Raw genomic sequence first — 90,522 nt, 5'->3', positions numbered from 1 at the left:
CGACCAGGTGAACACCGAGTTCTACTTCAAGTTCCTGCGCGCCCCCGACGGCGGCGGCCTCACCGACCCCCACCTGGTCTACGGCGAGTACCACCGGCACTACGAGGTGCTGGAGCACATCGACGGCTCCCTCGAGTTGGGGGAGTCGCCGTTGGATCCGGTGGCCGACATCGTCATTCGGCAGATCAGGTCGATCACCTGGTGTCGCCGGCGCACCGTCCAGGTGGGGCGGATCGCGGCGCGGGTGCCGCAGGAGTGGCTGTTGCCGTACGTGCACCAGCGCTACGACGATGTCGCCCTGCTCGCGGCCCCCAGGCCCGAGCCCGCGCGGGCCTAGCCCCATGGACCGCTACACCGTCATTTCGGCCGACTGCCACGCCGGTGCCGACCTGCTCGGCTACCGCGAGTACCTGGATCCGCAGTACCGGGACGAATTCGACGGCTGGGCAACGACATACGTCAACCCGTTCGGGGATCTCACCGAGCCCGAGGCCGAACGGAACTGGAACAGCGACCGGCGCAACTCCGATCTGGATACCGAAGGCATCGCGGGGGAGGTCATTTTCCCGAATACCGTGCCGCCGTTCTTTCCTCAGGCGAGCCTGGCCGCCCCGCCGCCGGAGACGGCACGTGAGCTCGAGCTGCGCTGGGCCGGCCTGCGTGCGCACAATCGGTGGCTCGCCGACTTCTGCTCCCTGTCGCCGCAGCGGCGCGCCGGGGTGGGCCAGATCCTGCTCCCGGATCTCGACGAAGCCATCGCCGAGGTGGCGCAGATCGTCAAGCTGGGCCTGCGCGGCGGCGTGCTGCTGCCCGGGATCGCCCCCGACACCGGCATTCCCCCGCTCTACGCCGAGCATTGGGAGCCGCTGTGGACGGCGTGCGCCGAGGCGGGCGTGGTGGTCAACCACCACGGCGGCAACGCCGGACCCAGCCCGACGGACGGGTGGGGCAGCTCGTTCGCGGTGTGGGTGTACGAGTCACACTGGTGGGCGCACCGAGCGTTGTGGCACTTGATCTTCAGTGGCGCACTCGATCGCCATCCGGAGCTCACCGTCGTCTTCACCGAGCAGGGCGCGGGGTGGATACCGGCGACTCTCGACTCGCTCGACGTGGCGGCGGCCCGCTACGGGCGGGCGAACTCGGCGATCGCCCGGTTCGCCGGACCCACCGCCGGCTCGCTGAGGCTGCGGCCCAGCGAGTACTGGGCCCGCCAGTGCTACGTCGGTGCCAGTTTCATGCGCCCCGTCGAGTGCGCCGAGCGGCACGGCATCGGCGTCGACCGAATCATGTGGGGAAGCGACTACCCGCACTACGAGGGGACCGCCCCCTACACGCGGGAAGCGCTGCGCCACACCTTCAGTAGCGTTCCTGCCGCCGAGGTGGCGGCCATGGTCGGGGGGAATGCGGCGGCCGTCTACGGCTTCGACCTGGAGACCCTCGCACCCCTTGTCGACCGAATCGGCCCGACCGTGGCCGACGTCGCCGAGCCGCTGGCCGCCGCGCCTGCCGACGCGCGCAGCACCGTCTTCGAACCCGACCCCATCCGTGCTTGGTAAGGAGAATCACCCGTGAACCCCTACGTCATCATCTCCGCGGACACCCACGCCGAACTCCCGACCGAGCGGTACCGCGAATACGTCGACCCCGAATACCGGGAGGACTTCGAGACCTACCTGGCCGAGAAGACTGCCGCGGCGCAGGCGGGCGGATTCATCGACGAGGAGTTCGCGCAGGAGTGGTTCTCTGAGCACGGCGACGGCATCGCCGGCGGATGGGATGTCGGGCTGCGGGACAAGGAACTCGACGGCGACGGGGTGGTCGGCGAGGTCATCTTCCCCGACGCCGACGCCGTGACCGGCGTCGCCGGGGCTCCGTTCGGGGCCGGCCTGGGTCAGTCGGGCGACCTCGACCCGGGGCGGGCCATGGCCGGGGCGCGGGCACACAACCGCTGGTTGGCCGAACTGTGCAGTCACAGCCCCGAGCGGCGAGCCGGCGTTGCGGTCGTGCCGATTTTGGCGGACGTCGACGCGGCCGTCGTCGAGATCACCCGGGCGGCCGAATCCGGGCTGCGGGGCGGGATCTTGATCCCGGCGCGGTGGGTCGGCTACCCGCCCTACCACGACCGCCGCTACGACAAGGTCTGGGCCGCCTGCCAGGACCTGCAGATGCCGGTGCACACCCACTCCGGTCCGGCTCCGCAGGAGGAATACGGCGGGCACCTGGGGATCTATGTGACCGAGGTGCGCTGGTGGGGTGCCCGTCCCCTGTGGTTCGCGTTGTGGTCGGGCGTGTTCGAGCGCTTCCCCGGGCTGCGGTGGGGCGTCACCGAGTGCGGTGCGTTTTGGGCCAACGATCTGCTCTGGCTGATGGACACGCGGTATCTGCGTGAGCACTCCGCCAAGAAGATGAGCCATCTGATGGAGGGCGATCTGACGATGCCGCCCTCGGCCTACTTCGACCGGAATTGTTTCATCGGGGCGACCACCACGGAGCGCCGGGAGCTGGCGCGCCGCTACGAGATCGGTGTATCGAACCTCTTGTGGGGCAATGACTTTCCCCACCCGGAGGGGACCTGGCCGCACACCCGGGAGTGGCTGCGTCGGTCCTTCTGGGACATCCCCGTCGAGGAGACCCGCCAAATGCTGGGCCTGGCGGCGGCCGAGCTGTACAACTTCGACCTGGACGCCCTCGCTCCGCTGGCTGCACGCATCGGCCCGACCCCTGAGGACCTGGGCCAAGACGACGCTGTGAGCATCCCCAAGTGGGAGGCGGCCCGCGAAGTGGGACGCCACTGGTTGACGGACGCGGAGCCGATCCCCGACCTCGTGGAGAGCTGACTCGAATCGCGTTAGCTGCGCAAGGCTTCGGCGCGTCCGGGAACTTTGCTGCGGGGCGCCGCGAGAGTGGTATCGTGTTGCGGCGCAGACTATCTGATCGTTTCAGGAGGTAATTGCCTCCACAAATGCGCCTGCACGGCCGGTGGACTTCTTGGGGGGCCGTGAAACAATGGCGATGATGACCGCGGTATCTGCAGGATTACCATTTTCGCCGGTGCTGGGTCGAGCGTGCCCCTGAAACGTGTTGACGAATTGAAGCCCGGAGACCGGATCCGCATGAAGATCGGGCACGCCACCGTCGTCGCGACTGAGCCGCTCGACGACGACCGCACCCTGATGACGTTCACCTACGGGACCACCGCTCCCGCCGACAACCATCTCACCGTGGATGTCCTGGATGATGACGATTGGGGCTGGTAAGTCGGCGGGAAGCCCACGCCGCGTGGGGAGTTCGCGTCGCCAGTGGCCGGCCTCGGCTCACGGCTCCGGGGGAGGGGCCGGTGGCTCCGGTGGAGGCGCCGGCGGGTTGTCCCAACTCCCCGGCGTGCCGGCGGGCACCTGCACCCCCAGCCAGTTGCACGGCATCATCGATCGCCACGCGATGAACGCGCACTGCTGGTCAGGGGTCAACGGACTAGGTCCCGCACAGGGCGGCGTTCCCGCCGTCCCACAGATCGGGTCGGCCGACGCAGGGGGTGACGTGGCGAATGTGACGACGGCGATCAGCGGCGCGATGGCCGCGATGAATGCGGTGACGAGACGTCGGGTGCGATGCATGGCCACCTCGAATCTGTAGCTCCGTGCCCAGATCGTAACTCCGGGGCTTGACCCTTGGCGGCCGTTTGAAAGCGCTCGGCGAACCGTGGGGGGTCGAAGGAAATCGGCTACCGCCTGGCGAGGAAGTTGGCTGATGTCGCTGGCTTGCGTGCGGGCGGATAATTACGGATTACGCGCAATGAAAGGCAGGTAGCAATGACCGACACCGCCTCCGACACCCCGAGCGCTCCGCCGACCCCGACGTGGACTCGCTGGCTCTACCCAATCCTGGCCATCACCGGCATCGCGGTCGGCATCGTCGTCATCGTCGCCATTATCTATCTACTCCTCGGGCAGCAGGGCTGCTGTCACTCGATGATGAAAGCCGACCCGCCGGCAGCCCAATCGATGGATTGTTGTGCGTCCATGATGAAAGACATGAAAATGCCGCCGAGGCCGGGCATGCCGTCGATGCCGGGTATGCCGTCGATGCCGAACATGCCCATGCCCGCCCCCGGCCGGTGAGGGACTAGTCACTCGGCAGGGGGTTGGCGGACTTCCCCCCGGTTAGTCAGTCGGTCTTCTGCCACGGCCCGCAGCTATGTTCAGGTCGCCCACGGGCCCACGCCGCCGACCTTCTCGATCGTGATGTGAGTCAGGTATCCGGGCGGTGCATCGGGCGGCGGGAAACCGGTGCCGGGGCCGAATATCGTCGTAGCGATGTGGTCGAGCAGTTCGGGAGCGCCGCCCTCCTCGATGCGAGCCGTGCCTTTGATCGACAGATAGGGGGTCTGCGGCCCACTGCGGTCAGTGGACACCAGGGTCACCGCCACGCGGGGATCACGCCGGATGTTGCGGATCTTCTGATGCTCCAGCAGATGAGCGGTGACCAGCTCATCACCGCCGTCGGCGGTCCTCTGCACCGTCACCCACACCAGGCTGACTTGCGGGCTGCCGTCGCGATTGATCGTGACCAGCGTTGCCGGGTCGGAACCGATGAGTTGGCGTGCGCTGTCGTCGAGTTTCATTGCGTTCTCCAGATTCGTCATGGTTCCGCGCATCGCGGTTGTCTATCCATACGACGAAGAAGCTGTGCGTGATCCGACAGCCGGACCGTCGCGCTGCTGGCGACCGGCAAGGAACTACGGAAGTGGGGAAGACGACGCGAAATCGCGCCGGCCCCGAGGCAATCTGCTAGTTAGACATAGGTACGGTCCTGCGCGCGGTTATAGCTGGTCGAGGACCGTCGCGTTGTCAGACGCTGCTCTACTCACCACACGCCTACGTTATGCGGGACTGCGGAGTGACACGGGCCTTCTCGACGAAATTATCGGACCGCCCCTTGGAGAGTAGGGGCGGCCCGATCAACTATTCAGACGGTGAGCGTCGATCCGGTTCCATCGAGTCCGCAAACGGTTACCGCTCGCACACCGCGTTGGTGGGGTGCGTGACAGATGACGCGCGCTAGTCGTGCGTCGGACTCCGTTCCGGTCATGTCCACGACATTCGCGGCGGGAGCGTTCGTCTTGACCGACTCGGTGCCCTTCCCGGCGTTCGCCAATCGGCGGGGCGCGCTCGCCCGACGTTTCAGGTCGAAGTACCTAGGCGCTCGGGCATAGGTCAACCATTGCGTAGTTCACAATGTCGTTAGCCTGATCGGGGGTGATCCCACTGGCGCCCTCGTTGCTGTCGGAGTTGTACAGAATTCGGGCCTTCACATCCCCGGGAGATAATCCGGAGGATATCGACTCACACGCCTGCCAGCCTGTCTTTAATAGCCCCGAGTCACCGTAATCGTTGGCGATCCCAGCGTTGTGCATGTCGGTGATATACGCGGTCTCGTCTGCTTGGGCAGGCGCTGCGAACGCGATCCCAGCGACCGCAGCTCCGGTCGCGAAAGCACCTGTGGTGATGAAAGTTGCGCGGAACAACATGGTCCCGAACCCCCTTTTTGGTGACATTCATGCTGGTGACGTTCCCGGATTCGTCGATTTGAGCGTAAACGCCTGCAGGATTACTCACATCGAAATTGTGAAAATTCCTCGATGAAGCTGGCTCGCGCGGTGCAGGCTGGTGGTGGCTACGTCTACATTCGCGAGGCACTCAACGTCACGTCGAACCTGTATTACGACACCAGCCACAACATCTGTCACTGGATATGCTGCTGCCCTACGAAGCGCTCTACAGATTGCTGGGTATTGCAATGCGTTCGCTGATACCGTCCGCGCTGTGGCTAAGGACAACGAGCCCGACTGGGAGCCGCTCGACCGACTGCTAGCGAATCGCCCGCAATGCGTTGCGCTGCTTAAAGATTACTTCTCACCCTTTGAAACAATCGGACGGCTCGGATACACGGGAAGCCGCTTTGAGTCGCTCTTGGGTGGCGGCGACCGGCCTGATGCGGCAAACAAGTTCGTAGCAGATGATCTCGTCGCTGTTTCGCTTCTGTCCGTCAATATACCTGCAGGACGACGCTTTACCTGCTCGACCACCCAACGGGAAGCCTTGGCGTCGCACTCCGCGCCATCCCGACCGATATCCAACTTGCTGACGCAAACGATAGTCACATCGCCGCCACCGACCAGCGACCAGCTGTGGTACGAAATCCGTGGTCTTCACATGCATTTAAGTCCCCCCTTGCCCTCTGAATCGTCTTGGCCACTATCGTCGATGCCACCCAGTGATGGGGTGTGGATTACCCGTTTCCGGTTAGTAACTATCAGGGCAGCTGGTCTTGGCGCTGTCTCGCGGCGGCGTCACTGGGTGCCGGGACCTAGGCCGACGATCGCTTTCATGGGCGTCAACTGCCCGTCGAGGCCGTGGCGATACTGGGGAACCTTAAGCGTAGCAATGCGTTCGGAGTCGAACCCGAGCGCCAGGCCGCGTCCTTTGTCGCCATATCCGGCCCACTGAGTGACTTCGTCGGGTAATTCGGTGAAGCACGCAACAAACATGGCGTCGTCAAACAGCATCAGGTCCCTGGCGTTCATTAGCCTCAGCGCTTCAAGCTGCGCCCGATACGCCTCGGAGTGATCTCCCGGCTGGTCAACGAGGTGGTCAAGCCGCTCCACGAACTCGTTCCACGTGTAAACCAGCTCGCCGGAATCGTTGAGGTACCTGAAGTCGGTGGCCCACAATGCGGCGTTCTCGATAACGCCTTTGAACGCCTGCGTGTCCGTGTAGTGATAAACGATGGCCACGCCATCAACCTAGCGGGGCTGGTTTACCTCCAGGCCGAGTTGTTGCGCGAGCTGCTGCATTCCTTCGTTCGCCTCGCGCACGTTAGACGCGATCGGTGAGATGGGACGAGGGGTAAAGAGCCAGACGAGACGTTGAACTTCTGCGGTGGGCAGAGCTGGTAGCGAACGCACACTCGGCATCTGCTTCGCGCCGGGCAGCACCTCAAGCACTTCGATGCCACGCCAGCGGTTGTACTGCTTGAAGTTTTTGAGGCAATCCGTGATAGCTCATCGAATTCGCTCAATGGTGGTTCGTAGTCGCGAATGACGACGCGGATAGCTACGACCAGGCTGTGGCCAAGTGTCCACGACACTTGGGTAAGCCCATACACTTTTCCGCCTGGTGGGGCTATGGTGACCGGGCCGATTCCGCAGAGCGAGTGTCGGTGTTCCGGGCGCTGGGTATGACCGATGAACACATGCCAGTCCGGGATGTCCTCGCCAGCATAGATTTTCGCCGTATCGCCCGGTTCGATGAGAAATGTTTGCTCGAAATACAGGCGCAGTAGCGCGATTTTGATTGCCCAGCGCCGAAATTGCGCTGAATCACATCGGTTGTCATCGTTGTTGGGATCGAAGACCCACGGCTCCGCGATTGAATCCAGGTCGTTCATCCAGGTGTTGTTGCACGGTGCGCATACCCGCTTGACGCTGGTGGAGAAGAGGTCTTCCGACTTCGTTCGTACCGCGGAATTATCTTGCCCGTATTGGGTGAACTTTCGTTCGAAAAACGGCAGCTCCACCAGGTGCTCGCTGGTATCGATCTTGTGCTTCCATGACGACCGGAAGATGTGCTCGCGGGTGATCGGGGCGTCACCTTCACAGAACATGCAGGTCGGCCGCGTGCGGTTGCGCTTGCTGGCCACGTTAGGAAGCCGGTTCCCAACGCCAACAATCATTGTTGGCGCAACAATCTTTTCGCCGTCAGCGGTCACGCCGTGGTCTCTGTTACGGCAGAGTTCGGCGGGCTGATAACAGTTGCCTCCGTTGCTGACTGGCTGGCAGGTTGACGGCGAGAGCGGCGGCGCAGGAGCCGTCGGCGCGAAGAATGCTGTGGAAAGCGCGAGGGCGGCCAGGACGTTCATGCCGCCTATTGTTGCGCCGACGTCACGCGGTGCCCCGGGAATGCCCGTGCTCGGAATCTTCCCCGGCCGTAGGGAACCTGCCGCCTGCCGCTGCGTCTGTGTCGGCCCGGTTTCCGGCTGGTCTCTCCTGCCGGCCGGGGCCGGGCTGACGCATTTGGCCGCGCTCGACCCACTAATTACCAGCGGACGATGGGGTGTGGCGCTTTAGACGATGGCCGCATTGCTCGCATGCAAACGCCGTTTGGCTTGTCAGTACTGCCTGGACATACTGGCACTTAAAGCATTTGACGTTGCTGGTGGGAAAGTGGTGCCCGCAGTACCTGCATAGCTTTGCATCGGCGAGGACGGTTTCCGCGCAGTCCGGACACTTCTTGGTTTGTGCTTGCAGCGCGGCCGGCCCGTTGATTGCTTGAGGGGCGTTACTCTCCCCAGGGCGCGGCGGCAGGTCACTCCATTCCCTACCGTTCCAATATCGCTGGCTCCCAGTCCCTGCTGGGTTGGGGTACCAGCCAGCTGCTTGCATGCCAGGAGCTTGACTACGCAGGAAAAGCTCGATGATGACGCCGAGCACGCCCAGCAACCCGCCGAGTAGTAAGCCTTCGGTCCAGTTGCGGTTCTTCGACTTAGCGATTGCCGCTCCGATTGCGGCGCAAAACAGCCAGAGCAGTATCGCGGTCTCCAGATTCACAAACTTCGAGGCTAGGTGGCGACGCAGGCGCAATGGGGCGTTTTCAACGAAATGGAGGCCGGGTGGCGAACCCATGTGAATTTGGTGGCTCTGGTGTCCCGAGCGTGCGGTCATAGCTGGTCGACAACCGTCGCGACGATGTTGAGAGCCCGCGCTGCGCCCTCGGAATCATAGCCCGTTATTGGCACGTAGTTTGGCACGCAACTCGTATAGCTCAACTAGGTACCATGGTTGAAATGCTAAAACGCTGGTGCGCGATACTGGGATTGAATAGTTGTGCGAGCAAATTTGTCCCCATCGCCACCACCAGCCTAAATACGGTGTTTAGCTGCTGGTATGTGTCAAGCTATCGCGAGACAATATTGGACATTGCTACCCAGACGATGGCACCCTTATTGCGTTTATATTGCGCGCGATAGCAGGATAGGGGCGATAAGGGTGGCACGGCAGCGGCGCGGGTTCGGACGCATCCGGCAGTTCAATTCGGGTCGCTGGCAGGCGTCCTACACCGGCCCCGATAGCCGGGTGTACATCGCACCTCACACGTTCGCGGCGAAGATCGACGCCGAAGGCTGGCTGACAGACCGCCGCCGCGAGATTGACCGGGAACTGTGGTCACCGCCGGCGACCGCCGAGCAGAAGCAATCCAAGCGCACAGCCGAAATCAAGTTCGACGACTATGCCCGCAAGTGGGTCGAGACGCGCACCGTGAAGGGCCGTCCATTGCGTCCGCGCACCCGCGAGCACTACGAACAACTGTTGGAAGCTCACATCTACCCGACGTTCCAGAGCAAGGCCGTCCGCGACATCACGATGGGGTCCGTTGACCGTTGGTACGCCAAGGTTGCTCCCAATGCGCCGACTACCCGCGCACATGCTTACGGGTTGTTGCGAACGATCATGGAGACGGCCCGCAAGCGTGACCGGCTGATTGACGTCAACCCGTGCGAGATTATCGGCGGCGGCAGCACCGAGCGTAAGAGCAAGACCAAGCCAGCGACGTATGCAGAGCTTGACATCATCGTCTCCGAGATGCCCGAACATCTGGCGCCAATGGTTGTGTTGGCTACCTGGTGCGCGATGCGAGACGGCGAGCTGGTCGAGTTGCGGCGCAACGACATCAACATCTACGAGGTTGTGGAGCGTGACCAGGAGGCCAACGAGACCAAGGTTCGGCAGGGTGTGATCCACATACGTCGGGCAGCGTCTCGGATCAAGGGCGGCTGGGAAATTGGGCTGCCAAAGAGCGAGGCCGGTATCCGCGACGTCGCCATTCCGCCACACGTACTCCCAGCGATTGAGGCACATTTAGCATCTAAATACGTTGGTAACGAGAAGGATTCATTGCTATTTCCTCCGCAGCGGGGGGAGGCTGACGCGAACGGCCAGCCCGTGCGATTGCAGCCGTCCACCCTGTATCGGCATTACTACAAGGCCAGGGCTGCGGCCAAGCGCACAGACCTTCGGTTCCACGACCTGCGGCACACCGGCGCAACGTTGTATGCGCAGACGGGGGCAACCCTCGGAGAACTGATGGACCGCATCGGGCACTCATCGCCACAGGCCGCGATGCGCTACCAGCACGTCGGGCAGGGGAGAGACGCGAAGCTCGCGGCGGCAATGTCAAAGCTTGCCCAGCAGTGACACGCCGGGGCGCTATTGCCTTGCCTTGTCGAACATGTGTGCTAACTTTTGCTGTGTAAGTTTGTGGACGCGTACAGCAACGAAACTTCCCGGTGAGTCACGAAACGGTTTGACCGGGCGCGTCCAGTCAAAAGGTAGGGCACCCAATCACATGGTGCCTGACTGGATTCGTTGCGGAGTACCCATGAGTCTCACTGATGTTCCCTTGCGGCCCACTATTGCTCAGGCCGCGACCCGGCTGAACTGTTCGGACAAGACGGTCCGGCGGATGATCGCGGATGGCCGTTTAAAGGCTTACCGGATCGGGGGCCGTTCGACCATTCGAGTCGACCGCGATTCGTTGTTGGCACTCGAAAAGCCAATGTTCGCAGCTTAGTTCGCTTAACCCCTTGGCTAAGGAAGACGCAGGCTCATGAATGATGAAGAGTTCTTTTTGAAGTCCGATAGTGATCAGTTGAGGAAGATTCACGGGTGGGCATGTGCTCGTTATGTGTCACCGTGGGCGGTGTTGTTTGGGGTGTTGCTTCGGGTCGCTGCCAGCGTCCCGCCCAATGTGCAGTTGCCGGCGGTCATCGGCGGTCGAGCCAGTCTAAATCTGTTGTGCGCGTTCGTGGGGAGGTCCGGAGCAGGCAAGGGGAGCAGTGCCAAGGTTGCGGCCTTGGCATGGCCTGTCGAAATCCTGACGCTCCCTCTCGGCTCGGGTCAGGGGATTGCCGAAGTGTTTGCGCGGCGGTCTGGATCAGGTGAGATTGAGCCAGTCATCTTCGAGGTGCCAGAAGTCGATGCCCTTACCGCGTTGACGAAAACCCAAGGCAGCGTCTTGTTGCCGACGGTGAAGAGTCTGGCGATGGGTGAGCAGATCGGGCAGACCAACGCGACAAAAGACAGTAGCCGCAACGTTCCGGCTCATTCCTATCGAGCGTGCCTGTCAGTTGGAGTGCAGCCGGGTCACGCCAATGTCATCTTCGGAGACACGACCGGTGGCACTCCGCAACGGTTCCTATGGGTGCCAGTGACCGACCCGAACATCGCAGATGGCGATTTCAGAGACCCCGCGCCGTTGGTGACGGACCTGCCGATATGGAATCCAGGTGCTGACGATGTCGTGGACATCACGTACGGATTCCCGGAGATTGTGCCCGCTATCCGCGCGGCCAATATCGCGCGGAATCGTGGCGAGGCTGACGCGCTTGATGGTCATGCCGTGCTGACCCGTTGCAAGGTCGCCGCGCTCCTGGCGATCATGCATCGTCGCTCCGAGGTGACCGAATGGGACTGGGACAAGTCGGGGAAGATCATGGCGGTGTCCGACCGGACTCGCGCCTCACTGCTAAAGCAGGAGGCCGAAATTCGGGCCGCTGCATTTCGCGAGCGTGGCAAGAATGATGCTCTCCGCTGCGAGGGGCGTGAGGACTACAAACGTGAGCAACTTGAGTCGGTGAAGGCCAGCATCGTCGCGGTGCTGACCAAGCGGGGCGGGGTTGCGTCGGCCAGCGATTTGAACTCGGCATTGGGAAAGCCGCACCGTCGGAAGCTACTTGCACAGGCCCTCGCCGAGTTAGTTGATGAGGGTCGGGTGCTGGCCATTTCTGTTGCCGGCGGCACCCGCTATCGGCTGACGGGGACCGTTCAGGGTGAACAGTCCGTTCAGGGGGTGTCGTCGCATGTCAGCGGAGATGAACGTCGCGTTCAGGATGAACGCTCGGCCACCGTTGTAAGCATGGAAGCGCACCGGCCACAGAAGACGGATACGTCGAGAATTTCATGCCAGAAATGGTTCGATGGGCACCTTGCTGAGCTGCGCGCCAAGGGCCACGACACCGTGGAGGGGGCCGCTGTGCGGGAGGCGGGGGAAGCCGCAGGATATGCGAAGAATCAACTGTATGTTGCTGCCAACACCAGGGGCCACAAGGGAACTCACTGGACGCTGGCCGGCTGAGCGCCTAGTAGTTCGGGCCGTTTCCGACCTAGAACGGTCCCTCGTATTCCTCTTCCTCTTCCTCTTCCTCTTCTTCGGGTCCTGGGCCGTCGTATCCAGCCCAAGGGTCGTCGTCTATCTCGTGCTCTTCTTCGTCGTCGGGTCCTGGGCCTTCGTATCCAGCCCAAGGGTCGTCGTCTATCTCGTACCCGACGTCATCTTCCGCATCGTCTTCGGGGACCTGCCCTACCGGTGGCTTCGGCAAGTTCTCAACGGGCTGCCCGACAAGGCCCCATTTTGTGTAGTCCGGCCCCTGAGAGGAAGGGGGCTCCACGGGCCTGTTCACGCGCACGCTCACGGGCACCGGGAAGTCGATACCCATCAAGACCGCCTCCCCTGGGATCAAGCCAGGCAAGAGGCGCGTCGCCGAGTGATCTAGTTCGGCCGCCGCCTGCTCGACACGCTGCCGATCGCGGCCGTCTGACAAGCGATGAGCGATAGTCATCCCCACCTGGCTCAAAACTCCCGCAGGAAGGTCCCCCGGACGCTGCGTGGCAGCGCACACGGTCAAGCCGTACTTCCTACCTTCCTTTGCAACCAAGTCGAATGCGTTGAGCCGAGCACTCGCGAACTCGTCTCCCACTGTCACGTCAAAGAATTGATGTGCCTCATCTATCGCGGCGACCATCGGGATGCTTCGAAATAAACCCTCACGCGCCCATCCGAGCAGTGTTTGACCAAGGATATTCACAACAATCTCGCGCAAGTTATTTGCGAACGTCAAATTCTTGAGCGACACGCGGAGAACGTGGGCGTCCGTTTGTTCGATCCAAGCCTTAATGACCTGAGTAGCATCCATCGTGTCCGGCGGCGGATCAATAACACTCATTACCTCCGGGATCTGTAACAAGTCATTTACCCTGCTTACGAGCGTTCCGACGTACCCCAGCTCACTATTGCTTACACCCCCAAATTGCCTAGAGTCGTTTTGAGCTGTGGCAAACACGCACTCCTGCTGGATCTGAATCGCAAGTTGTCGAATGTCAAACGGCGCATGAAGGCCCTCGACCGCGACCATATAAGTCTCTGCCGCTTCCCGATATAGAATGCGGCTCTTTCCCATTTTCACGATATAACCATCGGCGTGTACGATCGCGCTGTGCTCAGATCGCGCATCCGGATCGTGCGATATTGCGTAAGCAAGCCGTAGTGTACGTACCGCCTCACGCAATTTGGGCAGCTGCGAACCACCCGAAGGCGTCAGGAAAGCGTTGCGATCAGACTCTCTCATCATGTAGTGCGGGACGCCCACCAATTGCGAGCCTTCCGGCTCGCCGTCAGTTGATCCAAATGCGATATGCTGGGCCTTATCGCCGAGTGTATGAAACTCGCCGGTCGCATCAATCAAGAGCATCTTGCCCCGTAGATGCGCAACACTTTCCGCTAGGTGCCCGAGCGTCCAGCTTTTTCCTGAACCTGTAGCTCCGACGATGGCCAAGTGTCGGCCAAAAAGCCGAGCAAGAGGTACGCGCACCTCTACAGATTCGTCCACCGACAATCGCCCTAGCAGGAGAGCCGCCGGCTCAATAGCGCTAGCGCCGAGAACCGCCATCACGGCCTCAGTCGTGGCTGCGAAAACAGGGTCGCCTAGCCTCGGATACTTCGCTATACCCCGCGTAGCCGTACCGTCTAGGTTTAACGTTGAGAGCAGCTGAATCCGCCCCTCTGCTAGAACGTTTCGGAGTCCCTGAGCTAAGGCATCGATCTTCTGTGGTGCTATTTTAATGCCAAGAATCCGGCCGAAGATTGCGGTTCCGCCAACATCAATCAAGACAAATTCGCTGACCTCGCCACGTCCAAGGTGCTCCCCGTAGTGAGACTTCGGCAGTCGAGTCGCTGATTCGAGGCTTACATCCGCTATAGAGCCTTCGACCTGGTATATGACGCCGATCTGGCGCTCGGGTGCGAAAGGATGTCGATCCACTAGCGCGGCATCCTGTCGGCACTTGCGACGCGCTCGACATGCGCATCGCGCTCCTCAGATGAGGGCATGCCGGGCAGCAACCGAACCAAATCGTCGAAAGTGCCATTCAGAATAGAAAGCCGCTTATCACCTGCCTTAATAAGTCCTTCTATCCAACTGATTGAGTCGGGCCTATTTTCGCTACGCGCTCCTGGGGTAACTACAACTGCACGCAAGCCGACATTACTCCTTAAGCTTGCCGCGATCGGAGCTACGATATGCTCATCGTTAAACCCGAACCCGACGATGATGAGACCCACATCGGATTGTCTCAGTGCAATCTGAAAGCGCGACATAAATTCAAGATATGGTTGCTGATAGGATAATTGGTATTTTGCCGCTGAGGGATAGATCAAGACTGGGTTTTCCGGCCGCTGCTGCACCTTCTTCACAACACCGCTTGACGCATCCCAGTCGACCGAACCATGTAGCTTAAGCAAATGAAATACGCTTGGTTCGAGAGTGATTTGTTCGTGTGGTCGGCGACGCACAAAATCTATATCAAACGACGCTCCGTCAAACTCGACTCCCCCAAGTCCAAATCCATCGATGACGTTGAAGTGCGTCCGTGCCGCTGCTGTTTCGAATGCTAGATCGTAATTTGTCGTGAAAATTTGTGTCCGACGTAGGCGTGTCGAGCGACGCGCAACTTTACGTAGAAAGATTTCATGGCCGCTTACATCAGAAGCCGGGCTGATGAATGTGCACCGATCCAAGACTATGCCTTCTGCCTCTGTCACGAAAATCTGCAAGTCTTCGTTCTCTTGATCGAGTGCCAGTCGTGCCTGAGCATCAGAGAGCACGTATTCAAGATTGCGAGTCGCGACGACAGAAGACGTAAGGGCGTCTTGTATAGATTTGAACGAATCAAGCTCCTCGACATCACTCCATAGGTCAGCCATCGACGGCGCGCCGCTGTACGCAACCTCCGGAGTCGTGGACCTAATGCCAAGAGACGTGCCAAGTCCAGCGAGAACGATTAGACATTCGGCATTCGCGATCGCTCTCAGTTCGTCGGCAAGGCTGCGTTCTGCACTCAAAATTGCCGCTCGGTCTTCCTCAGACTCATCGCCGGCCGACGTGAGGCTTTGCCAGTCGCGCGTGAACGCAGCAAAAACTTCGACCGGACGGTCTTGGGACGGGTTGGCGCTGGTGGTCGATTGGGTCATCGTTTCAAAATCCAGCTCTCTTGACAGAAGCGGCGTGATGAGGGGCCGAAGTTCTGTTCGCTACGGCCCTGTTCGCGAAGAACGCGGTGGTGAACGTGCTGAATGAATGCGATCTAAGCGCTTCGATCGCCTGCGCAATAACAAGCTCCGTCCTCAACGCTCCTCCCCGGTAACCCTAGCTTTCGAAACTAAATCTGACGGTGCAGACGCGGAATCTCGGACGCTATCTCAAACGAATGTTCGGAGAGAGAAGACCCGCTGGCTGTACGAGGCGGGTGCTACTTACTTGAGGGGCCACCCCCCACCCCCACTCCCTTGGAGCCGGCCTTCTCGATGCATACGAGTACAACATGGGCGTTTGGCGGGTGGACCCGACAGGCATGGCCGACAACACAAAAACGCTCCCCGGGCACCCATACCGGTTCTGAGCGCGACCCACGGCTTATCAGGCGCTTCTGCCAGAGGTTTGCTGTTAACGCTCATTGGTGAGCGTTAACAGCTAATGATTCGCAATCCCGTAGCACGGTCAGTCTTGTCGTCGAGAACGGAGTGAGATTCATGGTCGTCGACGGGTGTGCTGCGGGCTGTCTGTGGGGTGGCGGCCGAGTGGACGGGGCCTATCGTCGTAGCAGTCGCGCCTTTTCCTCTTGGAACTCTGCCTCCGTCAAGATGCCTTCCGTCCGCAAATCGGCCAGTTTCCTTAGCTCATCGGCCACTGATGTCGAACTAGAGCTGGCTGTCGGAGCATTGGTATAGAACTGGGGATGGTTGCGAAACCACTCCTCGATTTTATTGCACATGACATCGGAACAGTCCACGACGGTCGCGATAACGGTGCCTTGTCCGAGTACGTTTAAATCTCGTTGAGCCCACTTCGCCCCTTTGGTAACGGAGAAGCCGCGAACATCGGCGATACGCACTCTGAAATGGGTCGTAAGACCTTTAAGGTATTCAGCAGTTCCATCCGGATATTCGGTGAGCACCGTGAAGGGGCCGAATTTGTGATTTATCGGAGCGTGTGGCTTGTTCGACAACTTATTCTCCATCTTGCTTGTTTTGGCGGGACGGGGGCTTATCCCATCTTGCGCCGCAGTATTGACTTGAGTCCTCGACAGCTTCGCAAGTGCCATGAATCTGGCTATACCTGATAGGAACTCTGTGACCTCTTCCATCCCTGATACAAGACCTCTAGCAGGTGAGAGCAAACGTCAGATCACGCGTTGCCACCACAACGGCCAGACATCGAACGGACAAATGCCTCCTAGCATCACCAACGACAGACGGGTCATGGTTGCACTGAATCACATTCGCGACTTCGCCTCATGGTCAACACGCGTTCGGCCACAGATGGTCCTGGCGTCGATGCCGTGACGTCCGGAGAGAGTGCGGGTGCTGCGCTGTTCAAGGCGGGCGTTGATGGGCGAAGGGGCAGCCCTCACCCTTGAGCCGCGCCTCTGTGCGAGCTATGGCTTAGGGGCTTCCACGAATGGGAGTCCGACCGCCGCTAATTTCGTTTGAAGGTTGATGTCGCCGGTGGCAACGTGGAAGGCTGATCCGGGATGCGTACTTTGCAGCAGCAGTGTTGACGCAACGAGACGGTCGTCGGGCACTGTCAGGTCGAGCCAGTCAGGAAGATTTTCGGCTATCGGCTCGATGTGCTCGAATTTCGCGACTATGTTGCTCGCTACGCGCACACCCTTGCGAACGTCGCCGTTGTTCCGTATGCCTTTCAGCCTCCGCTCGGCAGCCTGCGCGCCTTGGCGGACGATCTCACTACGCCCGCCGCGTTTTAGGTCGTCAAGTTCTCGCAGTACGACCGGTAGGAGATGGATTACATAGCGGTTGCCAAGAGTTCCCTTATAGGCAGCCAGGTCAGGGTTGTCGATTAGTGCGTTCGTATCGACCACCAGCCTCACTGCGTAATCGTCAGGTGGAAGTAAGTCGGCCAAGTCCCGAAGGTTCCCTACAGTCGTGGTGAGCTTATCCTTCGCCTGAGCGATGGTCGATGGAATATCGTGCGGTTTCTTACCGTCTCGTACAAGCCATTTCCTGAGGCGGCCCAGGTTCTCATCTAAGCGTTTGCTCACGCGAGGCGTGGGATGCGGAAACAGGAGTCGGAATCGTGGTTCCCATTCGCGCACGGTTCGTAATAACGTCATGCGACGAGACTCAAGATTGTTGTCGCTTTTGCCCCATCCCCACTCTGCGTAGCCGAAGAAGGCTATGTCGCCCCCGCCTCTATTCGGATCGACATTCTCAATCGTCGAGTCATCAAGGACGTCGAGGTATGCCTGCTGCAACTGTTCTAGTTCCGTGAGCAGTCTTTCCAGGTAACTCTCCGGCATCGCACCACCTAACTATCGTTCTACCCGAGTGATGGTGCTGTCAGGCCGCGTCCGACAGCACCCGGTATATCGTCGCGCGGCTGACGCCGAGAGTGCTTGCAATCGTGGTGGCTGACTCCCCGCTAGCATGCATTCGTCGCGCCAGTGCAATTTTCTTGTCGTCGAGTGCTTTCGGTCTACCGATGTGTTGTCCGCGAACGCGTCTCGCTTCCCGAGCTGCGGACCGGCGTTCGCGGCCAAGTTCAAGTTCAAGTTCCGCAAGACTTGCGAGCACGCCGGCCACCATCCGGCCCGTCGCGTTCGATGTGTCGATGCCTTCGCGGAGTGAACGCAGCACAATGCCGCGTTCGCCAAGTTCACGAATCGTCGCCATTACTTCGGCTGCGTTGCGCCCCAGGCGATCAATGCCCACCACGACGATGGCATCACCCTGGCGGGCGTAGTTCAGCAGGGCCGCGAGACCGGGCCGCTGCTCTCGCGTCGAGGTGCCAGAAAGCTTGTCCGAGTAGACCCGAGGCGAATCCACCCCCGCAGCGGTAAGCGCGTCGATCTGTTGGTCGAGGGACTGGTGGCCGGTGCTCACTCGGGCGTAACCGAGCTGGGTTCCGGTCCCGGCGGTGATCGTTGCCATGCACTCAGTATCTCATAATTCTCAGAACTCATCGGTATGAGACACCGATTTTGCGTCAACTTTTGAGACAACCCGAACTCGTAGTTTCTACTACACATTCGTTTCCGGTCTTCATGTCTCAATTCTTTAGTTTTGCAACAGGCGAGGTTGGAGTGCGCATCGCTGCTTGTCGCGATCGGTGAGCGCGATGCTTGCAATCCACAGACGTCGATTTATCCACGACACGACTTCTACGAAGCGTGGCACTCGTCATGGCTCGCTCGTCGCCGCTAGGGTGAAGCACTACAGCCGCAACCAAGGTGGGTTTGGAGAAACCATGGGCACCCCTGCTCACGACCCTCGCTCAGAGGCGCAAGCCGCGCATGAACGGGCGATGACAGAAGTATCTGACGTACTGGTTAACGTCGAACACGCTCTAGCCAGAGCGAAGAAAGCGAAGAAGCGACTCGGCCCGAGCCCTGAGGAGAGCAACGCGCTGCTCGCGCTGGGCGATGCGATCAAGAGCCTCGAACAGGTTCGGACCCGACTTCAAAAGGATGCCTACTTCGCGGGGAATGAAATGCGACTCGTCTAGCCGCCTGCTGGTCGTGGTCGTCGGATCCCAATAAAGTCACCCTTGTGCGCAGCGGTGAAGAGATCCAGAAGTACCTGACCAAGCTCGGTAAGAAGTGGGCTGACTATAACGGCACCGAGAAGTCTGAGGCGCAGACCTTCCTGAATCAGCTCTTCGACGCGTACGGATCGGACCGCATCGAAGTAGGTGCGCAGTTCGAGGCATTTAAATCATCGGCTGGATTCATGGACTTGCACTGGCCGGGCGTCTGCATCATTGAGATGAAAGCTCCGCACGTCGATGTCAGCTCGGCCCGCGAACAGGTGAAAAAGTATTGGGAGGAATCGGCGGACGAAAGTTCAGACACTCCCGCAGCGCAGTGGGTAGTGCTCTGCAACTTCAAACGTTTCGAAATCTGGGAGCCCGGAAGGTTCCCGAAAGCGCCCAGAACGACCTTTGCTCTTGAGGACCTGCCGTCGCGCTACGACGCGCTAATGTTCCTTGCTGGCACAGACCAGCAACCAAACTTCGCGGAGCTACATAAGGAACTTACTGCCGAGGCTGCAAACCAGGTAGGCGACGTGTACCTGTCGCTAATTGACCGCAGCGCAGCACCGCCAGACGAAATCATCCGATTCATCATGCAGTCCGTCTGGACCATGTTCGCTGAGGAACTCGGGTTGTTGGACGGCTCGCCGTTCAAGAAAACGGTCGCACAAGCTGCCAAGACCCCCGAGGAATCAGCACAGAAACTTGGCTTTCTGTTCCGAGTGCTCAACCAAAAGGGCAACCAACATCGGAAAGGTATCCTCGCGGGCACTCGGTTCGTCAATGGGCAGTTGTTCGCGGACCCCGCCGAGATTGAGCTCAACCATGACGAACTGGCTCTGCTCGCCGAGGCTAGTGGCTACGACTGGGGCAAGGTGGAGCCCACAATCTTTGGCTCGTTGATGGAGCGAATCATCGCTGGCAAGCTCGGCGCTCACTACACGCATGAGGCCGACATCATGAAGATCGTTACGCCGACCATCATCCGCCCCTGGCAGGAACGGATCGACGCTGCAACGACGCCGAGCGAGGCGGCCCAGGTCCTCGATGACCTCTGCGCATTCACCGTCCTCGACCGTTTCATTATGCGAAATTTTGGTGTCTCACGAGACACTGTTGACTGTGAACGATCGGGCTTGCGACACGTTGTCAGGCCTCCGGCAGCCGCTTGGAGTACGTCACACCGAGTGCGTGCTACTCGGTCGCAGCCGCGTATTGCGTTCGGGCGTCCTGCAGTTCCTTCCAGTGTGTCTCCAAACCCGCCAGGCTTGGGCCGACTCCGAGGGTGGGCAGTGGCTGCGAATGCGCCGCGATGTATCGGCAGGCGTCCTCGAACACGCGAGTTACGACTTTCGACGCGGCCGGAAGTGCCCCGCCCTTGATCTCACTGAGGGTGGTCATACGGATGTTGGGCTGATACCGCTGGGATACGCCCTTCAGTAGCTCCGTCTCCGTGAACACTTCGCACCACGACCTGATCCAGCCATAGCCATCGCGGATCAAGGCGGCACGCGACTCGCCGTCGACGGCTCGGGCGGCCTCGATGGTCTTGTTGATGTTGGATTTGAGGCTGCCGAGAGAATCCCAACGTGGACCAGATGCACGGGTTACCTTGCCCTTCCCGTCCTCGTCAGTGACCTGGAAGTAGGCGCAACGCTTCGACGCTTCGAAGAGCGACAACAGCGTGGTCGTAAAGAAGATGTCATGCGTAAAGACGATCACCTGGTTGCATTCCGCGAGGCTCGCGACTCGGCGGGCAACCTCGTTGATGCGTCGGTGGTCCAGACTCGATACAGGATCATCGAAGATGACCGGAGCCGTGATCCCAGCCAAGCGGGCCTCAGCAAGGAAATCGGCGAGCGCGAGCACCTTCTGCTCTCCCTCGGACAGGATTTTGGACGGCTTGTGCCGACCGGCGAGGGTCTTGCGACGTTGTGCTCGGCCCTGTCGGCCCACGAACTCGACCTTGAGCTCCGGTGCACGGAGAGCCTCGCACTCCTCAGCGAACAGCTTGTCGAAACTCTGATTAATGAGTTGGTCGCTCGCCGCCTTTGCGAGCTCGGTCACCGACCGACCCAAGGAGGAGAACTTGCCGGCCAAGACCCGCAGTTTGTCCGACTCCTTTGCCCGTTCTACCTGGGCCTGGATTGTTGTCCACGACTTCGCAAGCTCCCCGGCCGCCGTCAGCTCCGCCAGCTCACGCTTCTTCTCGCGAAGAGCATCGGCGCGATTTTCCGCCTGATTCTTCAGGTCCGCGATCTCTGCCGCGATAGACACCTGCGCCGCCGACACCGCAGAAGCCAGAGTCGACACGCCCGCCAAGCCGGAGGTATCTATGGGGCCTCCCGCTCGAATCGCCGCCGCTGCAGCAGTAGCGGCGTCTCTAATGCCGGCAACTCCCGCGAAGAACGACGGCCTGTCGGCCTGACCCTCGTATTCATCTACGAATGGGTTGACGTCGTTCAGTTGGATTGCCAATATCGGCGCCGTCACGCTACCGATGCTTTGTTGGGCGGAGGCGATGTCGGAGCTGATCTTGTCCGTGAGGTAATCGCCGTATTTTGCGACAAGTGCCCTGGCTGGATCCGTCAGGGGTTGCCGGCAGTAGAGACAACGCTCCACATCATGCACGCCAAGGGATTCCAGGTGCGCCGCGTACCGGTCACCACTCGATACGAACGCTTCCCATGTCTCCTCCGGGTCTGCCGGGAGATCGGCGGCCGCGAATAGCTCCGTGCGGAAGGTGCGGTAATCGGACTGGAGTTCGGCTAGTCGCTCGATTCGCGCATTTAACGCTTGGGCGTCCAATGCGCCGAGCGTGGTGGCCGCAAGCACTGCCTGCCGCAGCACTCGCTCGCCTCGCTGCCGCTCTGCGATCTGGGCAGTAAGGGCGCCGGCTTCAAGCGCGGCAACCGCGCGGCGCAGGACATCGGTCCGCTGGTCGACGTCCAAGCCTCTATCAGCCCGCGCGTTGAGGTCCGCAAGATCCGTTGACGCGCCGAGCGTTTCCACGAGCGGATAGATAGTCGATTCACGGGGGAAGCGACTGAGCAGTGTGGTCGATCCGGACGACAGGTCCCCTACGGACTTGGCTATGCGCTCCTGCACGCCCTTGATCGCCGTGCTTACGTGATTGAACAGGGCAAGGACAGTCGGGACGTAGGAGTACTCCAAGTCGTCATCAACATGGAAATTGACCGCGGGACTGTCGAAGATCGACATCCGTGTGAAGGGGGCTTGGCCCTGCCCGCCAGTCCACACGAACTCGTTGACTTCGGGTCCGATCGTGTACCCGATCTTTGCCGATAGCGCTACCTCTTGGCTCGCTGATATATCGCCAAGGATCGTGTCCGCGGTACGACTTCCCGCGAGCGCCTTGAGGATCCGCGCGTAACCAGTCTTGCCGGTGCCGTTTTCGCCGAACAGAATGGTCATTCCTACGTGGGGCTCGATCACCGAGCCCGTCACGATCGCGTTGACGCCGGTGACCTCAGAGAGCCTCGTGATCACGAGCGGCAGTTCGGTATCTTCCTCTGGCGCCTCCATCGCGAGGCTCGGCTCCGTCGGGAGCGTTCGCTCATCGAGTCCCTTCTCTTGCCGAAAGAGCGTGTACACAACATCGATGTCGTCGTTTGACAGGGCCCGGCCAGTGCCAAGTACATGTCGAATGATTGAGCGGATCCACTCATCCTGCTCATTCGCCCACCCCGCGAGAGTCTCACGCGGGTCGGGAAGACCAGGGTCCTCCATGGCGACCGCCTGAGATTCCAGCACCTCGTCTTTCATGTGAATACGCCCGCGCTCACACCGTCACGAGCTGCATCAGCTCGGTGTAGTCGGTGACAACCTCGTACTTGACGTCCTCGCCATTCTTCTCGCTCAGCGATGCGAAGAACTTCCGGGCGCATTCGATTTTTGCGTCCTCGACACCTTTGAGCTGGAGAGACGAGAGCGAGCCTTTGGTCTCGGCGACGAAGTAGATGTGTTTGACGGACCCCTCGGTGAACGCGATGGCCCAGTCTGGGTTGTAGTCACCGACAGGAGTCGGGATGAAGAATCCTCGTGGCAGCTTCGCGTAGACGGCAACCTCCTGACTGGTATCGAGTTCGGTGACAAAGGCGCGTTCCACTTTGGAGTCTGTGACGGCGTAGTCGTAGATGTGCTTCGTCAGCTTGCCGCCGGCAAGCGTGAGATCCTGCTTGGTCTGGTTCTCCGTGAAAATCGCTGTGTCGAAACGGTCTTCGAGTGCATCGTAGGTCAGGTGCTCAACGATCACTGTTGCCTTCTGCTCGTTGATGAGTCGGGCGGCCTCGGTGATGAACTGCTCTGGATTGAGCCGGAACTTGGCAAACGTCTCCGGGGTGACTCCGCTGAGGATTGCTGCCGCGGTACGGCGGGTGAGCTTCGTTTTCTCGGTCACTTCGCCGAGTAGGTCGTATTTGACCTGGGATGCGGCCGACACCGTCGCGGTGTGGGTTGCGGTACTGGACACGTCGAAGCCGCCGCCGCTGGCGAGGTCGTCAGCCTCTAGGGAGTCGCGCTGCCTGCCGGCTTGGACGACGTATTGCATCGCGGCGACGTTGAGATGCTTGTCGAGTGCCTGAATGCACTCGGTGATGAGCTCGGATGAGTCGAACTCGACCTGATAGACAGCCTTGTGGTTGATGCGGCGCCATAGGGCCTGGAACTCCTTCTTGGCGAAGTTGGCCTCATTGAGCGGGATCTTCTTGGGCTTGCGGTCATCGGTTGGGACCGGTACGTCGATGTTGAGCGAGTCGACCAAGGGCAAGAGAAACTTGAGTATCGGTTTCAGGGCCTCTGATGTCGGCTCTGCAAGGGTGCCAGCCTCTTTTGCTGCCTTGTAGTCGTCGGAGAGCGTGTCATCGTCGTTCACGTAGTCGTTCTTGATTAGGTACTTGTAGAGCGCCTGCGCGAGGGCTTCCTCGACTACCGACTCGCCGTCTTCCGTCTGAATTGCCTTGCCGGTGAAGAACTTCACACTCGCCTTGCGTGGCCGTTTGGCGAGCGAGTCGGAGATTTCCTTTTGTAGCCCTACGACGAAGTCGGTGTAGGACTCGTCGGTGACGACCGTCAGCTCGTTGATGTCGTGCACCGTCACGGGGTTGTCCATACGTTCGCCATTTTGGTCGACGGCCAGGCGCAGGCCTCGGCCGATCTCCTGGCGTCGGGACACGGTGTTGTCGCTCTTTTTGAGCATGCCCATCACGAACACGTTGGGGTTGTCCCAGCCTTCGCGCAGTGCGGAGTGGGAGAAGATGAAGCGAACGGGCTCGGCCAGCGATAACAGCTGTTCCTTGTTCTTGAGGATCAGGTCGTAGGCATCGACGTCCTTGGATTGGCCCTTCTCGTCGCCTGTCGCGTGTACTGGCCCGTCGACCGCGTGCCTGGTCTTCTTGTCGATCGAGAAGTATCCCTCGTGCACGGCATGCACATCGTCGCGGCGAAGATACGCCCGATATGCCGCGGCAGCGACGTCGAGCTCCAGCTCGCCGAGTATCTCATCGACGATCGAGGCGTACTCCTCCTCGAAGACCCGGGCATAGTCGCCGAGCGTGTCTTCGCGGCCGTAATCGCGGTACTTCGCAACCTCATCAATAAAGAACAGCGACAACACCTTGATGCCCTGGGCGAACAGCTCCCGTTCCTTTTCAAGGTGTGCCCGAATCACCTCCCGGACCTGAATGCGGCGCTTAGCTTCTTCGGTGACGTCACGGTCGCAGAGCTGTCCAGCGCTGACGACATCACCGTTGCTGAGTTCGATGACGTCGCGGTTGGCGTCGATATCGGTAATGAAGAGGCCTTTGTACGCCTCGATGCCATTGGAGATGTCATGGAGGTTGGCGCCCACGTCGAGGCGCCTGACCTGCCGCCTGATCGGCCCACCCTTGGTCTGTACCTCGATCTCCATGCGGGCCCGCGGTTTTGCTCCCTTGGCGATCTCGATCGCATCCAGGTAAAGGTAGGCAGTCGTGCCGGCGAGTCCCTTCACGGTGATGCCTCGCACCGCGATCTTCTTGACCAACTTCTGGTTGTACGCATCAAGCGCATCGAGGCGGTGAATTTTGGTGTGTTCGACCTTGTGAGTAGCCGAGTAGCGCAGCACCATGAGTGCATTGAACCGCGATAGTGCCTCCAATGACTTTGGCGCACTGATCTTTTGCGGTTCGTCGATAATCACAACGGGGCGGTTTGCGCTGATGACATCGATAGGCCGCCGCGATTGGAAGTCGTCGAGTTCGTCGTAGATGCGACGGTTATCCTTGTTCGTCGAATTGAACGCCTGAATGTTGATGATCATCATCTGCACGCCGGCGTCTGAGCTGAACCGCTCCAACTCATGCAGCTGGGATGAGTTGTAGATGAACGACCTGGGCTTATGGCCGTACGCCTGCTGGAAGTGCTCGGCCGTCAAATCGATTGACTTCTTCACTCCCTCGCGAATCGCGACCGACGGGACGACGACGATGAACTTCGACCAACCGTACCGCTTGTGCAGCTCCATGATCGTCTTGATGTAGACGTAGGTCTTACCGGTACCGGTTTCCATCTCAACGTCGAGATTCGGAGCACCCGGAGCCGCTTTGCTGTCCACCAGCTTGTCCGACAGCGGCAAGTTTCGCGACCGTTGAACTCGCTGAACGTTCTCTAGCCGCTGCGTTGGTGTCAAAGCGATCTCGGCATTTCGCAGACCCGAGTCGGAGGTCGCGCTCGGGTCAAAGAGCATCGGTGCCGTGGTGGGCTTCGCTCTGCCCGGATCGATCCGATAAGAGACACCATCATGCTTCGGCTGTCCGGCGAAGGCCTCGACAACCGCATCTACGGCATCGGTCTGGTACTGCTGAATCTTGAACTGAAGCTTCATCGGTGTCAGATGGCCTTCACATCCGTCGCCGGGGAGATCTCACGGAAAATCTGTTCCGCATTGATCCGAGCGTCGTCGGAGGCGAAGCCCGAGTCACGGAATACCACCCGCAGCGGCTCACGCTTCGCGATGGCCCGCAACAACTCCGCGCTTACGTCCGAATCGAAACACGCGATGAGAGCATCGTCGTCGACGACGAAAACCTCACGCCCTTCAAGCTGCTCGGCCGTGACGGGCATGGTCAATTCGAGACCCCAGTCCAGCAGCACCTGAAACAGCAGATCCTCCCCGGATCGACCAGGTTTCACGCTGTTCTCAAGTTCAGTGAGTGCCTGTTGGCCCGTCTCGTCCGGAGCACGTAGGACGACTGCCATGTTGGTTGTGTCCACCCTAAGACTCCGGAATCCGATGTCGTACCCGCCAGCAGCCAATCCAGCATCTTCTATGAGCTGCTTGCCGGCACGGCGTACACGGTCCCGACTCAACTCAGCGATCGTCCGGTAACCGGCGTTGCGAGCGACCGACCCGTCCGGCAGCTGCTCATCGAGTTGAACCAGGATGAACTGGCGCGAATTGCCGTCGGCAGCAGATGCCTCAAGTACTGCCTGCCCCGTTGTGCCGGAGCCTGCGAACAGGTCGACTACCGTTCCGCCATCGGGCGCGCCAAGGAGACAGATCTCTCGCATGAGCGCAACAGGCTTGGGGTAACTCATGAAGTCACCGCCCAACAGCGCCTTCGTCTCCTGCGTACCATTTTGATTATCGAAGCCCTTTGAGTCCCACAGAGTCTTGAACTTCCGCTGTCGCTCCGCTCCTTCCCGGAACAGCGCGTCCTTATGGAAGACGTCAAACTCATTGCGGCGCTCGATCCACTTAGCGACAAGGAGGTGTTTCATCTTCGAGCACCTCTCCTTACCCCACGCCCATCGACCGTCGGTGCCGTCAGCTTTACGGGGAAGGACCTCTGACCATCCAGGATGGGGCTCAAGCGAGATGGCATCACCGCTGGGCGCAACATAAAACGGAAAGTACATGTCTGGTCGATCGCTCCGCTTGGAAGCGGTACCCCGTTGGCGCAGCCCCAGCAGTCGGTAGGGCCCAATGTCGGGATCGTTCAACTTGAATTCGCTACGTTGGTCCGATTCAAGCGGACGCCCACCCACCACAGCAGCGGCTCGGTCGCGTGCATAGATCAAGAGGGTGTCGTGTACTCCGGCAAGGAAGGAGTCCGACTGGCGGCCTCTCGGGCTTGCTACAACGATTGCTTCAGCAACGAAGTTGCGCTCACCAAAAACTTCGTCGCAGAGCTTGCGCAGGTTGTGCGTCTCGTGGCTGTCAATACTGGCGATGAATAGGCCATCGGAACTCAGTAGTGTGCGAGCCAGCTTCAGGCGCGGGTACATCATGCTCAGCCAGTCGGAGTGGAAGCGGCCGTTAGCTTCCGTGTTCGCCACGAGCTTGGCGCCCTCGCCGTCTGCCTGGCCTGATCGCGCGAGGTAGTCGGTGGCGGACTCGGCGAAATCGTCGTCGTAAATGAAGTCGTTCCCGGTGTTGTAGGGCGGGTCGATATATATGAGTTTGACTTTGCCGAGGTACGACTCTTGCAGCAGCTTCAGGGCTTCGAGGTTGTCGCCTTCGATGAAAAGGTTTTTGGTGGTGTCGAAGTCGACTGATTCCTCGCGGATCGGACGGAGGGCCTTGGCGATTGGCGCGTTGGCGGCGAAGGCTGCTTCCCGTTTGCCGGGCCAGTCGAGCCGGTAGCGCTCCTGGGGGCCTTCGACAACGTGGTCTGACAGTTCTTGGCGCAGCAGGTCGAAGTCGACGGCCTTTTTGGGATTCCCATCAACGTCGAGCGTCTCGGTGATGACGTTGGGGAACAGCTCGGCGAGCCTGTCGATATTGGCCTCGGTCAGGTCGGGCGATGTCATGCGAAGTTTTTCCATCTGCTACCTCTGCTGTTCCAGTTCTGCTTGCTTCGTTTTCATGGTGCGCCGAAGCTCCAACTTGCGGTTGAGTTGCGGCTCGGCACGGAGTTTGCGCTCCAGGGCGGCGACCTCGCGTTCGAGCTTGCGCACGGCCTGGAGTCTGGCAGCAACGTCCGACAATTCCTCGCCAGGCCGTGCTGATACCGGTGTCAGCGGCGCGAGGATGGCGGTGTACAGGGACGGCAGGCTGATCGCTGTCGGTAGTGGCTGCCGCTCGGCATCCTGGGATTGCCAGTCGGTCGTGTAGTAGGCGCTGAGCTTCGGCGTAGCGGCGCCGACCTGCTTGTGCGATGCGGCCATCCGGACTCGCTGGTCGTCTCCTTCGCCTGTGACTATCTCGAAGATGATGGGGGTCTTCACCGCTTTGTCGATGGCGGCGAGCACGGATTCGCCGACGTCGTCGCCCTTTGTGTCGATCTGGAAGACTTGGATCTCGGGGACATCTGCGTTGCCGGGCAGGTTGATGGTGGATTGGGCGAGTTTGTAGGTCCAGATGATGCGCTGGACCTCGGTGACGAATTTGTCACGCACCGCACCAGGCACGGTGCCGTGTTCGTAGAACTTGACCTTGGGGACGGTACGGCCGAATTTGGCGGCGACGGGCCAGCGGTAGAGCAGGGCCGTCATGTGGTTCCTTCGGTGGTGTCCACGATCGCGATGAATGCGGTGAGTTCGAAGTCGTCGAGGCCGGCGATTGCCTGGGTGAGCGCGGTCGTGTGTCCTCCGCTGAAGAGGCTGTCGATATCGCGTTCTTCGGTGATATCGATCATGGATCGGATTGCTGCGGTGAGCAATTCGGAGTACTTGCCCATCTCTGCGCCTTCGCGGGTGGCAGCGTTGAAGGCGCGGGTGACCTCGGTGACGGGTTCCTCATGGGGCCGGCATCCTGTGCGGATCAGGTCGAGCAGGTGTTTGGCCTCGGTGTGGTCGGCGATGACGTTGCTGTTGTCGTCGAGGTAGACGAGGTAGTGCGGGTGAAGCCGGTTGCCCCGATTGATGTTCTCGTCGGAGTCGACGTTGCGCAGCGCGAACAACACGCCGGGATGAAGGCCTTTCGAGGGGTCTGCGGGGATTACGGCGTGAAGTCCCTTCGGCGCGGTGGCCAGATCGCCGGACTCCTTGAGGTATCCCAGCAGGTCCATGCGGAAGTCGTTGAGACCGAGATCGGTGATGGACACACCGGTGCGGACGTCTTCTAGTTCGATGACTTCGTCTTGGAGCTTGCGGAGCTGCTCCTTCCGGAACGCCGCATCGCTGCCTTCAAGGGTGAGGACATTGTCGTCGGCGGTGCCGGCGAGGTCGGCGATGACCATGCGGTTCTCGACGCGTTCCTTGAGGTTGATGTATTCGTCGAGGGAGATGTCGGGCCAGAAGTTCACGAGCTGGATCTGGGCGTTGGTCGAGCCGATGCGATCGATGCGGCCGAATCGTTGGATGATCCGTACCGGGTTCCAGTGAATGTCGTAGTTGACGAGGTAGTCACAGTCCTGGAGGTTTTGGCCTTCGCTGATGACGTCGGTGCCGATCAGCACATCGAGTTCGCCGGTGTCTTTGGGCATGGTGAGGTGGCGTTGTTTGGACTTCGGCGAGAAGAGCGTCAGGACCTGCTGGAAGTCGTAGCCGGTCCCCAGCGTTGTTTTCGCGGCGTGGGCGCCGCCGGTGACGAGCGCGGTGTGTAACCCGGAGTCGCTCAATGCCGGCGCGAGCTGTTTGTAGAGGTACTCGGCGGTGTCGGCGAACGCCGAGAAGATCAGTGCCTTGCGATTCAACGGGTTGAGGGGGTTGGCGGCCTTGTCCTCGATGAGTCGTTTGAGCTCCTGCAGCTTGAGGTCGTGATCCGGTGTGACCCTGCGCATCTCGTCGAGTAGTTCACGGAGGGTCTCGCGGTCGTTCCACAGATCGCGCTGCCAGGATTCTACGTCGATGTCGTCGAGGTCGATCTTGATCTTCTCGCCAAACGAGAGGGCTTCGACGTTGGCGTCGTCCTCGTCGTCGACATCGAGGTCCAGGCCGGACAAATCGACGCTGAGGTCGTTCAGGGATCCCGTTCTTGACTTGAGCCGGATCAGAGTGTTGTCGACCGCCCCTTCAATTTTGGCGAGGGTGAGCCGGAACGCTTCGACTGAACTCTCCAAACGCTTGAGCAGGTTGACCGTCATGAGCTTTTTCAAGCCCTGCTCACGGCCGAGCTGCCCGATATTGGAGCGCGCAGTGCCGCCCTTGACGTTGTAGAGGTCTTCGTACTTGCCGATCCGGCTTGGGAATACGTAGGCGAGCGGCGTATAGACCGCCAGGGTGAGTGCCTGGAGTTGTTCGAAGATCTCGTTGAACGTGGGCGCCTTGGGCAGGTCGGAGAGCGGCTGACGGAAAGACTTCGGGGGGAGGCGTTGCGGGAAGGTGCCGACCTCGGTGGTGTCATAGAACGCCTGAATGTGCTTGCGGGACCTTGCGATGGTGACCGAGTCGAGCAGTTCGAAGAAGTCGAAGTCGAGCATCTGCAAGATACGGTCGGTGGTGCGCGCCTCGGGGTCGAGCTTGGACCACTCGTTGAAGACCCGCTGTGCGTCGCTGAACACTTTCTCGACCGTGGTCGAGATGTTGAGGTGCTGGCTGAGGTTCTCCGATTCTCCTTCGTAGGCAAGCTGGAGTTGGTTCTTCAGGTCGTTGAAGCGGTTGTTGACCGGTGTGGCCGACAGCATGAGCACCTTGGTCTTGACGCCCTCGCGGATGACTTGACGCATCAGTCGCTGGTAGCGCGATTCTTTTTCTTCTGCGTAGTCGGCGTTGCGGAAGTTGTGTGACTCGTCGATGACGACCAGGTCGTAGTTGCCCCAATTGATTCGGTCGAGTCGCAGCCCCAGTGATTCACCCCTGGTGCGGGAAAGATCGGTGTGGGCGAGGACGTCGTAGTTGAACCGGTCTCGGGCGAAGATGTTGGTGGTCAGATTGGCGTTGTAGTTCGTCCAGTTCTCCGCGAGTTTCTTCGGTGCAAGCACCAGGACGGACTTGTTGCGCAGCTCGTAGTACTTGATCACTGCTAGCGCGGTGAAGGTCTTTCCGAGGCCTACGCTGTCGGCGAGGATGCAGCCGTTGTAGGTCTCCAGCTTGTTGATGATTCCCGTCGCGGCGTCTCGCTGGAAGTTGTACAGGCTCTGCCAGACCTGCGTTTCCTGGTAGCCGGTGCGGTCGTTGGGCAGGACGTCCTCACTGATGTCGTCGAGGAACTCCGAGAACAGGTTGTACAGGATCAGGAAGTAGATCCGGGCCGGTGAGTTTTCGGCGTACACGCTCGCGATGTGGTCGCACACCGACTGGGTCACATCTTCGAGCTGCGTGGGGTTGTTCCAGATCTGGTCGAACAGGGCGGCGTATTGCCGTGCCATGGGAGCGTCGTCGAGTTTGGTCACGACGTTTGACACCGCGTTTCCACGCTCATAGCCAAGGTCGGCGGAAGTGAACCCCTGGATCGGCTGGTAGGCGACCCTGTCATCCACGACGGCGAACTGCTGCATCGGTGCGCCGGTCCGGTTCGACCGGAAGCGGACCTTGCGGCGCACCCATTCCGCGCATTCACGCGCGATGGCACGCTGCGTCAGCTTGTTGCGCAGACGGATCTCGAACTGCGAGCCGTAGAGCGAAGACTCCCCGTTGGGTCCCGGCGGGATGAAGAACTGTCGGCGTTCCTTGGGCAGCTGATCGGTCGCCGCCGCGGCGACGAACGATGGCGAGGTGAAGACGAATTCGAGCCCTTCGACGCGCTCCAACTCCTTGCGCAGCGCCTCAAACGCAAAGATGGAAAACGTCGATGCAGCGATACGCAGCCTAGACCCTGCCTGCATCTCAGCCTTCAGGTCATCGCCTAGGAGGTCGTTGACATTGTCGATGATGTGCACGTTCAGTCTCCCGCAGTGGTCGCCCCGTTACGGCGAACCCAATCGTCGACCTCGGCTGCCTGGAACTTCCACAGGCGCCCCAGCTTCTGAGCTGGCATGCCCTTCTCGGCAATCCAGGTGTAGACGGTGTCCTTGGTGACGCCAAGGTGGGCAGCGATGTCGTCAGCTGAGAGCCATGGCTCGGGCACGGGCGACCTCCTAGCTATCGACCCCCCGCGTGCCGACTGGCCGATCCTAGCGGGATGAACCGATTTAGACCGGGTATTTGCGGGTTCAACCCACTATGCCGAGGTCGGGAAGCCGGCTCGCGATCACCATCGTCGCCGCGGTTGACGATCCAGCAGCGGTGTGACCGTGCCGCGGGGCTCTGCGCCATGAGCTGCGCGCAGCTGTACGTGGAGTTCGGCGATCAGCGTGACTGCGGCCTGATTCTTGCGTTCGAGGTCGGTGTTGCGCTGACGCAGCGCGGCGATCGTTCGCTTCTGTTCGGACATGGTCTCCTGCAGTTCGACGATCTGGGAATCACGCGGGGCGGATTGTGTGCCGACAGCGGTGTTCCAGTCGGCGATGATGGCGTTGGCGCGATTCATAGTGGCACGGCTGACACCGGCCTCAACATGCAGATTGGCCTTGGTGAGCCGCCCGTCGGTCCGGTTTGGCTGGCCGGCGAGGAGTCGTTGCATGGCGTCGCGCAGCTTCTTCTCCGTGGCAGGGCTGACGGTGGTCATTTGGGCTCTTGCTGGGTGATTCGACGAACGTCGGCGAGTTGGGTTTCGAGTCGCTGGCGGTGGATGTCAGCCACGTTCTTGTCCTTGAGTTTCTCGACGAGATCGGTTTCCTCGTGTTGCCAGACGGGGAGGTGCTTGTCGGTGATGACCGAGTTTCGGCAGGTGGAGGGCTGACACATGCTCGGGATAGGACCGCCGGCCTTGACCGCAGCGGATGCTCCTTCCAGACAGAGCGCCTTGCTCGGGTCGCCGAGGCAGTGGTTGAGGGTGCCCAGGCGGATGGTGGTGAATTCATCACGTAGCAGGTTTCGGAGCATGCGTTCATTGCCGATGGCAGTCGTGGTCTCGGCACGGTCGGTGACGTTGGAGAGGCTGTTGACGAATGTGGTGGCGCCGGGGCCGCGTGCTGCTCGTTCGCCGTCGGCGTGGCGTGCCCAGTCGGCGACGAGTTCGCCGGCGGCGGCTTCCTTGGCATGGTGTTCGAATTCTTTTGCCCACTCTGGCGTTGGTGCCGCGTAGCCGGTGGTGGTCGCGTTGGCCAGTGCGCGGGTGGCGTTGTGCTTGAGGGTGATTCCGAGTGCGATCTCACCGTCAGGTTCGTTGGCGGTGATGACGGCCATGGTTCGGCGAAACATATGCGGCGCCAACGCTGTTGCTGGGATTGGTTCCAATCCGTTGTGGGGCGCGTGGTCGTTCACCCACTTGATGAAGGAGCGGATCTGTTCGTGTTGGTCGAAGCCGGCGAGGTCGCGGTTGACGCCGGAGCGGACGCTGCCGAACAGTCTGCCTGAGTCGCGGGTGATTCGTTCCGCGACTTCGAGGGCGCGGACGACCGGTGGGCTTACCCACCAGCGCTGCGCTGTACCCGCACCTGTCTGGCCTTTGTGGAGGACGCTGGTCACTGCAGGCGCGCCGTAGTGGCTACCGATGGCTCCCGCTGCGATGCCTTGGACTTCGCTGTCACGCATCATCGTCATGATCGCGACGAAAATGTAAGCGGCATTACGGATCTGAGTGAGTTCTTTGCTCACGATGACCCGGTCGAACCCTTCGATCCACGGTCCGCGTGTCCCGTCTGAGCGGTCTACGACGGTGGTTTGACCGGTGGAGTAGCCGAATTTGGTGGGCACTCCGGCGGCGATCGCATCACGCACTCGTTGTCGCCGGGCTGGTCCGCAACGGTTGTAGAAGTTGACTGCCCGTATCCGCGGCGTGGTGCATAACGCGAGGCCATCCCAATTGATATCACCGGCTTTTCCGCGGCCAAGCGTGTAGATGTGCAGTGGAATGAAGCCGCCGGGTGATGTGAGCCAGGAGTCGATCGCCCGGTCGATGGTTTGTGCCGCCGGCCATTTGTCGGGACGCGGGAGGGCATCCAGTGCGTCGATTTCGTCGCGGGCGGCAAGCACGTCGGGGGCGAAGGCGTCGATGTAGGTCCAGCAGGCACGAATCAGTGGCCAGAATGTGTCCGGAGGGATGACCGGTGTCTTGATCTCACCCGAGCTGCCAGTCCTGGAACGTCCCACTCGTACCCGCAGACCACCGTTTTGCATCAGCGACCCGAAGGCCACCAGGTGGCGTAGGAGATCGTTCGCGGAATGCTCGGCGGTGGCTGCGCGGGTGGCGCGAACCGATGCGAGATAGGCCTCACTGTGGTCATCGGTCCATCGCGACAGGTCGCCCGTGTAGCCGCGGGTTTCGGCCCATGTGGCGAGATATCGGATCTCGGCGAGGGCGTGCTGGATCGACTTGGTCTTGTACGGTCGGTTGGACCGGTAGACGTGCGCTTCGCGAACGACGCTGTGGGTTGGTTGCAGCATCGCCATTGCAAGCGTCTTGGCGATCGGCACCCAGTCATCGGGGAGGTCGTCGAAACGCAGATGCGCACGAGATGGGCTCAGGTTGGGGGCGATTCCGGCCGCGGCCAGATCCCATCGGGGCATGTCGCCAAATCGCGGTTCGGGACCGGGCGCGACACGACGCGCTGCGGGCAGGACGGGTTCGTCCGGGGCGAAGGGTGGGTCCCACGCCGCCGCAATCGGTGATGTCAGTTGGCGGGTCACTGTTCAGCCCTTTGCCCGAGCGGTCGATGAAGGTGCGCGGTTTGCTGGCGCGCGGCTTCGATGTGGTCCGTGGTGAATTCGGTGAGGACGGCATCGATATTGACGCGTTGCTGGCCGTATAACTCACTGAACTGTATTGGTGGCATGGTCTTTTCGATGTCATCTAGCACGTCGCGGTACACGAGGAGACGCGGCAGATGGTCGCGGAAGATGACCGCGTTGCGGCATTGCAGGCACAGTGACGGCGATGCGTGGCACAACGAACCTGTCTGGCCGACCGGCGGATCATAGGGGTCTCGGCATGCCGAAAGTGTCAGCTGCTGCTCGGTAGGGGATTCTTCGGCCACCGACGTGGCGAGGGCAGCCACATCGGAGTCACTTCGGCCGGCGGCGACGTCGGCGGCCGTCGCGTCGATAAACGTCGGTCCGCTTGATGCGCGTTCGAGTACTTTGCACTGGGCCCGCAGAACCGTCTGCGCCGCAATGGTGTGAACCGTGGTGGTCTGGGCGTAGTGACCCCGGAAGACTTCAACGGAGTGGTCGTCACCGGCGGCACCGCTGAGAGTACCCAGCAACGCGGCCCGCGCGCTCTTTACCGTCTTGCGGAGCCGACGCATGTCGTGCGGTTCGCTGATTGACAGTCCGTAACGCCCGATCAGCTTACTGAGTGTGTTGGTGCATCCGAAATGTCTTGCACGAATAATGCATTGGGGGTACTCACCATCGCGCCGGTCTCGTGCTGAGCGAATCCCTGTCACCCAGAAGAGCGGCTCGTCGGGACTGAGCGCATGGGCGTGCTGCATCGCGTCTGCGGCGCGCCGAATAAGGTCGCCGGCCTTCCACCCCCACGGCGCCTGTGGCGTCGAGGACAGCGTATGCCAACGGATTCGTTGAGCCCGTAGCTTGGTCGCGCGGACACGGACAGACGACTCGCCGAATTCGATGTCACTGCGCAGCAACCGCCCGCTCTCCTCAGGCGCCCAACCCGTTTGCAGGTGGAGCAGCACTCTAACCGCGAGAAGATACTCGTCCTCTGGCGCAAGGTATGCGCCTACTGCCGTGATCAGCGGGCGGGCCTTCAAACGGGCATCACGGTTGACTCCGGACTCTTGGTCGACGTCACATCCATTCAGCGCACGACGCGGCCCGGCCAGATGAACATGGAACGATTCGTCGTAGGGCAGGTTCCGAAGAGCCCACAGGAGATTTTCCACTCGGTCCCAGCCGTAGCGGCGGGGATCCCTCCCGGCCTTCAGCAGAGCGTGGCCGCGGGCGAGTCGTTCTTCGGTGTCACGCACGATCGTTCGGCATGTCTGCTCAAGCTGGAGCCGTTCGTCGTTGCTGAACTCGTCGAGCGGCAAGCCCTCCCACGAGCTGCCGTCCAGGACCCATGCGCTGGCCCACTCCGCGAGCACACCGTCAAATAACCCGTGAGACTGGAGATATCGGGCGACGTGGTTGCGCAACTCCATGCCGAGGTCTTTCGCGTGCACGCTGGGCGGTGGATGACGCAGGACCATCGCCGATTCCCAGTCGTGGAGTCGCCGTGCCACCTCTGCGCCGTCTCCAGACAGGGTGAGAAACCGGTCCGCGCGGTCGGTGAAGAATTCGCCGACCCGCCTGATGACCCCGGCTTGGCGAGAGATCGTGCCGGGTGTGAGGTCTAGGTTCTCGGCACTCTCTTTCCAGGCATCGGCAAGCTCGGCGACGAGTCGAGTGGCGACATAGTTACCCGGGCTGATACGGGCGGACTTCATCGGCCCGCCAGGCCGGAAGAGGATGATCCGCGGCTCACGGTCAGCGGGCGTCACGACGACTGTGCCTCAAGTTCGTCCAAAATGTAGGTGGCGTAGTCGCGGGTATTGTCGCTCCATGATTCAAATGCCCGTTGTATCAGCTCATCTGACTCATCGACATGCCTGAGGTAAACCATCGTCGTAGACGGGCTGGCGTGTCCGAGTAGGCGCTGCAGCGTCAAGAGCGGATTGTGGATGATGTGTTCGCTGATGGTGCCGACCCCTGTTCTGCGACGGGACTGTTCGAACTGCATCGCGCGCCGCTGCAGGCTGCGAAGCATGACCACAGCGAACGTATGTCTCAGGTCATGGGGGGTGACCGCGGGAGGCATCGTGGGCGTCGCGTTCGTGAACGCGCCGAGGCGGTCGTTTGCCTCTTCGAAGTATTGATGCCAGCGCCGCTGCGAGGGCGGGCGGCCACCCTTGCCCACAAACAGCGACAAAGGCTCGATGCAGCCAGCCTCGTCGACTCTGACCAGTAGACGGCGCACGTCGGGAGGGATCGCAGCGAACTCCTCGCGCTTCTCGAGCCCTTGATGACGGTATGTGAGCTGTCCCGCGCCCAGGTCGATGTTGGTGGCTACCGCCAGCGTCGGCAGCTTCCGCCGCAAAGCGTTCTGGGCCTTGCGGACAAGGGCCTTACGTTCTGTGCTGCGGTAAAGTTCAACGGTCTTCACGGTCGCGGACGGGATATACACCCGCCGGCGACGCGCGTTCTTCGCACACGCCTCCACCACAACCGAGGCGCCGCCATCCGAAGACGGGATCTCAGCGTCCAGCAGCGTCGACCACTCGGTGAGGCGCAGACCGGTGGTTATGGCAAGGTCGACCGCGCACACGTTCCGGACGGTCGATTGACCACGATAGGAGCGGTCCAGCTCTCCCGAAGGCAGCTCTCCGCCAAAGCCAATGTTGCGCAGGGCAAGCCATTGCGCATGCGACAGTGCTCGGACGTCCATCTCCGTGCTCGGTGTCCTGGGAGTGACGACCGACCTGCTCCCGACCTGAATCCACGGCAGGCTGTCGCGCTGTCCAGTCTCGTACAGGTAGGTGAACAGGGCTCGAACGACCACAAGGTGCCTCGACCAGGATCTCGCCGACACGCCCTCACCGAGACGGTGTTTGCGGAAGGCGACGAGATCACGCTCGCAGACATCAAGCACTCCAACGCCTCTCGATTCCACGAACTGTCCGAACTCCAACGCGTCCCGGGCGTACGCGAGAACGGAGTTCTTCCGAAGATTCTGGCAATAGAGCAGCAGGAACGTACACCACGGTTCCATCGGCCGCATCGCGTCGTCGACGAGCACGGGAGTGCCGCTGGCTAGCCGCCGGTCGGCCGGGTCAACATCGATCTGATAGTCGCTTTGCTCAACGGCGGTCCAATCCGCGAAGTACAGCTGCAACGCGTTACCTCCCCGCTGACCAATCTGGCCCACCGTATTCGCCGGGGACACCCTGGTGCGTGAGACACGCCCAGAGAGAGCGCATAACAGCGTGCGGATGCGGAAACTTCCTCTATGTGTCCTACCGTGAGCTTCGCAGACTCGAATCGGTTGCGAAGCAGAGGATCTCGGAACTTGCAGCAAGCACCGGATTGCCGGCGCCGAAGGGCGATCTGCCATACGTCCGTCTGGCGAACTTTTACGGAATAGAATTGCAGCCGGCTGCCGTGCTGATTGCGCGAGTGACTCTGTGGATGGGTCACCGTCAGATGATCGACAAGTATGGAGAGTCGGAAACCCCGCTTCCCTTGGTGAACCTGGCAGGCATCACAATCGGCGATGCAGTCTTCGAACCGTGGCCCGAAGTTGACTGCATCGTTGGAAATCCGCCGTTCATTGGCGACCGCCGAATACGCCGCGAGTTAGGCGGTGCGTACCTAGAGAAGCTCAAGAAAGCGTTCCCCGGCATTGGGGTAGTCGACTACTGCGCATACTGGTTCCGGCTGGCGCATGAGCGGATGAAGGACGGTCAACGAGCCGGCCTGGTCTCAACGAACACTCTGCGCGAGAACAAGCACAGGCTGGCGTCGCTGCGCTATATCCTAGAGAACGGCGGTGTCATTACAGACGCCGTGTCTTCCCAGAAATGGCCAGGCGAGGCCAATGTCCACGTCTCGCTTACCAACTGGGTGAAGAATCCACCCGAGCCTGTAACGTCGTTTACGCTCGACGGCGTCCCGGTGGACGCGATCAATTCGAGACTTGAGCCAGAGCAGGCGACCGCCGAGCCGTTCAAACTGAAGGCCAACGGCGGCAAGGCGTTCATTGGCTGCCAACCCACTGGCGAGGGCTTTCTACTTGACCAGAAAACTGCTCAAAGTTTCATCACTGCTGGCGAGGGTGACGTCGTTCGTCGCTACCTAACCTCGGACGACCTCATCGAAGTCGTCGGTTCCGAACCGAGCCGATGGATTATCGACTTCGGGACGATGCCGCTTGAAAGCGCGGCGAAGTACCCCAAGTCGCTCAAAGTAGTTCGAGATAAGGTACGACCCGAGCGGGAGGGTAAAGGGCGTCACTTCGAACGGCTGTGGTGGCAATTCGCCTGGCCCAGACCGCCCATGCGAGAAGCCCTAAAGGACCTGGATCGCTACATCGTGTCGACCCTGACCGGCAAGCGGCTGTTCGTCTCTTGGGCGCAAAAGGACTGGTGTCCAAGCAATCTTGTGGGTGTCTTCGCGTTCGATGACGATTACGCGATGGGGATCCTGTCGTCATACCTATTCGAAGCATGGGCGCGGGGTGAGTCGTCGACCTTCGAGACAAGGATTCGATTCACCCCCTCCACCGCCTACGAGACCTTTCCTTGGCCAGCTCCTACCGCAACTGAGAAGGCTGCGGTAGAGGAGGCCTCGCGTGCTCTGCTTGCGCGACGTCGTGAAATCGCCCTAAGCGAACAGCTAGGCCTGACGGACCTATACAACCTGATAGACGATGGCGCTTATCAAGATCTCGCAAAGCTGCATCGCGCTCTCGACGAAGCAGTCGTCGCCACTTATCATTGGCCGCTGTCGATTGCCCAAAACCGCGAGGACCTGCGCAGCCGCATATGGCAATTGAATCAGCGGATTGGTGAGGGCAAAGGGATTTACGCTCCGACCTAAACGAACCCCTGAACCTCGCTTGCCACAGATCGCTCTACAGGTGCGGCACCGTTGTCTCTAGATCTCTGGCGGTTCGCCCCCGTAGACCTGCGATAAACCTTGCTCGTTTAGATACCCAACTGCTCTGGCACGGAGAGCGTCTCGCCGTCGCCGAGTGTCTGAAATAAGGTGTTCACAGATGGTTATGAGGTGGTGAACCAGAGCGGGGTCGGGGCGGACGAGATTCTGCGTTTTCGTTTCCACATCCACGACTTCGGGTGGCTTTGGCGGGGAAGCCAGCTTCGCGTAGACGACGACCTGTTGCATGTCGCTATTGACACGGTGAGCGATATGGCGGTTAGCGATCTCATCAATCTTCCGATGCGCGGCAAGCAATTCGGGTGTGAGAGTTTGTGTCCAATCCTTAGCGAGTCCCAACCGCGGGCGCCCCTTCTTATGGGGACTCTTCGCTTTTGCGTTGAATCGCCGGTACGAGATGACGCTTGCAGCCCAGAGTGCTTGCCTGATCTCGCCTCTGGGGTCACCAGCTGGGAACGGTGACTGCATTAGGTACAGCTCGGCGTATCTACGCGCCGATTGCATGTCTATCAACACTGAGGTCAGGTCAGCGATGTCACTAGCAGTGGCTCCGTGCAATGGCACGTTGAGCGGATCTGAATTACTCGTCAGGGTGGTCACTCCACGGGTACGGGTGTCGGCAGGCTTTGGGTGTGTGCTGACGGCGGTCAGCACACAACTCCTTCCAGCTCGTATTGTCCCATGTCGCACCGTGCTGACTCGTACTTCATATTTGCAGGTCAACCGTGTTATATGCGTCTTCGATTGCCGGCAGCCCCGATCATGGCGGTGACTGCGGTCGAACTAGCTGTTCGAGTAGTGTCCGCGACTTACGCCGTGCCACAAGGCGAATCAGGACGCACGCTCAGGGGCGCAAGTCCACTTCCCACGGTAAGGACTCGGCATAACGCTCAAGCTCAGTCAATGGGAACAACACCCTCGACCCGTGCATCTTCGCCAAGAGCCTTCCGGGTCGGCGTAGTCTGTCGATCTCTCTCACGCTTACGGACAAGCTGCGAGCGGCCTCAGGCCGTGTTAGCAGCAGTGCTGCGGGGCGAACGGTCGACGCAGCGCCAGAGTCTTCTAGATGCTTTAGCCAACACTGAGGAAAGTCCGTCATGGATGTCGAACGTCGTTTCGGGTCCAACCCGTCGCGAGTACATAAGTTGTACGTCGCGGGCGTGGAAGCCACTACCCTCAATTGCGCGTATATTGCGCGAAGTTTGTTGAGATGATCTAGGTACCATGTCCGAGCTGCAATAATGCTGGTGCGCGATACTGGGATTGAACCAGTGACCTCTTCCGTGTCAGGGAAGCGCTCTCCCGCTGAGCTAATCGCGCCGGGGAACCAAAATCTGGAGGTGGAGACGGGAATCGAACCCGTGTGCACGGCTTTGCAGGCCGTTGCCTCACCACTCGGCCACTCCACCGTTGGGGTCCACGCCACTTGCACCTTCGAGCGGATGACGGGATTCGAACCCGCGACCCTCACCTTGGCAAGGTGATGCGCTACCAACTGCGCTACATCCGCGCGCCACGGGCGAGATCGTCGCCCGGTGCGAAGCACGACGATAGTCCACGTGAGCGGGCACATACAAATTTCTTGGTACGAGCCGTGTCCAGGCTAGCGCGTCGTATCTGCGGCCGAATGCGGCCGGTATTGTCGGGGTCTGGCGCGTGCTAATCTTCGACGTCGTTCGCCATCTAGGCGCCGGTCCCGTGGCTCAGTGGGAGAGCGTCCGCTTCACACGCGGAAGGTCGCTGGTTCGATCCCAGCCGGGACCACAAGTATCAATGCAGGTGAGAGCAGGTATTTAGCTCCACCAATCAAACCGCATGTTATTCAGCGTGCTATCCAAAATCAGTACCCACGCGGGCCGCCCTGGGGATTCAGACCAACCGTAACGGTTGGCCCCCTTCACTTTTGGGCGGTAATCCAACCCGAGTCCAAATGACTGAAGGCGGCTCCCTTGCCGGGGAACCGCCTTCGTAAAACCTCAACCCTTTGCCGAGGGTTTCAAGTTCAATCCAAGAGGATAGTATTCCCATGCGCAAAAACCGCGCAACCACCGCAGTCACTCCGCAACCAACTGTCCAGCTACCCGATCCACCGCCCGGTTTCGATGCCCCGCACCAATGGGAGCCCGGTCGGGTTCTCTGTGAAGATGAGACGCGCGAGTGGCGGCTCATCTACTACACCCCCCGCCACCTCGTCACTGATCACGATGCTTCAGTGTCGTTGCGCGCGATCCAATACAGCGACGGCAGTCTCGACGACGAGATCGAAGTCATCGTCGGCGGCGCTGACAGCGACGGCCCGCTCAACAGCGACCAGGCGCGCGAGCTAGCCGCGGCCCTTCTCGACGCTGCAGCTGAGCTCGATCGGTGGACCGACTGATGAGGACGGCCATCGGTGACTTCACGGCCCGGGAATTGATCGACGAGCTGGTCAGGCGGCACGGTGCGCCAGAAGTTCGCCGGATGCTCGAGCTGCCGGAATCGACTGACCTGCACCAACTTGCGGACGGCTTGGACAGGTGGGTGCGATGACCGCATGTAGCACAACCAGTCGGCGAGAGCGGTGCATGTGGGAGGTTTCCCGGATCACCGATGAAGTTGGCCTCGAGGACCTGACCACGGCTGAATTGTCGTCGTTGATCGCGTTGCTGCGCCCGGCGCACACCCGTGTGCTGGCCGGTCACACGGCGCCGGTTCTTAGGCTCGTCCGCGATGAGGTGATGCCGTTGTAGACGGCGGCGGCCCCTTGGATCCAGCTAGATGTCCAGGGGGCCGCGCCCTTCGTCGCCGAACTACATTCGTCGGCATGACCCAATGGCTCACCGTTCAAATGGCCGCCGAGTACGCCACGGTCGGAACTTTCACCATCCGTGAGGCAGTCAAGGGCGGTGACCTCAAGGCGTACGCGATCGGCACCGGCCGCGAATACCGCCTCACCGCCGCCGATATTGACGACTGGCTGCTGTCCCGGCCATGGGAACCCAAGGGGTACAAGCGCCTTTGAGGGGGCAACGTCCATCCGGCCGGGCCGAACCTAGAGTCTGGGAGGTGGGCGAGAACGACGAAGACGACGCAACTCCGATACCACGCATTTACACGCTGGCGGAAGCAGCGGCACTTCTGCGGGTGCCGCGCGATTGGTTACGCACTCGGCTGGCCAACGGAACGTACGCGGGACTGCGCCGCAGCAACCGCTGGGCCATGACCGAACAACAAATCATGGCCGCGATCGAATCGATGACGGTCCCTGTGCGTGAGCCCGAAACCTATCCGGGTGGCGTGACCAGGAGGTCCTGGCTGATGCACCAAAGAGGCAGGAGGCCCGGTCCGCCCGCAGGTGGTGAGAAGCCGCCTCCGCCGGAAGGTCCGCATGCGCTTCCTAGCTATTTCCGCAAGGTGTACCCGGAAACCCCGGAAGTGATTGCGGGGCTGCCGGAGCTGTCGCCGACACAGCTGCGCCTTCTAGAACGGCTGCGGCGAGAAGGCACAGTTGTGTCTGACGGCCGCGAGCGGAAGACGATAGAGGCGTTGGTCAGGCGTGGCCTCGCGACCTACGAAGCCGAGTACGTCCCGAGTGAAATGTCCGATTACTACATCTACCGCTTCACCGTTCGCCCCACAGAACAAGCATGACTTCTTTGTCTGAGATAGCGGCTTCGGCTCCGTGGGGCCTAGCCGCCGGTTCCTAGTCAGCCAGCCCGGATTTCAACACGACTTCCGGCCCTGAACACTTGAATCGGCCTACATCTACGGCCAATTTGCGCGACACTCACGGAATGATGGCTCGCTTATTTGCTGTGGCGCTCTGCGGCGCCGCCGCGGTCATGTTCGCCACCCCTGCCGCGGCCGATGATCAAAGCTACCTAGACGGGTTGGCAGCAGCAGGAGTTCCGATCAACCCGATGAACAGTCAAGCGTTCCTTTTACAGCGCGGAGATTCGGCCTGCCGACTGCTGCGAGCCCACGTGCCGCCCGATCAAGTCGCCGGCCAGCTAGGATTCAACGGGTGGATGTGGAATCAGCGGATCGTCGAAGTGGCGCAGCGCGAACTCTGCCCAGACGCGCCACACTCCTAGTCCTCTCCGGCAAATTAACGTGAAAGCGACTTCACCGCCGCTGCCGGGCGTACGCTCTCCAGCCCATGAACTGCGGAAAGAAACTTCTTCTTGCACTTGTCCTGGCATTCGGTGTCGCGGTGCCGACAACAGGATGCACGCCGATCGGATTCACGTGCGTCGGGGCTGGCGGACAACTCTGCTGACGCCTATGACCAGGGGAAAGAAACTCATGCCCGCGCTTGTCGTGAGCTTGGGTGTCACTGCGCCGACCACCGGGAGCCAAGTCGTCCCATTGACTTGCTCAGAGATCTGTATGTGACCCTAATGCGGGGAACCGGCTCACAACGCTGGGGGATTGACGCGTTCGGTGTGCAGGCCGTACTTTTTTGGCCTCGATAATTCGCCCGGTTGATGCGAGCTATGAGTCCAGGCTGCCGGGATAACCTAAAAAGCTGGCTTCGGCGGCGGAAGGGTGGTAGATCGGCGGGTGGGCATTTCACCTGAAGTGCGCGCCGATATATAGGAGTCTCTCGGGTGCCGGTCGTTGCGAGCGCCGAGCAGTGGCGAAGCTGGGCGACGGACGCTGTCCACCTGCTACTGGAATCGGAGCATGCCGCGACACAGCCTGGCATGGAGGCCAAGCTCGCAGACCGCAAGTTTTCGGGCGTTCCACATACGATCGATCCTCATCACTTGACGACCGCCCGCAATCGCCTCCTCGCGGCGCGCGTCATCGAACGGCACGTCGAGACGACGCGTGGCGGCCAGTCTGTGAGTACTTATTTGCTCTCTGACCCGACGAAAGTTGCTCAGAGGGCAGCTGGTCGCAAGCGGCTGTTGCATGCAAGATTTCTGAGTTGGAGCAATTCGGTCAACGAGTGGGGTGCGGCACCGGTTCCGGCTGCTCTCGAGCGGGTGGTTCATGCGTCGCTTATGGATGCTGCGCCCGGCGGATACATACCGCTGCGGCCAGAGGGTGGCGAAGTAGCGATGATCGCTGGTGCCCCGGTGCCGGGTGGACGAATGGACAACGCGGCCTTCTACAGCGGCCTGGGGCCCGGGGGTCTTCCGCAGTCTCCCGTGTTGGTGACGATCGAGGTGAAAAACCTTCGGCAGTGGATCTATCCGCAGACTCAGGAGCTGTATCAGCTCCTGTTCAAGTCCGCCATGCTGCGAATGGCAAACCCAGAGTTGGTGGTGTTCCCTGTCTTAGTATGCAGAAAAGCCCATTACACCACTCGGCGCATGGCGCAGCACTTGGGTTTCCACGTGATTACGACCGAAAGGCAATATGTACGTCCGGCCGTCGCCGCCACGGAGGTGGACCGGCGCAAGTTCGACGAAGTCAACTCGGAGCTGGTTTACAACCTCACGCTCAATGAGTCAGCCGTGCCCCAGATGGTCAATCACTTCACAAAAGTTATCCCCGGCCGGAGCCGGGAGGCCTCTTCGCGCTGGTCGGCGTTCGTTTCTCATCCCGACGTTCCGCGTCTGATCACGTTGCTTCGCGACGACAGCATTAGTAACGAAGAACGCACAGAGTTCATGATGAGTTGGTCGACGCGGCTGAAGACGTGTTCAGCGAGGAGGCGGAGTGGCGAACCGAGACGGGTGCATAACGCAGACCGGGACCGGCAGATGACAGCACCCGGCTGGCCTCCACGGACTGAGGAACAGCTTCGTGCCGCAGCGGCTAATGGCATCTTGAATGAGAGCCACAAGTTGGACCTCAAGAGGGAGCTTGTCCGCAGCGAATCATCGAACAGGGACATAGCGAAGGACATCGCTGCGTTCTCGCTCGATGGCGGGATTGTCATCATCGGCGTCGATGAAGGTACTTCCGCAGTCTCCCTATACCCGGTGGATCTCGCGGGCCTTGCAGAGCGGATCGAGCAGATAGCGGCAACCCGCGTCGATGAGCCCGCCATGGTAACGACCACAGTCATTGACTCGACCGAATTCGGCAAAGGATACGTAGTCGTTGAAATACCAGTCTCGCCGCGCGCTCCGCTTATGGCAGATGGGAAGTACTACGGCCGTGGTGACAAAACCAATCGCGTTCTCTCCCACGCCGAGGTTCTGCGGTTGCACGAACAACGACTTGCGGTGCAGCACAACATTTTGGCCGATGCTCGGACCGAGCTTGCCGCAATCTTCGACGCATACCCCGAAGAGTCGCGGGAAATGATGCTGTTGATTGCCGATCCGCTCGGGGCCCGCGAGAATCTACTGGAGCCACTGTCCGAGCACGATGGTTCGCATCGAGTAGCACTGGAGCTTGTACGCGCCGCGTCAAAAGTCGAGCGTCAACAGTTCTCGCCGTCTCTATTTGAATCGACGACGGTTGTACGCAGACCGGGAGGCTTGGCAGTGACGACGGGTATGCACTCGGGGCGTTTCGCCGGCACCGGCTCAGCAGCTGAAGCGGTGTTCAACGAAACCGGCAGGCTAACACTGGCATCGAACCGCACTATTCTCGAGGACCGGCGCGGACAAGGCAGCGTCTTCGAGGAACTCATCATTGGCCACACTGACCTACTGGTCCGATTGTCTGCCGTCGTGTCGGAAAGGTTTGAATTCTCCGGGTCCTGGCGTATTGGGTTGATAGTCAACGGGTTACGCGGCGCCGGCTCTCACGCGAGGTCTCTACAAATAATGGCCGACTATGGTGAACCGTACGCGGCCGACACTTACGAACGTGCAGTAACGGCATCGGGGGCCGAGCTGAAGCAATCCCCCGAATCAGTCGTCCGGGCCCTGGTCTCCAGGCTGCTGCGCAGCTTGGGAAGCCAACAGTGGTTGAAACTGTAGGTCTCCTTCGCTCAAACCATGCCCGCGGTAGGTGCGGTCGGCGACTGTCAGGACCCACGTCTGGGCCCAGGCTTGTAACGTCTGCCAGGCTTCCGTCCATTCGGCGTTGAGGCGTCGCAAATCGCCGGGTGAATCCGTCCACCACAGGCGTGGTGTCGTGGTGAAACCGGTTGCAGCGTCGGCGCTTACGGCTTGCTCGTATAGGTCGGCGACATGCGCCCGGTTGGTGAGCTGGACCGTCTCGGTGGCGTTGTAGTAGCCGAACAACATGAAGATCCGTGGGTCGGGCGGGAAGACGACTGCGTAGTTACGGAAGCCGTTGAGGGACAGTGCGCCTCGTTGGGCACGGCCGGTGACGCGACGGCGTGACTTTCCATATTTCAAGAATGGGCATACGGCGGCTGAGTACAAGGCACAGCTGCGGTGTACCGGCCCGGAGCCGCTGGTGTGGAGGGCCCCGTAACGGTTCGTCACGTCTGGTTCGGTGACGATCACATAGCCGGGACCGTCGAGTGGGTAGCCGCAACACCAGCAGCGGCGCCGCAGAGCGAGGGTTCGCAACTTCCGCTGATCGATGCTGAAGACGGGCTTGCCCTTAACCCAGGCGCATGCGGCGAGGGAGGGCTGTTGTCCATCAAGGCCTTTGGCCCGCGGATGATGCAACGAGGTCAGGCCGGCCATCCAGGGCGGCGGTGCCGGCAAGTCCATGGTGCCAGCTACTGATTCTCGGGCGAATCGTCTTGTTCTTCACGGACTAAGTGAATGCTGCCGTCGTACCGTTCTTCCAGCCGCCCGCCGTAATCTTTGCGCGCCCAATATTCGAGGGTCGTAATAAGGAGGTCATCGATGGTTCCGCCGGCCTGGGCTGCGGCTTCCTTGGTACGACGTGTGCCAGCCTGCACCCATTCCAGCGGTACGGATTCAGAAGCGAGTGCTTCGGTGATCTTGTCGCGCTCACCGAAAGAGATTCCCCACAGCAGCGCGGCTCCGGAAGGCGTTATCACCCTGTTGTTCATAAGAAGCTCGCCGTGCGACATCCCCTTGATGAATAGCAGGGTCCCCTCGGGATCGCATGCAATCGTATCTTCCAGGTTGTATGGAGTAGCGGGGTCCGCGCCCGGCGGCCTGACTACTTCTGTCCATATTTCAGCCACTGTGTGCGTCCTCTCTCAACCACAATTCGAACAGGCTTATCCCGAATTATGCGACGCCGTTCCAGCTGCGCACCCGCATCGATACCGCTTCGTTGCCGTTGTTGTAGGCGCCGATCCCGATGCGGGTCGCAGTCAGGAACGTGTTCCGGGCTTCGGATTGGTAGGTGTACCAGTCGATCCCGTCAAGCGACCACTGGACGCTTCGGTTGGTGCCGTCATCAGCGATCCGATACCAGTTAGGCAGCTTCCCCAACTGGCTTACCGGGGCATAGTTGGTTTGCATGGCACCTGATAACGCGCTGGCACTAGACCATTTCGCAGCGGCCGCGTAGATGCCACGAGTGTCCGGCCAAGGAGACCCCGCTGCCGGATTCGACCAAGCAGGCCCGAGGGTGATCAGCTTCGTACCATCAGATATCACAATCCCGGTATAGACGCTCTGTGTACCACCCAAAAATGTTCCAGGCACCACACCCAAGTACGTGGTGAGCGTGAATGGCGGTGTGGGATAGGCCCGGTGTTGGTATGCCCAGCTGGCCTGCACGGGCATGGTGAGCAGCATGGCGTCCTTATCGGACGCCCATGATCCGCCGACAGGCATCCCGGCCGCGGTCCATCCTGTGGTCGGGACGTCGACCATGGTGTCACACGAGTCGCTGATGCGGACCTTGACCCAGTTGGTGCCGTTGCTCCGGTAGGTGACGCCGTTGTCGGTGCAGAAATAGATCGCGCCCTGATTGGTAGAGACCGCGGCGGGGCGATTGGCATAGGTGTCGGACGATGGCCGAGCATGGGTGTTGGCGTTGATCGCATCGGCGTGCTGCTTGGCGTCGTATGCATAAAACTTGGTGGCGTCGCGGCCGCCGCCGGGATCGCCTGGGTTGGAATATCCGTCGTACAGATCAGCCATAGTTGTTTCCTTCATCTCCGAAATCGAATGCCTTGCAATGCTCACCGAGGCCAACGTCAGCGAACACTGCGGGAACCGCAGCGGACGCAACGGCCTCCTGACGTGTTGGCGTCGGCGCCGAACTCGACGAATCACTTGCCTCGGTCATGTTTTCTCCTAACTCCTTACGTCCTATGCGCGCGGAACGATCTCATCCGGCAGGCGTTAGAACACCAACGCCGGCTCCGTCTCAGGGACGAACGCCCCACACCAACCGCACGCCACCGTGCACACCCACGTCTTCAGCCGACCACTCCTCACCAGCGCCGACCACCTCTCCCAAATGGAAGACTTGAGTGCGGTTGGTTGGCCGAATCGGGCTTCAAAACCCGTACGCAGACCGAGGAGCTATGTCCTACCGGTGCGGGAGAGATTTCGGGTCGGAGTCTGGCCCCGGGTGCCCTGGTCACTGGTCGGCTCACTGCTGTGGCCTTCTTCGTAGTTGTTCGCGGAGTTCTTTGTTCTTGCGGGATTGTCTGCTTGCCATGGGGTTTATCGCTCTGCTGTGGCGAACGGGTTGCGGGTTTCATCCCATACCACGGAGCCGTTTTCGAGGACTCGGCCGCGTTTGGCTTGTCCATTCATCGATGACCATGCCTGCTCGGAGTATTCGCGGACTCGTTCGCGTGCTTCGGCGATCGTGTTGAGTCGTGGCGCGACTCGGAGCCAGGCTGATTTGCGGACGTCGGTACCGGCAGTCGCGAATGCCCGCGAGTCTTGGAGCAAGCTGCCGGCCGAGCACATCACCGCTTCGTTCCTCGCCCAACCGAACTCGATGCCGTGTGGTCGGTCGACAAGAACGAACGACTGTGCTTGTGGTCCGAACTGGGATGCCACAGAGGCGATCTGGTCGAGCGTGTCGATTGCTGGTATCACTGACTGCCACGCGACCAGTTGGTCTGGGTCGGCGGTGTCCATTAACGCTGCTGCGGGGGCGGTGACATCAACCTTGGCGGCGGCGTCGGCGATTGCCTTGGCCGCCGTGTCGAATTGCGGGCGCAGCGCGTCGAGGATGGCGTCGGCTCCGCCGGCTTCTAGGCGGTCACAGAACTCCTTCAGGAATTCCGGGTCGAGTCTGCCGCGGAGATTCTTGCGTTCCTCGGCGGCGAGCTTGGCGACCGCGTAGTCCGCCAGCATCTTTTCCGCCTTGGCAGGTCCCCCGTCGAGAGCACCGCGGATCAATGCCTGGGTCGGATCAGCCGGCGCCGATAATTCTGTCAAAGCGTCCAAGCCTTCAAGCACCGAAGTGAGTGACTCGGGCGGCTGCACACCGCAGTCTGTGACGGCGGCTATGAGACGGCGGGCGTGGGTGACGTCGGTCAGTAACGGGTTGATGATCATCGGGGGCCTCCTGGGCGGGTGCGGGCGACCAAATCGTTGAACTCGTCGGCGGGCAAGGCCGCGATGTACTGCTCGACGGCCTGGCTGACGGCCTGCATCTCTCGTACATGCGGCGGTGTCCAGGCAGCCGGATAAGCGTCATCTGGGGGTTTAGGTGTGGTCATGGCTGCTGGTCCTTTCGCCGTTGTGCTTCGGCGATGACGAGACCCCGGTCGAGGACCCATTGGTGTCCGACTCGGCGCCCGAGCCCTTGCTTGGCCAGTCGCTGACAGCTACGAACGCTAAGGCCGAGGAGAGCGGCTGCCTCAGCGGTGCCGATGGGGTCGACCGGGCACTCGTCATCACGGTTTGAGTGTGACTGCAACGCAACGGAAGCGACGTCGTCGTGTCGCCGTGACGACATGAAGGCGGATTGGATTGCTGTTTGGATGGCCTCAAATCTGCTTGTCGGGTATCCGTTGCGTGCTGCGGCGCGGATGCCGGTAGAGACGAGGTAGTAGGCATCAACTACGGCTTGGCCTTGGAGCAGCACCGCGGCGCCGAGCTGCTGGACGGGTGGGCTTGGGCTATTCATTCGAGCACCGCCCACATCTGGCCGGCTGTCTCGTCGAAGTCGATGCGCGCGCCCCAATCCCTGGCGGCCAGGTAGGCGAGGTTGACGGTTGCGGCGGCGTCACCGGTGGCGTTGCGCGCGTGCAGGCTGCGCTTGGCGCCGCGGAGCATCCAGTCGGCGGGCATGGTGTCTGCACCGTCTGCGGGGTTCCACCGTCCCGGTATTCACACAGCAGGATGCGCCTCATGACGCCCGTCCTTCGGCCAACAGCCGCCGGTAGGTCGGGCATGTGCCGTCGTGGCGCACCTCAAGGCGCCAGATCCCGTGTGCGTCCATGTATGGCGTCGCGGTTTCGCTGGCGCAGTCGGGACAGCGGTAGGCGGAGGCGAAGGCGCGGATGCAGGCGGGTGCGCGCTTGTGGGCGGCCCGCCGTTCTTGGCGGTTCACGAGGCTGCCTCTTCGTCTTCCCCGGGTTCAATCAGGCGGCACTCGGCACAGATCCCCCATGGGTTGGTCGGGTCGAGTGACCCGCCGCAGACGGAGCACTTCGGCGGTTGGTGGCCGTTACTGGCGTTTGCTACCGCGGCGCGAACTCGGTCCGTCATGCCGGGTATGGCAGGCGTCGAAGCGCCCGGCGGCGGGTCTGGCGGGTGGGGCTCGCTCTGCATAGGTGCCGCCATAGGTGGCATAGATGCCGTGTTTTGAGAGCTGGCTTCTATTGCATCTATGCGGGCACCTATGGACCAGACCACGGTGGAGCCCTTACCGAAACCATGCCGGTTCGTCTTCAGCTTCAGGCGTTTGCGGGCCTTCTTCAGAATGTCCTCGGAGAAGCCGGCGAGTTTGCCATCGCGGATGACGTCGCGGGCGTTGGCAGCTCCGCCATCCTCTTGCAGGTACGCCTTCAGCCAGTGGTCGACTTCGCGGCGATCGTCGTCGTCCCCATCGTTGTGGTCCGCCAGCAGTGTCCGTGCGGTGTGCGCGGTGCCGCCCTCCCATTGAACGCGGGCCACTCCGTGGTCGCCGGCCGCGACGAGACGGTACGCCAGCGACTCGGGGGCAGGGCCGAGGTTCGATTTGACGGCCGCGAGAACCCGACGTTCTGGGTCGTCAGGGTCCGGGGCTACGAGCATTCCCGCGCGCGCGGCGCCGACAATTCCGATAGACCCGCCACCCCGATAAAGCGGGTCGCCACCCTTGGCTTTATTCAGATGGCGCAGCAGGAGGATCGTGCAGCCCGTCCGGTCGGCTATGGCCGCCAACCTGGACAGCACCCTCCTGATGTCCTGGTCCTTGTGCGAGTCGGTGCCGGTCGGCAGGTACGCCATCACCACGTCAATCACCAGGAGGCGGGCTCCTGTACGGGTGATCGCGTCCTCGATCGCCGCGATGTCGGCCAGATTCGGTGGCCGTAGCGTTCGCTCACCGTCCTCATCGACGATCGGTACACCTTCGATCGAATGCACCTGTGACACGTCGGCGTCGGCGGCGTCGCAACGAGGCCGCACGGTGTCGGCCAGCCCGTCTTCTGCTGACATGAGCAGCACTGCGCCGGGATACGCGCAGATTGCGCCGTCTGGCCATCGGCCACCGCGCGTTACGGTGGCCGCGATAGCCAGGGCCAGTGTGGATTTCCCGAGGCCAGGATCACCGTCGAGGGTTACCAGTTTCCCGACCGGGATGCGGCCGGGCCACAGCCACGCGACGCGCTCGGGCTCAACATCAGCCAGCCTTGTCAAGTGGACTGTAGTCGGTTCGGTCATCATGCGATTGCTCCGTTGCAAGCGTCGTGCAGCAGTTCGGCAAGCTGACGGTCATGGCCGCCGCGGCGCCAGAGTGCGCGTCTGACTTCTAAAGGGATCAACGGCGTTTGACCTGTCGCGAGAACGTGTTCCGCGGCGTCACGCCAGCCATCAATTACGTGCCCGGACAGCGGCGGCTGGGTGCAACGGCAAATCCAAGGGTCCCGGCAGCCACAGCCACAGTCCAAGGGAACACTGCGAGCCGCGGCGGCACGGCGGCGGGCGGCCTGTGAGGCCCGGTCTTGCGGCGCAGACGCCCGGGTGCAGGGCACCCACACGATTGAAGGCCCGCGGGCCTTCATGCTGCCACCCCATCGGCCCGGAGGTGTGCTGCGCAGCGCCAGCCGCACCCACGCCGAACAGACGTGGCGGTGAATAGACGGCGCTTGCAGCGCCTACACCGCGGCGGGCAGCTAGAATATTTGCAGTGGTGTGTTGTGGAAGGCGCCTCGTTTGCGGCGGGGCGCTTTTCTTTTTGGTTTCTCACACCGCACCACCGCCGACCGGCTGCTTCATCGCATCCAAGTCGTGCAGGTAGACGCGGATGCTGCGTGTACCACGGATTTTGAACGCTGGAAGGTCACCGTCGGCGATTCGCCGGCGCACTGACTTCACGCAGATGCCGAGGTAATCCGCGGCTTGCTTTAGATCGACAGCTTGTTTCTGAGCGAGCACTTCTGCCCGCGAGAGAGATTGAGACACAGTTCTTCCTGACTACGTGGCTGAAGAACCCGAACCGCATCACTTCAGCCGCCAGGGCCTACGTACGCTCTCGGTGCCACGCCGCCAGGGCGCTGTACGCTGCTTCTCGCCGCCAGGGCTTACGCAGGTGGCCCGCCAGGGGCCGACATGTTCAGGCAGATGTTCCTAACCTGCCTTGCCGTCACAGTACTCGCTAGTCCTTTTGGGTGCCGTCTTGTCCGTTGTCGGGCGTGTCGCCAATCGCCAGTGCTGAAAGTGCATCCGCCACAGCGACATCCCGGCCATCGACGAGTGACTGATACCGCAGTGATGCTGATGGGGTGGAGTGCCCCAGCCTGGACATGGTTTCGATCAGGTTGCCTACACGGGCCGTTTGACTTCCGGCGAAGTGCCGTAAGTCGTGAATCCGAACCGATTCGCGGCCAAGGGTTTTCACTGCCGGGTTGAAGTGGTGACGGAATGTCCTGTCTGAGAGGTGGCAGCCCCCGCGGACGGGGGAGAACAGCAGGGAATCCGCCGGCTTGGCGACGTGGTCACGTAGGTGGGCAATGATGTCCGATCTGATGTGTGGCGGCACGACAACGATGCGGCTCTGCCCGGACTTCGGGGTGTCAACACGGCAACCGCCGCGGTGAGTGACCGCTCGGGCAACAGTGATCGTTTCCGCGGCCGCGCCGACGTCGCGTCTGCGTAGTTCGGACACCTCACCCCACCGCAGCCCACACCAGGCCGATATCAACACCAGGGTTCGGTACTCCGGCGGTTCGATGGTGTCGGCCAACGTGGTCAGCTCTGCAATGGTCAGGATCTGCGGGCGCCGCTTACTGCGGGAGCTCGAGGCCCGTGCGATCTGGCACGGATTGGACGGCAGGAGGCCATCCGTGACCGCGGTCCCGCAGATCGCATGCAACAGCTGGTAGCAGTGCGCTCTGTATGTAGGCCTATCGACGAGGGTGTTGGCGTGCCACGCCCGGATGGCTTCGGGGGTCAGCACCTTGAGCGCAATCTTGCCCAGAGTGGGCTCGATGTGGCCCTCGAAAATCGCGGTGTAGTGCAATCTGGTGCGAGGTTTGATGTTCCGGTGCTTTATCCATGTCTTCGCGTATTCGCCGACTGTGGTGGCCTTCGCGTGCTTGGCAGCGGCCCGGGTGGCCGGCGGGGTCCATTCGTCACGTTCGATTAGCCGCCGTTCCTTGGCCAGCCAGTGCTCCGCATCCATGCGGGCGGTGAAGGTGGTGGGCGCCGTGTGGCGCTGCAGGTCGTCCCCGACGTAGGAGGCCTGATACCGCTTGGAGGGGAGGCGTCGGATCCAGCCCCAGCCGCGGCGGCCCTTTTTCCCTACCATCTCGAGCGGCCTTTCGTGCTATCTGTGTGGCGATCTGGTGTACTATTCCAGTCATCTTGGGTCTACTGTTGTATATCACATAGATCGCATGTAAGCGCAGCTAGACGGCCTATTTCGGCAGGTCAATTCGTGGTGGAGGGGATCCGATGTCGGCTGATTCGATCCCAGCCGGGACCACTGCCCTTGCCTGAACGCACCCGCTGGGCCACGATAACAGCGTGAGTAAGGTAACCCTAACTACCGAGCTGCCGATCCCGGTGGAGACCGCGTCGGCGTTGGCGCGCAAACCCGAGCTGATGCGGCACGTGCTGAGCCCAGTGCTGCGGATCTACCGGCTCGATGTGCCCGAGCGCATCGAGGTCGGTACGCAGGGATCGGCGCGGTTCTGGTGGTTCGGCGTAATCCCGGCCTGGACGCATCACCTCACCATCAAGCGACTCGAGCCGACCGAGATCTACACCAACGAGCACGGCGGACCCGTCCGTACCTGGAATCACAGGCTGACGTTCGAACCCATCGACGAGCGCAGCTGCCGCTACACCGACGAGATCGAAACCGACGATGGCCTGCATGGGCTGGCGACCCGCGCCTTCGTCCGGCTGATGTTTCGCCACCGGCATCGGCGCTGGCGCAAGCTCGCGCGGATCCTGCAATGACAAGCGCGCACCAGAGAGGACTGTGAACCATGGCCGGCAATCAAGAGGGCATCGGCATGCTCAAACTCGAATGCCCGCAGGGCCATCCCGCCGGCAGGATCCTCAAAGACGCCCCGCATCAGGCGGTGCAGTTCGACCCGGGGGCCCAGGTGGGGCCGCGCCGGTTCTGGCCCGACGAAGACGAGCAGCCGAACTTCACGACGCTCTGCCGATTCTGCGACAAGCCGGTGGGAGACGCCACGTCCGCCCTGCAGGCCAAACACGCCACGGTGGTCGCCGATGCGTCCGCGACCGCCGAGACGGTCACGCTGCCGTACGTGTAGGCGGCCGTCCCCGCGGATACTGTAAGCGCTACAGTAGCGGGGTTGCGCCGCGGCGAATCCGCGGCGGCGCCGACCCGAGAGGAATCGCGTGGCGCAGAACCCCCCAAGCACCCCCCGGCCCCCCGACGGCGATTGGTTGGGCACGCCGTACCTGCGCTTCGAGCGCCAGGGACCGATCGCGGTGTGCACCATCGACCGTCCCGAAGCGCGCAACGCCCTGAGTCCGGCGATGTACTTCGGAATCCGTTATGCCGTGGGACGTCTCAACGAGGACCCGGATCTCGCCGGGCTGGTGCTCACCGGAACCGGCGACGTCTTCGCGCCCGGCGGCGACATGGGCGGCGGGGGAGGCGAGGACAACTGGATCACCTTCGGTTCGGCGCTGGGCATGGACGTGACCCCGTTCGACGCGGTGCGGACCTCCGCCAAGCCGATCGTCTCCGCCGTCAACGGGCTGTGCCAGGGCGGCGGGTTCCAGATCGCGCTGTGCAGCGACCTGTCGGTGGTGAGCGATCGGGCGACCTTCCGGGTGCCCGAGTTGTTCCGCGGCTACGCCGACACCTACTACAGTCAGATGCTCACCCGCGTCATCGGGCCGGTGCGCACCCGCGATCTGATGTTCACCGGGCGGGTGCTGACAGCGGTCGAAGCCCTCGACTGGGGTCTGGTCACCCGGGTGGTGCCGCACGAAGGCCTGCTGGAGGCCGCGAAAGACGTACTCGCGCAATGCTCTCGGACCGCGCCGCGCGCCCGCGGTGTCATCAAGTCCAGCATCGACAGCTACCTGGGCCTCTATGACCGGATCGGCATGACCGCCAGCCTGTCGGACGCCGAGGCGATCGAGGGCTTCCGCTCGTTCAAGGAACGCCGCTCACCCGATTGGGTGCATCCGGAACTGCGCGTTGAGGGACGGCTGTAGCCGACCGCGCTCATATTCCGCGGGCCCGGTCTCGCCAAAACGGTTCGCGCAGCTGAGTTTTCAGGATCTTCCCGCTCGCGTTGCGCGGCAGTTCCGCCACGAAATCCACGGTGCGCGGGCATTTGAAGCCCGCCAGGTGCTGTCGAGAGAATTCGATGATGTCGGCGGGATCGACCTCGCCGCCCGCCGCCACCACGATCGCCTTGACCGATTCTCCCCAGAAGTCGTCGGGCACCCCGATCACCGCGGCGTCGGCGACGGCGGGATGCTCGATGAGCACGCTTTCCACCTCGGGGCCGTACACGTTCTCGCCGCCGGTGATGATCATGTCCTTCAGCCGGTCTTCGATGTAGACGTAATCGTCGGCGTCGAGGCGCCCGACGTCCCCGGTGCGCACCCAGTCGTCGGCGGTGATCGTCTCGGCCGTCGCCTCCGGGCGATTGAGGTAGCCGGTCATGTTCTGGTTGCTGCGCACCCACACCTCGCCGGGCTCCCCGGGCGGCAACGAAGCGTCGGTCTCGGGATCGACGATGCGAATCTCGCAGCCCAGCACCGCCTTTCCGGCCGAGAGTTGCAGCTCGGGCCGCGCCGAATCGCGATGATCGGCGTCGGACAGGGCCGTGACCGCGCCGCACAACTCCGTCTGCCCGTACACCTGCACGAATTTCGTGTCCGGCCATGTCGACAGCGCCCGATGCAGCAACGGCAGCGGCATCGGTGCCGCGCCGTAGACGATGTAGCGCAGGCCGGCGATGGCGGCGGTGGCCGGCTCGCCCGCGTCCAGGAAGCGGGCGATGACCGGCGGCACGAAGAACGCGTGGGTGGCACCCGCGCGCACGGCGCCGATCAGCGTCGCGGCATCGGGTTCCCGGGTCATGATCGTGGGCGCCCCGGCCCGGATGCCGAACAGCGCGTAGCCGATTCCGCCGACGTGAAAGAGCGGCATGGCAACGAGATTCGCGTCCCCGTCGGCGAACGGAAACGCCGGCGCCAGGTTCGCCGAGTGATTGACCAGCGCGCGCTGGCTGAGCAACACCCCTTTCGGCCGGCCGGTGGTGCCCGAGCTGTAGATCACCAACGCGGTCTCGTTGGGGTCGAGGCCCGCGTCGGCCGGCGCCGGTGACGCTGCGGCGAGCAACGATTCGTACTCGTCGCCGACCTCGATGATGCGCTCCAGGCCCGGCACTCGCTCGGCGGCCGCCTCGGCCGCCGCACGCAGCTCGGCGCCGACCAGCAACACGCGCGCACCGCTGTCGGCGAGGACGTGGACGAGTTCGTCGCCGATGACCCGCCAGTTGACGACGGTGGTGGCCACCCCGATGGAGGCGCCGGCGATCAGCACCTCGAGGCAGGCGGGATGGTTCTTGTCCAGGAATGCCACGCACTGGCCCCGCTCGATCCCGGCGTCGCGCAGCGCCCCCGCCGCGCGACGGATACGCGAGCTCCAGTCGGCCCAGGACCACTGGCGTTCGCCGAAGCGGATCGCGATCGCGTCGGGCCGCTGCTGCGCGTGTCGTTCGACGATTCCGGCGAGCGTCTCCGCCGTGCTGGTCGCCGTGGTGTCGGCTGGTGGCATGAACCCCTCCGCGATCGGTTTGCTCCATTTTCTACGCGGTCGGTTCTGCGCCCGCGAAGCCGACCCTCGCGGGCGTGAGCGGTTAGGGCCTCATTCCATCGAGCCGATCATCGTTCCGCCGTCGCCCGCGGCCTGGGTGGTTGCGCCGCCGTTTTGGCGGAAGTCGATGAACGCCGAGCGGCCATCCGAGGTGTTCAGCAGCTCGGTGAACGTGCCGATCACCGGAATCGCGCCCTGCGGGTGCACCACATTGGCCGTGTAGTTGACGGACGCTTCCTGCTGGAAGTTAGGTCCCACCAGCGGCCTGGTGTCGGGCGCGCTCAAGCGATTCACACCGGTCAAGATGGCCGACGCACCGCGGGTGAACTGATCGATGTCGGATTGCAGAACCGCGGCGGCGTCCGTGCCGCCGGCTTGTTTGACCGTGATCCGCATCTGCGCGCTGGTGTCAGCGTTGTTCAGCGCCACCCAGTTCGGGCCGCGGTTTCCCAGCGTCCAGCCGGGCGCGGGGGTGACCGAAACGCCCTGCGCGATGGCGATCGCCTCGCCGGATGTCAGCGCTATCCGGGCCGTCGCTTCGGTGCCGGCCAGGACGACGACCGCGGCCACGGCGGCCGCGCTGAGCGCCCCGCACCACCAACCGGCTGGGTGTCTCGAGCCAGTGGCTGGAAAAGACGCCTGCGGCTGAGTCGTTGACATCGTTGATCCTAACTCTCTCGGGCGGCGCGGGATTCGAGCGTGGCCCTATCGTCCTCCGGTAACAGGAGCAAAGTCCAAGCAGGGGTGGCGGGTTTCGGAAATGTAAGGGCCCGAACGGGTTTGAGGAGAAATTCGGTATCCGCGAACCGATCCCGAGGCGATGTGTCACCATGACGGGGCCGCCCGACCGACCCACCCGACAAGGATTCGACATGGTGAACCCCGACCGCGCTCGTGCCCGCACCTTCGTCGTGACCGGCGCCGCCTCCGGAATCGGGTTGGCCACCGCGCGGCGGCTATTGGCCGAGGGCGGCACCGTTGTCGGCGCCGACCTGGCCGCACCGCCCGACGACCTGGGCCCGCGGTTCACCTTCGTGCCCGCCGACGTGACCGACGAAGCCGCGATCGCCGCGGCGCTGGCCGCCGTGCCGGGCCGCCTCGACGGCGTCTTCCACGCCGCCGGTGTCGCCGGGGGAGGCCCGGTGCACCTGCTCGACCGCTCCGAATGGGACCGGGTGATCGGGATCAACCTCACTGGCACCTTCCTGGTCGCCAAGGCGGCTCTGGCCAGGATGATCGAACAACCGCGGGCCGACGGTGAACGGGGCTCGATCGTGACCGTCGCCAGTGTCGAAGGCTTGGAAGGCACCGCCGGCGGCAGCTCCTACAACGCGGCCAAGGGCGGCGTCGTGCTGCTCACCAAGAACATTGCCCTCGACTACGGGCCGAGCGGCATCCGGGCGAACGTCATCTGCCCCGGCTTCATCGAAACGCCCATGGCGCACAGCGTCTTCAGCATTCCCGGCATGGAGGGCCCGCTCGCCTCGATCACCAAGGAACACGCGCTGCAGCGGCTCGGCCAGCCCGACGAGATCGCGGCCATGGCCGCCTTCCTGCTGTCTCCCGACGCCTCGTTCGTCAGCGGTCAGGCCATCGCCGTCGACGGCGGCTATACCGCGGGTCGCGATCACGGCGTCGTCGAACTGTTCGGCTTTCCCACCTGATACCACTGGGATTCAAATGCCACTAAGATTCGTCCATGAGCGGCGGACTTACCCCTGACCAAGCGATCGAGGCGATCCGGGGTGCCGGGGGTGCTCAGCCCGGCTGTCGCGCATTGCACGCCAAAGGCACCCTGTATCGCGGCACGTTCACCGCAACCCCCGACGCGGTGATGCTCTCGCGTGCAAGATATCTCGACGGCTCACCTGTCCCGGCGCTGGTCCGCTTCTCCAACGGCTCGGGTAATCCCAAGCAGCGCGACGGTCGGCCCGGCGTGCGCGGGCTGGCGGTGAAGTTCACCCTGCCCGACGGCTCCACCACCGACGTCTCGACGCAGACCGCCCGGCTCTTCGTCTCCAGCACGCCGGACGGCTTCATCGATCTGCTCAAGGCGATGCGGCCCGGCCTGACGACGCCGCTGCGCATGGCCAAACACCTGCTCACCCATCCGGGGCTGCTCGGCGCGTTGCCCATCCTGCGCGAGGCCAACCGGATTCCCGCCAGCTACGCCACCACCGAATACCACGGCTTGCACGCGTTCCGTTGGGTCGCCGCCGACGGCAGCGCCAGATTCGTTCGCTACCACCTGGTTCCGACGACATCCGAGGACTACCTGTCGGCCTCCGACGCCCACAACAAGGATCCAGACTTCCTCACCGACGAGCTGAAGGCGCGGCTGGCCGGCGGCCCCGTACGGTTCGACTTCCGGGTGCAGATCGCCGGGCCCACCGACTCGACGGTGGACCCATCGGCGGCCTGGCAGAGCACCCAGATCGTCACCGTCGGCACCCTGGAGATCACCGCTGCGGACACCGAGCGTGAGCACGGCGGCGACATCGTGGTGTTCGACCCGATGCGGGTGACCGGCGGCATCGAACCCTCCGACGATCCGGTCCTGCGGTTTCGAACCCTGGCGTATTCGGCGTCGGTCAAGCTGCGCACCGGCGTGGAGCGCGGCGCCGAAGCTCCGCCGGCCTGACCGGGGAGCGCCGGTGACGATCGTCACCTCGCGCCGAAATCGGCGGCAGACTAGGGTTTTTCTTCGGTGTCGCCACTTCAGATGTTTCTCATATGTCTGGCCGGGCTGGGTGCTGGTGCGATCAACGCGCTGGTCGGCTCCGGCACCCTGATCACCTTCCCGACCCTGGTCGCGCTCGGCTTCCCGCCGGTGACGGCCACCATGTCGAACGCGACGGGTCTGGTCGCCGGTAGCGTCTCGGGCACCTGGGGTTATCGGGCCGAGTTGCGCGGTCAATGGGATCGGTTGCGCTGGCAGCTCCCGGCCTCGCTGGCCGGCGCGGCGCTGGGCGCCTATCTGTTGTTGCACCTACCCGAGAAGGTGTTCGTCGAGATCGTGCCGGTGCTGCTCGTATTGGCGTTGGCGCTGGTGGTGATCGGGCCGCGGATCCAGGCGTGGACCGCTCGGCGCGCCGAGGTGGCGGGCCGCTCGCCCGAGCACGTCAGCCCCCGTCGGATGGCCGCGCTCGTGTTCGGCACGTTCGCCGTCGGCGTCTACGGCGGCTACTTCACCGCCGCGCAAGGCATCCTGTTGGTCGGCCTGATGGGGGCGTTGCTGCCGGAGTCGGTGCAGCGCATGAACGCGGCCAAAAACCTGTTGGCTCTGGCGGTGAATGTGGTTGCCGCGGTTGCCTATACGGCCGCGGCATTCGATCGGATCAGCTGGCCGGCCGCCGGGCTGATCGCGGCAGGCTCGCTGGTCGGCGGGCTGCTCGGGGCGCGTTACGGGCGCCGGCTATCGGGCAACGCACTGCGCGCGATCATCGTAGTCGTGGGCCTGATCGGGCTGTATCGGCTGCTCGCGGTCGCCTGACGAGAAGCCCTGCGTGGCAACGCGATTGACACTCCTGCTCAACTCAGCGTGGCGACGGCGGCTTCGGTGATGACGTCGCTCACCTCGCCGCGTCTGCGCCACGCCCGCAGCTGACGCATCGCCCCGTTGCCACGGGCCGCGACGCGGTCGAGTTCGTGGACAACGTGCTCGTACTCACCCAGCGACTCCAGCGCCGGGCGCACCCGTTGCACCAGCGATCCCAGCTGCTCACGCGCCGGCACCGCGCCACGGCCATGGACCAGATCGAGTGTGTGCCCGGACAATCCGTCGTGGGCCGCCTTCCAATACGCCGCGCGCAGCGCGCCCGGCGGCAGCCGCCCGGCGTCGTCGGGTGAGTCGAGCGCCGTCATCACGGCGGCCCTGATCAGGGTGGCAAGCAGCACGGTTTCATCGACCGTGGCCGGCACGTCGGCCACGCGGACCTCCACCGTCGGAAATTCGGCCGAAGGGCGCACGTCCCAATAGATCATGTCCCTGTCGAGGATCACCCCGGTGTCGACCAGCATGCGCACCGCGTCGTCGTATTCGTCGGGCGAGACGAAAAACGGTGGCGCTCCGGCGGCCGGCCAGCGTCGCCACAGCACGCTGCGCCAGCTCGCGTAACCGCTGTCGGCGTTGCGGTACACCCGCGAATTGGCCGACAGCGCAAGCAGTGACGGCAGCCACGGCCGCAGCCAATTGCTGACATGGATGGCCGCGGCACGGTCGGGCACCTCCACGTGCACATGGCACCCGCAGACGCCTTGCTCGTGGGCGATCATCCCGAACTCTTCGCCGATCCGGCGGTAGCGCGGGGTGTCGGTGACCGGAAACTCGTGCGGGGTGGCCGGCGGAAGCCCGCAGGCCAGCAGCTGGACGCCGACGGCCTGCGCGGCCTGCGCAGCGGTGCGCCGCAGCGCGCGCAGTTCCTCACCGAGCTCGGCGCCGCTTGCCGCCACCCCGGAGGTGGTTTCCACCTGGCAGCTGCTCAGTTCCAGCTGCAGCGTGACTCCCCGCCGCTCGGCTTCTGCCGCCACCGCGGCGTTCTGCGGGGACGGCTCACCGGTTCGCGGGTCGACGAGAAGGAACTCCTCCTCCGCGCCGACGGTGGGAGGGCCGCTCATTCAGCCGGTGACGGCCGAGCAGGGCCAGGGCCGTCTGGTTACCAGCGTGCGGCCGCGGACAACGCGGAGTCGACGGTGGGGTAGATGGGCAGCACACCGCTGAGCCCGCACGCGTCGACGATCCGAGCGACGATCGGCTCGCAGCTCACCAGCCTCAGATCGATGCCGCGCTGCTGGCAGCGCTTCGCCTCGTCGGCGAGCGCCGCGAACGCGCAGCAACCCATGAACTCCAGGCCGGTGACGTCGACGACGAACGGGCCGGGCGCGGTGACGACGCCGGCCGCCTCGCTGACCAGGTGGCGCCAGGTGTGCTCATTGCACGCATCGATCTCGCCCCCCGCGTAGATCAGCACCGCCGGGCCGCTGCGATCGGCGGTGGCCCGCAGCCTGCTGTTGGGATCGCCCAGCTCATAGACCAGCTTGGTGCTGAGCATCAGATGGGTGGTGGGCAATTGTTCCGCAATGGCTGAGTTCACGAGGGACCCCCTAATCGGCCGGCGTCCACGACGCCGCAAAGGATGCCCGTCCTATTGTCTGAAGACAGACTGTTCGCGGATGCGAATCTCATTTGTATAACGAGACAGGGCGGTCTGTCTACAGGGTCAGCGCTAAGAGTACGGTAAGGCCTGTATGACAACTTCCGATGTCGGGACACCCGCGACGTCGGCTCGGGAACGTGTGCTGGCCGCCGCATATGAGCTGTTCAGCCGACGTGGCATCCGCGCCGTGGGCACCGACGAGGTGATCGGCCGGGCCGGCGTCGCCAAGGCGACGCTGTACCGCCATTTCGCCACCAAGGACGACCTCGTGCTGGCCGTGCTGGAGCGTCGCGAGGAGCTCTGGACCCACGGTTTGATCGAGGAGCAGTCGCGGCGGCGCGGCACCACCCCCGAGGAACAGTTGCTGGCGATCTTCGACGTCATGCACGACTGGTTCCAGCTGCGCGACGGATACGAAGGCTGCTCGTTCATCAACGTCCTACTCGAGGTGGGACCGGACCATCCGGCGGGACAGGCCTGCATCACCCACATCGACCACGTTCGCGACATCGTGCGCCGCCGCGCCGCAGCGGCGGGCTTGACCGACGTCGAGGACTTCGCCTCGTCCTGGCACATCCTGATGAAGGGCGCCATCATCCTCGCCGCCGTGGGGGACCTCGACGCCGCGCGGCGCGCCCGCAAAATGGCCGGCGGCCTGATCGACGAACACCGGCCCCCGCTGGTGGCGGACACCGGCGAGGCCGTCTAGTCAGACCGTGTCGGCCTCCGCGGCGGCCTGCGTGGCGCCGGCCTTGCGGTGATGCTCGGCCTCCAATTCCGCGATCGCCCGTGATGTGCGCTCGCGCAACAGGATTGCCGCGGTGAGACCGGCCACCACGGCGACCACCAGCCCGATCCAGGAGAACCGTTCCAGCCAGCGTTCGGCCGCGATCCCGGCGAAGTACACCAATGCGGTGGTGCCGCCCGCCCAGCAGATGGCGCCCGAGACGTTGGCCGTCAGGAACCGCGGATAGTGCATTTTCAGGGCGCCCGCCAGCGGCCCGGCCAAAATCCGCAACAGCGCGATGAACCGGCCCAAGAAGACCGCCCGGGCGCCCCACCGGTTGAACAGCCTTTCGGCCAGCGCGACGTGTCCGGGACCGAAATGTTTCGGGAACCGCCGGCCGAGCCGGTCGAACAGCGGCATGCCGAACCGGCGCCCGATCGCGTAACCGATCGAATCCCCGATCACCGCGCCGATCACCGCCGCGACGCCGACCCCGATCGGATTGACGGCCAGGTCATGATGCGACGACATCAGCGCCGCGGTCACCAACACGATTTCGCCGGGCAGCGGAATGCCCAGGCTCTCGATCCCGACCACACCGCCGACCACCGCGTAGACCGCGAGCGGCGGAATCGAGTGCAGCAGGGGCTCGACATCCATGCGTCAAGAATGCCTGACCGGCCCACAGTCCGCGCCCTAAGGTGTGCGTTTCAATTCGCTTGGCGCGCCCAGGCCTTCCAATCGGGGGCGTTTGGGTTCGCGGCCGTCATACGACGAGAGGCCGCGCAGCCGCCGCCAGACCCAGGGAACGAAACTCTCCTGCGTCCAGCGCCACTGCTCGTAGCCGCCGGCGGCGAAGGAACGCCGGGTGGCGTTGACGCCGGATCGTGCCCAATCATGGTTGCTGTCAGGCAAATTGAGGGCTTCGGCGGCCGCGGCCGCGAACAACTCGTGTCCCCTGGTCGAAGCGTGCACCCGGTCGACGGCCCAGGTATCCAGCTCACGCATCGACGGCGCGTCGTACAGGTCGACGAGCCGGAACCCGTAGCGGTCGGCGGCCGCCCTGATGGTCGCGTTGATGCGCGCCAGCCGCCCGCCCACCAGCCGCCCGACCGGGAGGAACTGCGCGACGTTGGGAAAGGTCGTCGTGACCACGGTGGCCCCGGGTCGGGCCAGCGCGGTGTAGATGTGCTCGAGATCGGTCAGGGCGGGACCGAACGATCGTCCGGGCGCGATGACATCATTCATCCCCGCGCACACGGTGATCAGGTCCGGCTGCATCGCCAGTGCCCGCGGAACCTGCTCGGTCAGCACGTGGGCGATCCGTTTGCCGCGGATCGCGAGGTTGGCGTATTGCAGGCCGGGGTAGAGCGCATCGACCCGCACGGCGAGGCGGTCGGCGAATCCGAGCAGCCCGGTGGCGTCGTCACCGTCCCACAAGCCCTCGGTCTGGCTGTCGCCGACCGCGACGTAACGGCGGTATCCGGCGTGCAGAGCCCCGCTCACGAAGCCGAGAATAACGCGAAGTCCTGCCCGGAACTGGTTACCGTTATCCCATGCCACCCAAGCGCGAGCGAGCCGCCCGGGACGCCACCGCGGGCCCGGCCGCCGATTCGCTTGCGCCGCAGTATCCGATCGAGTCGGTGGACAACGCGCTGAAGTTGCTCTTGCTGTTGGGCGAGCAACCCCAGATCCGGTTGAGCGAGGCGACTCGCTATCTGGGCGTGGCGTCGTCGACCGCGCACCGGTTGCTGGCGATGCTGGCCTACCGCGGGTTCGTCCGGCAGGACCCGGTGTCCAAGGCGTACCTGCCCGGCCCGTCGTTGACCGGGGTGGCCTTCGCGATCTTCGGTCGCATCGACATCGCGCGAGCCGCCGCGCCCATCCTGCGCGGCCTCAGCGAGCAACTGCGCGAAACGGTGCACGTCGGAATGCTGGACGGCGCCAGCGTCCGCTTCGTGGCCGCCGTCGAGGGGCCTGCCGCGGTGCGGGTGGCCTCCCGGCTGGGTCGCGCCATACCCGCACACTGCACCTCGACGGGCAAGGCCATGCTGGCCCAGTTGCCGGCGACGGAATTGCGTGCGCTGTTTCCGGGCGAGCGGCTCGAGCGCATCACCTCGCATTCGATCGGCAGCCGCGCCGAGCTGGAAGCCGAGCTGTCCGATATCCGCGAGCGCGGCTACGCCACCAACCGGGAAGAGAGTGAAGAGGGCGTCGCCTCGGTCGCCGTCCCCATCCCGACGCGTGCGCCCGGGCTGCGGCTCGCGCTCAACGCCGCGGCACCGCAAAACCGGCTGGACGCTTCCCGGTATCCCGCGGTGGCCGCCGCACTTGTCAACGCCGCCAAGGAGATTGGCGATCAGCTCGGTTAGTCCGGCGACGATGCGGGCCCCGCGGGCCCGAGGAGGAGGCGGACAATACGGTTAGTCCGGCGACGATGCGGGCCCCGCGGGCCCGAGGAGGAGGCGGACAATACGGCTAAGCCGGCGACGATGCGGGCCCCGTCGCGAGCCGCGCCACTTCATGGCGCCAGGCGGCCTCGGCGGTGAAGGCGGGCCCGAGATCCGGCAGGTCATCCCAGTCCGCGTCGTCGACGTCGCGCAGCGTGCCACCGGCCGCGCGCACCCGCAACGACATCCGGGCCAGCTGGTCAACGCTGATGGCCTGCAGCACGGCCTGCGGCACCGTGGCGGCGGCGCTGGTGATTCCGTGTCCGCGGCAGATCACCACGGGCGCACCGCGCATGGCCGCCACCATTTCCTTGCCCAGGCGCGAATCCCGGATCAGCACGGCTCTTTCGTAGACGGGGACGCCGCCGCGCGCGAGCCAGGCGCCGGGGATGTCGTAGGCGCCGTAGATGGGCCGGATCGTGATGCCGGCCAGATCGGCGGCGACCACCGCCGGCGGGTGCAGGTGGGCGACGGCCGTGTGACGCGGATCGGCCAGCATGGTCTCGACGTGGATGGGCAGTTCGTTGGGGACGCGGTACCCGTCGAGTTCGCCGGGGGCGCCGGGAGTGCCGTCGAATCGGACGAGCCGGATGTCGCTGGGCCGAGTGAACGCCACTCCCGTGTCCGTGTCGCTGCGGCAGCGCACCAGCAGGCGCTCGTCGTCGACCCGCTGGCTCAGGTGGCCGAGGATGCCGTCGAGGAGACCTCGGGCGGCCGCGACGCGGCAGCCCTCGGCGACCATGGTGCGTTGCCGCTCCAGCCGGTCAGTCATGAGTCCCCCTGATTCGGGGCGGATCCCGTTGTGCCGAGGCCGAACCCGCCGTCGGGGCGCACGGTTTCGCCGGTGATCCCGCGGGACCGGTCGGACGCCAGAAACACATAACTGGACGCATGGTCTTCGCCGGAGAGCGCCACGTGCAGGGGAGTGCGCGCCGCCACCTCGCGGGTCCGGTCGGGACGGTCGTCCAGGCGGGTGTCGCCCAGACCCAGGCTGGCGAGGCCGCGCAGGTCGGTGCCCAGCGTGCCGCCGGGCGCCACGCCGTTGACCCGGATCTGCGGCGCCAGCTCGTGGGCCAGCGCCGAGACCAACCCGCGCACCGCGAATTTCGAGGACACGTAGAGCACGCCACCGCGGCCCGGATAGAACGACGAGGCGGACTCGGTCAGCACGATCGAGGAGCCCCCTGAATTCCCAGCCTGTTGCAGCGCGCCCAGCGCCGCCTTGACCGACTGCATGTGGCTCAGCACATTGGTGCGAAACATTTCGTCGAACGCGGCGGGCAGATCGCCGGAGTCGATGTCGTCGATGCCCTTGTAGAAGTCGAAGATTCCGACGCAGTTGACCAGCGTATCCAGCCCGCCGAAGGCCTCCACGGCGGCGGTGACCGCCCGTTCGTTGGCCTGGTATGCGGTGGCGTCGCCCTCGACCACCGGTACGTCGGGCAGCTGCGCGCGCAGGGTGGAGCATTTTTCCCGATCGCGTTCCAGCGCAGCGACATTCGCTCCCTCGTCGCGGAACGCGTCCACCACGGCGCGGCCGATCCCCGAGCCGGCGCCGACGACCAAGGCGCGTTTGCCCTCAAGCCAGCCCGTCATCGCGCTCCTCGGGTTCGTCGGGCAGCAGCGGCGCGTGGGAATTGCCGACCATGGCCGCCAGCGTACGGGGGTTCTGCCAGGTCAATGCCTCAACCTCGAGCGCGTCGAGAGTGATCCACTGCCCGGACCTTGGTGCGCTGATCAGCAGGCGTGACCCATTGCGGGTGTCGACCCGCCGCACCACGACCTCAGTGAATTCGTTGGCGATCGTGATGGGTTCGTCGCTCATAGGAACACCGCCAGGTTCTGCATTCGTAGCACCGACTCGTCGGCAAGGATAATGCGGCGGGCCAACTTCCAGCGACCATCGCACCGTCGCAGCACATCCTCGCGGCCGCAGGACATCAGGGCGCTCTCGTTGACGTCGCCGCGGCTGCGGAACAGCAACTCGGCCGATTCGACCACCAGGTGCGCGGCCCCTTCTTCCGGGTCGCACTCGAAGGTGCGCACGTTGGTGATGAAGTGCCGCAGCCGCGACGGCGGATCCTCGGCCCACACGTGCTCGGTGCCCATCCGGGCGACCCGCTGGCGCAGCGAGTACTTGTCCTCGTCGAAATGGTCCATCCCCGGTGAGGTGTCGAACCCGGCGCCGCGCGCGGTCGTCACCCGCACCGGCATGGTGTAGCGGACGTCGTCGGTGAGCGTGTCCAGCCATGCCTCGTAACGCTGGGCGTCGAGCAGGTACGCCTCGTCCACCAGGAACTGGTGCGCCTCGAGATGACGAATATCACTAAATGGCAAGCAGGGCAGGGACTTTCTCACGCGCCGGCCTCCAGGTAGTCGGCCCACATGCTCAGCAGGGCGCGCTGGTTGTGCTCGTTGTAGCCGACCTGCGCGCGGCCTGGGCCGTGGAAGGCGCTGGGCGCCAACGCCTCGACGACGGGGCGGTCGTCGGTGAGCAGGCCCATCCGGCTGTTCAGCAACAGCCGGCGCGCCATCGAGCCGCCCGCGGTGGTCGTCAGCGACACCCAGTTCTCCACATCGTCCTGTTCGAACATGCCCGTCGACCCGAAGCACATCAGATACGCCTTGTACGAATCCCGTTTGTACTGCGGGGGAGCGGCGGAGTCCACGGCGAACCATGAACACACTTCGGTCTCGTTCTCGCTGATGGGCTGCCACAACCGGATCGAGATGAACGGCAGCACCTCATCCTGGTGGCCGTCGCGCACCCCGTCTGTTACGCGGGGCCAGTTGTGCACGAAACTCAGGTTGGGAAAGCAGGTCGCGGCCGAGATCATGAACCCGTCCTCGCCGACCACTCGCTGCTGTTGCGGCGTCCACACGTCTTTGATGCGGCCGATCATCTCGCTGGGGTAGCCGACATAGCGCATCCGCTCCTCGAAGCTGCCCGGCGGCAGTTTGTAGGTGGTGCCGCCGCCGCGATGCGCCCAATAGGTGGCGCCGTCCTTGCGCTTCTGGGCTTTCGGCTCGCGGAACAACCCGATCTCGACGATCGATGCATGGGTGTGGGGGGTGTGGTACATGTCGCCGGCGAAGTTCTCCGCGCCGATCTTCCAGTTCGCCTTGATCCGCCAGCGCTGCGGCCCCCGCACCTCGACGCCGCCGGCGCTTTGTTTGGTGTAGTAGTCCAGGTAGAACCTGAAGTCGCCCAGGAAGTCTTGCAGCCGTTCGGCGTTCGGATCCAGGCTGATGAACATCAGGCCGTTGTAGCTCGCGAAATTCGGTGCGGGCAACAGGGTTTGGTTCTTGTCGAACCCCTCGTCGCCGCCGTAGGCCTCCCGGTGGAAGGGCAACCCGGTGAGGCGGCCGTCGTTGCGGTAGGTCCAGCCGTGGTAGGGGCAGCGGAAGTTGGAGGCGTTTCCCATCTCCGCGCGACAGACCTGCATTCCGCGATGCAGGCACATATTGAACAGGGCCCGCACGGTGCTGTCCGGGCCGTTACCGTCCCGGGTGATGATGAAGGAATCGTCGAGGACCCGGCGCACCACGTAGTCGCCGTCGTGTGGGATTTCGGACTCGTGTCCCACGAACGTCCACGCCCGGCCGAACAGCCGTTCCCTCTCCAGCGCGAACAGTTCCTTGTCGTTGTAGATGTGCGCGGGGATCATCCCCCGGCGCACGTTCGCCAAGATCCCGACCAATTCGTCGCTACGGACCGCCATCAATCCCTCTGTCCTAAAGAAATACTCTCCGCTCAGTAGAATCCCGCAGTCTTCGGCGCCGGTCAATCGCTGGGGCGATCGCGTCGGCAGGCGGCCACCAGAATCCGTGGGGCCGACTCACAGGTCGCACGCGATCACCAGCCGGAAACCCCCGGCTACCGTGGGTCACGGCCGCGGTTCGGCATATGTGAGCGCGGAGTAAACTGGGGGCAATCGTTCGGTTTTGCGGATATTAATGGTGATTTTCCACTGATTTGAGGAAAGGCGGGGTGCCATGGCGGGTCGGCCACGAGGGGGTCGATTGCAGCAGGTCGGATCGAAGGTGCTGGCCGCTATCGGGCGCCAGGAGTGGATGGATCGACCGAGCTATCGGTTCGAACACCTGCTCAGCTTCGCCTACAACTCGCTGGGCGGCGCCCGCAACACCGTCACCAACGCGCTCAACGGCGTCTGGCTCGGGCACCCGGTGCACCCGCCGCTTGCGTCGCTGACCAGTGGCGCGCTCGGCACGACGGTGGCGCTGGACGCCCTCAGCGTGCTGCCGGGCCAACCCGCATCCGAGGTCCTCGACGCCTCGCGATTCGCGTCCCGCGCGCTCGGGGTGGGCATCCTGGCGAGCCTGGGTTCGGCCGTCACCGGCGTCACCGACTGGCAGCACACTCACGAGGAGGACCGCCGGGTCGGCGTGGTGCACGGCCTGTTGAACGTGGCCGCCACCGGCCTGTACATGCAGTCCTGGTGGGACCGGCGCAAGGGGCGCCACGGTCGCGGCATCGTGCTCACCGCGCTCGGCTACGGCATCACCGTGGCCGGCAGCTACCTCGGTGGGGCGCTGGTCTTCGACTCCGGCATCGGCATCGACCAGTCGGGTCCGCGGTTGCGCACCGCCACCTGGACGCCGGTGCTGCCCGCGAGCTCGTTGAACGGCAAACCGGTGCGCGTCGAGGTCGACGGTGTGGGCCTGGTGGTCTGTCAGACCGAGCCCGGTGAAGTCGCCGCGTACGGAGAATTCTGCCCGCACCTGGCCGCCCCGATGGCCGACGGCTGGATCGACCGCGGCCGGTTGGTGTGCCCGTGGCACGGCTCATGGTTCGCGACCGAGTCCGGCGAAGTGGTGCGCGGCCCGGCCGCAGCGCCGCTGCCGTGCTACCAGGCCCGGTTGGTCGACGGAGTGGTCGAGGTCCGCGGCGAGCAGCACCCCGCCCCCGGCGGCGCGCAAGGAATCGCAAAAGGAGGAGCCAATTGAACGCCTATGACGTTCTCAAAGAACATCACATCGTGATCAAGGGCCTCGGCCGCAAGATCAGCGAGGCACCGGTGAATTCCGAAGAGCGGCATGCCCTTTTCGACGACCTGCTGATCGAGCTCGACATCCACTTCCGCATCGAGGACGACCTGTACTACCCGGCGCTGCGGGCGGCCACCAAGCTGATCGCGGTCGCGCACGCCGAACACCGCCAGGTGGTCGACCAGCTGTCCGTGCTGCTCAAGACTCCGCCGAGCGACCCCGGCTACGAGGACGAGTGGAATTCGTTCAAGGCCGTCCTGGAGGCGCACGCCGACGAAGAGGAACGCGACATGATCCCCGCCCCGCCGCAAGTGAAGATCACCGACGCGGAGATCGAGGAGTTGGGCAACAAGATGGGCGCCAAGATCGAGCAATACCGCGGCTCCGCCGTGCACCGCCTGCGGACCAAGGGCCGCGCGGCGTTGATCCGCGCGCTGTAGCTGCGGCCGACAAGCACCGCCCGCTTGCGGGTTTCGGCGGATCATCGAGAGTAGCGTCACGGCTCATGGACGCCGAGTGTGTCGCTTCTCAGGCTGACATCACGGCGGAGATCGCCCGCATCGCAGCGCAATACCCGGGCGCCGCCGACGGAGCCGGGCCGCAGCCGCGGCTCGACTACCCGCCGTACCGCAGCACGACGCTGCGCCATCCGAAGCAGGCGCTGGTCGCCGTCGATCCCGAGGGCGTCGAACTTTGGGCGCCGTGCTTCGGCCATCAGGACGTCGACCCGCTCGACGCCGACCTGACGGCCGGGCAGCCGGGCGAGCCGATCGGGGAGCGCGTCGTGGTGACCGGACGCGTGCTCGACGAAGGCGGCCGGCCGGTGGCGGGTCAACTGGTCGAGATCTGGCAGGCCAATGCCGGCGGGCGCTACCGCCACCAGCGTGATCAGCACCCCGCCCCGCTCGACCCGAACTTCGTCGGTGCCGGCCGCTGCCTGACCGGCCCGGACGGCTCGTACCGCTTCCTGACCATCAAGCCCGGCCCCTATCCGTGGCGCAACCACCACAACGCCTGGCGCCCGGCGCACATCCATTTCTCGGTTTTCGGAACCGCTTTCACCCAGCGCCTGGTCACCCAGATGTACTTTCCCGGCGACTCCCTATTCGAGCTGGATCCGATCTTCCAGTCGATCCTCGATCCGGCCGCACGGCAACGGCTGATCGCCCGCTACGACCACGACCTCACCGAGCCCGAATACGCCACCGGGTACCGGTGGGACATCGTCCTGGCCGGCGGCGCGCCAACACCCACCGAAGGCCCGCATGACTGAAACAGCTTGCACGCCAGGGCAAACGGTGGGCCCCTTCCTCGACCTGGGGTTGCCGTTCCCCGGCGACCGCACGCTGGTCGACGACAGTCATCCCCGGGCCATCGGGCTGCACGGCACGGTGTACGACGGCGGCGGCGCCGTGGTCCCGGACGCGCTGATCGAACTCTGGCAGCCCGACAGCGCGGGACGCATTGCGCGGCTGGCAGGTTCGCTGCGCCGCGGTCGGCACCATCACGACGACGCGTCGTTCACCGGGTGGGGCCGGTGCGCGACCGACGGTGCGGGGCGATACGCGTTCACCACCCTGACCCCCGGCTCGGTGATCGACGGGCGGACGCCGTATTTCGCGCTCACCGTGTTCGCGCGCGGCCTGCTGAACCGGCTGTTCACCCGCGCCTACCTACCCGAAGCCGACACGGACGCCGACCCGCTGTTGGCGGCCGTCCCCGTCGAACGCCTACCCACGTTGCTCTGCGTCGCCGAAGACGACGGCGCGGCATACCGTTTCGACATCCACCTGCAGGGCCCGGCCGAGACGGTGTTCCTGGCGTACCGGGCGGACGCGCGATGACCAACCTGCTGTGGCCCGGAGACCATCGAGCCGGCGAGCACATGACCGATGAGGCGCTGCTGGGATCGATGGTCGCGGTGGAGTCCGCGTGGCTGGGCGCGCTGACGGCCGCCGATCTGGCGCCCGGCGGCTGCGCCGGCGCGGACCTGTGGAATCTGGTCACGCGCAACGATTGTGAGGCGCTCGCGGTCACCGCCGAAGACGGCGGCAACCCGGTCATCGGAATGGTGAGGTTGCTGCGCCAGCGCGCGGAGCCGGATGTCGCGCCATGGATCCACCGCGGACTCACCAGCCAGGACGTCCTGGACACCGGCCTGATGCTGGCCACGCGCGCGGTCGCCGATGACTTGCTCACACAGTTGCGGGAACAGATTTCCGCGCTGTCCGACCTCGCCGCCCGGCACCGGGGCACGCCGATGGTGGCCCGCACCCTCACCCAGCACGCCGCGCCCACCACCTTCGGCGCCAAGGCCGCAGGCTGGCTGAATGGGGTCGTCGACGCCTACGAGCGGGTGGCCACGCTGACCACGCCGATCCAAATCGGCGGCGCAGCAGGGACATTGGCCGCCACCACCGAGCTGGCGGCGTTGCTCACCGGCACGCCTGACCCTGCCGGAGTGTCGGCCGGCCTCGCCGCGCACGCGGCAACCGCGTTGGGCCTGGCGTCGCGGCCCCCCTGGCACACCGCGCGCGCGCCGATCACCGCGGCAGCCGACGCTTTCGTCAGCTGCACCGACTGCTGGGGCCGCATCGCCTCCGACGTCGTCACGCTGGCCCGCCCGGAGATCGCCGAACTCGGCGAGCCGGCGAGCGGGGGCCGGGGCGGTTCGTCGTCCATGCCGCACAAGCGAAACCCCGTGCTGTCCATCCTGATCCGCCGGGCCGCCCTGTCGGCGCCGCCGTTGGCCGCGACCTTGCACACCGTCGCGGCGCTGGCCAACGACGAACGGCCCGACGGGGCCTGGCACGCCGAATGGGACACCCTGCGCACCCTGGGCCGGCGCACCGTCATCGCGGGATCCCAAACCGCCGAGTTGCTGACCGGGCTGACCGTGCATGCCCGGCGCATGGCCGAAAACCTCGATACCGCAGACGTTTTGGGTGAGCAGCGAGCGATCGCCGAGCTGGTGGGCCGAGAACCGTCACCGACCTACTTCGGCGCCGTCGACCGGCTGATCGAGGAGAGTCTGGACCGCGCCGCGCGGATGCTCGCTCAGCGCTGAAAGACGACGTTCAGTCGGCCACCGCGATCTCGATGGACAAACACTCACCCAGGGCGTGCGCCGCCGCCCAGTCGCCGCCACACACGGCGCGCTCGAGTTCGTCGACCAACGGGCTGTCGGCACCCAGGTCGGCCAGCCAGGCCGACACCGTCGCCGTGATCTGATGGGCGGGCACACGGGCGACGTGCCCCCGGTGGAGCCGGTCGGTCACCTGGTAGATCGTGGCCGTCGGCCTCCGCTGCGGCCAATGAACCATCCATTTCGGTGAATTCATCGTCCCCTCCCCGCTAGCCTCAACGACTCATCCGACCCCGGCGGCACGTTCAGCGCTCGCCCGCAATAGTACGTCTGTACCAATGCGGGAGTTGTCATTTTGGGGGTCAAAAAACGAACTTTTTCACGGATTTTGGTCATCGCGGTTGCCTACCTGGTTCTGCTGCGGAAGGGCAGGCCGATCAATGCCGCGCCAACGAGGCACGGCCGCCCGGGTCATGATGCGTTCCAAGACGTTGTGAGACAGGTCGCCGTCGTTGGCGACCCTGGCGAGGCCGCGCCGCCTCAGGAACGTGTCGAGCCGCCGATCAGGTGCCCAATCGGCGTAGATCGAGCCGAGGTAATGCGATTCCAGGAAATCCGACGCCAACGCATCGAGGTCGGAATCCGTCAACGACGGTGGGCTAACACCCATGCCGGCACGCTCCTTTGTCCTCCCCACAACTGCCGCAGCCAAGTTACGTGGGCGGGCGTCACTAAACCGTCACACGGAGATTGCGGAACGGGCCCAATGTCGGCAGCCGATATCAGAAGCGACGCAAAGGGGAACGGTGGCGGCCGTGCTCACGCTTTGCGGGGCGGTGAGCCGGTGCCCTTATGCCGCCGGTTTGTGGGCGACGATGGCGACGGCGGCCAGTTGCTTGCGATGCTTGCGGAACGTGCGGCGCATCGCCAGAACCCGCTTGCGGGCGTCGCGGTGCACGAGCACATTCTTCGCGAACCGCAGCGCCCCGAAAAGGCCCTCGTCGGAGACCAGTCGGCGGGGCTGCAGTAGGGCCATCGGCGCGGTCGCGACGTTATCGACCACCAATCCGTGCTCGGCGAGCAGTTTCGACCACTCCGCAATCGTCAACGGACGCGCGTTCACCTTGATCGAACGGGCGAGCGCCTGGCGGATGTCGGTGCTGATCTCCTCCGACACCGTGTCGGGGGTGAGGGCGAGTTCGTGGATCGCGTAGCGACCGCCGGGCCGCAGCACGCGGGCCGCCTCGGCGACGATGGCCTCCTTGGCCGCGTCGCCCTGCATGGTCAGCATCGCCTCGCCGATCACGACATCGCTGCTGGCGTCCGGCAACCCGGTCTCCGCCGCGTCCGCCACCCGCACGGCGGCATTCTGCGCACCGAGGTCGGAAAGCACGCCCCGGACCACGTTGGCCGCGTCCGGGTCGCCTTCGGCGCCGACGTACGACCGTGGCCCGCGGGCCACGATCTCGGTGGCGGTGCGGCCGAGGCCCGGCGCCAGCTCAACCACGTCGGCGCCGGTCAACTCCGCGCGGGACAGCAGGGTGCGGGTCAGCTCGATCCCGCCGGGGCGCAGCACGCGCTTGCCGAGCCGCGCCAGCAGCCAATGCCCGGCGACGGCGCTGTCGTCGCGGCGCGATGCCGGCAGCGGAAGTTCGGAACCTGCTCGTTGTCCTGACATCAGATCTCCTGCCGCGCAGCGCTTTGCGGTGGCTCCAGGACCAGCTCGAGATGGCCATGGCGCACCGGGGGTGGGGTGTCGATGAGCTTACCGATCCGGATCCCCCGGATGGGGCCTTGGTCGAGGTATTCGGGCTTATGCCGCCGACGCACGTCAAGTTCGTTGGCAGTCACGGTTCTCCGACCTCGATCCTCAGTTTTTACAAGACATGTTGTGTAAACTTTAGCCCATGACTTACGTGATCGGGAAGCCATGCATCGATGTGATGGATCGCTCTTGCGTCGAGGAGTGTCCCGTGGATTGCATTTACGAGGGCGGCCGGGCGCTCTACATTCATCCAGACGAGTGTGTCGACTGCGGCGCGTGCGAGCCGGTTTGTCCGGTGGAGGCGATTTACTACGAAGATGACCTACCTGAGGAGCTCCAGCCCCACTTGGCCGACAACGGAGCATTCTTCGCTGAGACGCTGCCGGGCCGCGACGAGCCCCTGGGGTCCCCGGGCGGGGCGGCCAAGGTCGGTCCGCTCGGTGTCGACACACCTCTGGTGGCGGGTCATCCCAGTGCCGAGCATTCGGATGGGGCGTGAAGGACGAGCAGCGTGAGGGACCCTGTGAGAACCCAGAAGACCCAGAAGACCCCGAAGACCCCGAAATTCCAGGAGCTCGCGGATTCGGTCACGGGCGAATCGGCCGGGCGCCGCCGCGCGGTGATGCGGTTGCTGCGGGCCTCGCCGGATCCGATGAGCATCGCCGGGATCGCCGAGGAGCTGGGCGTGCATCCCAACACCGTCCGCTTCCATCTCGACAGCCTCGTCACCGACGGGCAGGTGGAACACGTCGAGCTGGACCGCAAGGGACCGGGGCGCCCACCGCTGATGTTCCGCGCGGTCCGGCAGATGGATCGCGGCGGGACGCGGCATTACCGGCTGCTGGCCGAGATCTTGACCATGGCCTTCGCCGCCGAACGTGATCCCGGGCCCAAGGCCCTGGCCGCGGGCCGTGCCTGGGGGCGGAAGGTCGACGCCGAACTGCATCCGACGCCCGACACCCCCGCCAACGCCGAAGAGGTCATCGCCCGGTTGATCGATGTGCTCGACGAACTCGGCTTCGCGCCCGAGCGCCGGGTGGTCGACGGCGAGCAGCAAGTCGGACTGCGGCACTGCCCATTTCTGGAGCTGGCCGAAAACCGGTCGAATGTCGTCTGCCCGGTGCATCTGGGCCTCATGCAGGGAGCCGTCGAAACCTGGGGGGCGCCGGTGTCGGTGGACCGGCTCGACACGTTCGTGGAGCCGGATCTGTGCCTGGCTCACCTGACGCTGCAAGGGGCGGCCAAATGAGCACCGGCACGGCGGTCGCCGTCGCGCTCACGTTCGTCTGGCTCGGCATGGTGCTGGCCATCTCCTTCCTGGAAGCCCCGCTGAAGTTCCGGGCGCCCAACGTGACGTTGCAGATCGGGCTCAGCATCGGGCGACTCGTCTTTCGCGCGCTCAACACCGTCGAGGTGGCTTTCGCGCTCGTCATCGGGGCGATCGTGATCGCCGGCCCGACCCCGGCGGGCGTCGTCGTGGCGATCGCCGCCGCCGTCGCCGCGTTGGCCGTCCAGCTGGTCGTGGTGCGGCCCGCATTGACCCGTCGTTCCGACCGGGTGCTGGCCGGATCGGACGGGCCCCGCTCCCGGGCCCACTACGGCTACGTCGCGCTGGAGGCGGTCAAGGTCGTCGGGCTCGTCGTGGCGGGGATACTGCTACTGAGCGGTTAGCTGACAACCCCAAGGTCGTCGGTGAAAGGCCTTGCAACTTCGAAGGACTCAGCATGGATTCCATTTCGTTGGCCGACCTCGCGTCCGAAAAGCTCGCCGAGGCCAAACAGTCGCACAGCGGACGGGCCGCGCACACCATCCACGGCAGCCACAGCTACGAGCTTCGGCAAACCCTGCTGGCACTGCTGGCCGATCACGAGCTCTCCGAACACGACAGCCCCGGTGAGGCCACGCTGCAGGTGCTGCGCGGCCACGTGCGGCTGACGACCGGCGGCGACGCCTGGGACGGCAAGGCCGGCGAATACCTGGCGATCCCGCCCGAACGCCATGCCCTGCACGCGATCGAGGATTCGGTGGTCCTGCTGACCGTGCTGAAGACCATCCCCTCGGCGCACTAGCCGCCAATGCTCTCGACGCCCTGGGCAACGAGTTTCGGTCTGCGGGCACCCATCGTCAACGCCCCGATGGGCGGGGTTGCCGGCGGCCGCCTGGCCGCGGCGGTCACGGCGGCCGGCGGTTTGGGCATGGTCGGCATGGGCAGCGTCGCGACCAGGGAGATGCTGGCCGAGCAGTTGCGACATGTCGACGGCCGGTTCGGCATCGGTCTGGTCGACTGGGTGATGCGCAACGAGGCCGGGCTGCTCGAGGATGCGCTCGCCGCGCGGCCCGCCCTGTTGTCGGTCAGCTTCGGAACCGACTGGTCCTGGGTTGCCAAGGCCCACGATGCCGGAATCCCCACCGTCACACAGGTTTACGACAGCGTCGGGGCGCGCAAGGCCGTCGATGCCGGCGTCGACATCCTGGTCGCTCGCGGGTCGGAGGGCGGCGGGCATGGCGAGGTCAAGCTGGGCCTGTTGCCGCTGCTGGACGCCGTCTTGGACGCCGTCACCGTGCCGGTGCTGGCCGGCGGCGGTGTCGCCTCGGCGCGCAGCCTCGCCGCGGTGCTTGCCGCCGGAGCCGCCGCGGCGTGGGTGGGCACCCGGTTGTCGGCGTGCCCGGAGGCGCTGACCGGCGACGCCGGGCGCCGGGCTCTGGTCGCCGCCGCCGAAACCGACACCGCCGTCACCCGGGTGTTCGACGTCGCCAAGGGGCTGCCCTGGCCGGCGCGGTTCCCGTCGCGGGTGCTGGCCAACGACTTCGTCGAGCACTGGACGGGTCACGAGGATGCGCTGGACCCGGGGGCCCGCGATGAGCTGGCCGCCGCGATCGCCGCCGGGGACTGCCGGATCGCGCCGGTGGACGCCGGTCAGGGCGTCGGGATGATCCGCGACGACGCGTCGGTGGACGAGGTCATCGACGAGATGTGCGCCGGCGCGGCAAAGTTGCTGTCCGGCTGGGGGTCATAGCCCGGCCCCCGGTCACGCCGGCGTGATGCGGCCTTACTTGTCGCCGGGCGTGAGCACGACGCAACACCGGTCGCGCCCCGGGCAGAGCCGGGCGTCGGGGCCGTGTGGTGCCAGCGCTTCGGCCACGCCGGCGATCAGCGCGTGGTTCATGGCGCAGGCCAGCTCCGTCTGTTCCTGCGCCAGGGCGTGGAACGGGCAACTGGCGAGCTGGACCTCGCCGTCGCCGAATCGGGGCTCGTAGCCGTACCGGCTCAGCACCGCGACCACACGCTGCAGCGCGGCCGCGGCGTCGGCGGGCGGACGCTTGCCGGCCCTGGCCCCGATCCTGTGGCCGCAGTCGCGGGCGACCCGGTTCAGCACCTCGGTGACCGGTTCGCCGGTGCCCGCCGACCGGGCGATGGCCGTCGCCATCAACCGCCCGGCCAGCTCGTACTCCCGCTGCGGAAGGCTGACCGCGATGTCGCGGCCGGCGCGCCGATACAGCTTGGCGGTACGTCCGGCACCCGGGCCGGAGCGTCCGGTCAGGCGCGCGAAGCCCGTTTCCAACAGACCCTCGTCGGTGAGCCGGTCCAGGTGGAACTTGGCCTGATGGTGGGGGATTCCGACGGCGTCGGCCGCCTGGTCGCGGCTCACGGGCGCCGGTTGGGCGCACACGAATTGATACAGCCGGCGGCGCACCGGATCGGCCAGCGCCCCGATGCCGGCGGCATCGCGCTCCAGGTGGTTCCGGTCGTCCATGCGATCGCCATTTCTAACAGACAAAAGGCTTGACGGTACAGTCTACGCGTTCTACCGTTCAAACTATTATCCGTTAGAAATGGAGGCAACCATGAGCACCAAACAAGTCGGGGCGACCCCCGGCCTGGCCGAGCAGTTGCGGGACCCGGCGTATTCGGCGTATTTCCTGCTTCGCACCATCTTCACGATCGCGCCCATCGTGTTCGGGCTGGACAAGTTCTTCAACGTGCTGACCCACCCGCATCACTGGAGCATGTATCTGGCCGGCTGGATCGACGGCGTGGTTCCCGGGACGGCCGACCAGTGCATGTACCTCGTCGGGATCATCGAGATCGTCGCCGGGATAGTGGTGGCGGTGGCCCCACGGCTGGGCGCCTGGGTCGTCGCGGCCTGGCTGGCCGGGATCATCATCGACCTGGTCACCGGGCCCGGATTCTACGACGTCGCGCTGCGCGACTTCGGATTGTTCGTCGGCGCCCTCGCGCTGGCCCGGCTGGCGCAGGGCGTGCACAACGGCAGCATCACACCGCGCGTAGGTAGCGCCGCCCGATGACCCGCTGGGCCGCTCTCACCAGCGGCCCGCCGGCCCTGCTCCACCAGGTCGCCGGCCGGGAGAACGCCGACACCTCCGCGTACACCGCGGAGGTGCTCGGGTCGTAGCGCACCACGAAACGTTCCTCCCCGGACTCCGGGTGGCCCGGCAAGGTGCCGTAGCCGAAGCCGCGGATGTCGGGTTCGTCGACGACGTAGACGACGCGGCATGGCGCCGGCAGAAAGCCCATCCGCACCACCACCACCGCGTCGACGGCGGCGATCTCGGAGCTGGCCTGCACCCGCAGCCCGGAGCCGCGCTGCATGCCCCAGCGCATGACCGCGTCGGCGGCCTGCTCGAAACGCTGCCGGCCCGTGCCGATTTGGCGCTCGGCGTGTTGATGGTCGTATCCGGTGGGCAGCTCGCCGGCTGCCGTCGCCCCCACTTCCGGATAGGTCAGCGGAAGTTCCTCGAGCGCTCGTAGGTCCACGTGTTCAGCTTGCCACGCCGAGATGCGCGGCGGCGTTCGGCGAGTACGGTCTAAAGACGTGACCGCACAAAACTCGAAAACCGTTGCCGGGGCGTCCGGAACATTCAGCTTGGGTGGAGATCTGACCATCAACCGCCTCGGCTTCGGTGCGATGCGCATCGTCGGCAAGGGGGTGTGGGGCCCGCCCGACGATCGCGACGAATGCGTGCGGGTGTTGCGGCGCGCGGTCGAGTTGGGCGTCAACTTCATCGACACCGCCGACTCCTACGGCCCGTACTTCTCCGAGGAGATCATCCACGAGGCGCTGCATCCCTACGACGGGCTGGTGATCGCGACCAAGGCGGGGTTCTTGCGGACCGGTCCCGACATCTGGATCGAGATGGGCTACCCGAGTTACCTGCGCCAAGAATGCGAGCTGAGTTTGCGCCGCCTCGGCGTCGACACCATCGACCTGTTCCAGCTGCACCGCGTTGACCCCAAGTGGCCGCTGGCCGACCAGGTGGGCGAGCTGCTGACGCTGAAGGACGAAGGCAAGATCCGCCACATCGGCCTGTCCGAGATCACCGTCGACCAACTTGCCGAGGCTCAAAAGGTCACCGAAATCGTGTCGGTGCAGAACATGTACAACCTGACGGCCCGTGACGCCGAGCCGCTGCTGGACGCGGTAACCCAACAGGGCATCGGCTTCATCCCGTGGTTCCCGCTGGCCGCGGGACCGCTGGCCGCTCCCGACGGGCCGCTGCAGCGCATCGCCGCCGACCACGACGCGACACCGTCGCAGCTGGCGTTGGCCTGGTTGCTGAAGCGTTCACCGGTGATGCTGCCGATTCCGGGGACGTCGAAGGTGGCGCACCTGGAGGAGAACGTCGCCGCCGCCGAGATCACGCTGTCCGACGACGAGTTCGAAACCTTGTCGGCCGCCGGGGCTCGGCAGACGGGCTGACCACCACGCGAAAGCGCGCGCCCGCCGGGCAATACGGTGTGGTGGTGGCCGAACATCAGCGACACCCCGGCGGGGGATTCAACCCGCCCGAACCCACCACCAAGGGTGGGCCCGACTACGGCAGGTTCATCGACGCCGTGCGCACGTTGCAGGACCACGCCCGCGCCGTCGACGCCCCCGACGAGGTGATCACCGAGGCCGCCGACCTGCTGGAGAAGGTGTCGGCGCTGCTGACACCATTCGACGCCGACGAATGGGCGTCGCCGTCGGGCCGCCGGATGGACCTGCCGATGCGCGGCAACATCCTGACGATCCCGATGTCGGCCCGCAAGGGTGACGACGGCCGCATCCACGGCGAGGCCCGCTTCGCGCGCTTCCACCTCGGCCGCAACGGCGCCGTGCACGGCGGTGCCCTGGGGATGCTGTTCGATTCCGTGCTCGGGTTGAGCGCCGCGGTGCTCACCGGCAATCCGCGGCAGCGCACCGCCTACCTCAAGATCGACTACCGCCACATCGTCCCGGTCGACAAAGCACTGCAGTTCGACGCGACTGTCGACCGGGTGGACGGGCGGAAGATCTTCGTGTCGGGCCGGCTGAGCGACGGCGACACCCTGCTGACCGAGGCCGACGCGCTGTTCGTGCGGCTCAAGCCCGGGCAGCCGTAGACACGCGCTCGCGAGATCTTGAACGCGTCAAAAACATTGGAAATCACCGGGTTTGATGGCGCCGGCGTGCTCGCGGCGGCCGCACCGGCAGCGTGCTCTCTTCGTGATCGAGTTCGCGTTCAATCGCGCGCAGGCTCTGGTCGGGCAGCATGCCCGCATCGCGCCAGCGCACGAGTTCGTCGCGCTGGGCGTCGATGGCCGCTCGGCGTATGCCGACGGCGGCCTCGTAATAGCCGGGGGAGGTGGGCGTCTCCTCGGCGTCCGACAACAGATCGAGTCGGTGCTGATATCGCTCGAGGCGTGCGGAGAGCTGTTGGCGCACATTGTCGATCACCCGGGGATCCACGTCGGCGCCGTCCTGTTGGTCCAGCGAGTCGAGCCTGTCCAGCGCGGCCTGCACGGCGGCCGCGCGAGCCCGGTTGCGCAGCCGCAGTTCGTCGGTGGCGTCCGCGCGCAGGCCCAGCGCGCGCACCAGCGGCCCGAACGTGATGCCCTGCCCGATCAGCGTCACCAGCACAACCACCAGGGTGCAGAACAGCAGTAGGTCCCGGTCGGGGAACGGCGCGTGGCTGTCGGTCACGAAGGGAACCGCGAAAATCGCGGCGAGGCTGACCACCCCGCGGGTGCCGGCCCAGCTCAACACGAAGACTTCACGGCCGCTGAGGCGCTCGGAGTCGCGGTCTCGCCGTCGGCCCGCCTTGGCGTCGTCGGTGCCATCGGAGCCGGAGACGTCGCCGAGCCGGGTTCGCAACGGTCGCGGAAGCGACTGGGTGAGCAGCAACCACAGCGGGCGCACCACGAGCACCGCCGCGACGGTCACGCTGACCGCCACGACGATCGTCGACAGCTGGTAGCCGCCCAGGTCGTCGAGAATGGCCGGTAGCTGATGTCCGATCAGCAAGAACACCAAGCCTTCGAGCAGGAAGTTGACCAGCCGCCATACCGCCCGGGTCTGCAAACGGCTCGCCCCCGATTCCAGCCGCGGCGAATCGTGTCCGACGATCAACCCACACACCACGACCGCCAACACGCCGGAGGCGGACAGCTGCTCGGCCACCAGATAGGTCACAAACGGGGTGGCCAGCGAGATCGCATTGGCCGTCAGTACATCCTGTCGCCACCGGCGAAGGAGACGCCGGCAATACGCGAACACCACGCCCACCACCAGACCGCCCACGGCTGCCAGCGCGAACTCCCGGATCGCCGACGGCACCGAGAACGCGGCACCGCGCGCCACCGTGATGGCCACCGACAGGGTGGTCAGCGCGGTCGCGTCATTGAGCAGCCCCTCGCCCTCGATCAGGGTGACGATGTTGAGCGGCAGGCCTTCCTTGCGGGCAACGGCGAGCGCGGCCACCGGATCGGTCGGCGCCACCGCGGCGCCCAGCACCATGCCCACCGCGAGGGTCGCACCACTGACGAGCAGGCCGAACGCGACACCGACCGACGCCGCGGTCAGCAGGACGAGGACCACCGACAGGCTGATGACGGTGCGCAGATTCCGGCGGATGCCGACCAGCGACGATTCTAGGGCCGCATTGAAGAGCAGCGGCGGCAGTATGCACGTCATCACGACATCGGGCTCGAGGCTGATGTTGGGCCCGGGCACCAGCGCATAACCGATGCCGACGAGAACCAGCAGCGTCGCGCTGGGCAACCCCGTGCGCTCGCTGATCCAGTTGACCAGCACGATGACCGCGATGGCGCCGAGCAGCAACGTCACAGCCGTCTGCGCCCCCATCGACCCCATCTTGCCGGAGTACAAAGAAGGTGTGGCTCCCGCAATGCCGACGACAGGTTCCGTCAAAGCGGAAGCTGCGCGACCCAGTTCGCAGCAGTCCACCGTTTGTGGTCAGCGATTCACGTCAACCCAGAAATGAGTAGCTGCCTCAAACTCGTCAGGAGATAGCAATGAGTTACCCGTCTGGTCCGTCCGGTCCAAGTCAGCAGCAGGCCCGCACCGAGCCACCCGTTCGGCGGGAGGTCGTCGCCTCCTTCGACAATTACATCGCCGCGCAAGAACTGGTCGACCGCATGTCCGACGGCGGATTCCCAGTGGAGCATGTCCGCATCGTGGGCGACGGTGTGCGCACCGTCGAACACGTCACCGGCCGCCTGACCAACGGCAGGGCAGCGCTGGCCGGCGCCGGCGCCTGGTGGGGTTTGCTGATCGGCTTGCTTTTCGCCATCTTCACCGTCGGGCCGTACTGGATATGGGCCCTGCTCATCGCCACGGCCATCGGCGCTTTCTGGGGTGCGGTGTTCGGGTTCGTCGCGCACGCGTCGACGCGCGGCCGCCGTGACTTCTCCAGCGTGCAGACGCTGGAAGCCCAGCGCTACGACATCTGTGTCACCGCCGACTACGCGGCGGAAGCGGCCCGCTACGTTCACGCTGTGTGAGCCGCGGTGCTTCGACGCCGGGCACCCGTGACCTGGCGCGCCCGCTTGACCAGGGGGCCCGGATAGCGGCCGCTACCTCCTAACGAGAGCGCGCCTGGCTCGCGTTGCTCGACGGCCCTGCTCGGGTTCGGACCGCCCCGATAGCATGGTCGTCGACCCCTCGAGCCTTGGAGACCGCCACCATGACCGTCCCCGCACACCCCGCCGCGGGAGCCGATGGCGGCGACCCGCAGCGCTCGGCCATGCCGGGCTTGCGATCGCCGCAAGCCCCGATCCGGGTGCCGGCCGGGACCACCGCGGCTGCCGCGGTGCGGGATGCGGGGCTGCCGGGCCGCGGGGCGCCCGACGGCGTGGTGGTGGTGCGCGACGCCGACGGGAAGCTGCGCGACCTGAGTTGGGCGCCCGCCGCCGACGCCGAGGTCGTCCCGGTGGCGGCCAACACCGACGAGGGCCGCAGCGTGATCCGGCATTCGGCGGCCCACGTGCTGGCCCAGGCCGTCCAAGAGCTGTTCCCACAGGCCAAGCTGGGCATCGGGCCGCCCATCACCGACGGCTTCTACTACGACTTCGACGTACCGGAACCGTTCACCCCCGAGGATCTGGCGGCGCTGGAAAAGCGGATGCGCCAGATCGTCAAAGAGGGCCAGCTGTTCGAGCGCCGCGTCTACGAGTCCAAGGACCAGGCCCGCGCCGAGCTGGCGGGTGAGCCCTACAAGCTCGAACTCGTCGACGACAAGTCCGGCGACCCCGCGGTGATGGAAGTCGGCGGCGACGAGCTCACCGCCTACGACAACCTCAATCCCCGCACGCGGGAACGGGTTTGGGGCGACCTGTGCCGGGGCCCGCACATCCCCACCACCAAGCACATCCCCGCGTTCAAGCTCACCCGCAGCTCGGCCGCCTACTGGCGCGGCGACCAGAACAACGCCAGTCTGCAACGGATCTACGGCACGGCCTGGGAGTCGCAGGAAGCCCTCGAGCACCACCTGACGCTGATCGAGGAGGCCCAGCGCCGCGATCACCGCAAGCTGGGCACCGAGCTGGACCTGTTCAGCTTTCCCGACGAAATCGGTTCCGGCTTGGCGGTTTTCCATCCCAAGGGCGGCGTCGTGCGTCGGGAGCTGGAAGAGTACTCGCGGCGCAAGCACATCGCGGCCGGCTACGAGTTCGTCAACACCCCGCACATCACCAAGGCGGACCTGTTCCACACGTCCGGCCATCTCGATTGGTACGCCGATGGCATGTACCCGCCGATGCACCTCGACGCCGAATACGACGACGACGGGACCGTGCGCAAGCCGGGTCAGGACTATTACCTGAAGCCGATGAACTGCCCGATGCACACCCTGATCTTCCGGTCGCGTGGGCGGTCCTATCGCGAACTCCCGCTGCGGCTCTTCGAATTCGGCACCGTCTACCGCTACGAGAAGTCCGGCGTGGTGCACGGGCTGACCCGGGCGCGCGGCTTCACCATGGACGACGCGCACATCTTCTGCACCCGCGAGCAGCTGCACGCCGAACTGACGTCGCTGCTGCGGTTCGTCCTCGAGCTGCTCGGCGACTACGGGCTGGAGGACTTCTATCTGGAGCTGTCCACCAAGGACCCGGAAAAGTTCGTCGGCTCCGATGCCATGTGGGAAGAATCCACCAACGCCCTGGCCCAGGTGGCGGCCGAGTCCGGCCTGCAGTTGGTGCCCGACCCGGGCGGGGCGGCGTTCTACGGGCCCAAGATCTCCGTGCAGGCGCGCGACGCGCTGGGCCGCAGTTGGCAGATGTCGACCATCCAGGTGGACTTCAACTTCCCGGAGCGATTCGAACTGGAATACACCGCTGCCGACGGAAGCCGGCAGCGGCCGGTGATGATTCACCGCGCGCTGTTCGGGTCCATCGAACGGTTCTTCGGCATCCTCACCGAGCATTACGCCGGCGCCTTCCCGGCGTGGCTGGCGCCGGTGCAGGTGGTCGGCATCCCGGTGGCCGACGACCACGTCGACTACCTCAATGATGTTGCGGTGCAACTTCGCTCGCACGGGGTGCGGGTCGAGGTCGACGGCAGCGACGACCGGATGGCCAAGAAGATCGTCAACCACACCAACCAGCGGGTGCCGTTCATGTTGCTGGCCGGCGACCGTGACGTGCAGGCCGGCGCGGTGAGCTTCCGTTTCGGTGACCGCACCCAGATCAACGGCGTTCCCCGCGACGGGGCCGTCGACGCCATCGTGAAGTGGATCGCTGATCGCGAAAACGCCGCTCCCACTGCCGAACTCGTGAAAGTGGCGGCCGGTGAGTGAGCGTGAGCGCGCCGAGGGCGCCGACGACGCCATCCTGGACCGGGGCGTCGGCGAGGAAGATCATCTGCAGCGGCTGTGGACGCCGTACCGGATGACCTACCTGGCCGAGGCGCCGATGAAGCGCGACGCCAACGCGTCGGGCAAAACCGAGCAGCCGTTCACCGACATCCCGCAGCTGGCCGACGAAGACGGCCTGGTGGTCGCGCGCGGCGAACTCGTCTACGCCGTGCTCAACCTCTACCCGTACAACCCCGGGCACTTGATGGTGGTGCCCTACCGGAGGATTTCCGAGCTCGAGGACCTGACCGATCCGGAAAGCGCGGAGCTGATGTTCTTCATCCAGAAGGCGATTCGCGTCATCAAGAACGTGTCACGACCACACGGCTTCAACGTCGGCCTCAACTTGGGAACCTCGGCCGGCGGGTCGCTGGCCGAGCACCTGCACGTGCACGTCGTGCCGCGCTGGGGCGGCGACGCCAACTTCATCACCATCATCGGCGGGTCGAAGGTGATCCCACAATTGCTGCGCGATACCCGCCGGCTGCTGGCCACCGAGTGGACAAAGCAACCATGAGCCGGCGCAGATGAGCAAGGTGCCGTTCCTGTCCCGGGCGGCGTTCGCGCGGCTGACCACTCCGACCGCAAGGGCATGCCTGCGGTTGGGCTTGACTCCCGATGTCGTCACGGTCGTGGGCACGATCGTCGCGGTGGCCGGGGCGCTGACGCTTTTCCCGATGGGCAAGCTGTTCGCCGGGGCGTGTGTGGTCTGGTTCTTCGTCCTCTTCGACATGCTCGACGGGGCGATGGCCCGGGAACGCGGCGGCGGCACCCGATTCGGCGCGGTGCTGGACGCCACCTGTGACCGCGTCAGCGACGGCGCGGTGTTCTGCGGGCTGCTGTGGTGGATCGCGTTCGGCCTGCACGACAAGCCGCTCGCGGCGGCCACGCTGATCTGCCTGGTCACCTCGCAGGTGATCTCCTACATCAAGGCCCGGGCCGAAGCCAGCGGCTTGCGCGGCGACGGCGGCATCATCGAACGGCCCGAGCGGCTGATCATCGTGTTGGTCGGCGCCGGCGTCTCGGACTTTCCGTTCGTTGCCTGGCCGCCCGCGTTGCCCGTGGCGATGTGGTTGTTGGCGGCGGCTAGCCTGGTCACCTGCGCGCAGCGGTTGCACACGGTGCGCACCTCGCCGGGTGCCACCGACCGCGGAACGGCCGGGCCATGATTCCCACTCCGCCGGGCATGAAAGCGATCACGGCACCGAGCCGATTGGCAGGCCGGTTGATGGGCGGCATCGGGGCCGACTGGGCGTACGCGACCGGCTGGATGGCCGTGCGGGCGATGCCGGAGTTCGCCGCGCGCAACGCATTTGGCGCCGCGGCGCGCTACGCGGCCCGCGGCGGCGGTCCCGACCAGTTGCGCAAGAACTTGGCGCGCGTCCTGCACGTGCCGCCCGCGGATGTTCCGGATTCCCTGATGCGGGCCTCGCTGGCCTCCTACGCCCGCTATTGGCGGGAGGCCTTCCGGCTGCCCGGCATGGACCTGGCCGCGCTGGGGCGCGAGCTCCACGACTCGGTCCTGGGGCGAGACCATATCGACGCGGCGCTGGCCAGCGGTCGCGGCGCGGTGATCGGGTTGCCGCACAGCGGCAACTGGGACATGGCCGGGGTATGGCTGGCGCAGACACACGGCACCTTCACCACCGTTGCGGAGCGCCTCAAACCCGAATCGCTGTACCGGCGTTTCATTCACTACCGCGAAAGCCTCGGCTTCGAGGTGCTGCCCCTGTCCGGGGGCGACCAAGGCCCTTTCCAGGCCCCCTTCGACGTGTTGTGCGAGCGGCTGCGGGACAACCGGGTGGTCTGCCTGATGGCCGAACGCGACCTGACCCGTACCGGCGTGCAGGTCGACTTCTTCGGCGAGCCCACCCGGCTGCCGGCCGGACCGGCGAAGCTCGCGATCGCGACCGGGGCAGCCCTGCTGCCGGCGCACTGCTGGTTCGAGGGCCAGGGCTGGGGTGTCATCATCCACCCGCCCCTGGATTGCACCAGCGGCGACGTCAGCGCCATCACCCAGGCGATGGCCGATCATTTCGAGAAGAACATCGCCGCCCGTCCCGAGGATTGGCACATGATGCAGCCGCAGTGGCTTGCCGACCTCCCTGACGCCAAGCAGGCGCGGCTAAGGGACGCCTGATGCGCATCGGGATGATCTGTCCCTACTCGTTCGACGTTCCGGGCGGGGTGCAGTCCCACGTCCTGCAGCTGGCCGAGGTGATGCGGGCCCGCGGGCACGACGTCAGCGTGCTCGCGCCGGCCTCGCCGCACGCCGTGCTGCCCGACTACGTCGTCTCGGCGGGCAAGGCCGTCCCGATTCCCTACAACGGGTCGGTGGCCCGGCTGCGGTTCGGCCCGGCCACCCACCGCAAGGTGAAAAAGTGGCTCGCCGAAGGCGATTTCGACGTGCTGCACCTGCACGAGCCCAACGCGCCGAGCCTGTCCATGCTGGCCCTCAACATCGCCGAGGGCCCGATCGTGGCGACGTTTCACACGTCGACCACCAAATCGCTGACCCTGACGGTCTTTCAGGGCATCCTGCGCCCCATGCACGAAAAGATCGTCGGCCGCATCGCGGTGTCCGACCTGGCCCGGCGCTGGCAGATGGAGGCGCTGGGAACCGACGCCGTGGAGATCCCCAACGGCGTCGACGTCGCCTCGTTCGCCGCTGCGCCGCTGCTGGACGGCTACCCGCGGGCCGGCAAGACCGTGCTGTTTTTGGGGCGCTACGGCGAGCCGCGCAAGGGCATGTCGGTGTTGCTCGACGCACTGCCGCGGCTGACCGAGCGGTTCGCCGATGTGCAGCTGCTCATCGTCGGACGCGGTGACGAGAACGAATTACGCACCCAGGCAGGCGAATTCGTGAAGCACATTCGCTTCCTCGGCCAGGTCGACGACCACGGGAAGGCGTCGGCCATGCGCAGCGCCGATGTCTACTGCGCACCCAACCTCGGCGGGGAGAGTTTCGGCATCGTCCTGGTCGAGGCCATGGCCGCCGGCACCCCCGTGGTGGCCAGCGAGCTGGACGCGTTCGGGCGGGTGCTGCAGGGCGGGGAGGTGGGCTGCCTGGTGCCCGTCGGGGACGGCCCCGCGCTCGCCGATGCGCTGATCGCGGTGCTGGAGGATGATGTGCTGCGGGAACGCTATGTGGCGGCCGGTTCGGCCGCCGTCCAGCGCTACGACTGGTCGGTGGTGGCCAGCCAGATCCTGCGGGTTTACGAGACGGTCGCCACGTCGGGCGCCAAGGTTGAGGTGGCCAGTTGATGACATGGCTGATTGTCGCCACCGCGGTGTTGGTCGCGGTGCTGGCCGTCTTCGGCGCCTGGGCGTACCGGACGGCCAACCGGCTGGACCGGCTGCACGTCCGCTACGACCTGTCGTGGCAGGCGCTCGACGGAGCGCTGGCCCGGGGGGGGGGGGGGGGGGGCCGCGGGGGCCGGGCGGCGGCCCGGGGGGGGGGCGGGGGGGGGGGGGGGGGGGGGCGGGGGGCCCCCCCCCCC

Annotated in this window: 92 protein-coding genes, 4 tRNA genes and 4 pseudogenes; 48 read left to right on the top strand and 52 right to left on the bottom strand. The window is 64.1% G+C overall.

The window, feature by feature from the left end; all coding sequences use genetic code 11:
• From A5775_RS16705 to A5775_RS16690, 4 genes are all read left to right on the top strand, one after another.
• Positions 1 to 337 (top strand): acetoacetate decarboxylase family protein (locus tag A5775_RS16705; RefSeq protein WP_197512655.1); only part of this gene is annotated, 337 nt, incomplete at its 5' end.
• A gap of 4 nt (positions 338 to 341) precedes the next feature.
• Complete coding sequence (locus tag A5775_RS16700) at positions 342 to 1,556, top strand: amidohydrolase family protein (protein ID WP_067254654.1); 1,215 nt, start codon at positions 342 to 344, stop codon at positions 1,554 to 1,556.
• Positions 1,557 to 1,568: 12 nt separating this feature from the next.
• The gene (locus tag A5775_RS16695) at positions 1,569 to 2,837 is read left to right on the top strand and encodes an amidohydrolase family protein (RefSeq protein WP_067254650.1); all 1,269 of its coding nucleotides are present in this window, start codon (positions 1,569 to 1,571) and stop codon (positions 2,835 to 2,837) included.
• A gap of 228 nt (positions 2,838 to 3,065) precedes the next feature.
• Positions 3,066 to 3,257, top strand: coding sequence for a hypothetical protein (locus tag A5775_RS16690; RefSeq protein ID WP_067254646.1), 192 nt, complete (start codon positions 3,066 to 3,068; stop codon positions 3,255 to 3,257).
• A gap of 57 nt (positions 3,258 to 3,314) precedes the next feature.
• On the opposite strand, the gene A5775_RS25685 is transcribed toward A5775_RS16690, so the two are convergent.
• On the bottom strand, positions 3,315 to 3,620 hold the full coding sequence (locus tag A5775_RS25685; protein ID WP_197512653.1) for a hypothetical protein: 306 nt from the start codon (positions 3,618 to 3,620) through the stop codon (positions 3,315 to 3,317).
• Between the two features lie 189 nt (positions 3,621 to 3,809).
• On the opposite strand from A5775_RS25685, the gene A5775_RS25510 reads away from it, so the two are divergent.
• Positions 3,810 to 4,118 carry a hypothetical protein gene (locus A5775_RS25510; RefSeq protein WP_156660739.1) on the top strand — a complete coding sequence of 103 codons (309 nt, stop codon included), beginning with the start codon at positions 3,810 to 3,812 and terminating at the stop codon, positions 4,116 to 4,118.
• An 80-nt stretch (positions 4,119 to 4,198) separates the two neighbouring features.
• On the opposite strand, the gene A5775_RS16680 is transcribed toward A5775_RS25510, so the two are convergent.
• Together A5775_RS16680 and A5775_RS16675 are read right to left on the bottom strand one after the other, a co-directional pair.
• Positions 4,199 to 4,621, bottom strand: coding sequence for a TIGR03618 family F420-dependent PPOX class oxidoreductase (locus tag A5775_RS16680; RefSeq protein ID WP_067254680.1), 423 nt, complete (start codon positions 4,619 to 4,621; stop codon positions 4,199 to 4,201).
• A 573-nt stretch (positions 4,622 to 5,194) separates the two neighbouring features.
• A complete protein-coding gene (locus A5775_RS16675) occupies positions 5,195 to 5,527 on the bottom strand; it encodes a DUF732 domain-containing protein (RefSeq protein ID WP_197512651.1) in 333 nt (110 codons plus the stop codon).
• Positions 5,528 to 5,666: 139 nt separating this feature from the next.
• Between A5775_RS16675 and A5775_RS26295 the strand changes: the two are divergent.
• Positions 5,667 to 6,083 (top strand): annotated as a pseudogene (locus tag A5775_RS26295) (DUF6308 family protein); the annotation flags it as partial.
• Positions 6,084 to 6,349: 266 nt separating this feature from the next.
• Here the strand turns inward: A5775_RS26295 and A5775_RS16670 are convergent.
• The 3 genes from A5775_RS16670 to A5775_RS26290 all read right to left on the bottom strand — a co-directional run bounded on the left by A5775_RS16670 (position 6,350) and on the right by A5775_RS26290 (position 8,440).
• Positions 6,350 to 6,793, bottom strand: a complete 444-nt coding sequence (locus A5775_RS16670) for a DUF2971 domain-containing protein (protein WP_067254637.1) — start codon at positions 6,791 to 6,793, stop codon at positions 6,350 to 6,352.
• A 23-nt stretch (positions 6,794 to 6,816) separates the two neighbouring features.
• A complete protein-coding gene (locus A5775_RS25505) occupies positions 6,817 to 7,917 on the bottom strand; it encodes a hypothetical protein (RefSeq protein WP_156660738.1) in 1,101 nt (366 codons plus the stop codon).
• A gap of 172 nt (positions 7,918 to 8,089) precedes the next feature.
• The gene (locus A5775_RS26290) at positions 8,090 to 8,440 is read right to left on the bottom strand and encodes a zinc ribbon domain-containing protein (RefSeq protein ID WP_369827884.1); all 351 of its coding nucleotides are present in this window, start codon (positions 8,438 to 8,440) and stop codon (positions 8,090 to 8,092) included.
• 603 nt (positions 8,441 to 9,043) lie between these two features.
• Between A5775_RS26290 and A5775_RS16665 the strand changes: the two genes are divergently transcribed.
• The 3 genes from A5775_RS16665 to A5775_RS16660 are packed head-to-tail and all read left to right on the top strand — an operon-like array spanning position 9,044 to position 12,188.
• Positions 9,044 to 10,249, top strand: a complete 1,206-nt coding sequence (locus tag A5775_RS16665) for a site-specific integrase (RefSeq protein WP_067254633.1) — start codon at positions 9,044 to 9,046, stop codon at positions 10,247 to 10,249.
• 34 nt (positions 10,250 to 10,283) lie between these two features.
• Entirely contained in the window at positions 10,284 to 10,625 is a 342-nt protein-coding gene (locus tag A5775_RS26285; protein WP_369827883.1) for a helix-turn-helix domain-containing protein, read from the top strand.
• A gap of 36 nt (positions 10,626 to 10,661) precedes the next feature.
• Positions 10,662 to 12,188 carry a hypothetical protein gene (locus A5775_RS16660; RefSeq protein ID WP_067254630.1) on the top strand — a complete coding sequence of 509 codons (1,527 nt, stop codon included), beginning with the start codon at positions 10,662 to 10,664 and terminating at the stop codon, positions 12,186 to 12,188.
• Positions 12,189 to 12,216: 28 nt separating this feature from the next.
• Here A5775_RS16660 and A5775_RS16655 read toward each other — a convergent pair whose 3' ends face one another.
• The 5 genes from A5775_RS16655 to A5775_RS16640 all read right to left on the bottom strand — a co-directional run bounded on the left by A5775_RS16655 (position 12,217) and on the right by A5775_RS16640 (position 18,335).
• Entirely contained in the window at positions 12,217 to 13,779 is a 1,563-nt protein-coding gene (locus A5775_RS16655; RefSeq protein WP_255362116.1) for an ATP-binding protein, read from the bottom strand.
• Positions 13,780 to 14,150: 371 nt separating this feature from the next.
• Complete coding sequence (locus tag A5775_RS25015; RefSeq protein ID WP_082953053.1) at positions 14,151 to 15,359, bottom strand: SIR2 family protein; 1,209 nt, start codon at positions 15,357 to 15,359, stop codon at positions 14,151 to 14,153.
• Between the two features lie 617 nt (positions 15,360 to 15,976).
• On the bottom strand, positions 15,977 to 16,531 hold the full coding sequence (locus A5775_RS25500) for an SHOCT domain-containing protein (RefSeq protein ID WP_156660737.1): 555 nt from the start codon (positions 16,529 to 16,531) through the stop codon (positions 15,977 to 15,979).
• A gap of 291 nt (positions 16,532 to 16,822) precedes the next feature.
• A complete protein-coding gene (locus tag A5775_RS16645; RefSeq protein WP_067254617.1) occupies positions 16,823 to 17,704 on the bottom strand; it encodes a PIN domain-containing protein in 882 nt (293 codons plus the stop codon).
• Between the two features lie 40 nt (positions 17,705 to 17,744).
• Positions 17,745 to 18,335, bottom strand: coding sequence for a recombinase family protein (locus A5775_RS16640; protein WP_067254614.1), 591 nt, complete (start codon positions 18,333 to 18,335; stop codon positions 17,745 to 17,747).
• A gap of 316 nt (positions 18,336 to 18,651) precedes the next feature.
• Here A5775_RS16640 and A5775_RS16635 point away from each other — a divergent pair, with 316 nt between their 5' ends.
• Together A5775_RS16635 and A5775_RS26280 are read left to right on the top strand one after the other, a co-directional pair.
• Positions 18,652 to 18,909 (top strand): hypothetical protein, encoded by a 258-nt coding sequence (locus tag A5775_RS16635; RefSeq protein WP_156660736.1) that lies wholly within the window; start codon positions 18,652 to 18,654, stop codon positions 18,907 to 18,909.
• Positions 18,910 to 18,953: 44 nt separating this feature from the next.
• Positions 18,954 to 19,721, top strand: a pseudogene (locus A5775_RS26280) (type IIL restriction-modification enzyme MmeI); the annotation flags it as partial.
• A gap of 409 nt (positions 19,722 to 20,130) precedes the next feature.
• Here the strand turns inward: A5775_RS26280 and A5775_RS16625 are convergent.
• From A5775_RS16625 to A5775_RS16580, 10 genes are all read right to left on the bottom strand, one after another.
• The gene (locus tag A5775_RS16625) at positions 20,131 to 22,722 is read right to left on the bottom strand and encodes an AAA family ATPase (RefSeq protein WP_156660735.1); all 2,592 of its coding nucleotides are present in this window, start codon (positions 22,720 to 22,722) and stop codon (positions 20,131 to 20,133) included.
• Positions 22,723 to 22,738: 16 nt separating this feature from the next.
• Positions 22,739 to 25,819 (bottom strand): type III restriction-modification system endonuclease, encoded by a 3,081-nt coding sequence (locus A5775_RS16620; RefSeq protein WP_067254606.1) that lies wholly within the window; start codon positions 25,817 to 25,819, stop codon positions 22,739 to 22,741.
• A 5-nt stretch (positions 25,820 to 25,824) separates the two neighbouring features.
• Complete coding sequence (locus tag A5775_RS16615; RefSeq protein ID WP_197512645.1) at positions 25,825 to 27,747, bottom strand: site-specific DNA-methyltransferase; 1,923 nt, start codon at positions 27,745 to 27,747, stop codon at positions 25,825 to 25,827.
• Between the two features lie 18 nt (positions 27,748 to 27,765).
• Positions 27,766 to 28,431 carry a DUF4391 domain-containing protein gene (locus A5775_RS16610; RefSeq protein WP_067254600.1) on the bottom strand — a complete coding sequence of 222 codons (666 nt, stop codon included), beginning with the start codon at positions 28,429 to 28,431 and terminating at the stop codon, positions 27,766 to 27,768.
• Complete coding sequence (locus tag A5775_RS16605; RefSeq protein WP_067254596.1) at positions 28,428 to 31,697, bottom strand: helicase-related protein; 3,270 nt, start codon at positions 31,695 to 31,697, stop codon at positions 28,428 to 28,430. The genes A5775_RS16610 and A5775_RS16605 overlap by 4 nt, the downstream gene beginning before the upstream one ends.
• 2 nt (positions 31,698 to 31,699) lie before the next feature.
• The gene (locus A5775_RS16600) at positions 31,700 to 31,885 is read right to left on the bottom strand and encodes a helix-turn-helix domain-containing protein (RefSeq protein ID WP_067254592.1); all 186 of its coding nucleotides are present in this window, start codon (positions 31,883 to 31,885) and stop codon (positions 31,700 to 31,702) included.
• Between the two features lie 123 nt (positions 31,886 to 32,008).
• Positions 32,009 to 32,425 carry a hypothetical protein gene (locus A5775_RS16595; RefSeq protein ID WP_067254589.1) on the bottom strand — a complete coding sequence of 139 codons (417 nt, stop codon included), beginning with the start codon at positions 32,423 to 32,425 and terminating at the stop codon, positions 32,009 to 32,011.
• Positions 32,422 to 34,275 (bottom strand): hypothetical protein, encoded by a 1,854-nt coding sequence (locus A5775_RS16590; protein ID WP_231995202.1) that lies wholly within the window; start codon positions 34,273 to 34,275, stop codon positions 32,422 to 32,424. The genes A5775_RS16595 and A5775_RS16590 overlap by 4 nt, the downstream gene beginning before the upstream one ends.
• Before the next feature lie 209 nt (positions 34,276 to 34,484).
• Positions 34,485 to 36,299, bottom strand: coding sequence for a hypothetical protein (locus tag A5775_RS16585; protein WP_067254581.1), 1,815 nt, complete (start codon positions 36,297 to 36,299; stop codon positions 34,485 to 34,487).
• A complete protein-coding gene (locus A5775_RS16580; protein ID WP_231995201.1) occupies positions 36,296 to 37,690 on the bottom strand; it encodes a tyrosine-type recombinase/integrase in 1,395 nt (464 codons plus the stop codon). Before A5775_RS16580 ends, A5775_RS16585 begins: the two co-directional genes overlap by 4 nt.
• Before the next feature lie 59 nt (positions 37,691 to 37,749).
• On the opposite strand from A5775_RS16580, the gene A5775_RS16575 reads away from it, so the two are divergent.
• Positions 37,750 to 39,393 (top strand): DNA methyltransferase, encoded by a 1,644-nt coding sequence (locus tag A5775_RS16575; RefSeq protein WP_369827880.1) that lies wholly within the window; start codon positions 37,750 to 37,752, stop codon positions 39,391 to 39,393.
• Positions 39,394 to 40,315: 922 nt separating this feature from the next.
• Here A5775_RS16575 and A5775_RS26275 read toward each other — a convergent pair.
• From A5775_RS26275 to A5775_RS16555, 4 genes are all read right to left on the bottom strand, one after another.
• Entirely contained in the window at positions 40,316 to 40,570 is a 255-nt protein-coding gene (locus A5775_RS26275; RefSeq protein ID WP_369827879.1) for a helix-turn-helix domain-containing protein, read from the bottom strand.
• A gap of 146 nt (positions 40,571 to 40,716) precedes the next feature.
• Positions 40,717 to 40,791, bottom strand: a tRNA-Val gene (locus A5775_RS16565).
• 15 nt (positions 40,792 to 40,806) lie between these two features.
• Positions 40,807 to 40,880, bottom strand: a tRNA-Cys gene (locus tag A5775_RS16560).
• 28 nt (positions 40,881 to 40,908) lie between these two features.
• Positions 40,909 to 40,981: transfer RNA gene (locus tag A5775_RS16555), tRNA-Gly, on the bottom strand.
• A gap of 182 nt (positions 40,982 to 41,163) precedes the next feature.
• Between A5775_RS16555 and A5775_RS16550 the strand changes: the two genes are divergently transcribed.
• The 8 genes from A5775_RS16550 (at position 41,164) to A5775_RS25895 (ending at position 46,337) form a co-directional block, all read left to right on the top strand.
• Positions 41,164 to 41,235: transfer RNA gene (locus A5775_RS16550), tRNA-Val, on the top strand.
• 262 nt (positions 41,236 to 41,497) lie between these two features.
• Positions 41,498 to 41,848, top strand: coding sequence for a hypothetical protein (locus A5775_RS25495; protein ID WP_156660733.1), 351 nt, complete (start codon positions 41,498 to 41,500; stop codon positions 41,846 to 41,848).
• Positions 41,848 to 42,000 (top strand): hypothetical protein, encoded by a 153-nt coding sequence (locus A5775_RS25490; RefSeq protein ID WP_156660732.1) that lies wholly within the window; start codon positions 41,848 to 41,850, stop codon positions 41,998 to 42,000. Before A5775_RS25495 ends, A5775_RS25490 begins: the two co-directional genes overlap by 1 nt.
• A gap of 35 nt (positions 42,001 to 42,035) precedes the next feature.
• A complete protein-coding gene (locus tag A5775_RS25485) occupies positions 42,036 to 42,200 on the top strand; it encodes a hypothetical protein (protein WP_156660731.1) in 165 nt (54 codons plus the stop codon).
• 74 nt (positions 42,201 to 42,274) lie between these two features.
• The gene (locus A5775_RS16545; RefSeq protein ID WP_067254569.1) at positions 42,275 to 42,472 is read left to right on the top strand and encodes an excisionase family DNA-binding protein; all 198 of its coding nucleotides are present in this window, start codon (positions 42,275 to 42,277) and stop codon (positions 42,470 to 42,472) included.
• Between the two features lie 44 nt (positions 42,473 to 42,516).
• A complete protein-coding gene (locus tag A5775_RS16540; protein WP_067254565.1) occupies positions 42,517 to 43,101 on the top strand; it encodes a hypothetical protein in 585 nt (194 codons plus the stop codon).
• Positions 43,102 to 43,244: 143 nt separating this feature from the next.
• A complete protein-coding gene (locus A5775_RS26270; RefSeq protein WP_369827882.1) occupies positions 43,245 to 43,544 on the top strand; it encodes a DUF732 domain-containing protein in 300 nt (99 codons plus the stop codon).
• A 612-nt stretch (positions 43,545 to 44,156) separates the two neighbouring features.
• Positions 44,157 to 46,337, top strand: coding sequence for a helix-turn-helix domain-containing protein (locus A5775_RS25895; RefSeq protein ID WP_231995200.1), 2,181 nt, complete (start codon positions 44,157 to 44,159; stop codon positions 46,335 to 46,337).
• Here the strand turns inward: A5775_RS25895 and A5775_RS16525 are convergent.
• The 9 genes from A5775_RS16525 to A5775_RS16485 form a co-directional block, all read right to left on the bottom strand.
• Positions 46,269 to 47,045 (bottom strand): hypothetical protein, encoded by a 777-nt coding sequence (locus A5775_RS16525; RefSeq protein WP_067254558.1) that lies wholly within the window; start codon positions 47,043 to 47,045, stop codon positions 46,269 to 46,271. The two genes, A5775_RS25895 and A5775_RS16525, sit on opposite strands and share 69 nt — an antisense overlap.
• A gap of 8 nt (positions 47,046 to 47,053) precedes the next feature.
• Complete coding sequence (locus A5775_RS16520; protein WP_156660730.1) at positions 47,054 to 47,491, bottom strand: hypothetical protein; 438 nt, start codon at positions 47,489 to 47,491, stop codon at positions 47,054 to 47,056.
• Between the two features lie 46 nt (positions 47,492 to 47,537).
• Positions 47,538 to 48,401 (bottom strand): hypothetical protein, encoded by an 864-nt coding sequence (locus A5775_RS16515; protein WP_067254551.1) that lies wholly within the window; start codon positions 48,399 to 48,401, stop codon positions 47,538 to 47,540.
• Between the two features lie 531 nt (positions 48,402 to 48,932).
• Positions 48,933 to 49,781 carry a hypothetical protein gene (locus tag A5775_RS16510; RefSeq protein ID WP_067254548.1) on the bottom strand — a complete coding sequence of 283 codons (849 nt, stop codon included), beginning with the start codon at positions 49,779 to 49,781 and terminating at the stop codon, positions 48,933 to 48,935.
• Complete coding sequence (locus A5775_RS25480; protein ID WP_156660729.1) at positions 49,778 to 49,945, bottom strand: hypothetical protein; 168 nt, start codon at positions 49,943 to 49,945, stop codon at positions 49,778 to 49,780. The genes A5775_RS16510 and A5775_RS25480 overlap by 4 nt, the downstream gene beginning before the upstream one ends.
• A gap of 406 nt (positions 49,946 to 50,351) precedes the next feature.
• Entirely contained in the window at positions 50,352 to 50,519 is a 168-nt protein-coding gene (locus tag A5775_RS25475; protein ID WP_156660728.1) for a hypothetical protein, read from the bottom strand.
• Positions 50,520 to 50,777: 258 nt separating this feature from the next.
• Complete coding sequence (locus tag A5775_RS16495) at positions 50,778 to 52,100, bottom strand: AAA family ATPase (RefSeq protein WP_067254534.1); 1,323 nt, start codon at positions 52,098 to 52,100, stop codon at positions 50,778 to 50,780.
• Positions 52,101 to 52,619: 519 nt separating this feature from the next.
• Positions 52,620 to 52,838, bottom strand: a complete 219-nt coding sequence (locus A5775_RS16490; RefSeq protein ID WP_231995199.1) for an AlpA family transcriptional regulator — start codon at positions 52,836 to 52,838, stop codon at positions 52,620 to 52,622.
• Between the two features lie 193 nt (positions 52,839 to 53,031).
• On the bottom strand, positions 53,032 to 54,183 hold the full coding sequence (locus A5775_RS16485) for a site-specific integrase (protein WP_067254527.1): 1,152 nt from the start codon (positions 54,181 to 54,183) through the stop codon (positions 53,032 to 53,034).
• A gap of 257 nt (positions 54,184 to 54,440) precedes the next feature.
• On the opposite strand from A5775_RS16485, the gene A5775_RS16480 reads away from it, so the two are divergent.
• The 3 genes from A5775_RS16480 (at position 54,441) to A5775_RS16470 (ending at position 56,081) form a co-directional block, all read left to right on the top strand.
• Positions 54,441 to 54,839, top strand: a complete 399-nt coding sequence (locus A5775_RS16480) for a hypothetical protein (RefSeq protein WP_067254524.1) — start codon at positions 54,441 to 54,443, stop codon at positions 54,837 to 54,839.
• A gap of 29 nt (positions 54,840 to 54,868) precedes the next feature.
• The gene (locus A5775_RS16475) at positions 54,869 to 55,162 is read left to right on the top strand and encodes a hypothetical protein (RefSeq protein WP_067254519.1); all 294 of its coding nucleotides are present in this window, start codon (positions 54,869 to 54,871) and stop codon (positions 55,160 to 55,162) included.
• An 88-nt stretch (positions 55,163 to 55,250) separates the two neighbouring features.
• Complete coding sequence (locus A5775_RS16470; RefSeq protein WP_067254514.1) at positions 55,251 to 56,081, top strand: enoyl-CoA hydratase/isomerase family protein; 831 nt, start codon at positions 55,251 to 55,253, stop codon at positions 56,079 to 56,081.
• Between the two features lie 10 nt (positions 56,082 to 56,091).
• On the opposite strand, the gene A5775_RS16465 is transcribed toward A5775_RS16470, so the two are convergent.
• Complete coding sequence (locus A5775_RS16465) at positions 56,092 to 57,657, bottom strand: long-chain-fatty-acid--CoA ligase (RefSeq protein WP_067254511.1); 1,566 nt, start codon at positions 57,655 to 57,657, stop codon at positions 56,092 to 56,094.
• A gap of 90 nt (positions 57,658 to 57,747) precedes the next feature.
• Complete coding sequence (locus A5775_RS16460; protein WP_067254507.1) at positions 57,748 to 58,356, bottom strand: hypothetical protein; 609 nt, start codon at positions 58,354 to 58,356, stop codon at positions 57,748 to 57,750.
• A gap of 212 nt (positions 58,357 to 58,568) precedes the next feature.
• Between A5775_RS16460 and A5775_RS16455 the strand changes: the two genes are divergently transcribed.
• The 3 genes from A5775_RS16455 to A5775_RS16445 all read left to right on the top strand — a co-directional run bounded on the left by A5775_RS16455 (position 58,569) and on the right by A5775_RS16445 (position 61,189).
• Positions 58,569 to 59,360: an SDR family NAD(P)-dependent oxidoreductase gene (locus tag A5775_RS16455; RefSeq protein WP_067254503.1), complete on the top strand. Its 792-nt coding sequence runs from the start codon at positions 58,569 to 58,571 to the stop codon at positions 59,358 to 59,360.
• A gap of 35 nt (positions 59,361 to 59,395) precedes the next feature.
• Positions 59,396 to 60,337, top strand: coding sequence for a catalase family peroxidase (locus tag A5775_RS16450; RefSeq protein ID WP_067254500.1), 942 nt, complete (start codon positions 59,396 to 59,398; stop codon positions 60,335 to 60,337).
• Positions 60,338 to 60,418: 81 nt separating this feature from the next.
• Positions 60,419 to 61,189, top strand: coding sequence for a sulfite exporter TauE/SafE family protein (locus tag A5775_RS16445; protein WP_067254496.1), 771 nt, complete (start codon positions 60,419 to 60,421; stop codon positions 61,187 to 61,189).
• Between the two features lie 38 nt (positions 61,190 to 61,227).
• Here the strand turns inward: A5775_RS16445 and A5775_RS16440 are convergent, their stop codons facing one another.
• Both A5775_RS16440 and A5775_RS16435 read right to left on the bottom strand, forming a co-directional pair.
• A complete protein-coding gene (locus tag A5775_RS16440; protein ID WP_067254492.1) occupies positions 61,228 to 62,313 on the bottom strand; it encodes a glutamate--cysteine ligase in 1,086 nt (361 codons plus the stop codon).
• A 38-nt stretch (positions 62,314 to 62,351) separates the two neighbouring features.
• A complete protein-coding gene (locus A5775_RS16435) occupies positions 62,352 to 62,747 on the bottom strand; it encodes an anti-sigma factor antagonist (protein ID WP_067254668.1) in 396 nt (131 codons plus the stop codon).
• 196 nt (positions 62,748 to 62,943) lie between these two features.
• On the opposite strand from A5775_RS16435, the gene A5775_RS16430 reads away from it, so the two are divergent.
• Positions 62,944 to 63,561: a TetR/AcrR family transcriptional regulator gene (locus A5775_RS16430; protein ID WP_067254488.1), complete on the top strand. Its 618-nt coding sequence runs from the start codon at positions 62,944 to 62,946 to the stop codon at positions 63,559 to 63,561.
• On the opposite strand, the gene A5775_RS16425 is transcribed toward A5775_RS16430, so the two are convergent.
• Together A5775_RS16425 and A5775_RS16420 are read right to left on the bottom strand one after the other, a co-directional pair.
• Positions 63,562 to 64,239, bottom strand: coding sequence for a DedA family protein (locus A5775_RS16425; protein WP_067254484.1), 678 nt, complete (start codon positions 64,237 to 64,239; stop codon positions 63,562 to 63,564).
• Positions 64,240 to 64,275: 36 nt separating this feature from the next.
• Positions 64,276 to 65,085 (bottom strand): SGNH/GDSL hydrolase family protein, encoded by an 810-nt coding sequence (locus tag A5775_RS16420; RefSeq protein ID WP_067254479.1) that lies wholly within the window; start codon positions 65,083 to 65,085, stop codon positions 64,276 to 64,278.
• A gap of 50 nt (positions 65,086 to 65,135) precedes the next feature.
• Here A5775_RS16420 and A5775_RS16415 point away from each other — a divergent pair, with 50 nt between their 5' ends.
• Complete coding sequence (locus A5775_RS16415) at positions 65,136 to 65,951, top strand: IclR family transcriptional regulator (RefSeq protein ID WP_067254476.1); 816 nt, start codon at positions 65,136 to 65,138, stop codon at positions 65,949 to 65,951.
• A gap of 106 nt (positions 65,952 to 66,057) precedes the next feature.
• Here the strand turns inward: A5775_RS16415 and A5775_RS16410 are convergent, their stop codons facing one another.
• Genes A5775_RS16410 through A5775_RS16390 form a run of 5 tightly spaced genes read right to left on the bottom strand, consistent with a single transcriptional unit; the run spans position 66,058 to position 69,751 of the window.
• A complete protein-coding gene (locus tag A5775_RS16410) occupies positions 66,058 to 66,801 on the bottom strand; it encodes a class II aldolase/adducin family protein (RefSeq protein WP_067254473.1) in 744 nt (247 codons plus the stop codon).
• On the bottom strand, positions 66,798 to 67,625 hold the full coding sequence (gene hcaB / locus A5775_RS16405) for a 3-(cis-5,6-dihydroxycyclohexa-1,3-dien-1-yl)propanoate dehydrogenase (RefSeq protein ID WP_067254469.1): 828 nt from the start codon (positions 67,623 to 67,625) through the stop codon (positions 66,798 to 66,800). The genes A5775_RS16410 and hcaB overlap by 4 nt, the downstream gene beginning before the upstream one ends.
• Positions 67,609 to 67,854: a dihydrodiol dehydrogenase gene (locus A5775_RS16400; protein WP_067254464.1), complete on the bottom strand. Its 246-nt coding sequence runs from the start codon at positions 67,852 to 67,854 to the stop codon at positions 67,609 to 67,611. Before A5775_RS16400 ends, hcaB begins: the two co-directional genes overlap by 17 nt.
• Positions 67,851 to 68,387, bottom strand: a complete 537-nt coding sequence (locus tag A5775_RS16395; RefSeq protein ID WP_067254460.1) for a 3-phenylpropionate/cinnamic acid dioxygenase subunit beta — start codon at positions 68,385 to 68,387, stop codon at positions 67,851 to 67,853. Before A5775_RS16395 ends, A5775_RS16400 begins: the two co-directional genes overlap by 4 nt.
• A complete protein-coding gene (locus tag A5775_RS16390; RefSeq protein WP_067254458.1) occupies positions 68,384 to 69,751 on the bottom strand; it encodes an aromatic ring-hydroxylating dioxygenase subunit alpha in 1,368 nt (455 codons plus the stop codon). Before A5775_RS16390 ends, A5775_RS16395 begins: the two co-directional genes overlap by 4 nt.
• A gap of 274 nt (positions 69,752 to 70,025) precedes the next feature.
• Here A5775_RS16390 and A5775_RS16385 point away from each other — a divergent pair, with 274 nt between their 5' ends.
• The 5 genes from A5775_RS16385 to A5775_RS16365 all read left to right on the top strand — a co-directional run bounded on the left by A5775_RS16385 (position 70,026) and on the right by A5775_RS16365 (position 74,106).
• Positions 70,026 to 70,997 (top strand): Rieske 2Fe-2S domain-containing protein, encoded by a 972-nt coding sequence (locus A5775_RS16385; RefSeq protein ID WP_067254455.1) that lies wholly within the window; start codon positions 70,026 to 70,028, stop codon positions 70,995 to 70,997.
• Positions 70,994 to 71,479, top strand: a complete 486-nt coding sequence (locus tag A5775_RS16380) for a hemerythrin domain-containing protein (RefSeq protein ID WP_067254451.1) — start codon at positions 70,994 to 70,996, stop codon at positions 71,477 to 71,479. Before A5775_RS16385 ends, A5775_RS16380 begins: the two co-directional genes overlap by 4 nt.
• A 65-nt stretch (positions 71,480 to 71,544) precedes the next feature.
• On the top strand, positions 71,545 to 72,312 hold the full coding sequence (pcaH, locus tag A5775_RS16375) for a protocatechuate 3,4-dioxygenase subunit beta (RefSeq protein WP_067254448.1): 768 nt from the start codon (positions 71,545 to 71,547) through the stop codon (positions 72,310 to 72,312).
• Positions 72,305 to 72,883, top strand: a complete 579-nt coding sequence (gene pcaG / locus A5775_RS16370) for a protocatechuate 3,4-dioxygenase subunit alpha (protein WP_067254445.1) — start codon at positions 72,305 to 72,307, stop codon at positions 72,881 to 72,883. The genes pcaH and pcaG overlap by 8 nt, the downstream gene beginning before the upstream one ends.
• The gene (locus tag A5775_RS16365; protein ID WP_067254443.1) at positions 72,880 to 74,106 is read left to right on the top strand and encodes a lyase family protein; all 1,227 of its coding nucleotides are present in this window, start codon (positions 72,880 to 72,882) and stop codon (positions 74,104 to 74,106) included. Before pcaG ends, A5775_RS16365 begins: the two co-directional genes overlap by 4 nt.
• 10 nt (positions 74,107 to 74,116) lie before the next feature.
• On the opposite strand, the gene A5775_RS16360 is transcribed toward A5775_RS16365, so the two are convergent.
• From A5775_RS16360 to A5775_RS25680, 4 genes and pseudogenes are all read right to left on the bottom strand, one after another.
• Complete coding sequence (locus A5775_RS16360; protein ID WP_067254440.1) at positions 74,117 to 74,380, bottom strand: hypothetical protein; 264 nt, start codon at positions 74,378 to 74,380, stop codon at positions 74,117 to 74,119.
• A gap of 181 nt (positions 74,381 to 74,561) precedes the next feature.
• Positions 74,562 to 74,773: pseudogene (locus tag A5775_RS16355) on the bottom strand (hypothetical protein).
• A gap of 201 nt (positions 74,774 to 74,974) precedes the next feature.
• On the bottom strand, positions 74,975 to 75,802 hold the full coding sequence (locus tag A5775_RS16350) for a class I SAM-dependent methyltransferase (protein ID WP_067254436.1): 828 nt from the start codon (positions 75,800 to 75,802) through the stop codon (positions 74,975 to 74,977).
• Positions 75,802 to 75,975, bottom strand: a complete 174-nt coding sequence (locus A5775_RS25680; protein WP_197512640.1) for a hypothetical protein — start codon at positions 75,973 to 75,975, stop codon at positions 75,802 to 75,804. The genes A5775_RS16350 and A5775_RS25680 overlap by 1 nt, the downstream gene beginning before the upstream one ends.
• A 56-nt stretch (positions 75,976 to 76,031) precedes the next feature.
• Between A5775_RS25680 and fdxA the strand changes: the two genes are divergently transcribed.
• From fdxA to A5775_RS16325, 5 genes are all read left to right on the top strand, one after another.
• Complete coding sequence (gene fdxA, locus A5775_RS16345) at positions 76,032 to 76,388, top strand: ferredoxin (protein WP_067254433.1); 357 nt, start codon at positions 76,032 to 76,034, stop codon at positions 76,386 to 76,388.
• 123 nt (positions 76,389 to 76,511) lie between these two features.
• On the top strand, positions 76,512 to 77,138 hold the full coding sequence (locus tag A5775_RS16340; RefSeq protein WP_369827881.1) for a helix-turn-helix transcriptional regulator: 627 nt from the start codon (positions 76,512 to 76,514) through the stop codon (positions 77,136 to 77,138).
• Positions 77,135 to 77,560, top strand: coding sequence for a hypothetical protein (locus A5775_RS16335; RefSeq protein WP_067254426.1), 426 nt, complete (start codon positions 77,135 to 77,137; stop codon positions 77,558 to 77,560). Before A5775_RS16340 ends, A5775_RS16335 begins: the two co-directional genes overlap by 4 nt.
• Before the next feature lie 53 nt (positions 77,561 to 77,613).
• Positions 77,614 to 77,958 carry a cupin domain-containing protein gene (locus A5775_RS16330; RefSeq protein WP_067254423.1) on the top strand — a complete coding sequence of 115 codons (345 nt, stop codon included), beginning with the start codon at positions 77,614 to 77,616 and terminating at the stop codon, positions 77,956 to 77,958.
• A gap of 6 nt (positions 77,959 to 77,964) precedes the next feature.
• On the top strand, positions 77,965 to 78,906 hold the full coding sequence (locus A5775_RS16325) for a nitronate monooxygenase family protein (protein ID WP_067254420.1): 942 nt from the start codon (positions 77,965 to 77,967) through the stop codon (positions 78,904 to 78,906).
• A 33-nt stretch (positions 78,907 to 78,939) separates the two neighbouring features.
• On the opposite strand, the gene A5775_RS16320 is transcribed toward A5775_RS16325, so the two are convergent.
• The gene (locus A5775_RS16320; RefSeq protein WP_067254417.1) at positions 78,940 to 79,644 is read right to left on the bottom strand and encodes a metalloregulator ArsR/SmtB family transcription factor; all 705 of its coding nucleotides are present in this window, start codon (positions 79,642 to 79,644) and stop codon (positions 78,940 to 78,942) included.
• Positions 79,645 to 79,735: 91 nt separating this feature from the next.
• Between A5775_RS16320 and A5775_RS16315 the strand changes: the two genes are divergently transcribed.
• Positions 79,736 to 80,197 (top strand): DoxX family membrane protein, encoded by a 462-nt coding sequence (locus A5775_RS16315; RefSeq protein WP_067254665.1) that lies wholly within the window; start codon positions 79,736 to 79,738, stop codon positions 80,195 to 80,197.
• Here the strand turns inward: A5775_RS16315 and A5775_RS16310 are convergent.
• Positions 80,166 to 80,666, bottom strand: coding sequence for a DUF1990 family protein (locus A5775_RS16310; protein WP_067254414.1), 501 nt, complete (start codon positions 80,664 to 80,666; stop codon positions 80,166 to 80,168). The two genes, A5775_RS16315 and A5775_RS16310, sit on opposite strands and share 32 nt — an antisense overlap.
• Positions 80,667 to 80,688: 22 nt before the next feature.
• Here A5775_RS16310 and A5775_RS16305 point away from each other — a divergent pair, with 22 nt between their 5' ends.
• Positions 80,689 to 81,609: an aldo/keto reductase gene (locus A5775_RS16305; protein ID WP_067254410.1), complete on the top strand. Its 921-nt coding sequence runs from the start codon at positions 80,689 to 80,691 to the stop codon at positions 81,607 to 81,609.
• 38 nt (positions 81,610 to 81,647) lie between these two features.
• Positions 81,648 to 82,274, top strand: coding sequence for a PaaI family thioesterase (locus A5775_RS16300; protein ID WP_067254406.1), 627 nt, complete (start codon positions 81,648 to 81,650; stop codon positions 82,272 to 82,274).
• A 43-nt stretch (positions 82,275 to 82,317) separates the two neighbouring features.
• Here A5775_RS16300 and A5775_RS16295 read toward each other — a convergent pair whose 3' ends face one another.
• The gene (locus A5775_RS16295) at positions 82,318 to 84,024 is read right to left on the bottom strand and encodes a Na+/H+ antiporter (protein ID WP_067254661.1); all 1,707 of its coding nucleotides are present in this window, start codon (positions 84,022 to 84,024) and stop codon (positions 82,318 to 82,320) included.
• Between the two features lie 161 nt (positions 84,025 to 84,185).
• Here A5775_RS16295 and A5775_RS16290 point away from each other — a divergent pair, with 161 nt between their 5' ends.
• From A5775_RS16290 to A5775_RS25890, 7 genes and pseudogenes are all read left to right on the top strand, one after another.
• The gene (locus A5775_RS16290) at positions 84,186 to 84,674 is read left to right on the top strand and encodes a general stress protein (protein ID WP_067254402.1); all 489 of its coding nucleotides are present in this window, start codon (positions 84,186 to 84,188) and stop codon (positions 84,672 to 84,674) included.
• A gap of 182 nt (positions 84,675 to 84,856) precedes the next feature.
• Complete coding sequence (thrS, locus tag A5775_RS16285) at positions 84,857 to 86,965, top strand: threonine--tRNA ligase (protein WP_067254658.1); 2,109 nt, start codon at positions 84,857 to 84,859, stop codon at positions 86,963 to 86,965.
• A complete protein-coding gene (locus A5775_RS16280) occupies positions 86,958 to 87,539 on the top strand; it encodes an HIT domain-containing protein (protein ID WP_067254397.1) in 582 nt (193 codons plus the stop codon). Before thrS ends, A5775_RS16280 begins: the two co-directional genes overlap by 8 nt.
• 10 nt (positions 87,540 to 87,549) lie before the next feature.
• Complete coding sequence (gene pgsA, locus A5775_RS16275; RefSeq protein WP_067254394.1) at positions 87,550 to 88,191, top strand: phosphatidylinositol phosphate synthase; 642 nt, start codon at positions 87,550 to 87,552, stop codon at positions 88,189 to 88,191.
• 17 nt (positions 88,192 to 88,208) lie between these two features.
• Positions 88,209 to 89,162: a phosphatidylinositol mannoside acyltransferase gene (locus A5775_RS16270; protein WP_156660727.1), complete on the top strand. Its 954-nt coding sequence runs from the start codon at positions 88,209 to 88,211 to the stop codon at positions 89,160 to 89,162.
• Positions 89,162 to 90,286, top strand: coding sequence for a glycosyltransferase family 4 protein (locus tag A5775_RS16265; protein WP_067254386.1), 1,125 nt, complete (start codon positions 89,162 to 89,164; stop codon positions 90,284 to 90,286). The genes A5775_RS16270 and A5775_RS16265 overlap by 1 nt, the downstream gene beginning before the upstream one ends.
• Positions 90,286 to 90,522, top strand: a pseudogene (locus A5775_RS25890) (exopolyphosphatase); the annotation flags it as partial. The gene A5775_RS16265 and the pseudogene A5775_RS25890, both read left to right, overlap by 1 nt.

The sequence above is a fragment of the Mycobacterium sp. 852002-10029_SCH5224772 genome, from assembly GCF_001667315.1.
Taxonomy (GTDB): domain Bacteria; phylum Actinomycetota; class Actinomycetes; order Mycobacteriales; family Mycobacteriaceae; genus Mycobacterium.
Note: the sequence above shows the minus strand (reverse complement) of the source record. Positions and strands in the feature narration are given on the sequence as shown.

Coding starts and splice junctions, on each gene's coding strand:
- A5775_RS16700 (WP_067254654.1), top strand. CDS start 342: ATGGACCGCTACACCGTCATTTCGGCCGACTGCCACGCCGGTGCCGAC.
- A5775_RS25510 (WP_156660739.1), top strand. CDS start 3,810: ATGACCGACACCGCCTCCGACACCCCGAGCGCTCCGCCGACCCCGACG.
- A5775_RS16680 (WP_067254680.1), bottom strand. CDS start 4,621: ATGAAACTCGACGACAGCGCACGCCAACTCATCGGTTCCGACCCGGCA.
- A5775_RS16675 (WP_197512651.1), bottom strand. CDS start 5,527: ATGTTGTTCCGCGCAACTTTCATCACCACAGGTGCTTTCGCGACCGGA.
- A5775_RS25505 (WP_156660738.1), bottom strand. CDS start 7,917: ATGAACGTCCTGGCCGCCCTCGCGCTTTCCACAGCATTCTTCGCGCCG.
- A5775_RS26290 (WP_369827884.1), bottom strand. CDS start 8,440: ATGCAAGCAGCTGGCTGGTACCCCAACCCAGCAGGGACTGGGAGCCAG.
- A5775_RS26285 (WP_369827883.1), top strand. CDS start 10,284: ATGTGTGCTAACTTTTGCTGTGTAAGTTTGTGGACGCGTACAGCAACG.
- A5775_RS16660 (WP_067254630.1), top strand. CDS start 10,662: ATGAATGATGAAGAGTTCTTTTTGAAGTCCGATAGTGATCAGTTGAGG.
- A5775_RS16655 (WP_255362116.1), bottom strand. CDS start 13,779: ATGGCGGTTCTCGGCGCTAGCGCTATTGAGCCGGCGGCTCTCCTGCTA.
- A5775_RS25015 (WP_082953053.1), bottom strand. CDS start 15,359: ATGACCCAATCGACCACCAGCGCCAACCCGTCCCAAGACCGTCCGGTC.
- A5775_RS25500 (WP_156660737.1), bottom strand. CDS start 16,531: ATGGAAGAGGTCACAGAGTTCCTATCAGGTATAGCCAGATTCATGGCA.
- A5775_RS16645 (WP_067254617.1), bottom strand. CDS start 17,704: ATGCCGGAGAGTTACCTGGAAAGACTGCTCACGGAACTAGAACAGTTG.
- A5775_RS16640 (WP_067254614.1), bottom strand. CDS start 18,335: ATGGCAACGATCACCGCCGGGACCGGAACCCAGCTCGGTTACGCCCGA.
- A5775_RS16635 (WP_156660736.1), top strand. CDS start 18,652: ATGGGCACCCCTGCTCACGACCCTCGCTCAGAGGCGCAAGCCGCGCAT.
- A5775_RS16625 (WP_156660735.1), bottom strand. CDS start 22,722: ATGAAAGACGAGGTGCTGGAATCTCAGGCGGTCGCCATGGAGGACCCT.
- A5775_RS16620 (WP_067254606.1), bottom strand. CDS start 25,819: ATGAAGCTTCAGTTCAAGATTCAGCAGTACCAGACCGATGCCGTAGAT.
- A5775_RS16615 (WP_197512645.1), bottom strand. CDS start 27,747: ATGACATCGCCCGACCTGACCGAGGCCAATATCGACAGGCTCGCCGAG.
- A5775_RS16610 (WP_067254600.1), bottom strand. CDS start 28,431: ATGACGGCCCTGCTCTACCGCTGGCCCGTCGCCGCCAAATTCGGCCGT.
- A5775_RS16595 (WP_067254589.1), bottom strand. CDS start 32,425: ATGACCACCGTCAGCCCTGCCACGGAGAAGAAGCTGCGCGACGCCATG.
- A5775_RS26275 (WP_369827879.1), bottom strand. CDS start 40,570: ATGACGGACTTTCCTCAGTGTTGGCTAAAGCATCTAGAAGACTCTGGC.
- A5775_RS25495 (WP_156660733.1), top strand. CDS start 41,498: ATGCGCAAAAACCGCGCAACCACCGCAGTCACTCCGCAACCAACTGTC.
- A5775_RS25490 (WP_156660732.1), top strand. CDS start 41,848: ATGAGGACGGCCATCGGTGACTTCACGGCCCGGGAATTGATCGACGAG.
- A5775_RS25485 (WP_156660731.1), top strand. CDS start 42,036: ATGTGGGAGGTTTCCCGGATCACCGATGAAGTTGGCCTCGAGGACCTG.
- A5775_RS16545 (WP_067254569.1), top strand. CDS start 42,275: ATGACCCAATGGCTCACCGTTCAAATGGCCGCCGAGTACGCCACGGTC.
- A5775_RS26270 (WP_369827882.1), top strand. CDS start 43,245: ATGATGGCTCGCTTATTTGCTGTGGCGCTCTGCGGCGCCGCCGCGGTC.
- A5775_RS25895 (WP_231995200.1), top strand. CDS start 44,157: ATGGAGGCCAAGCTCGCAGACCGCAAGTTTTCGGGCGTTCCACATACG.
- A5775_RS16525 (WP_067254558.1), bottom strand. CDS start 47,045: ATGGACTTGCCGGCACCGCCGCCCTGGATGGCCGGCCTGACCTCGTTG.
- A5775_RS16515 (WP_067254551.1), bottom strand. CDS start 48,401: ATGGCTGATCTGTACGACGGATATTCCAACCCAGGCGATCCCGGCGGC.
- A5775_RS16510 (WP_067254548.1), bottom strand. CDS start 49,781: ATGATCATCAACCCGTTACTGACCGACGTCACCCACGCCCGCCGTCTC.
- A5775_RS25480 (WP_156660729.1), bottom strand. CDS start 49,945: ATGACCACACCTAAACCCCCAGATGACGCTTATCCGGCTGCCTGGACA.
- A5775_RS25475 (WP_156660728.1), bottom strand. CDS start 50,519: ATGCCCGCCGACTGGATGCTCCGCGGCGCCAAGCGCAGCCTGCACGCG.
- A5775_RS16495 (WP_067254534.1), bottom strand. CDS start 52,100: ATGATGACCGAACCGACTACAGTCCACTTGACAAGGCTGGCTGATGTT.
- A5775_RS16485 (WP_067254527.1), bottom strand. CDS start 54,183: ATGGTAGGGAAAAAGGGCCGCCGCGGCTGGGGCTGGATCCGACGCCTC.
- A5775_RS16475 (WP_067254519.1), top strand. CDS start 54,869: ATGGCCGGCAATCAAGAGGGCATCGGCATGCTCAAACTCGAATGCCCG.
- A5775_RS16465 (WP_067254511.1), bottom strand. CDS start 57,657: ATGCCACCAGCCGACACCACGGCGACCAGCACGGCGGAGACGCTCGCC.
- A5775_RS16460 (WP_067254507.1), bottom strand. CDS start 58,356: ATGTCAACGACTCAGCCGCAGGCGTCTTTTCCAGCCACTGGCTCGAGA.
- A5775_RS16455 (WP_067254503.1), top strand. CDS start 58,569: ATGGTGAACCCCGACCGCGCTCGTGCCCGCACCTTCGTCGTGACCGGC.
- A5775_RS16450 (WP_067254500.1), top strand. CDS start 59,396: ATGAGCGGCGGACTTACCCCTGACCAAGCGATCGAGGCGATCCGGGGT.
- A5775_RS16445 (WP_067254496.1), top strand. CDS start 60,419: ATGTTTCTCATATGTCTGGCCGGGCTGGGTGCTGGTGCGATCAACGCG.
- A5775_RS16440 (WP_067254492.1), bottom strand. CDS start 62,313: ATGAGCGGCCCTCCCACCGTCGGCGCGGAGGAGGAGTTCCTTCTCGTC.
- A5775_RS16435 (WP_067254668.1), bottom strand. CDS start 62,747: ATGCTCAGCACCAAGCTGGTCTATGAGCTGGGCGATCCCAACAGCAGG.
- A5775_RS16430 (WP_067254488.1), top strand. CDS start 62,944: ATGACAACTTCCGATGTCGGGACACCCGCGACGTCGGCTCGGGAACGT.
- A5775_RS16425 (WP_067254484.1), bottom strand. CDS start 64,239: ATGGATGTCGAGCCCCTGCTGCACTCGATTCCGCCGCTCGCGGTCTAC.
- A5775_RS16415 (WP_067254476.1), top strand. CDS start 65,136: ATGCCACCCAAGCGCGAGCGAGCCGCCCGGGACGCCACCGCGGGCCCG.
- A5775_RS16410 (WP_067254473.1), bottom strand. CDS start 66,801: ATGACTGACCGGCTGGAGCGGCAACGCACCATGGTCGCCGAGGGCTGC.
- hcaB (WP_067254469.1), bottom strand. CDS start 67,625: ATGACGGGCTGGCTTGAGGGCAAACGCGCCTTGGTCGTCGGCGCCGGC.
- A5775_RS16400 (WP_067254464.1), bottom strand. CDS start 67,854: ATGAGCGACGAACCCATCACGATCGCCAACGAATTCACTGAGGTCGTG.
- A5775_RS16390 (WP_067254458.1), bottom strand. CDS start 69,751: ATGGCGGTCCGTAGCGACGAATTGGTCGGGATCTTGGCGAACGTGCGC.
- A5775_RS16385 (WP_067254455.1), top strand. CDS start 70,026: ATGGCGGGTCGGCCACGAGGGGGTCGATTGCAGCAGGTCGGATCGAAG.
- pcaH (WP_067254448.1), top strand. CDS start 71,545: ATGGACGCCGAGTGTGTCGCTTCTCAGGCTGACATCACGGCGGAGATC.
- pcaG (WP_067254445.1), top strand. CDS start 72,305: ATGACTGAAACAGCTTGCACGCCAGGGCAAACGGTGGGCCCCTTCCTC.
- A5775_RS16365 (WP_067254443.1), top strand. CDS start 72,880: ATGACCAACCTGCTGTGGCCCGGAGACCATCGAGCCGGCGAGCACATG.
- A5775_RS16360 (WP_067254440.1), bottom strand. CDS start 74,380: ATGAATTCACCGAAATGGATGGTTCATTGGCCGCAGCGGAGGCCGACG.
- A5775_RS16350 (WP_067254436.1), bottom strand. CDS start 75,802: ATGTCAGGACAACGAGCAGGTTCCGAACTTCCGCTGCCGGCATCGCGC.
- fdxA (WP_067254433.1), top strand. CDS start 76,032: ATGACTTACGTGATCGGGAAGCCATGCATCGATGTGATGGATCGCTCT.
- A5775_RS16340 (WP_369827881.1), top strand. CDS start 76,512: ATGCGGTTGCTGCGGGCCTCGCCGGATCCGATGAGCATCGCCGGGATC.
- A5775_RS16335 (WP_067254426.1), top strand. CDS start 77,135: ATGAGCACCGGCACGGCGGTCGCCGTCGCGCTCACGTTCGTCTGGCTC.
- A5775_RS16330 (WP_067254423.1), top strand. CDS start 77,614: ATGGATTCCATTTCGTTGGCCGACCTCGCGTCCGAAAAGCTCGCCGAG.
- A5775_RS16325 (WP_067254420.1), top strand. CDS start 77,965: ATGCTCTCGACGCCCTGGGCAACGAGTTTCGGTCTGCGGGCACCCATC.
- A5775_RS16320 (WP_067254417.1), bottom strand. CDS start 79,644: ATGGACGACCGGAACCACCTGGAGCGCGATGCCGCCGGCATCGGGGCG.
- A5775_RS16315 (WP_067254665.1), top strand. CDS start 79,736: ATGAGCACCAAACAAGTCGGGGCGACCCCCGGCCTGGCCGAGCAGTTG.
- A5775_RS16305 (WP_067254410.1), top strand. CDS start 80,689: ATGCGCGGCGGCGTTCGGCGAGTACGGTCTAAAGACGTGACCGCACAA.
- A5775_RS16295 (WP_067254661.1), bottom strand. CDS start 84,024: ATGGGGTCGATGGGGGCGCAGACGGCTGTGACGTTGCTGCTCGGCGCC.
- A5775_RS16290 (WP_067254402.1), top strand. CDS start 84,186: ATGAGTTACCCGTCTGGTCCGTCCGGTCCAAGTCAGCAGCAGGCCCGC.
- thrS (WP_067254658.1), top strand. CDS start 84,857: ATGACCGTCCCCGCACACCCCGCCGCGGGAGCCGATGGCGGCGACCCG.
- pgsA (WP_067254394.1), top strand. CDS start 87,550: ATGAGCAAGGTGCCGTTCCTGTCCCGGGCGGCGTTCGCGCGGCTGACC.
- A5775_RS16270 (WP_156660727.1), top strand. CDS start 88,209: ATGAAAGCGATCACGGCACCGAGCCGATTGGCAGGCCGGTTGATGGGC.
- A5775_RS16265 (WP_067254386.1), top strand. CDS start 89,162: ATGCGCATCGGGATGATCTGTCCCTACTCGTTCGACGTTCCGGGCGGG.